Raw genomic sequence first — 115,343 nt, 5'->3', positions numbered from 1 at the left:
ATATGCTTACGAAGTAGCTTTCTTACAGAAAGCTTTTAGTGTTCGCTTTTGCTCAGGGATCCCATCATTAAACTATTTCAATCAAAGGAATCCATGAGCAATGGCGATCGGAAGAACATTTGAATGCGCAGCTTGCGTTTTAACCAAACCTTATTTCGATTGGGTCGCGGCAAGCTGAGCTTTCGCTTGACCTTCGGAAGATGCGTTTACTACGGTAGCCGGTTCTTCATGCGGTTTTACCTTGCGGATGAAGAAGGCCAGTACGAGTGCCGCAACAGCGAACCAAGTTGCTACTACGAACGAGTGGTTGATACCCGTAATCGTCGCTTCTTGAATGACATGAGCCATTGCCGCTTTATCGTTAGGATCAATGCCTTGCGTTGCGACCATATGCTTCGTTTCCGAAGCCGCTTTGTTCGTCATCAGCGTAACGAGGAACGCTGTACCCAAAGCGCCCGCTACGTTACGCAGCGTTTGCGACATCGCCGAGCCGTGAGCGTTCAAACGCTGCGGCAGCTGGTTCATGCCTGCCGTTTGGATCGGCATCATCAGCATGGACATACCGAACATACGCAAGGTGTACATTGTAATCAGGTAACCGTAAGTCGTATGATCCGTCAGCTGACTGAATTCGTAAGACGAGTAGACGGTAATTACAAGACCGGTAACCGCCAGCCAGCGAGCTCCGACTTTATCGAAGATCATACCGGTGATTGGCGACATAATCCCCATCAGGATTGCACCCGGCAGCAGGAGCAAACCGGATTTAAGCGGCGTAAAGCCCATAATGCTTTGCAGATAAATCGGAAGCAAGATCATACCCGAGAACATGGCCATGGTGATGATGACGTTAATGACAGTAGTCAGGGAATACATGCCGAACTTGAAAACGCGCATTTCAAGGATCGGCTTCTTAACGACAAGCTGATACCATACAAAGCCAATCAAGGAAATAACGCCAACGATCAAGCTTGTGTACACAGTTACGTTGTTCCAGCCGTCCGTACCCGCGTCACTAAAGCCGTACAGCAGGCCGCCAAAGCCCAAAGTGGACAAAATAACGGCGAAAATATCCAGCTTGGATTTCGCTGTTTGCGTTACGTTCTTCATCGAAATAGCGCCATAAATCAAGCCGAACAGCGACAGTGGCAATACGATGTAGAACAGAACGCGCCAGTCATAATGCTCAACAACCCAACCCGACAGCGTTGGGCCAACAGCTGGTGCGAAAATCATCGCGATCCCCATCATACCCATTGCCTTACCGCGTTGTTCGATCGGGAAAATCGTCAGGAAGATGATCGACATCAGCGGCATCAGAATACCTGCGCCCGCTGCCTGAATAATCCGGCCAGTAAGCAGGGTTTCAAAGCTCGGCGCCAAGGCGCTGACGATGGTACCTACCGTAAATAAACTTGTTGCTACGACAAACAATGACCTAGTAGAAAACCGGCTGATCAAATAAGCACTAATTGGAATAAGGACGCCATTGACTAGCAAATAACCGGTGGACAGCCATTGTACCGTATTCGCGCTGACCTTCAGGTCAGTCATGATACTCGGAAGCGCAACGTTAAGGAGCGTCTGGCTCAAAAGCGCTACGAAGGCTGCGATAAGCACCGACGCGACGATCGGGCCTCTTTTTAATGCCGCTACAGCATTACTCATATGGTCTTTCTCTCCTTTTTCTTTCTATGTTTGTGTGATTCAAGCTGAAATGCTATTTGTTATCCATATTCGCGAGCAGCTGGGCAAAAATTCTCCTCAGATGCTGAATATCTTCTTCCGGCAATACATTGAAAAAGGAGGAAAACGTCTCTTTCTGCGACTCGAGAATGTCGTCAACCATGTCCTTGCCTTTAGCCGTTAATTCAATATATACGACCCTGCGGTCGTCATTTGCCCTCTCGCGGCTGATAAGGCCTTCAGCCACCAGCTTATCGGCGATACCCGTAATAGCACCGGAGGTCAGTCCGAGAATTTCGGCAAGCTCCGAAACCTTGAGGGAGTCCGATGTATGGAGGGTAAACAACAGCTTGAACTGGGTATAGTTCATGCCCGTCATTGTTTTCCGGCTCCATTCGTTGTTTACGTTTTTCAGGAACGTCTTGAATTGTCCCATGAAACCAATCAGCTCTTCATTGGCATTCGTCATTGCCTCTCCCCTTTCCCGCCGATTGCTTGAACCGATAATTCATTAGCATTTAATATTTTAATACTAAATAAATTATTAACAAAGCATTTACTACTATATATCTTTTTTATGAATCAGTCAATCCGTCCATGCAAGATTATTTTTCCAGCTTGCCTTCATCCATATTGGCGGTCAGCTTCGAGAAAATTCTTCTCAAATGCTGAATATCTTCTTCCGGAAGGCCGTTGAAAAAAGAAGAAAATATCTCTTCGTGACATTCCATCACCTGGTTAACGAGCTTATCGCCTTCCGAAGTCAAAGCGATAATAACCACTCTCCGGTCGTCGGTTGTTCGTTCGCGGCTGATTAAACCTTCCGCCAGCATCTTGTCGGCAATACCCGTGATGGCGCCGGACGTTAATCCGAGTAAATCGGCAAGCTCCGATACCTTCAGAGGACCGGATGAATGAAGCGTGTATAACAGCTTGAACTGCGTCGTGTTCATGCCGGCCATCGTCTTCTTGCTCCACTCGGTCGTGACATTTTTCAGAAACAAACGAAATTGGCCGATAAGATTAATCAACTCTTCGCTGGCATTTGCCATTTCCTCACTCCTTTCAGGTCAGTCAGCATCATATATAAAGCAATTTCATTAACTCTAAATATTTTAACACTAAATTAATCATAAATAAAGGTTTCACTGCTAAAAAAACGGTTCCATCCTGTCCGGGTTTATTTTCCCCGATTGGACAACAAAAAAGCGCCCTCGCGGGCGCCTTGTTATGCTTAAGATTAAGATTCGAGCCAGATTGTTTTTTCCGATGCCGGCGTGCGCTTTGGTTCCGGCGGATTCATATCCGGATAACCCATATAAACCAGCGCTACGATCTGCTCGTTCCCAGCTAGACCAAACGTATCATTCATAAGCGGATGGTACATCGGGTCGCCGGAACGCCAAATCGCTCCTAGCCCGTTCGCGTGTGCGGCAAGCAGCAAATTCTGCACCGCCGTATGCGAAGCTGCAACTTCCTCCACCAGCGTTGCCCGCGGATCAGCGGACGGCGAGCAGACCACCGCAATAACCACTGGCGAGCGGTATGCTTTGACGCGCTCCTTCCGAAGACGCTCTTCCAACTCGGGGCTTTCCCCTGCCCCAAGTGTTGCAAGCGCTACACGCGCATAACCTTCGCCAAGCTTAGCACGACCGTCACCGGTCATTACGATGAATCTCCAAGGCTGCGTGTTATGGTGGCTTGGCGCCCAGGTTGCCGAGTCCAGCACCTTCTCAATTAGATTACGATCAACCGGATCTTGCTTGACGCGCCCTATGGAACGTCTCGTTCGGATCGCTTCTTCAATATGCATCGTTTCTCCCCCAATCGCTTATTTGAAATAGTTGACGTACTCGCCGTACCCTTCCTTCTCCAAATCCGCTGCCGGGATAAATCGGAGCGAAGCGGAGTTAATGCAGTAACGGAGTCCGTTTGGTCCCGGACCATCATCGAATACGTGACCCAGATGGGAATCGCCTTCTTTACTGCGCACCTCGGTACGAACCATGAAATGGCTGGTGTCGAGCACTTCCGTTATGGATGCTTCCTTCACCGGCTTCGTAAAGCTTGGCCAGCCGCATCCGGAATCGTATTTCTCGCGGGATGTAAAAAGCGGTTCTCCCGAGACGATGTCAACATACAGACCCTCATCCTTGTGATCCCAAAATTCGCCCGTAAAAGGACGCTCCGTCGCATTGTTCTGCGTAACTTCATACTGGATCGGAGTAAGGCGGGTGCGAAGCTCGCCCTCTTCCTTCCTAACCGTCCAATGCGTATTGATGAAAGCATCGCGGCCGGAACCTTTGCGGTACATTTTATAACGTAACGGGTTCGTCCGATGATAACCTTGGTGATAATCCTCCGCCGGGTAGAACTCCTTCGCCGGCTCAATGGCTGTGACGATAGGTTTGTCGAATCTGCCGCTTGCTGCCAAAGCCTCCTTGGAAGCCTCCGCCTTCCGGCGCTGTTCTTCATTATAATAGAAGATAGCCGTCCGGTAGGATTCCCCGCGGTCATGGAATTGGCCGCCCGCGTCGGTCGGATCGATCTGATGCCAGAACACGTCCAGCAGCTTCTCGTAAGAATAAATCGACGGATCAAAAGTAATATGAACAACTTCCGCATGTCCCGTTGTTTCGGAACACACTTCTTCGTACGTTGGATTTGCCTTATGGCCTCCGGAATAACCCGATACAACGGATAAAATACCCGGTGTTTCTTCAAACGGGGATACCATGCACCAGAAGCATCCTCCGGCAAACATGGCTTGTTCTACAGCTGTGGTCATGTTTCGATTACCTCCTAAAATGAATTTTCACGCAAATTGCAATTTTTAAAGCCAATTGTGATAATTCATGCTTCGAAAGCGTGAACTAAGCGTAATTGTTATTATTATACCTTATCCTTCAATTCCCACAAAATGAATGGCTCTTTCCCTAGCAATCTTTGTTACAATGTAGTGACAGCCTTAACCTTGGGCATCGTTCGTTCGTCTAACATGATAGACTAGCTTAAATGCTATTTTTGCAGTCCGTTCACTTCCTTATTAACGGAAAACGAGGTGAACGCCAATGAGCAATACCGCTTTAGAAACGAATGCTTCTTATGAAACGAAATCGCGCAAGGCTACGAAGCAGCGTGCTTTTGTAATCTTTGTATGTGTATGGGTTATTCTGATTGCTGCCGGCCTCACCGGTGCCAAGCTGTACAGCGAGCATGTCCAGAAGCAGATTTCTGCCGATGTGGAGCGCCAGACAGCCGCACAAATTGCCGAGATGCAAAAGCAATACGATGACCGGATTGCCAAAGTGGAAACCGGCTATAAAGAAGAGCTGTCGCAATTGGAATCCAAGGTAGAAGCGCTTAACGAGCTGCTTACCTTCACGAAGGATAATGCTGATGTCAAAACCGATAACAGCAATAAGCTTTACACGCAATTAAACGAAGTGAAAAAGAAGCTGAACGAACTGCAAAAAAATCTGGATGTGCTCAAATGACTTTATCCATCCGAGCGCTGAACCGAACGATGCTGCTGGCCTGCACACCGTTTGTCGCGATGTTGTTATGGCTTATGGTTACGAATATTTCCATTGTCCTTCCGGATTTCCCGGAGGCCGGCACTCAGCAAGAGGCTGCCGCAGACCATACGAAATCCGTCGCCAGCGGACTCGACCAGGCCCATCAGACCGCAACAGCGACAAGCGCCTCTATTAAAAAGCAGCTAAAGCTGTATAACCAGACAAACGCCGATATGAAACAGATCGTTAATACGGCTACCACCCAGGCTAACCGCCCGTTAGTGATTTACGACAGGATCATTACCGGACGGCTTGGATCTCCTTCGGGGACGATCAGCTCGGACAAGCTGACCGCGCAGTTATTCTACATAAAGGCCGACAACTTCCAAAGCTACGCGATGAAGATTAAGCTCAAGTCAGGCGACGCGATGAAAATGGTGCTCGGCAACGATAAGGTAGGCGGTGCCGAAACAACGCTGGCCGCCGTACAACGATACGGCGCCGTGGCCGGCGTTAATGCAGGCGGCTTTGCCGATGGCGGAGGCAAGCGGTATCCGCTCAGCACAACCATTTTGAACGGCGATTATGTAGAAGGCTTCGAGCCAACCCGTGCAGATTTGTTCTTTGTTGGTCTTAACGCCAGCAACAAGCTGGTTGGCGGTAAATTTACAAGCAAGCAGCAGCTAGATAATCTAAACGTCAAATTTGGCGCGTCGTTTGTTCCCGTGCTTCTGAAAAACGGCAGTCCAACAACGATACCAAGCAAGTGGCAGAGCAGTCCAACGCGCGCGCCCCGCACCGTTATTGCCAACTACAAGGACGGGCAGCTGCTTATCATCGTAGCGGACGGCCGCAACGAAGGCGGCAGCTCCGGCGCAACGCTGGCCGAGATGCAGATTCTGCTGCAGCGGTTAGGCGCCGTTGACGGCTACAACCTGGACGGCGGCGGCTCCTCGTCGATGATCTGGAACGGACGCGTTATTAACAAGCCTTCCGACGGACAGCTTAGAAAGCTTCCGACGCACTTTTTATTTTTTAGATAATTAGCCGCAAACAAAGAAGTCCAGGCTCAATAAAGCCTGGACTTCTTTGTTTGCCGGCATTTCGTTGTCGGCAACTGCCATTTAAACGCAATAAACTTGAGACCACTCTAGCAAATGATGAGGGTGGTCTCTTTTTGGCCCCACGCAGCCTAGCAAATGGGATGCAATAATGAGCCTAGACTCATTATTTATGAGGCTTTCCGCTCTATAGTGCTCCACAGCTGGACAATCACTGGGCAACAGTGAGGCCAACTTCACTATTTATGAGGCTCACCGTGCGAATAAGGCGGAGAAGCTCATTAATCCAGCTTTCCGCCTGGATACGGCACTTTTTACGGCAGATAGCTTCACTATTAATGAACTTTCCCGCCACTTGCCTTATAGACAAGGCGTACAACGTTGCCGCATCAGGCAACAAAAAAAAGCAGCGCCGGTCCAGCGCTGCTTTTTATTTCTTCTATTATAATGCTATTCTGTTCCCATGATCACGTAGCGGCCAACGATAAGGATAGCCAGGATCCACATGAGCCAGTGAACTTTGTATTTCCCCTTGTTCGATACGTTACCGACTGTCGCCAGAACAACATACGATACGATACCAAACGAGATACCGTTAGCAATGCTGTAAGTGAACGGCATAAGCGCCAGCGTCAGGAACGAAGGAATCGCGTATACCATATCGGAGAAGTCGATTTCCTTCACCGATTGAAGCATCAATACGCCAACGATGATCAGTGCTGCGTTAGTTGCAGCTGCAGGAACCAGTGCTACAACCGGCGACAAGAAGATTGCAAGCAGGAAGCAGACGCCTGTAGTGATCGAAGTCAGACCTGTACGTCCGCCTTGCGCAACGCCAGCCGAGCTTTCCACGAATGCCGTTACCGTACTTGTGCCAAGCAATGCGCCGCCGCTTACGGCCACGGCGTCAACAAACATCGCCTTGCCTACGCGTTTTTTGCCTTCAACAGGATCTTTCATAAAGCCTGCACGGTTCGCTGTACCAACAAGCGTTCCGAACGTATCAAACAATTCAACGAATGTAAATGTCAGTACGACCGTTACGATACCAACCTCGAACACGCCAGGGAAATCGAAGTGGCCGATGTTCATTGTCGAGAAATCAGGTACCCATGTCTGATTCGTAAAGGTCTTCTTGAAATCAACTTGACCAAGGATGATCGAAAGTACGGTAGTGCCGAGGATACCCCACAGAATTGCGCCCGGTACGCGCATAACCATCAGGATACCGATAATGAACAGGGCAACGACGGTCATGATAACCGTTTCGTTTGCGAAGCTGCCGATATGGATAACCGTTTCCGAACCGGAAACATCCGTATATGCATTTGCTTTAATATCGCCAAAGGCCGTTACGGCAACCGTCATCAGGCCGCTGCCTTTCAAGCCTACAATTGTAATAAACAAACCGATACCAACCGTAATCGCATGCTTCAAGCTGTCTGGAACGGCTGTAATCAGCATTTGACGGATTTGCGTCAGCGTCAGGATGATAAAGATAATACCCGAGATAAATACCGCTGTCAGACCCATAGCAACCGAGATCGGCTTGTCAGTAGCCTGCGAAGCAATAACGGTTGAAGCGAAGTAAGCGTTAAGGCCCATACCAGGCGCCAAAGCGACCGGGAAGTTAACGAACAAGCCCATTGCAATCGTGAAAATACCTGCTGCAATTGCCGTCGCCAGGAATACTGCCGTCCAGTCGAGACCCGTTGGCGTCAGGATGATCGGATTGACTGCCAGGATGTAAGCCATCGTCATGAAGGTAGTCAGACCCGCCATAATTTCCGTTCTGAAGTTTGTACCATGTTCCTTGAACTTAAAGAAACGTTCCATTTTCCCATTAACCCCCCAAAAATGTGTACAAGCAACAAAGCCTAGGAAAAGATGCGTAAAATACGCATTTATCTCCTAGGCTCTGCAAAAAGGGGAAAAGTATACCGCGGACCGTATCAATGTCATTCCGTTAGAATGGAGTAACAATGCGCGGCAACTCTTCCACTGTTTCGTAGCCTGATCATTTACGGTGATCGAGTAGAGACTCTCAAGCCAATTCTTGAGATTATACGAAAAGTTATTATTAAATTAGTTGTTATCCGTAAATTAATATAATAAGGAACCCGCAGCTTGTCAATGAATTTTTACGAACGTTCGTCTTGTTTCGAAAAGCTAACATTCGTCTTTTACCGAAATACTGGTAGTCCATTCGTCCCGGTTCTGGTATAAAGTTACATCCATGAGCGATTGATGGGGTGCAATAGACGGTTATGAAAACAAAAAGCCGCAGGAATGCGGCTTTTGAATGGTCGTTTAGAATTCGAAAAAGTTCGGCAGGTACTTCTTGTTGGCTTCCAGCATTTCATCAAGCAAAGTTTTGGCGACGGAGACGCCTGGCACCAGGGGATGATGCACCATGGCCTGAAGAGCAACCCCGCGGTCTCCCGTCACCGCGGCTTCGATGGTAAGCGATTCGTAGGTTTTTACCGCGTGAAGAAGCCCCTTGATATGCTCGGGAACCCGCTGCAGCGGCAATGGAATCGGACCTTGCGCCGTCACCACGCAGTTCACCTCGATGCTCGCATCCTCCGGCAGGAAGCCGATAATGCCGCCGTTACGGACATTTAACGTCTGGATGTCTTTGCGGTCCGTGTACAGGGAAAACATCAGATTGACCGCCGCTTCGGAATAAAAGGCTCCGCCCCGCTTCTCCAGCTGCTTCGGCTTTTCCTTCAGGTTAACATCCTTGTACAGCTCGAACAGCTCTTCCTCCACCCGGCTGACCACGTCGGCGCGCGTGCCGTTCTTATCAAGCGATTCCTTCATCTCTGCGTACATCGTATCGCTCATGTAGAAGTAACGCAGATAATAGGTTGGAAGCGCGCCAAGCGAGCGCAGGAACTCCGGATCCCAATCGAAGGCGGTGACGTTTGTGGCGGAGTAATCTTTTCCTCCCCCAATCATCTCCTGCAGTTTGTCTTCGCCGTTCACGTAGGCCGACGTAATCCAGTGCAGATGGTTGATGCCCACAAACTCCGGCAGCACTTCCCTCTCCGAGACGCCGTATTGCTTGGCGAGATACTTCTGGAAGTTGATCGGCGAGTTGCATAGCCCAACCGTCTTCACCTTGCTGTGCTTTAGCACCGCCTCGGTTACAATGCCGGCCGGATTCGTAAAGTTCAGCATCCAGGCATTAGGCGCAAGCTCCTCGATATCCCGGCAAATATCCAATATAACCGGAACCGTCCGAAGCGCCTTAAACATCCCGCCCGGACCTGTCGTCTCCTGGCCGATAACGCCATGCTTGATCGGAATATGCTCATCCCGGCGTCTTGCTTCCAGAAGACCAACGCGCATCTGCGTCGTGACAAAATCCGCTCCTGCGATCGCTTCCCGGCGGTTCAAGGTTAAGTGTACATCCATCGGCACAGCTGCCTGCTCAACCATCCGCTGCGCCAGCTTTCCGACAATCTCCAGCTTATGGCGCCCCTCTTCGATATCAACTAGCCAGAGCTCGCGAATCGGCATTTCCTCGTAGCGTTTAATAAAGCCTTCAACCAGCTCCGGCGTATAAGAGGAGCCGCCTCCAATTACGGCAACCTTTAACCCTTGTTTGGTTATAGTCATATATGAGTCCCCTTAAAAAAGAATAATCACCCAAACTCTAAAACGTAATCCTGCGTAACGCCGCATCCGTCTCCGCTGAAATCGCGGTGCCGCTGCTGTCCATCGCGCTCATTAACGCGCCAATGACCGGATCGATCGTGAGCTTCACGATGTTTGCATGCGGGGCCGTGGAGGCAACCGATGCTTTGATCGCATCTCCCATATGCGGAGAGCTGCCTTTGGCAAGCACGCTTCCCGTTAGGACAACATCGAAGCTGTCCTGCTCCATGCCAAGCCTTCGAATCAAGGCATTAACGGCATTGCCGTGTTCATGTCCGGCCTCTTCAAGGATCCGAATAGCCACCTTGTCGCCTAGCGAAGCCGCTTCAAACATTGTTTGCGACAGTGACTTCGCTGGACGAACTCCGTTATCAAGCGCATCCTCGTACATCTCCGGGACGGAGGAATAGCCCATCTGACGGGGCACCAGCTCCGTCAGAATGGAGGGGAGCTCACGTCCCTCCCAGCTTCGTACCGCCGAGCGAAAAGCATGAATCGCCAGATCCGTGCCGGAGCCTTGGCCGTCTCCAAACAAATAACCGAAGCCTCCGTACTGCAGCTCTTCGCCCTCGGCATTGCGCGCCGCGGCGTTAAAGCCCGTGCCGCTGATAATCACCGCGCCATAGGATTGATGCGTTCCCGCACGCATACCGATCATCGTATCGCAAGCAATGTCGTGGCGGGGGAAATTCAGGGATGCGATCATCGGACGGAGAATCGCGTAGTCCGGTTCGCGGTCCGCTCCAGCTAGGCCGAAGTAAGCAAAGTCAACTTCCTCTTTGGCAACGCCAGCCTGCCGAAGCGCTTCCGCGCAAGCCCGGTCAATCTCCGTTCTTGCCGCTTCGAAGGCCGTCTGATGATTGCCGTTGCCGCCGCTCCCCCTGCCAAGCACGCGGCCGTTCTCATCCGTAAGCAAAGCATGCGTCTTGCTTCCGCCGGCATCTATTCCAAGAAACAACATCATAGCCACGCTCCTTACCGTTTATTAAAGATATAGCTAAAGAATAAAAGAAAAGAACACCGCTCCTCTACTGATAAAGAGCGATGTTCCGATACAATCTTACTGTTTTTAAGTTTAGTGATGCGGGCGAAGCTCCGACGGCTGCTTCCCGATATGCTGCTTGAACAGCCTGTTGAAATTGGATAGATTGCGAAATCCGGCAGATTCCGCGACTTCGATAATTTTCTTGTCCGAGGACTCCAGTAGACTAACCGCCGCGGACAGCCTTAGCTGAATCAGGTAGTCCATCGGCGAAGTCCCAACCGTCTGTACAAACAAGGCGCTGAAGCGAGAAGGACTAAGATGCGCGGCGGCAGCCAGTTCTTTTAACGTCCAGGGGTAGGCAATATCGGCTTCTATCGTGTTCAGAGTTAAACGTACTATCTCCATTCCTCGGATGCGGGAGGAACGTCGCTCCTGCTCCTTCGCGAAGTAACGATTAACAAACGCCATAAACTGCACAAGCTGTGACCGGATTACCGCTTCGTAATGCGGCTCCCGGCCGGCAAACTCGCAACGCATTTCCTCTATCGCCGCACCTAGCCGAGGCAGTATCGGGTGCCCGCGGTCGAGCATGTTATCAAACCGCATGCCAATCTCGCGGAAGGGAATCAGAAGCTCCGTATCATAACGCTGCTCCAAGGCAAAATACGCCGGATCAAACATAATGATCGTCATGACCAGCCCTTCATTCTCGAAAGCGCGGTGCAGATCATTCGAGTTTATGAGGAGGATATCCCCCTCCCGAAAATCGTACCGCGTACCGTTTATCAAATAGTAGCCGCTTCCCCGGCTGATATAGTTAATCTCCAGAGCCGTATGCCAATGCAGCCGCTGAAACAGCGGGCTGACGCCTTCCGACTGCGAGATGACTATCGGAAAAGCCGGCGGCAGCTCAATCAAATCGCGAGTGACGGTAGGGATCGGCTTCATGAAGGCCTCCTGCTGGATGGTTAATTGTTTCTAGTATAGCATCGGGATCAGGTCAGGTCATAGGGCCGGGGCATGCTTCAAAATATCGATTTCGAAGATTTACCTCCACTTAACAAATATCCCCCACGTCCTAATACCCCCTTGATAATGAGCTTGTACACTCTAAATGCCCCTACTTCATCTTGGGCAACACATTTGCAGACTGGTGGTGTAATGAATTTTGAATTTTAACAAACAAGCTCGAATCGTATTTCCCATGGTTCTCTCGGCAAGCATCCTGTCTACAGGTCTTGTTGTACCCACTCCTAAAGCAGCGGCCGCCGATACGGGTGCCACGCAAGCGCAAGGTCAGTGGCTGACCGGCGAATTCCATGCCCATACGATTGAATCCGACGATGCCCAAAGCTCGCTCGAATCGGTGCTTGATCACGGCCTGACAACCTACGGCCTCGATTTTATCATGTTGGCGGATCATTTGCGCTCCTCCAAAAGGGATGATACGGGTGCCGACATTCCAGGTGGCCCCATTCCGTTATCGAAAGGGCTGCTCGAATACCAGGTTCCAAAAATAAACGCTTTGCAGGATGCAGGTAAATATGCAGGCAAAACGATATTCTCCGGCTTCGAATGGGACATCCCGTCGCACGAGCATGGCTCCGTTGGCATTCTTACGGATGAACCCGGCTCCGAAGCAGCGCTGAAAGCCGCGAACCAATTCGAATACCTGTTCACAAGCCGCGACGCAACCTGGTTTAACCCTGCCGATGTTCTGCAGTGGCAGGCCGCGGACAACCGGGCGTACAGCACGCATGCGGACAGTTTATCCGCGATTAACTGGCTCAAACGCAATTACCCGGAGACCAGCTACATGATCGTCAACCATCCTTCCCGGGGTGTGGGCAAATACAAAATTTCCGACTTCCGCGACTTTAACAATACCGCACCGGACATTGCGTTTGGCTTCGAGGGGATGCTCGGCAATCAAATGGAGCCGGACCGCGGCGGGTATAACTCGGCATACGATCCCGCTAACCCTACGGCTAACGACAACTACAAGAACCGTTCCTACGGCGGTGTCGATTACATGGTAGCGAAGGTTGGCGGCGTATGGGACTCCCTGCTTGGCGAAGGCCGCAAGTTCTGGAATTTCGCGAATTCGGACTACCATTTCAAAACCATCGACACCAATTCTAGCGGTTACTGGCCGGGCGAATACGCTAAAAACTATATTTGGAGCGAAGGAAAATCCACGCAGGATATTCTGGACGGCATGCGCTCGGGCAAATCGTTCTCCGTCTTTGGCGACCTGATTAACGCCTTGGACTTCCGCCTTGCGGACGGCGGCGCAAACGCCGAAATGGGCGGAACCCTGCAGGCAACCGAAGGGGATAAGCTTACGCTTACGATCAAGTTCAAAAGCCCCGAGACGAATAACTACGAGAATCCGATCAACAGCGGACAATCCGGCGGAGCGAAACCGGCGGTTGACCATATCGATCTGATTGCAGGCGATGTGACCGGCCCGGCGGAGAAAGGAACTCCGGCCTACGACAAGGATACGAATGATTCCACCCGCGTCGTTGCCACTTTCACTAGCGAGGACTGGACAACCGACGCAAACGGCTACAACGTCATCACTTACGACCTGCCGAAAGCAAGCAAGGATCAGTATTTCCGTCTGAGAGGCACGAATCTCGGAATGAACGTGCCGGGCGAGACGCTGGACGGCAATCCGCTCATTGATCCAAAAACAACAACCGCCGATGCTGCGGCCCGGTTCAACGAGATTAACGACCGCAACTATAAAGATCTGTGGTTCTACTCGAATCCAATCTTCGTGGATACGGCTGCATACTCGGATGAGCAAGCCGTGCAAGATACGCTCGACAAGCTGACGCTTGGCAACACGGATGCGGTTACCGAGAATATGACCCTCCCTTCCGAAGGAGAGCATGGCGCAGCACTTGCCTGGGAAGAAACGGCTGACCAAGCAAACGCAGTCGCAATCGAGAATGGCATCGCCAAAGTGAGCCGGCCTGCAGCGGGACAGCCTGATGCGTCGGTTACGCTCAAAGCGACCGCTTCGCGCGGCGATTCGTCGGATTCCAGAACCTTTGCCATTACGATTAAAGCAATGCCGTCAACTTCGACTCCGGGCGGCGGAAATACAACTTCACCGGGCAACACGCCGGCAACATCCGTTACCGCTAACTTTGATCCGGCCAAAGGCGCCGAAGGCAGCTTGAAAGACGTGATCGCCTTCAAGATACCGGCAGGAGCATTGTCCGCAAGCGGAACAATCGGCGCGCAAGTGCTCTCCTCGGAGCAGCAGCCGCCGCTTGGCTCATTAAAGGCGCTGAGCCCAATCGTAGAGATGACAAGCAATGCCGGTACAACGTTTGGCAAGCCGGTTGAATTGACATTTAACTACGCGATGAATTCAGGTGCACCAAACGGCAAACCGGCTGTGTACTACTATAACGAAAAGCTGAAGAAATGGATTTTCCTCGGCGGCCAAGCAAACGGAACAACCATTACGGTCAATGTTAAGCATTTCACGAAATTCGGCGTATTCAGCTACGCGCCTCAAACCTTCCCGGATCTTAACGCATCCTGGGCAAAACCTTATGCAGACCGCTTGATCGGCATGGATCTGATTTCCGGTTATGAAGACGGAACGTTCCGTCCGGACCAGCCTGTCACGCGCGCAGAATGGGTAAAGCTGCTGGTAGACTCGCTTAGTCTGCCAGCCGCAACCGGAGCAACCCGCTTCGCCGATGACAGCCTGATTCCGTCTTGGGCCAAAGCGCAAGTGAAAGCAGCTACCGATGCCGGCTATGTGAATGGCTTCGATACGAAAGACGGCTCCGTCTTTAACGCATCGCAGCGAATCACACGCGCGGAAATCGCGGTAATCGCCGCGCGCGTTCTGAAGGCTGGCGGCATCGCTCCGTCCGGTACCGGCAAGACATTTAACGATGCAAATGCTATCCCGGCCTGGGCTCTTGATGCCGTAAGTCAAACGACTGACGCGGGTATCGTGAGCGGTTATCCGGACGGCAGCTTCCGCCCGGATGACACCCTGACACGCGCCGAAGCGGTAAAAGTCGCATATGCGTTGCTTGATGCCCTAAATATTTAATCAAAAAACTCCCTTCCGGCTGCTATCTCGCAGCTTGAAGGGAGTTTTTTTCACCTGTTATGAACGCTTCCTGCCGTATTTACGGGTACGGTCGTCCTCGATGACGCCCTGCCAGTTCATGCCGTAGCCAAAATCATACGTATGCTGCTGGGCATCAACGTGGCAAACCATGTCATGAGGAACATCCTCGAGCTGTTCTTCTACCGTCTTCATATTCGCCGGCAGCTGCAGCGGCAGCAAGCCGGATGGCTCCGATTGACCGGACAGCAGCTCCAGCATCGCCTTGTCGCTGGAACCGAAGTGAACAAGAATCGCATCGGCGGAGGTCTCGAACTCTTCCATCACGGTCGGATTGATGAGGAACAACGTGACGATAACCGGCTTTTCTCCCATCCTGCGCTTCGTTTCCAGCACAAGTTCCAGATCGGACTCGTTATGCGTCGTCACGGATTTACCTTTGTACGAACGGTTTAACACATCCCGTTCCCTGGCGTCTCCTGCCAGACTTGTCTCGCGCGCATGTTCTGCCGTATAAGGCCTGTATTGCAGGCTGATCGGTACATAGCCGTTACCGCCGGCAGCCGCATCCTCCTGGCTGTAACCCAATCCCGCTTTCGCTCCGCGTATCGCCACGATTGCAAAATCCGCATCGCCCGGCTCCTCAACGATATCGAAAAACTGTTCGGCTAAAGCAAGATCGATCGGAGATTCATCGCGCTCCGGAATCGTGAACCCTACGAAATGCTTTTCCGGTGCCGAATATCTGCTAGGAATATACACGCGGCTGCGGGGCTTAAGCGGCAGCACCTGATCTTTATTTTTCACCATCACAACCGATTTGAGCTGCGCTTCGTGGCCTGCTTTAACGAACGTCTCGCTGGCGACAAGCTTCTCGCTTTGCTCCGCGTCGAGGTATGGATTCTCGAACAGGCCAACGCGGAAAATGTTCTTCAGCAGGCGGACAGCCGACTTCTCGAAGCGTTCCCGCATATAGGTCTCTCCATGTTCAAGGACGCCCATGCGGTATGCTTCCAGCACGGGCAGCGAATCGTTGTTGCCGCCGAACTGGTCAACGCCGGCCATAAGAAGCTTGTAATGGCGCTCGGCGACGGAAAGTCCTTCTACGCCCCATGATTTTCCGCCAAACATCGATTCGATGGCCGCTCCCTCGTCAGCCGTAATGTTCCAGTCCGTACAGACAACGCCGTCATAGCCGTATTTCTCGCGTAGCAGATCGGTAATGAGATACTTGTTGTACGAATTTCCTACGTTCTCGCCATTTACGTTATCCCGTCCGTGAGAGATCGTATAATAGGGCATCACCGCGGATGCTTCGCCGGTCTTGCCTTCCAGCTTAAAAGCTCCGTTTACGAACGGCTCGAGATGCTCCTCGAAGTTATTGCCGGGATAGACGGCGTATTTGCCGAATCCGAAATGCGCATCCCTCCCGCCTTCTCCCGAGCCGCCGCCCGGCCAATGCTTGACCATCGCGTTGACGCTGCCTTGCCCCCAGCCTTCCGCCGAACCGGCATCCGATGTCTGGAACCCGTCCACGTACGCTCTGGCCATATCCGTCGACAGAAGAGGATCCTCGCCAAACGTACCGCTAAACCGGAACCACCGCGGGTCCGTCGCAATATCGATTTGCGGCGACAAGGCCGTCGCGATGCCAAGCGCGCGATACTCGCGGGATGCAACCTCCCCGAACTGCCGGACGACGCTAGGGTCGAAGGTTGCAGCGAGACCAAGCGTCTCCGGCCACTTCGAGATGCGGCTTCCCGCTCCGCCGGTAAATTCCGCGCCGATATCGATGCCGTGACGGGGATCCGAGCTGATGTTTACCGGAATACCCAAGCTTTCCGCTTCCGCAAACGCCTGCATCTGGTTGCTCCACAGCGCGCCGTCGCTATTGCTGCTAATCGCCATGACGAGAACATGGCGCACGTAATCCTGCGCGAGAAAGGCTGCCTGCTGGTCGCTTAGCGTCCATGCCTTTACCCCGGCTTCCTCATACGGCTTGCCGCCATAAGCTCCCGTAAAAAATCCGCCGCTTAGAGAAGGCACGTTCTGATGGCTGCTGTACAGCATAAGCCCGGCAATCTGTTCAATCGTCATCCGGGAGGCAAGATCCCGCGCCCGTTCGTCGGAAGTCAGCCTCCAATCCTCGTAGGGATGCAATTGTCCGTCCTTGCTTAAATCCTTAAACTTAAGACCGTCCTGTTCAATAATTCGGGCTCCGGAAGCCGGGCAATACCCCAGCGTTGGACCGCCTTCATTGGTTACATATCGAATATTCGCCTGTTCAAGCGTTGCAGCGATCGGATTCTTCATTCAAGGGACCTCCTAGCCGTTTGATGCAGCCCATGCATCCAGCTGCTTTTGCTTTTCCGCGATAATTTTATCGATGCCCGCCGCTTTCAACTGATCAATAAATTTCGGCAGCTGGGTCTCCGGATCAACCGTACCCGTTTCAAGGGCGACCTTGTATTGATTCGTTACGTTGGTTACGGCTGCAATTTCCGATTTCACGGCATCCGCGTTAAAGATAAAGCCCATTGCTTTTGATTTCGTAGCGTTTTTGTTGAATGTCATTAACTCATTCCACAGATCCGGGCTGTCTCCATTCCAGATGTAGGAGAGCGACTGATTGCCAAACATCCATCCCAGTTGAAGGTTGTAGCCGGAGTTGGTAGCGTCGACGCCTTGAGGGAAATCGATCACGTTATCCGATACTTTCGTGTAATGCTTGCCTTCAATCCCGTAGTCAAACAGATTAATGAGGTCCTTGTCCGTATACATCAGATTAAGCAGCATCATAGCCCGCGAAGGATCCGCGGAGTTTCTTGCTACGCTCCACATAATGGAGGTGATATCACTCGTCGTTGAAATCGCCGGTTTGAAATGTACCGATACCATTTCTCTAGCCGTATTTCTGGACTCCTGCGTTTCAATGCCCGGTTTCATATGGGAAATCCACGAGAACGCTTTGCCCGCTTTCACCATGTTGTATTGCGTTTCCGTGCTTGTCGCGGCATCCTTCGCAATGTAGCCGGCCAAATACCATCTTCTTACCGTATCCAGCATTTCTTTATATTCCGGCGCCTCGTACATGTCAACGAGCTTCAAGTTATTGTCATTGCCGGGAAGGACGCCGAACCCGTCGCTTAAGGTATCAAACGCGCTTCGCACGTAGATATCGATAATCGAATTGCCATACTTCACCGTCGGAACGATGTCCGGCTCATTGTCCTTAATCGTTTTGAAGATTGCATCCAAATCGTCTAGCGATTTGATCGAGGTTGTATCGATGTTGTATTTGTCTACCAGATCCTTGCGCATCGTAATGCCGAAGTCGGCCGCCAAATCCCTGATGCTCGGAACGGCATAAATTTTGCCGTCGATTTTCGTTGCGTTCAGGAATCCGGGATCAAGGTTGTCCAGCGCTTCCTTAATGCCATTGCCTTCATTCTCCAAGTAATCGTTAAGATCGAGGAACTGGCCTTTCGCTACATCCTGGCTGTAGGTTCCGAGTCCGCTCAGGATCAAGTCGACTTGCTCCTTGCCCGACATCATTAACGTTCTTTGCTGCGTCCAGGCTCCCCAGCCGATCGGAACAAGCTTAACCGTTGCATTGATTTTCTCTTTCGTAATCTTGTTGATCTCGTCGGAGACAAGCTGCATATCCTTAGGCTCTCCGGCTGCAGGAAAGACCATGACCAGCTTCACCGGCTTCAACGTCTGGCTTCCGTCCTTATTATCGGAGCTGCTTGTTTCCTTGCCTGAACCGCTGTCAGCTGTACCTCCGTTGCCGCCATTTCCGCCGTTATTTCCTCCGCCGCTGCATGCACTGAGTGCCGTAACGGACAACGTCAACGCTAAAGCCAGACTTACGGAACGCATCTTTTTCATCCCAATGACCTCCCAAAAATATTTATCTGTACGCGGTTACGCGGGTAACCCATTATCCTTTTACGGCTCCGACCGTCAGGCCTTTCGCAAAATATTTCTGGAAGAACGGATAAGCGATAAGCAGCGGTACAACCCCGATAACCGCCATAGCCATCCGCATCGAGGCGAGCGGTATTCTAGCCGACAGACTGCTGGCCTGATTGCCTGCTTGCGTTGAAGATTGCAGATATTGAATATCCAGCAAGATCCGGTTAAGCAGGTTCTGCAAGCTGTAGTACTTGCTGTCCGTTAAATAAATGAGCCCGTTAAACCAATCGTTCCAGTACAGAATGACATAGAACAGGCCAACCGTAGCCAGCACCGGAGTCGACAGCGGCAGCACAATCCGGTAGAAGATTTTCCATTCCTTCGCCCCGTCGATATAGGCCGATTCGATAATCGCCGTCGGGATGGAGGTCGCAAAGAAGGTTCGCATCAGAATAATGAAAAATCCGTTCATCAGCAAGCCTGGGATAATCAGGGCAAGCAGCGTATTTTTAAAATCAAAGTAGTTCGTATACAGCAGGTAGCTAGGCACAAGCCCTCCGTTAAACAGCATCGTGAAAAATACGTAGAACGCGAGGGAGTTGCGGAACGGCATCTCTATTCGCGAGAGCGGATACGCCACCATGGCGGTAAGCGACAAGCCGGCTGCCGTGCCAATAACCGTTGTAAGGATCGTAATGCCGTAAGCTCTGGCAATCTCCGAAGACGTGTTCCATAAGTATTGATAGGCCGAGAAGCTGATTTTATCCGGGAAAAACGCGTACCCGCTGCGGACAAGCTCCATGTCATCGGTCAAGGAGGAAGAGAACAGCAGCCAGATCGGCATCAGGCAAAACAGCGTAAATACAAGCATGACGAGGTTGAGGAGCCATTGATAAACTTTACCGGATGATTGCATAGAACCTTCCTCCTTCTAGAACAACGCATTGTCCTTGTTGAATTTGCGAACGACCGCATTGGAAACGATGACGAGTATAAAGCCAACGAGAGCCTGATAGAGACCGGCAGCCGAGGACATCCCGATATCTCCCAGATTAATCAAAGCGCGGTATACGTACGTATCGATCGTATTGGTTACCGGCATTAGCGAGCCTGTATTCAGAGGTACCTGGTAGAACAAGCCGAAGTCGGAGTAGAAGATCCGGCCGATGGCCAGCAGCGTCATGATGGTGATGACCGGCAGAACAAGCGGGAAAGTGATTCTCACTACCTGCTGCCACCTATTCGCTCCGTCGATCGTAGCCGCTTCGTAATATTCCTGATCGATGCCGATGATTGCCGCCAAGTAGATAATGCACAAATTGCCGACGCCTTTCCATACGTTAACGATCGTCAGAATCCAAGGCCAATACTTCGTCTCGGAGTACCAGGAGATCGGCTCCATGCCAAGCATGGGAAGCAGGGTTTTGTTCATAAAGCCGTTCTCGACATCCAGGAAGCCAAGCACAAGGTAGCCGACGATAACCATGGAGATCAGATACGGCAGCAAGATAAGCGTCTGATACGTTCTGGATAAAAAGCGCTTGCGAATCTCGTTAAGCATAATGGCGAGAGTAAACGCGATCGTCGTGTTAAGCACGATAAACAGGATGTTGTAAAGCAGCGTATTCCTTGTGATGACATACGCATCTTGCGTCTTGAACAAATATTCGAAGTTTTTCAATCCGATCCAATCGCTTCCCATTATGCCTTTTGCAAAGTTAATGTCTTTGAAGGCGATCACGATACCAAACATCGGCAAATAGTTGTTAATGAACAGATACAGCAGACCTGGCAGCGCCATCAGAATGAGAGCCCGGTATTTCATAATCTTCTTCAGCCTCACTGCAAAAGCCGAACGCTTCTCCGTCCGCATCGAGACCTGCTCCACGGCAGCAATTGACGTCTTGGTATTGGCATTCACGGACTTGACCACCTCTTTTTAGGATGATTGTTCTTCATAGCTTCATAGTAGCTTAATGAATGAAACCGGGCTTCCAAGAATCCGTCATCCTATTTTCGAGTTTCCGTCATGAGGCAAGTCTACTTGCAGACCCTGATTGCCGGCTGCTTCTCCCTCCGATACTCCTGGGGCGTCATCGTTACTTCCTTCTTGAACAACGTGGAGAAATACGAGAAATTGCAGAACCCCACCGCAAGGGCAACGTTGCTGACCGTTGTATCCGTTTTGGCCAGCAGCTCTTTGGCAAGATTGATCCGCTCGGTCAAAATATAATCGGATACGGATAAACCCGTCTCTTTCTTGAACAGCTTCACGATATAGTCCGGGCTTAGCCCGACATAATCGGCAATATATTGCCTCGACAGCTCCTGATCGAGATTGAGGGCGATATACCGCTTGATCTTCTCGATAATCGTCTCGCTCGCAGCAACCTTATTGATATGATCAAGGGCCGCCTCAAGCATCCCTTTCACCCAGCTCTGCAGATCGTTTACGCTGCGGGTAGCGGCCAAAGCCCGCGCTGGCGTCAAATGATCCGAGAAGATATCATCCGCGCGCATTCCGTGCTGCTGCAGCGCATAAAACATCATCTGCAGAAAGTTCTGATAGAAGCGCTGCAGCCCCTTCACCCCTAGGTTATCGATCCGCTTCCAAGCATCCAGATAATGCTGCGCCTCATCGATGACCTGCTTCATATTCCCTTGCTTGATCAGCTCCGACCATACGGGGATGGGAGGCAAAGGAATCTGATGGCATTCGCATTCGTCCTTCAATTGCCCGTTATAGAAGATAACCCGGTCCACGATATTAACCTGGCATTTCTTGAACGTCATCAATTGCTCGGCCATATTCCGCACTTCATGCATCGGTACGGGCATACCGAAATAACAGGACAAATGGCAGCCCAAATATTGATTGCAGCCTTTAATAAAATCGTTGCAGCGGCCGTGAATTTCCCTCCGGAAGTGATCATGGTCCTCCGCCCTCTCACGCGGGAAAACAATCATGAAATACTCCGGGCTGATCCGGACAATTTGAGCATGAGGAGCGCGCAGCACCACAATCTCCTCCATGGCGTTGCGAAGCGCGTATTCCATAAGCTGCGCGTCGCGAACGGACAACGGCTTCTCCCAATGCGAAATCGGAATCAAGACAGGCACAAATTCCATCGAGCCGCCATAAGACAGCTTCTGCTTCCGGATGACCTCCATCATTTTATCCTTGCTCGAGGGAATGGCCTGATTCAGCACATCCTGCCAGAACCGCTCCGCCTCTCTGCCGGCCGCCTCCCGTTCATCCCTGATTTTGTTAATCAGCCTTGTCATAACGAGCATCAGCTCATCCGGAGGAACGGGCTTTAACAAATACTCGAAGCTGCCTAGCTGCAGCGCTTTTTTGGCATACTGGAAATCGGCATGGCAGGTAATAAAGATGCATTCCGTCTGCGGATGATATTCCTTCACCCATTCATAGAGCTCCAGCCCGCTGCCCTGCGGCATCTCGATATCGCAAATCATAATATCAAAGGGCTGCTCCATGAATTTCTCCTTGGCTTGCCTGGCATTGTTCGCAATCGTTACGGAAGTAACCCTGACGCAATTCCAATTCACGCTCGCTTTAATGCCATTCGCAATGATCGCTTCATCATCCACAATCAATAACCGGTACATAGCGCTTACCCCGTTTCCTTGTACAGTGGCAAAATCATATCGATAACGGCTCCCTGATCGTTCGAGAACGTGATTTCCGCCTCCGAACGATACAAAAGACGCAGTCTGCGCCGGACATTCCAGATTCCGATATGCTCTCCGCCCTCATTCGTCAGATTCATTCCTTCGCTCAGCTTGCTTAAGACGTCCTCGGAAAAGCCGCAGCCCGTGTCCCGGATCCGGATATGCAGCTTCCCTGACTCCATCGCTTTCCCGATCGCGATCTCGATATGGGTGGATTCATCCGTATTTACCGCGTGCTTGATGGTATTCTCGGCAAAGCTCTGGATAATCAAAGGCGGAATAACGCAATCCCGCAAACCGTCGTCGGCAGTTACGGTGTACGACAAGCTGCCGGGGAAACGGAAGCCCTGAATCTTCAGATAGTGCTCGGTCAGACTAAGCTCGTCCTGCAGCAGCGCGTAATCGGTTTGGCTGCGGAACATTAACCGGAAGTAACGAATAAGCGACAGGGAAAGCTCCTGAATCAAGCCGTACTTCTTTTCCTGGGCCATATAGTAGACGACGTTCAGGCTGTTCAAGAAGAAATGAGGGTTGATTTGCAGCTGAAGCTGTTTAAGCTCCGCGCGCTGGCTGTTCAATTGCTCCTCGTAAACGTCGATCTTTAATTGCTGGAGCTCGCCGACCATGCTGTTAAAGGTTTTATTCATCAGCTCGAATTCATTGGAGGTTGGCCGGTCGGGTATTCTCGCCTCGAGGTAGCCCTCCTTGATTTTGCGCATCGCGGTAACAATCCGGCGGATGGGCAGCAGGACTACCCTGCGAAGGAAGTAGATCGAAGCAATCAAGATGAGAATGGAGCCGGTAGCCATAAGCAAAATGACCCTCTGCAAGTAAGGCAGCCGCTCCAGAATCGTATCTTCGGGAACTACTGCCGCCAGGCCGAAATCCCCGATGCTTGAATTTTTCCCGATGACAAGATATTGCTGCTTATTGCCTGTGAGACGATAGTCGTCCGAAAAAGCCATGTCGATCCCGTGCCCGTTAATGAAGGCCTTGTCCTGCACGGCAGCATGGTTTCCATCCACGAGCAGTGCCCGCCCCTCGTCTCCCAGATCAAGAAGATCAAGCGGGCCCATGACCTCGGAAGCGTTCACTCCGGCCCCTATGTACAAGCCTCCGATCTTTTGAATGTGGAGAAGATAATCCTGCTGCTGCATGGGAAGAACAGCCCAACGGCCGTATGAAACGCTGGCGTTCTCCGAAGCTTGGGTATCGCGCATGAGCCCGATAATCGCCTTTTGAATCGGTTCGTTACCCGAATCGGCAGATCCCGCAACCTTCGGAGCAAACACCAAGTCATCGTTTACGGGCGAATAAACGAAAAAGTAGTCGAGCCCTTTGTAATAAATCGTATTGTCCCTCAATTTGCTGAACAGCCAGATCCGCTCCAGATTGTACCCGTCCACATCCGATTCGGAGGAGCTCTCGAGAAGAATCAATCCGGATTCCTCGGCGGCGAATTTGAGCAAGTACTGATCGATATCGTTCAGCTTATTGTCGATAATGCCCATGTACAGATTGAGCATATTGCTGTTAGACTGGGCAACCTGATTACGGACGACATCCATCGAATAGAAATTGTTATAGATCAGAAAGGAAACCATCGGAGCAATAATAAGGAAGATTCCGGCTATAAGCTTAATGTGTAGCGAATTAATCACGGTCCGGTTGAATGGTTTCAAGCGGCATCCATCCCCTTGCGCCTCTGGAGTATTAGCATGATCATGTCTGGCAAAAAAACAAAGGAACCTTCCCGTATAATGGAAGGTTCCAGGAACGGGAGGTTGATTAGAGCTCTACAACTTTTCCTGTTTCAGCCGATTTATAGATCGCTTCTAAGATTTGCGTCACCACGTAAGCCTGTTCGGGCTTCACTAGAGGTTCCGTGTCGTTCAGAATGCATTCCAGCCATTGCCTCGCTTCTTTTACGCCATCCTCTTCGGCTCCGGGGCCGAAATAGGCAATGCCTCCGCTGACGGACGGCTTTGTTTCCACCAGCTGCCCATGCTTCACGCTGTTATAGATGACATCCGACTTGCCCATGACGGAGCTTGCTCTCATCTCCGCTCCGCCTTCCGTGCCGCAGAGCGTTGTCATTGCTTCTCTCGAATCCGTTGTATTTAACGCCCAAGCCGACTCCAGGAAGATCGTAGCGCCGTTCTCCATCTTAATAAAACCGAAAGCGGAATCCTCAACTTTATAGCTTTCCGGGTCCCACGGGCCCAGCATATTGCCTTCGTATTTATCCGCCATCTTATGGAACACGGAGCCGGATACGGATACGGGCTTATAGTTGTCCATGAACCATAACGCCAAATCCAGCGCATGGGTGCCCAAGTCGATCAATGGCCCGCCGCCCTGCTGCTCCTTGTCGAGAAAAACGCCCCATGTCGGAACACCGCGTCTTCGGACGGCATGCGCTTTGGCCACATAAATATCGCCAAGTTCGCCTTCGCGGCAAGCTTTATAAAGCGCCTGGGAATCGTTGCGGAACCGGTTCTGGTAGCCAATCGTCAGCTTCTTGCCCGTTCGCTCCGCGGCATCGACCATTTTCTTCGCTTCGATGGAGTTAATCGCCATCGGCTTCTCGCACATCACATGCTTGCCGGCTTCTAGCGCATCCACGCTAATGAAGGAGTGCTGCAGGTTTGGCGTGAGCACATGAACGACATCGATAGAACCATCCTGCAGCAATTCCTTGTAGTCGGTATAAACCTTGGCGTTCTCCCCGCCAAAGTCCTTGGCCGCCTTTTGCGCACGCTCCTCCACGATATCGCAAAACGCAACCATTTCTCCCAAATGCGGCAGCTTGGCCAGCGACGGCATATGCTTTTGGACGGCGATACCGCCGCAGCCGATGATGCCGATTCTTAATTTTTGGTTTGTCATCTTGTCCCTCCTCCTATATGTACTTTCTGATAATCTCTAAATCTTGGCGGATGCTGGCGAACTTATCGGCTGACTCTCCCTCGTTCTCTACCAAGGCATAACGTACATGTCCCATCGAACGGATCTGCTCATAAACGCCCGCGAAATCGAACCGGCCGGTGCCAAGATCAACAAAATCCTGAGGACCCACGTATTTCTGATAAGCCTCGAACGGACTTTGCATATTGTCGCCTTCCCGCTCCGCCGCCTCCAATATATTAAGCTGGCCTTTAAGCTCGTGAGCCAAATCCTTCTGGTGAATGATATCGCAGCGGTCTCCCAGCTTGGTCAGAACTTGAACGGGATCGAGCCCCGCACGCATCACCCACGCCAAATCGACCTCGAATTTCAGATAAGCAGGATCCGTATTTTCCAGCAGAACGTCAAACAGCGTTTCGTCGCCGATGGATTTGAATTCATGCGCATGGTTATGCAGATAGAACCCGAAGCCGTTATCCTTCATTTTTTTGCCGATCTGGTTCATTTGCTCCGCGGCTCTAAGCGTATCCTCCCGATTGGAAATCCAGACGGATGGCAGCACGATCCGTTCGCAGCCGATCCCGCCGTAATAGCTCATCAAGCCATCCCAATCATTCGCCAGCAGATCTGCCCCCGGTTGCGCGCCTTCGTGAACCGCTATGGCATTAAGGCCAAGCTCCCGGCACTTGTCCCGCAGCGACTCCATCGGAATCTCGTCGATATAACGCGTGAAGGACTTCATGTTGAAGCCGATAAGCTCGATATTCTCATAACCTGCTTCGGCAACCTTTTGCAAAGTGCCGAAGTAATCCTCGCCAAGTTCCCTGTACACCGAAAAAATATTAATGCCCGCTTTAATCGTCATTTCCCTGCCAGCCTCCTAAAAAGAATTGTGAAGCAATTCTTACTTCGTAAGCATCAACCTTCATCTACTCTATCGTGATCGATGATTTATCTTTCATCTGTATCATAACGAACTAGAGCAAAACTCTCTTTCGCGTAACCGACATCATCCTTTTGAATTTCCGCACAACACGATATTATAGTTGATTAAGCTGTGCCAGGAGTCCATCCAGCATCTCGTCCGTAAAAGCACCCTGGCTGAAAGAGACCATCGCCCGCAGCGGCATATATTTCATCATCTCGGCAAACATCTCGCCCATGCCTTCGCCCATCGCGTCTTTCATCGAATCGCTGTCCATCGAAGCGCCCATGCCTGACTGGAAGCTCTGAATGAGCCCTTGCACTACCGGCGCCCGGTCCGGGTCGCTCATCAGATCGGCAAGCAGCGTGCTGCGGTCGACTTTTGTTTTTACTTTAACGGTAGATTCGACGGTAAGGGTATCGCTGAGCGCAATGTCCTCGGAGGAACGCCCGATCAGAATTTCATATTGGCCCGATTCCACATGCCAGTCTTTTACTTGCACGTTGTAATAAGCGAATGAGCGTTTGTCCAGCGTCAGCGTTACCGTCGTTGCCTCTCCTGGCTGCAGGTCGACCTTGGCGAATTGTTTCAGCTCTTTCGTTGGACGCATGACGGTGCTGTCCACATCCCGCACGTACAGCTGCACGATTTCTTTGCCCGCCATGCTGCCGGTATTCTGCACGGTTACCTGTACCTCCAACGTATCCGTGTCCAGCATCTCCTTGCGGCTCAGCAAGAGGCCGGAATAAGCGAACGACGTATAGCTAAGCCCATGTCCAAACGGGAACAGCGGCTTTACCTGTTTCGTGTCGTAATAGCGGTACCCGACAAAGATCCCCTCGCGGTATTCGACGCGGTTGCCTTCGCCAGGGAAGAACAGGAACGAAGGGTTGTCGCTGAGCTTCACCGGGAACGTCTCGGCCAGCTTGCCGCTTGGATTGGCGATGCCAAGCAATACATCCGCAATTGCGCCGCCAACGGCTTGTCCTCCCAAATATGCCTCAAGCACCGAGTCCACTTGGCCAATCCAAGGCATCTCGACCGGGGAACCGTTGAGCAGAACAACCACCACGTTGCTTTGCACGGCGGCAATCGCCTCAATAAGCTGATTTTGATTGGCAGGCATCCGCAGGTGCTTGCGGTCATAACCTTCGGATTCATAACGGTCCGGCAATCCCGCAAAGATGATGGCGGTATCGGCAGCTTTCGCAGCTTCAATCGCCTGTTCCAGCAAGCTCTCGTCGGTATCGTCTCTATCCACATGATAGCCCTGCGCGTACGCAACGGAAGCGGCATCGCCCGCAAGCTTTTGAATTTCCTCTAACGGCACATCAATCTGCGTCGGTTTAATATGGGAGCTGCCGCCGCCCTGGTATCTTGGCTTTTGCGCGAAGGCGCCAATAACGGCTAATTTACGGTTTTGCTGCAGCGGAAGCAGATTTCGCTCATTTTTCAGCAGCACCATCGTTTCCCCGGCAACCTTCCGGGCAAGGGCATGATGCTCCGCACGGTCGTAATCGGCCTCCGGCTTCCTGCTATCCACGCTCATGAAAATGAGGTTCAAAATCCGTTCAACCGCGCGGTCGAGCACCTCTTCGGACAACTGACCGTTCCGTACAGCCGCAACGATTTTTCGGTCGTTAACGCCGCCGCTTGACGGCATTTCCAGCTCTTGACCGGCAGCGAGGCCGTCCACGCGGTTATTATTCGCGCCCCAGTCCGTCACGACAAAGCCTTCATGGCCCCATTCATCTTTCAAAATATCGGTAAGCAGGTAAGAATTCTCGGAAGCATACGTGCCGTTCACTTTGTTATAAGCGCTCATAACCGTCCAAGGCTGAGCCTTGCGTACGGCGCCTTCGAAGCTGGCCAAATAAATTTCGCGCAGCGTGCGCTCATCCACAACCGCATCGACGCCCATCCGGCGGTGCTCCTGGTTGTTCACGGCAAAATGCTTCAGCGAAGTGCCGACGCCTTGGCTCTGAACGCCGTTAATGTGGCTGGCCGCAATCTCGGAGGATAGATAAGGATCTTCGGAAAAATATTCGAAGTTGCGTCCGCAAAGCGGCGACCGTTTAATATTGGCTCCGGGTCCAAGCAAGACGGCGATATTCTCTGCCTGGCATTCTTCGCCAAGCGCTATGCCAACGGTTGCGATCAGCTCGCGGTCCCAAGAGCTTGCCATCCCGGCGGCAGAAGGGAAGCAGGTCGCCGGCACGCTCTCGAAAATGCCGAGATGATCCGTTCCGCCTTGCTGCTTGCGCAGTCCGTGCGGTCCGTCCGTAACCATAATGCTTGGAATGCCTAATCGCTCCACGCCTTTTAGCCGCCAAAAATCGAGGCCCGAGCACATGCCTGCTTTTTCTTCCAGTGTCATTTCGCCGATCAGTGCCTGAATATCGCGCTCCATCTGAAATCCCCCTTTAAGACATCTTCACAATTCTCGCCTTCATTTTCGCATGAATGCGCTTACTTTTATGGTATAATAATCAGAAAAATTGTACCGTTCTGAGGTGGGTATAACGTGGAGCATGCCATTTATTCACGCGATCTTTCTCAATTATGCAAGCTGATTCAGGAGAGCTGCCGCCTTCCCGTTTTTTACACCCATAACAATCGGCTTTCTATAGAGGCAGCTGCCGCAGCTGGTATTCCGTTAAGTCCGCTATTTCCCGATCTGGAGGGGCTGGTTCAATCGCTTCTTACGCCGGAGATGGAATATCCCTCGATTCGTACAACCAACTTTTGGGAGCAGTTTATCATTATCCCCGTCAAGCATGAAACCAAATGCAAGGCTTATATTATAGTTGGCCCCTCCATCGAGGAGCTTCCGCCGGAAGAGCATAGGACCAAGCAGTTGAACGATTATCGAATCCCGTACCGGGAAAAGCCTGACTGGGCCGATTATTGGGAGAGCTTGCCCAAAGTCAATCGGATGCGCCTGCTTCATACCTGCGTGCTGACCAACCTGCTTGTTAATCAAGAGGCGCTGGAAATAACCGATGTGCTTCAGTACTGCTTCAAATACGCGCAGCCACAGGCTTTCAAAAGGGATGTCGAACGGACCCTATCCGCCCATCGGGAGTCGCTCACTTTTCACCAAAGCATGATGGAGGAAAAAAAGTTTTTTAATCTGATCCGGGTAGGAGATCCGGCGGGGCTGATGATCAAATTAGCGGAGTTTTCCTACGATGGGGCTGGCGTGTTATCCAAACGCAGTCCTATCCGCAGTCTAAAAAACCTGGCGATATGCGGTATCGCGCTTGGGATGCGGGCAGCGATTGAAGGAGGCCTATACGAGGAACAGGCTTACATGCTGAGCGATTTGTACATTCAGCAAATTGAGGAGCTTCACGACATCCAGACGGTAAAGGCCGCCATGGAAGGCGCGCTGCTGGATTTTGCGGAGAGGGTCGAGCAATGCCGTATTCATGTTTTGTCCAAACCGGTCAAGGCTTGCCGGGAATACATCTATACCCATCTTTACGAAGAGATCACGGTAGATAAGCTGGCGGCCGTATCGGGGCTGAACAGCGGTTACTTAATGCAACTGTTCAAAAAAGAAACCGGCCAGACCATCGCCTGCTATATTCAAAAGGAAAGAATCGAGGAGGCCAAAAAGCTGCTCCAAATGACCGGAGATAACATCTCGTCTATTGGTTCGCGCTTGGGCTTTTACGATCAGGCGCATTTCATCAAGGTGTTTAAGAAACACGCGGGAACGACGCCGAGGCATTATCGGGCTACTCTATAAAAAAGGGGCATCCCCACAGCCATTGGCTTTGGGACGCCCCTTTCATTAGCTATATTCTATTCCCACTCAATCGTAGCCGGTGGCTTGGACGTTACGTCGTAGACGATACGGTTAACGTTGTCTACTTCGTTAACGATACGAACGGAGATTTTCTCGAGCACGTCCCAAGGGATACGAGCCCAGTCCGCTGTCATGCCGTCGATAGACGTTACTGCGCGGATGCCGACGGTGTACGAATACGTACGAGCATCACCCATAACGCCAACGGACTTCATGCCAGGCAGAGCCGTGAAGTATTGCCAGATCTCACGGTCGAGACCGGCTTTGGCAATCTCGTCGCGCAGAATCGCGTCGGATTCGCGAACGATGTGCAGCTTGTCTTCTGTTACCTCTCCAAGAACACGGATCGCAAGACCCGGACCCGGGAACGGCTGACGGTGAACGATTTCGTCTGGAAGACCGCATTCCGCGCCTACTTTACGAACCTCATCCTTGAACAGTGTCTTCAGGGGCTCAACGAGCTCGAATTTCATATCTTCAGGCAGTCCGCCTACGTTGTGATGCGACTTGATCGTCTGCGCCGTAGCCGTACCGCTCTCGACGATATCGGTGTACAGCGTGCCTTGCGCGAGGAAATCGAACTCGCCAAGCTTAGCGGATTCTTCGTCGAACACGTAGATGAACTCGTTGCCGATAATTTTACGTTTTTGCTCAGGGTCGGTAACGCCTTTCAGCTTGCCAAGGAAGCGCTCGCTAGCGTCGATCTTCACAACTTTCATATCGAACTTGCCGACGAACGTCTCCATTACGCTCTCAGCCTCGTCCTTACGCAGCATGCCGTGATCGATGAACATGCATGTCAATTGATCGCCGATAGCTTTGTGAATCAGCATCGCAACAACCGAGGAGTCTACGCCACCGGACAGACCGCACAGCACTTTTCTATCGCCGACTTGGTTGCGGATATCAGTAATCGTATCTTCGATCCACGATTCCATCGTCCAGTTGCCTTCGCAGCCGCAGATGTTGTACAGGAAGTTACGGATCATTTCGTTGCCGTATACAGAGTGACGAACCTCTGGATGGAATTGTACCGCAAAGAATTTACGGTCAGGATTGCTCATAGCAGCGATTGGAGCATGCTCGGTGCTTGCGTCGACGCGGAAGCCCGCAGGCGGCTCGACTACAAGATCGCTATGGCTCATCCATACCGTTTGACGCGCGTCCAGGCCTTGCGCCAGATGGCTGCCTTCCGCAAAGTCTACTTCCGCTTTACCGTACTCGCGTTTGCCGGCACGCTCTACTTTACCTTCGAGCTGATGCGACATCATTTGCATGCCGTAGCAGATGCCAAAGATTGGAACGCCCAGATCATAAATTGCCGGATCTACCAATGGGGATTTCTCTTCATAAACGCTTGCCGGTCCTCCCGAGAATACGATACCTTTCGGCTGCAGTTCACGGATCCGTTCTACCGAAGTGTTAAATGGCAGCAGTTCGCTGTATACGCCCAAGTCGCGGATGCGGCGCGCGATCAGCTGATTGTACTGTCCCCCAAAGTCGAGTACAATGATAATTTCATTCTTATTCATTACCGAGCCTCCCTCAATTAATGTAGTAATTATATATATAGCCCTTTGGACGAGTCAAGGTAGGGGAGCAGGGCAAAACCCGATTTATGTCGACATTTCGGTGGCATTATTGCAAATGAATGAGATCCGGTACGGTTACGAGCTCCATATTCTTTTCCTTCAACTTGGCAATGACCCGTCCTAGCGCTTCTACGGTCCCTGTCAGATCCTCGCCATCACCACCCGCGGAATGCTGCAAAATGATACTCCCGTTCTTGGCCGCATCCATAATATTGGCGTACACTTCATCGGCGTTTAGCCCTTTCCAGTCCAGAGAATCCACGTTCCAGTTGATGATTTTTTTCTCCATGCTGGCCAGCCAGTTGATCTGATCCTCCGAGACCCCGCCATAAGGAGGTCTTATGAGTGTAGGAAGGTAACCGATGTAAGTCTTGATCAGCCTGTCGGTCTTTTCGATTTCCCCCCTGAATTTCTCGTCGGACAGCTTCAAAAAATTAGGATGGCTGTAGGAATGGTTGCCGATCGCATGTCCATCGCTTACCATCCGCTGAAAAATATCCGGGTTTGCTTCAATCCGGTTGCCCACGACAAAAAAAGTCGCTTTGACGCCGGCCTTTTTGAGTTCGTCCAGCACCAGAGGCGTAAAGGTCTCGTCCGGACCGTCGTCAAAGGTCAGCGCAACGCGCTTTTCCTTGGAGCTGCCCTGCAGCAAAAACGTACTTTTATACTTCTCGCGGAGCTCAGCCAGCGTCAGCGGCTCTTCCTTGCGGACGACATCCTCCGGACCGCCTACCAGCTCGGGCGTATCGTCTTCATTCTGTATTTGAATCGGCATTTCTTCCTCGGAATACGCATTAGGCTCAGGCAGCGAGTTCCTGCCCTGCTCCTTCTCGCGATGACTGGCACAGCCCGTTGCTGATGACATAAGCAGAGCGCCGATAACGAAAGCCGCAAGTAATCGAATCAATGGAAAATCCCCCTTCTGTACGTAATCATGTTGTAGATTTCCATTTTATTAGCATGGCAACTGGCGGGGAGAGTATGCATGCGGGAGGGAAGTGCTACTGCTCATTTGGATGACCAGTTTCGCGGTTGAGTCAGCTTTAAGGTCCCTGAGGGACCTTAAACGTCCGAGCAACTGCTTCTTTTTTGGTGTTAAGGTCCCTAAAGGGCCTTATCTTCTTCAAACTGGTCATTTGGATGACCAGTTTCGTGGTTTCGTGAGATTTAAGGTCCCTGAAGAACCTTAAACTGCAGAGTAACGACTTCCTTTTGGGTGTAAAAAAAGCCCGTCCCCCCGGTTAACTTTCGGGGGACGGGCTTTGATTATTCGGCGGCTTGCACGGTGGCCGCCGAAACGGCTTTGCCGGGCTTGCCGAGCAGCGCATTCATCGCGGCGGCAAGCTGCTCCGGAGGCGGGGCGCTCCATTCGCCCCGCTGCCCGAACCGGGCGGCATCGTCCCAGGCGATGAACCGCCGAAGCGCTTCGGCGCGCGCGCCGGGCATCGACGCCGACACGGCGTCCGCGTACTCGCGCGCGGTATGATGCGGCGGCCGCGCCATCATGCGGCGGCCGAGCAAGACCCACGCCGCGGCGGATACCGCGGCGAACTGCTCTTGCGCAGCGGCGGCGCGGCCTGCGCCATGCGCCGCGGCGTACCGGCGCAGCGCGAGCGCGAGGCGCAGCCGCCTGCGCTGCGCCGCAGCCGCAAGGCCGGCCGCGAAGAGCAGCGCGGCCGCGCCTGCGGCGGCCAGCGCGGCGGGCGAAGCCGCCGCCGCGCCATGGGCGGCGCTCCGCGCCGCCTGCGCGAGGGCATCCGCCCCTCGCGCTACGGCCGAGGCGGCGTGGTCCACCGCCGCCTCAAACTGCGCCAGCATGCCGTCCGTTCCGGCATCGGCATGCTCTGGCGCCCCCGCATCATCGGCAGCTCCACCGGCCGATGACAACCCGTCCGACGCCGATCCCCCGGCGTCAGCACCCGCTGGCCCCAAGCCGCCGGCAAAGCCCGGCGTCGGGTCAAACGGCACCCAGCCAGCACCCGGGAAGTATACCTCTACCCAAGCGTGCGCATCCTTCGCGCGCACGTTGTAGAGGGTCCCGGCTGTGCTGGTAACGTCCGCGCCCGCCGTTGATACCGGCGTGCCGGATACGAAGCCTTTTACCCATCTCGCCGGAATCCCTTCCTCGCGGAGCAGAACAACCATGGCGCTGGAAAAATGCACGCAATAACCGCGCTCCTGCTCAAACAGGAAGTAGTCGACAAAGTCCGCTCCCTTTGGCGGAACCGCGCTGTCCAGCGAATACGTATAGCTGTTCTTCAAATATTGCTCTACCGCTTTCACCTGATCGTAACGGTCGGTCCGTTCATCTCCAACGATCTTGTCCGCCAGCGTCTTCACACGGTCCGGCAAAGAATCCGGCAGCTGCAGGTAATCCGACAGATCCGTCTCCTCTGTTTGCGTAAGCGCCGCGGTTTCTCCCGCAAAGGCGGAGCTGTCAGTCTCCCGCAATAAGGAAGTATCCGTTAGGGGAAGCCGGCTCTCTACGGTATAACGCTCCACCTGCGCTTCCTTATCCGCCGAATACAGAGCGCCCGCCAGCTCATCCTCCACATACGTGCTTAATTGCCGATTGGGATCAATCGCCGAGAGGCTAAGCACACGTCCCCCGCTCCCCGCGAAAAAGAGCGGCAATCCCTGCGAAGCCGAAGGCTCGGTCATCACTACCGTCTGCCGGATGGTCCGGTTATCCCCGGAAGTACCGACGGCAAGCTCGGACAGCTTATCTCCGTATTCCACCGGATGCAGCACCTTCCCGCTCCAGCTGCTGTCCCAGCCTCGTCCGTTATAGACTGCCTTGGATTCACCTCTCCAGTAGGTCTGAACCGGCGAAAACCCGCTGAACACTATCGTATCGTCCTGGGATAGGGAAGCCCCAAGCTCCCGGTCGTCGAAGCCATATCCGGTCATGCCTCGGCCTTGCCCCGCCGTACCAATTGCCGCCTGCATGGCTGCCGAATAATTCTCCTTGCCAAGCTCCGCCATCGCCTGTTCGAGCCGGTTCGCCGCGTTTACGGTCCATGCCGAAGGCTCCGTTTGCCTAGGCTGCCCGCTGGATAACAGCATTCCGACGCCGACGCATAAAAGCACCAGAAATTCGCCGGCAGCCAGCCATTTCGGATGGAGCTGGCGGTCGAATTCGCTGCCGCCGCCCTGCATCCGCCTTACTCTGGCCATCGTTACGACGGCACCTAACAGCAGGCCCTCCGCGGTTGTGCGAAGCAAACCGTTAAACACGTCGATTCCAACCCAGGTATGAATAATCAACAGGTAAGAGACCGTGATTGCCGTCAGTCCAAGGGCAACCTGCCTCATCCATACAAGCGCCTGCAGCGCAGGAGCCAGCATAGCCCAGCCTACGAACAGCAGCAGCGTCCTCAGCTCGCTGGTCATCGTCCACATGCCGTAAGTGAACAGCTTTTTAATATCTCCGGCCAGCATGCCCGGGTAGTTCGCAAGCCAATGCAGCGCGCTTTCGTCATTTCCTTTAAATAGAAGCATGATCGTCATGACGCATAAGAAGCCGTTCATGATGAGCGACATATACCAAGCCGGGCGAAAAAGCCCCATAACCATCACGCAGCCGACCACCGTCAGCAACGGGCCAATCTGGTATACATCCGCCCATTCCTTGTAATGGAGCCATGGCAGCAGCCATTCGGCCAACAGGCCAAATAACAATACGGTCGTCAGTGCCCGGAAGCCTATCGACCCGTTATCAGGAGTGGAGTCTCGCATGCTGGCCGCCTCCTTCCGCCGTTTGCGTCGGCCGGTTCATCATATCCGGATAAGCGAGCCAGTTGACGGACATTCCCGCCTCTTCCAGAAGACGCTGCTGCTCGCGCATTGCAAACGTCAGAACCGATTGCTTCGTGACGACATGCAGACGGATTCTGCATTGCTGATCGGCCGCATAGGCGGCAAGCTGAATCCAGCTTTGACCGCTTCTCCAGTCCGCGGTATAGACATGGATTACACCGCCGGGCTTCAGACTGCCAAGCTCTGTCCGGAGGCTGTCAACGGAGACTGCCGCTTTCGCAAGCTTCAGCTTCGCTAGCCGTTCCAGCAGTTGGTTAGCATGCTGACCAGCTTGGCCGCCCCGCTTATGCTTCTCTTTTGCCCCTGTACCAGCAGCCCCTGCCAAGAGCCGGACATCGCAGCCGTCCGCTGCCGCATGTTCAATCCCTCTTGCGAGCCATGCCAGAGAGACGTCAAATAGCCGCCCGTCATGATTAAATGCAGCGCTGTACGTATCCGCGATCATAATAATTTCGGCCGGCTGCTCGAGCAGATGCTGCTTTGTGAACATCCCCCGCCCTTTGGCCGCAGCCCGCCAATTAATATGCCGCATCGAGTCCCCTTCCCGGTACGGTCTGCTGCCTGGTCCAATTCCGGCTTGCTGCAGCAGCCTGTCCGCGGTGATGTCGCTGATCTCTCCGCCGTCGCTTATAAAAGCAGCCGACGAATCGCCCGATACCTGTTCCGCCACAGCTCCATGCAATTGTTCTGTCCTGCGCCTTTGCTGCTCCGGAAGGGCGGGGACGGCTACTAAGGTACCCGGACAATCCAGCTTTTTGTGAAAAGCCGTAAGTCCAAGCCAATCGCCAACCGTTACGGTTACCTGGCCGAATTGATGCTCCCCGCGCCTGACGGCAAGAACGGAATAACTGATCTCCACCTTTTTTCGCAGCAAAGGCGCCACAAGGTAACGATAGTCCAAGCGCGTCTTTTTTGCCGTGCTGGTATTGGTCATTCCGTCGTGAACGGCTATCCATACAAAAGGCACGAAGGAAGAACGCTTCAACGTCAGCCGTATAACCGCCTCGTCGCCGTCTTTGATTTTGGGTTCCGGGATAACCCGGCTGACCGTAAGGCCAAATGTCGATAGCAGCGGCATAACAATGGATAACAACGGAAGCAGACTCAGTACAATCAGCATAAAAGTCTCTACCGCCCCGCCCCGGGTAAACATGCCGGCCAGACTCAGCAGCCAGCCGGCCGATATGAGGAGCCAGGCTCCCCAGCGCGTGCGGTAAACCGAAGGGCGCGCAGACTGCACCGGTTCTTCTACAACCGCTTCCTGCGCTCCCGTTCCGGTCTTTCCTGCTCCGGCCGGCTTCGTTTTATTGCCAGTCGATTGCGGGAAGCCTTGTGCCGGCTGTCCTTTGGCCGCTTCCGCCATCATGACATTCGAGTCGTTTCCCTGCGTCTTCATTTCTGCCTCCCTGCGGCTTGACCGGGGGCAATAGACGCGGGCAATGGCGTACTTCTCATAATCCGGACCAATGCTTCGGATACCTGTCTTCCCCCGGCGCTTACACCGTTTAGCCGATGGGCCAGCACAGCCTCTCCGGTGGCAAACAGATCATCCGGCAGCACGTATCTTCTTCCCTCTACGTAAGCTCTTGCTTGTGCCGCGCGCAGCCAATCGCGTCCCGCGCGCGGACTTAATCCCAGCTCGAGCTCGGGCGCGCGTCTAGTCGCATCCGTCACCTTTGCCATATATTCGAGCAGTCCGGGATGGACATGCGCCTGCCTTACCTCGCGCTGCATCCGCAGCCACTCCTCCAGCATAAGCACAGGACGCAGCTGATGAGGCTCCAGCCTCGAGCCGGACGCATACTGCTCCAGCATTTTCGCTTCGTTTTCCATGGACGGGTAGCCAATGGACAACCGCATCATGAAACGGTCCAGCTGCGCTTCCGGCAGCGTGTTGGTCCCTTCATAGCTTAACGGGTTCTGCGTGGCAATAAGCACAAACGGCTCCGGCAGCTTGCGGGTCTCCCCTTCTACGCTGATTCTCCGCTCCTCCATCGCTTCGAGCAGCGCCGATTGCGTTCGCGGCGAAGTCCGGTTAATCTCGTCGGCCAGAACAATGTTCGCCATAATCGGCCCCGGCCGGTATACAAGTTCGCTGATCCGGCTGTCCCAGACCGCTCCGCCGATCACATCCGCAGGCAGCATATCCGAGGTGAACTGGATTCGCTTGAACTCTCCGCCCAGCACGCGGGCAAAGGCGCCCGCCAGCATCGTTTTCCCCACGCCCGGCACATCCTCCAGCAGCACATGGCCGCCGGCCAGCATAGCCGTGAGAAGCTGGGTAACCGTTTCTCTTTTTCCCAGCAAAACCTGATCTACTCTATGAATAAGCCTTTGCAGCAGCACCTGCGGCGGCTCCGGCCAAGACTGCGCTTCCGCTCTTCCCTGCAAACCCTCGAATTTCGGCACGATCATCTCTACCATCGACCTCCTGAAAAATAGCTTCTCTATCTTTCAGTATCGCCACGTGCCTCTCTATTTAGACCTGCTAGACGGAAGACTGCTAGATGGAAGACTGCTCGACCCAAATCTCTCTTTTATCCGTTGTAACCGTTATTCTGCTTATACCAAAATGAAACCGCTGAAGCGTCTCTCTTAACGGCACCATAATCCGGCTTGGCAGAGACGTTCCGCTGCCTCCTACTTCCGCGGCCGTCCAGCTTGCGCTTTGATTGTTTACCATCGCTTCAACGACACCGATTGCCATGTCGAGACGGATAATGCCATGAAGCCCTAAAGCCAGCTGGCGCAGAGGAACATTAATCGTGCCGTTAAACATCCTGTAATCCTGCGGGGCGAAAGGAATGTCTTCCCCGCCGGCATGAATGATTAAGCTTTGGGTATTCTGCTCGGTTAGGTTAGTTCTCGTCCGGGTCGTATATTGAACGAGAGTCTGCGTCTCCATAGCCGTTACCTTGGGACGTTTCCACTTCATCGATGGCGAGAGGCGGAATTGGATTGGCTTAACCTGGTCGGTTAAGACCGCGAACTGATACCCTTTCTTTTTGAAGAAATCGATCACTTCCGGCAGCGCCTTTACCGACTCCCCATGGATGGAGCTGTCATGCATCAGCACAACGACTTTGCTGGATAATCTGGAGCCTTTAACGGTATTTATAATCTCTTTGGCCGGCACGCCTACCCGCGTCGAATCGCCGCTGTCCACGTTCCAGTCGTTGACGATATATCCGGCCTTGGCAAGCGCATCGTAATACCCTTGGTCAAAATTCCCAAATGTGCCTCCCGGCGCTCGCAGCAGATTGGTCCGTATCCCCGTCACTTTATAGATTTCATCGTCGGTATCCATAACCTGCTTGGCGAATGCGGAGAAGCTGCTGTACAGCTCTTTATAGACATGATCGTACGTATGATTACCGATAGCATGGCCTTCCTTCGCGACCTGCCTAGCGATATCCGGATACTGCTTCACTTCCTTGCCCAGCATAAAAAAGGTTCCCTTCACGCCCTCCCGCTTCAGGATGGCAAGAACCTCCTTTGTCTTCTCGCTTGGCCCATCGTCAAACGTCAAATAGACGGTTGGCTTGGCTACCGCTGTTTTCGCTTCCTCCGCGCTATAATTAACCAGCTGATCCGCTAGAATAGGACTGCCCGCACCTTCTTCCTGATGCACACCGGCTCCTTCCGCGGAGCTCCCGGCAGCCGCAGCTACCTCGCTCGCCAGCCCCGCATGCGCCAGCTCGCCTGCAACCTCCCCCTGATCCTCCGTTACCGGACCGGCTCCAAGCAGCCCAAACCATAACACAACCAAACATAATCCCGTCTGCACCAGCAATCGCATCTCGTTTGCCACCCTTCTCTACTCTCGTAAGTAATCAAACTAGTAGAGTATATGAGCGGCAAATCTAGCAAATGCCCCGACAATCATTAATTTCGTATATCGTTTTGCCTGACGCGCAAACAAAAAAGACGGGCCCTCAGGACCCGTCTTCCGTCTTCCAATCGTTAAAGCTTTGCCGCCTCGTCCGCAACCTGCTGGACATGACCTTTGATCTTTACGCCGCGCCACTCGCGGACAAGCTTGCCTTTCTCATTGATGAGAAAGGTCGAGCGGACAACGCCCATGTACTCGCGGCCGTACAGCTTTTTCATCTGCCATACGCCGTACTTCTCGCATACCTTATGATTCTCGTCAGACAGGAGCAGGAACGGCAGGCTTTGCTTGCCGATAAACTTCTCATGCGACTTGACCGGATCCGGGCTGATGCCAAGCACTACCGTATTGCCGTCTACCATAGCGGGATACGCGTCGCGGAAATCGCAAGCCTGCTGCGTGCAGGTAGGCGTATTGTCCTTCGGGTAGAAATAGAGGACAACCTTTTTCCCGCGATAGTCGCTCAGCTTCACCGTCTCGCCGTTTGATGCCGGCAGCTTGAAATCCGGCGCTTTCTTGCCTACTTCTATCGTACTCATACCACTAAACCTCCAATACCCGCCCTAATCTGCTTGGCCTACGAGCCCGCGCCGCGGTACCGCTTGACGCCATGGTTCCAAACCGCAAGTCCAAGCGCGAACACGATAACGCCCATCACCGGCGTAAACCAGGCGAGCTGGGATAGGTCGTCCGCTTTTTTCTCCAGGAAATACGATGCCGGTATAACCCCTACGAAGGCAAATGGCAGCAGCCAGGTCAGGACGAAACGAATCGTTTTATTGTAAATGTTGACCGGGTACCGGCCATAGTTCTGCACGTTATAAATTAGCGGGACAATCCCCGTTGGCGCATCCGAGAAGAACGAGATCGCCGACAGCGCCGTATAGATGCCCGCATACACAAGCACGGCGCCAAGCACGAACAAGAGCATGATGAGCACGTAATACCAATGGAACGCCAGTCCAAGATCATTCCAGCAGACCGCCATGATAACAGCCCCTACCGCGGAGCCGATCAGGGACGGCGGATCAACGTTCTCCAGCAGTACCTGGAACAAGTTGTGAGCCGGACGCGTAAGGATACGGTCCATTTCGCCTTTTACAATATAACGCTCACTGAAATTCCACATCCCGAAGAACGTGGAGAATATCCCGTACGGAATCATAAAGAAACCGTAAACGAACACGACTTCCGACTCCGTCCAGCCGCCAAGCGAAGGCGTATGCTGGAACACAACCAGGATGAAGATCAGGTTCATCCCTTGGAACATCATGTCCGACAATACCTCGACCCAGAAATCGGCACGGTAAGTCAGACGTGTTTTGGCATAGTTTTTAATGTACTCCCAGAATAATACCGCATACAGCATCTTGAATTAACCTCCTTGCACGAACAGCCGCTTGCGGGCCGCACGCCAAGTAAACATGATGGGCACAAGCAAAATAACGAACCACAACGCCTGAATTCCAAGAACGCCCCAAGCTTCGCTCATCGGCGTACGCCCGGTAAACACGGCGCTTGGCAAATAAGTAATCGCCTGGAATGGCAGCCATTCCATCGTTGCCTTGAGCCAGCCCGGGAAGAAAGCAATCGGAATGAGGACGCCGGAGAACAGGTCAACAAGCACCCGCTTCATGCGCATCATGCCCTCGTTATTTTCCACGAAGAAGGCGGCAAGGCCGGTCAGTATGTTAAGCTGCGAATTAATAAACAGGCTGAACATCAGCATGATGAAATAAATAATCCATACGGCCGGATCCTTTGGCAGCTTGACCGGGAACAGCAGGCAAACGATCACAAGTCCCGGACCCATAAAAAGGATCAGGCGGAATAAGCCTTCGCCAAGCCCCTGCATCATTTTGACGAACAAATAGGAATACGGCCGGATTAGCTGCATCGCGATACTGCCGTCCCGGATATCATTCGCGATCTCGCGGTCCAGGTTATTGAAGTAAAAGGCGCGCGCCATCCACGATACGGCAATATAGGTCGTCATTTGAGCAAGCGTGAAGCCCTGAAGCGTCTCGGCCGATCCAAAAATCGCTTTCCAGAGGAAATAATACGCTCCGATATTAATAGCATAAATAATGATACCGCTATAATAATTAACGCGGTAAGCCAGCATGGTCAGGAACCGGATTCGGATAAAATCTACGTAAGCGCTCATCATCGGAGAGAAGTCTCCTTCTCGGGCTCCGCCTCGGCCTCCTGCTTAGGAGACTCGGCTTCCCGCAGCGTTGCGGCCGCAGATGCCGACGCTGAACCTGAGCGGTAAATTTCGCGCACGATATCGTCGGTGTTGGTCTCGAGGATTTTGATATCCCGGATATCCGCCCCGCCTACAACCATGCCAAGCGCGTCCGATACGTTAATCGTATGCGGCAGCCACATTGAGGCGCCCTGCTCGCTCATCGTCCAGGTGACATCCAGTCCGGCCGTAAGCAGCTGCAGCTTCGCAAGCGACGTTGGCGTGCCGAATTGGAACTGGATCTCGCGGCCTTTGCTCCAGCGGTTCTTCAGCTCTTCCAGCCCGCCGTCATAAATAATCCGGCCGTCATCCAGCATAATGACGCGCGAACACAAGGCTTCGATATCCTGAAGGTCATGAGTGGTAAGCAGAATCGTAGTCCCTTCTTCACGATTTAAATCCTTCAGGAACTCGCGGATTTCCGTTTTCACCACGATATCCAGACCAATGGTTGGTTCATCGAGGAACAGGATCGACGGGTTATGAAGCAGCGACGCAACCAGCTCGCAGCGCATCCGCTGGCCGAGGCTCAGCTTGCGGACAGGACGGTTCAGCAGATCGCCAAGATCAAGGCGTTCCACGAGGTTGTCCAATCTTTTGCGGAAATCTTGCTCGGAAACGCGATATACTTTGCGCAGCAACTGGAAAGACTCAATAACACCGATATCCCACCAAAGCTGGGAGCGCTGGCCGAAAACAACGCCAATCCCCCCGACAAATTTTTCGCGGTCTTTGAAGGGTACATAACCGTTCACTTTTAGTTGTCCGGATGTCGGTACCAGAATGCCGGTCAGCATTTTGATCGTCGTCGATTTGCCTGCGCCATTCTCGCCGATATAACCGCAAATCTCGCCTTGCGGAATTTGGAACGATATATCTTTAACGGCTGTAACCTCGTTGTATTCCCGTTTAAACAGGTCTTTCAGTGCGCCGGACAGTCCTTCTCTGTTCTTCTGTACTTTAAACTGCTTTCGCAGATCTTTGACATCAATCGCCAGCATAAGCTTGAATAATCTCCTCTCCGTTTTGAACGGTCGACATTTCCCGGGGAATTATGAGTTTTTTCCAAGGGAAACGATAAAACTTGCGTCTATCCATCGTTCCGCTTTATAATTTTATGATATGTAATATTACAATAGTTATTGTTTTGCGTAAATGGCAGGCATCATCGGTTCGGGAGCGATGGATCGCCTGTCTGATTTGGGTTTACACACTTTTGCAGGAAGAGTTGCTGAAAGGAGCACTACTACAGTCATGGCTACAAAAGCTAAAAAGAAAAGAAAACCTTGGAAATGGGTACTCAGCGGTTTTCTCGTAGTTATAGTTATTGCCATCGCCGGCCTTGTTTACTGGGGCACCGGCGTATATAGTTCGTTAGACAATTTCAGCAAGGACAAAGAGGATTCCCGATTTGGCCAATTCGAAAACAACACCACCGTAGAAGCACCTCCGAAATGGGAAGGCAAAGAACGCGTCAACATTCTGCTTCTGGGCGGCGACGCCCGCGGTTTGGAAGAAAATCAGGTGCCGCGGTCCGATTCAATTATGATTGCGTCGTTTGACCCGGTAACCAAAAAAGCTCATTTATTCTCCGTCCTCCGCGACACCTACGTCGATATCGAGGGTCATGGCAAAGGCCGGATCAATACAGCCATTACGTTAGGCGGACCGCAGCTTGCCATGAAGACGGTTGGCGATCTGCTTGGTCTGGATATTCAATATTATGTCTACACCGATTTTGAAGGATTCAAAGCATTGGTCGATACGATCGGCGGCGTATACTTCGATGTTGAGAAGGATATGCACTATACAGACAATGCCGACAAAAATAAATATGATATCGATCTGAAGAAGGGCTACCAGCTGCTCGACGGCGACAAAGCCTTGCAATACGTCCGTTTCCGCCACGACGCAATGAGCGACTTCACCCGTACCGAGCGCCAACGTGAATTTTTAGGCGCCGTAGCCGATAAGCTTAAGTCGGGCTGGAACATCGTCCAGATGAAAAAGATTCTGGACAGCGTATCGCCTTACATTGAGACGAACCTTCAGGTTACGGACATGCTGAAGCTTGGCCAGCTGGGCGTAGATTCCCACTTGGCAGGCACGCAGCAAATTCCTCCGATGGACGATATTGCCGAAGAGCATGTAGGCGGAGCAGCCGTCATTGGCGTTCGCGACCTGGATGAGCTAAAGGCTTCGGTTCAGGATACGCTGGCGAAGGATGATACAGAGACCACACCATCCCCTTCACCGGGCGCCGAGAACGGAACCGATACCACTGCAACTAACGGCAGCACAGCGCAATAGGGATATAGATTAAGGGAGTTAGCGTTGCAAAAAAGGACCAGACCTCCGCCAACCGGCGAGATCTGGTCCTTTCGCATTCCTGCGGTTAAAGTTAGAGCTCACTAACCTTTCATTTGTTTAATCATTAGCTGTCGCGCGATACGCTGCACGAAGTACAGCATATTCACGTATTTTGAGCCAATAGGCAGATATATGCTGCACGGAATGCAGGATAATAAGACTTAACCGCCCAATTGAGCTAGCTTCCGAGTGATATACTGCATTTGGTACAGCATAACTCGCCCTAACCCTGTTCCTGGGGCAAATATATACTGCATTACGTACAAAGAGTGAATGAGCAGCATAGCCATGCATTGGCGGATGAAGATCACGCAACTTGCTTTGCCTATAAATTACAACGGGGAGAAAGATATCTGTTTGGCAAGAAACGCCCCTTGAGCATGACTTTGCTTTTTGCTCCGACTGCGCGATAATGGGAAGTGTCGATTTTTCTTCATTCAGGCTGCTTGCGCACGCAAACGGCTTACATATTACGAATTACGGAGGATTTCTTTCATGTCTATGCAACGCAAACGTTCAGAGGCGCTTTACGAGGAAGCGCTGCAGCATATCGTTGGGGGCGTCAACAGCCCTTCCCGTTCTTACAAAGCGGTTGGCGGCGGCGCGCCGGTGTTCATGAAGCGCGCGGAAGGCGCGTACTTCTATGATGTCGACGATAACCGCTATATCGATTATTTGGCGGCTTACGGCCCGATCATTACGGGACACGCCCATCCGCATATTACCGAAGCGATTGTCCGCGCAGCCCAGAACGGAATTTTGTACGGTACGCCTACCGAGCTGGAAATCCAAATGGCCCGCATGCTGAAGGAAGCGATCCCTTCTCTGGATAAAGTCCGCTTTGTGAACTCCGGCACAGAGGCCGTTATGACGACAATCCGCGTAGCCCGCGCCTTCACGAAACGCAATAAAATCATCAAATTCGCCGGCTGCTATCACGGCCATTCCGACCTTGTACTCGTTGCCGCGGGCTCCGGCCCTTCTACGCTTGGCATACCGGACAGCGCCGGCATTCCGACCAGCATCGCGCAAGAAGTGATTACGGTGCCGTTTAACGATCTGGATGCCCTCAAGGAAGCGCTGGAGCGCTGGGGTGACGATACGGCCGCCGTTATGGTGGAGCCGATTGTCGGCAACTTCGGCATGGTTATGCCAAAGCCCGGATTCCTGGAGGGTCTCTGCAAAATGACGCGCGAAGCCGGAGCCCTTGTTATTTATGACGAGGTTATCACGGCATTTCGTTTCCACTACGGCACTACGCAGACGTTTAATGTCTTCCCGGATTTCAAAGCCATCGAGCCGGACCTTACCTCACTTGGCAAAATCATCGGCGGCGGACTCCCGATTGGCGCTTATGGCGGCCGCAAGGAAATTATGGAGCAGGTTGCTCCGCTTGGCCCTGCATACCAGGCAGGCACGATGGCAGGCAATCCCGCTTCCATCTCCGCCGGAATCGCGTGCCTTGAGGTGCTTCAGGAAGCAGGCATCTATGACCGCATGAACGATTTGGCGACAACGCTCGCAGACGGCCTGCGCGTCTCGGCAGCAAAGCACGGCATCCCGCTGACGGTTAACCAAATTCGAGGTTCGTTCTCGGCCCACTTCTGCAATCATCCGGTGACCAACTATGATGAAGCGCAGGATACCGACGGCGAAATATTCGGCCGCTTCTTCAAACTTATGCTGGAGCAGGGCATCAACCTGGCCCCATCCAAATATGAAGCATGGTTCATGACCACTGCCCATACGAAAGAAGATATCGCAGTTACTCTCGCGGCTGCGGAGCATGCCTTCTCGAAGTTGTAAAAGATATAAAAGCTGTTCCGTACGAAACGGAACAGCTTTTTCATTTATCAAACCACTTAGCGGCCATTAAGGCAAATAAGACCCTCAAAGGGTCTTATACCGATCATTTCCACTAATCGATCTAATGATAAGACCCTGCTGGGGTCTTATTGCTCTGCTCACCCGCACCGCACTAACGCCGCATGAACAAGAAAAGAGGGTATCCCATAAGTCATGAACATGACGATTGGACACCCCTTTTCTTCGCCAATACAACCCTCGGGCAGCATGTTGGCGCAATAGTGATGGTGGCCTCAATAATTAGTGTGGCTTTTTGCGCTCAAACGTGCCTCGAGCGGGCATTTTTGCGCAATAGTGAAGGTAGCCTCACTGTTTGTGAGGAGAAGCGTGCGCTTTAGGCGGAATTACTCACTATTTCGAGCTTGAAGCAGCACCGAGCACCGCTTTACGGCGGAAAAGCTCACTATTAGTGAGCTTTTCCGCTGTATTCATGCCTATCGCGGGCATTTTTGCGCAATAGTGAGTCTAACCTCACAAATTAGTGTGTCTTTTTGCGCTCAAACGTGCCTCGAGCGGGCATTTTTGCGCAATACAATTTACTAGCTGTTATAGATCTCGATTTCGTATAACGAAGGACCGTATGGAGCAAAGCCCTTCTCCGTTACGTAAATTCGAACATATTGACCTTGCGCAGGCGCATCCAGGTTGATGATCTGCTTCAAGCCGTCTCCGCTAAGCGATTGTCCCGAGACGGTATGGACTGTCGTCCAGCTCGCGTTATCGGTCAGATCGGCACCAGGCTGAGCCACTTGAATGTCGAACGATTTCCCGTAAGCTCCTTCCCAGTTCAGAACAAGTTTGCTGAAGGATTCTACGGCACCAAGATCCACGTAAATCCACTCCGGATGGTTATCCGTGTTTGTTGTCCAATCCGCGCCCCATCTCGAGCCGGAATCGCCGTCAGTTGCTTCAGCCGCCAGGAATGCGCCTTGTACGGAGGAAGCGACGGCTGTCTTGCCTAGGGCAAGGTTCACATCCGCTGCGATGACTTGCGTCACTTCCGTATCGGCATAACCCGATGCTGTCACTGTAATAGGGTAGCTGCCTGCCGCAGCGAATACGCTTGGGTTCAGTGTAATTTTGCCTGCCGCAACCGTGTACTGACCGGCTGCAAGTGCTGCATTGTTTACTTTAACGGCCGTAATCGCGCTTTCCCATGCGGAATCGCCGGTAAAGGCAAGATCGATGCTATTGCCAACCTTATTATCGGTCGTATCCGCTGTCAAAGCTGGACCAAGCGGCAATACCGGATCGGGACTCAACGGATTGCCGTATACTTCAACCTCCCACAACGAGTAGCCCCATTGGGTACCTCTTGCCGTACCATAGATCCGTACATGACGCGCTTCTTCGCCGTGCAGCGTAATGTTGTCGATACCGCCGTTGCCGGAAGGCTCGGTAAAGATTGTTGTCCAGTCGTTATCCCCCGGCGTTTCCGCCGAAGAGACTTGAACCGTATACGTCTTGCCGTAAGCCCCTTCCCAGCTCAGCGTCATGCTGTCCAGCTTGTAAAGCTTCTTCAGATCAAGCGAGATCCACTGCGGATCCTGTGCAGCGCTCTCCCATCTTGTTCCGGCCTTGCCGTCAATCGCGTTAGACGCAGGCTGATTGTTGGTCGATGCGGTTGCCGTGCTGCCAAGCGCGATGTTCTTCGCGTTGGTCTTCACTTCCTGCGAAACTTCCGCTGCCGCATATCCATTAGCCAGGATGGCGATCGAGTACGTCTTGACCGATGGGAACAGGGACGCGTCAAGCGTGATTTTGCCTGCTGCAACCGTATATTTACCTGCAGTCACAGCTTCCCCGTCAACCGTAATACCCGTAATGGCGTTACTCCACGCGGCATTATCCGTAAAAGTCAGTTCAATTGGATAGGTCAGCTTATTATCCGTCGAATCTGCTGTTACTGTTGGCGGTGATACCTTCTCGCGGACAGCTACTTCATCGATATGAATCGTATGCTCGCCGGATGGTGTCGTGATGTCCCCGCTAATCACGTTACCGAGCAAGTATTTCACCGTCAGCGTCATGTCGGCTGTTGGCTTCAATACTTTCGTGTAGACCGTAGAAGAGTCGCCTGTAAGATTGAACAACACCTGCTGATTGCCGCTATACCCGGTCAACTCGACCAGAATCGGACGGTTAACGGTCGACCAGGCTTTAAAGCTTAGCTCATACGTTTTGCCGGATTGCAGCTTGATGCCGGATTGCATGAACTGCGTGGACCACGTATACGGAACGCCCCATTGCGGATCCATGCCGCCGTTATAGTTGATTTGGATTGTCGCCTTCTCATCCTCTACCGTAATCGAAGAGTAGTCGTCGGCTCCTTTCCACGATTCCCAGTTCGCCGTACCGTTCGTAAAGCTGCCGTTCAATACGAGGTTGCCATCGCCGGCGAAAACTTGCTGCGTCAGGACAGCATCGCCGTATCCGGTCGCGGCTACCTTCACAGGGTAGTTGCCGTCAACGGAGAAGACATCCGAATGAAGCGTCAATGTACCTGCCGTGATGGTGTATTGCGAACCATTCAGAGCAGCACCGTTTACGGACACCGACGTAATAGCGCCTCTCCAGGCAGCGTCATCCGCAAAAGGAATCGCGATCTCTTGGCCAGCAAGGTTATCCGTACTGTCCGCTACCATCGTAGGCGGACGCTTCACCGGCGCATTTTCCACTTCAAGCACCACGTTGTCGATCCATACGGTACCTACCGCACCGCCAGGCGTCTTGCCAAGCATGATTTTAAGCGCCAGCAATTCGTCGGCTGTAGGGCGAACCGTAAATTTCAGATGCGTCCAGTCCGTACCGACTGTTTGCATGCCGGAATCAAATCTCCGGACGTACGATGCATTTTCCAATGTCGCTTGCAGGTCGCGGGCAACGGAGGCTTTTACGTCAAACTCCAGCGTATATGTTAAGCCCTTCTTGAAGCTCATTCCGCCTTGAATCAGCATATTGCTATACGGCTGATTGCCCAGGCTTGTGATATTAAGCTTCGCGGCGCCATTCTCCGTAGAGAATTGCGCAGCTCCGCCATCTTGCGTATTCTGCTCCCAATTCAGAAGGCTGGCGAAGAAATCGCCGTTCTTCAGCGGGAACAGATCCACGCCCGTGAAGTCGAAGTTATTATTTGTCGTGCGGATCAAGGAGACATTGTCGATTGCAACATCCGCATCATTGCCGCCTAGTCCAAAGACAAGCTGGCCTTCCTCATCCGTTACGCCAACCGGCATGGTAAACGCGAACTCCTGATTGCCCATTGCCGTGCCGATTGTAAAGTCCTTCGAAGCATAGACCGTATGGCCGTCTTTGCTTACGAATGAAACCTTAATGGAACGTTCCGAGTCTGCCGAAGCCTTGAAGTTCAGTTTATAGGAATCGTTTTGCAGCAGATTGATTCCTTTTTGCGTTAAGGTAATGTTGGGTGGACTGTCTCCGCCGTTTGCGATGGCTGCATCAAGCTGTCTTGCATCTGGGTCAACCGAAGCGGCAGCATTCGCGCCGCCTGAAGTTTCAAAGTTCCAGTAAGTCATACGGTCCATCGATCCCAGATCGAAATTGCCGTTGTACACATGCTGTCCGTTGCCAAGCGGCGCTTTTGCCCCGTTTTGCTCGGATACCGCGTCAACCTCTTCGATCTTGATATTGCCGATCCATACCGTATTGGTATTGAGACCAAGGTTAAGCTCCAGCCGCGCGGCAAGATCGGTATCGTTATTCATCAGGAAGCGGTATTCATAATGCTTCAGATTGGTTGTCAGCGCGGCATCGAAATTATCCGAATAAGCGCCCCAGCCGTTATCCGCATCGCCGCCTACCTTCAGGCTGATATTTCTTGCCGCCGCCGCTTTGGCGTCAAAGCTGATTTTGTAAGCATGGCCTTTCGTAATGGTTGCATACTGAATCAATTGCAGAGCGTAATTCTGGTTGCCGCCACCCGTAATCGATACTTTGGCGAACTTATCGTCGCCAATGGTATCCACAACCGCGGAACCCGCGCCGCCAAAGTCCGGCGTATGCAGGAAGTTCCAGTAGTTCGCATCAAGCGCCTGCGTGGAATCCGTAATATCGGTCAGGCCATGCTCGAAGTCCTGATCGACAATCGCTTTTGCGTTAGCCGGAATCTCGTCCTTCGAATCCGGCTCTACCGGCGTACGGTAAGGACGGCCCGTCAGTTCGTAGGCGCGAACATAGTCCACTTCCATTTTAGCTGGCAGATCGCTGTCAGCCGGAAGACGATTGCCGTCAAATTGACCGCCGACGGCCAGGTTTAGAATAATATAGAACGGTTTGTCAAACGGCGCGGGATAAGCGTATTTATCCGGCTGATCGGCTCCCCAGCTGTTCCAGTTGTTAACCGTTTGATAGAGATTGCCGTCCACGTACCAGCGGATCTCGCCCGGCTCCCATTCTACCGAGTAGGTATGATAGCCGGAGATCGATTCGCCTTCGGGGAAGGTGTAAGCCGCACCCGTTGCTTTATTGTTCGGAGCGTTCTTGCCGTAATGGATCGTTCCGCCGACTTCATGCGGCAGACGGCCTCTCGCTTCCATAATATCGAGCTCTCCGGATGCTGCCCAGCCGCCGTATTCGCTATCGGCTGGCATCATCCAGAAGGCCGGCCATATGCCTGTTCCTTCCGGCAGCTTCATCCGGGCTTCGAATTTGCCGTAGGCTTTCGTAAACGTATTGCTGGTCCAGAGACGGCCGGACGTATACGGCTTGCCGTTAAACGTCTCTTTTTTCGCGGTAATAACCAGATTGCCGGTTGCCGGATCAACGGCGATATTTTGCTTGCGGTAGTATTGCTGCTCGTTATTGCCCCAGTCCGCAACGCCGTATTCGGAGCCATTGCCTTCCTGGTAGCCCCACTTCGTCAAGTCGACGCCGTTTGTATCGGGAGTGACGGCATCGCCGTTAAACTCGTCGGACCAGACCAAGCTCCACATTTGCTGCGCCTCGACCGTTTGCGTGACTTGCCCCAGCTCGTAACCGGTTGCCGCAATAACGATAACGTAATCGCCTGCTGCTGCAAATACGCTCGCTTTGATCGTAATGCTGTTTGTTCCCACCGCGTAATCTTCTGCCTCAAGCGCTGTTCCGTCCACGGTGATCGCGTTAATCGAGCTGCTCCAGCCCGGCTGGGATGCAAAGGTCAGCGTAATGTCCTTGCCCAGGCTGTTGTCCGTCACGTCAGGCGTAACGATTGGAGCCGAAGTAAGGCGGATATCGTTCACGAGCGATACCCTTTCTCCCAATGCTTCCTTGGCGCCCTTCCGCTCGAATCGGACGTTGTCGATAAAGACATCATGAGCTGCCAGGGCATCGCCGTTCTTGCCAAGGAGGTACTTCAAGCCTACCGTATCATCCTTAGGCATCGTAAACTCGAAGGCGTAGCTCTTCGTTGTTTCGCCTAGCGTAAATTTTTGATTCAGATAACGGGTATAAGTGCCGTTCTCCGCAATAACCTCAATGGTTTTGGCCACTGTTGATCTTGCATCAAAGGTTACGATATAGGTATTATCCTTCTTCACCGGAAGCGGTTCTTGGAAGAGCATCACATCCCAAGGATTCGCGCCTACATTCTCGACATTGATCTTTGCTCTGCCGCTTGTAAAATCAAACGTTGCTTTCGAAGTACCGTCATAGACGCCTTGAATATGTTTCGACCAGTTCGCTTCCCCGTCCGTGAAGTAGCCGTTCTTTAATAGGAAGGCTTTCTCGCGTGCGCCTTTGATTTCCACGCGTACATTGTCCGCGTACACATCATGCGCGCCTGCCGGATTGGTTGCTTGCTTGCCGAGCAGTACTTTAAAGGAGGCTAACGTATCTGCCGTAACAGGCAGCTCATACGTAAAGGTCTGATAGTCTGCCGTCAGGTGCTCCATCTTCGAGAGCAGCCGTCCGCCGGCATTATCCACGACAATCTCCACGTCGCGCTCCGCGGTTGATTTGAGATCTACGGATACAAGATAGGTATTGTCCTTGCGGAGAGTAAAATCGTTTTGCATCAGCATGACATCCCAAGGATTGTTGCCAACGCTGTTTACGTTAACCTTCATGCTTCCTGCCTCTTCGTTATAGCCGGTCACTTTATCCCAGCCGTCGTAAGAGCCTTGCACATGCAGGTTCCACGATGCTTTGCCGTTCGAGAAGTCGCCGTTCTTCAGCGGGAACTGCTCGGAGAGCGGCAAGTCGCCGATGCCATTGTTGGTCAGACGGGTCATAACCACATTATCGATGTTGACATCCGCATCGCTTCCGCCAAGCATAAAGACAAGAATCGCTTTGTCGTCGGCTGCTGCCGCGGAGTTAAAGTTCACCGTCTGTACAGCGGATGAAGAAGTCAGATTCACTTCAATTGGATCCACCGCATTCGTACCGTCCTGCTTCTGAATGCCAACCTTGATTGTACGGTCGGAAGCTGAGCTTGCGTTAAACTTCACTTGATAGTCGTTGTTCGGAATCAGGTTGACGCCTTTTTGAAGCAAGGTAATGGAAGAAGCATTCGCTCCGCCATTCGTAATATTCGCCTTGAATTCGCGATCTTCCGGATCTACGGAAGCTGTTGCCGCCGCACCGTCCGCCGTATTGAAATGCCAGTAAGTCAGACGGTCCAATCTTCCAAGGTCAAAATTGCCGTTATAGACATGATTGCCGTTAATAGGCTCTTTCGCCGCGTCCTCGTTATACGGATCCGGTGCGTCCACTTCCTCCAGCTTCACATTGCCGATCCATACTGGATTTGTGTTCAGACCGATATTAAGCTCCAGGCGAGCCAGGACATCCGTATCGGCAGCCATCTGGAACGTCATGCTGTAGGTTTTGAATTCATCGGTCAGGCTTGCCGACAAGACGTCGGAATAAGTTGCCCAGCCGCGGTCAGCGCCGCCGCCGATCTTGGCGGACATTGTCCGGTTCGTAGTGGATTTGGCATCAAAGGAAAGCTTGTAGTATCTGCCTTTGCCTACGGTAACATTCTGGATGAGCTGTACGGAATAGTCCTGCGAGCCTCCCGCCGTAATATCCGCTTTAGCATACGTTTTGCCGCCAATAACGTCGGTTCCGATGGAGCCGTTGCCGTTATAAGTAGGGACATGCACGAAGTTCCATTTTTCCGGATCCAAGGTATCCGAGTCTGTTGCTACGGTCTTAAAGCCATTCGCGAAATTGATATCATGCACGTAGTTGCCGTCAATGGCCGGTTTATGATTGTCAGGCAGAGCCTCTTGTTCAACCTTTGGCTCTTCAAGTCCTTCCGCTCCATATCCGCCCTTCTTATCGTAGACGCGGACATAATCGACTTCCATCGTACGGGCATTGTCGTCCAGCGGCATCTTGCCGCCGTCGAAGTTACCGCCAACCGCCAGGTTCAAAATCATATAAAACGGTTTATCAAACGGTGCCGGATAAGCATATTTCGCCGGCTGGTCAATTCCCCAGCTGTTCCAGTTGTTTTGCGTTTGATAGACAACTCCGTCCACCAGCCAGCGGATTTCGCCCGGCTCCCATTCAACGGCATAGACATGCTCGCCGCTGAAATCCGTTCCGCTTGGGAAGTTGTATTTGTTACCCGTGTAGCGGTTGCCCGGAGCGGCTTTGCCGTAATGGATCGTTCCGGAAACTTCGCCCGGCAGTCGGCCGACCGCTTCCATGATATCGATCTCCCCGGAAGATGCCCATGTGCCGTATTCGCTTGTTGCCGGCATCATCCAGAACGCTGGCCAGAAGCCTTGCCCCTTCGGCAGCTTCAGCTTCGCTTCAAACTTGCCATAGGCTTTGGCAAACGTATTTTGAGTGAAAATCCGGCCCGAAGTATAAGGCTTATTATTGCTGTTCGCTTCTTTTTTCGCCGTAATCACTAGCTTGCCGTCTTCCACCTTCATATTGTCCGCTTCATAGCTTTGCTGCTCGTTATTGCCCCAGCCGTCAAGGCCGTATTGCGAACCCGTGCCAAGCTGATAACCCCACTTGTCGAGGTTTACGCCATTGGTATCGAGATTGCTGCCGGATCCGTCAAACTCATCACTCCAGACCACTTCCCACTCATCAACCGGCGTTGGTGTTGGCGTTGGTGTCGGGGTTGCCGTCTCCGTTGGCGTTGGCGTCGGTGTCGGGGTTGGCGCTGCAGTCGGCGCAGGTGTTGGCGTCCCACCGCCGCCGTTGCTTCCACCACCGGTTCCCGGAGTACTTCCGCTGTCTACGACATAAGTCTGATCCTTGTCCAGATCTTTCCCGTTCAAGCTGGAATCGGATTGATTACTGTTCAGATGATCGATATCCGAATTGTTCGTCTCCAGTACCGTATCGGAATTCAAATCCATCGTTCCGACCTCCGAGCCGTCAACAATGACGCGTACCGGACCTTCCTTCTTATCAACAATGATAGCTGGCACGTGCACATTGTTCAGGTGAATACTATGTACCCCGCCGCCGCTGATAAAGATGGTTCCATTCACTTCCGTGTTTTTCAGCGTAAAATCGCCTTCGCCAATCCCAGCGGTCAAATAGAGATTCCCGCCGATTGCCGAATTCTCGATCGTTACCCCGTCAAGGTTCACCAGCCCGTTGCCCGCCAGCTTCTGATCCTTGTATGTCTGTGCTTTCACGTAAACCTCGCCTGCCAGACGGCTTAACAGAACAACCGCTTCCGCACGCGTAATCGACTTAAGCGGCTGAACCGTCCCGTTCGGGAAGCCCTTCAAATAACCTCCGCTTACCAATTGGCCCAGCGGCTCTACCGCAAACGCGCCAACCTGCGATTTATCCTGAAAGGCTTCAAGCGGGTCAGCAGCCGTTACTGCCGGCAAACTGAACAGTCCCGCAGCCATTTTTGCCGCTTCTTGTCTTGTAATTGCCGCATTCGGTTTAAAGGTTCCATCCGGATAACCGTTAATAAAGCCTGCTTTCTTTCCGATCGACACCGAATCGGCATACCATGCATTTGCCCCAACATCCGAGAAGCTGTTCTCTCCTTTTGCCGTAAAGCCAAACAAGCTGTTAATCAGCTTCGTAAATTCCGCGCGCGTAATGCCTTGCTCCGGCTTAAAGGTTCCGTCCGGATAGCTGTTAACGAGACCCTTCGATGTCCAATCCGTTACCTGCTGCGAAGCCCAATGCCCCGCAACATCCGGCGCAGCAGCACTTGTGGCTACCGCTGACGTATCCGAAGCCGCAAATACGGCTGACGGCACATAACTTACGGCAATAACGACCGACATCACTAACGACAATAACCTTCTTGTTTTTTTTCTAGTCAACACTGTTTCCCCTCTCAAGCAAGATGACCAGGGTGACTGTTCTAGTTGTAAACGTTTTCAGAATTTTCAATAAATGATTACCGGCAAAAGAAAAGGAACGCCTGACGTAAATATGGCGTTCCTTATCCTGTTGCTAGCAGCTATTGCTAGATTACTTCGAAGCCGAAGCGTACCAATCGTTAACTTCTTTCGTTACTTGGTCGCCGCCGGATTTCTTCCAGTTCTCTACCATTGTATCGAACGAATCCAGCGGTGCTTGACCGTAGATGATTTTGGAGAACGATTCGTTAACCAGTTTGTTCAGCAATTCGTTTTTGGACTTCATTGTTTCCGTCAGAGGACCTTGGAAGTAGTTTTTCATACGGATATCTTTTTGATCCATAACGATCTTCATCGCTTCCAGATTCTCCGGTTTACGAACGGCTTTTGTCTGCTCTTCGTATGGCGTTGTTGGAGCTTCGCCGTTATACAGCTTAATCATCGTGTCCGCATACAGAGCCGGTTGACGAGCGCCTTCAAATGTCAGCGAGTAGTAGATTGGCTCTACGAGATGCGTGCGGTCCGCATAGTTCGGGAACAGGTCCGGATATTTTTGCGGATCCTTCGTGATCGTGCCGTCCGGCAATTTAGCCCAGTCGTAGCCTTCCGCGAAGCCGTTTTCGAACTCGCTGCCTTTTTGCGGGTTCGCCCAGTTATCGAAGAAGAAGTTGTAGTAGCGGAGCAGCGCTTCAGGATGAGCCGCCTTTTTGTTGATCAGCATCCAGCCGTTAACGGAAGGGTTGCCGCTTTGGGAACCGATTTTACCGTCTGGACCGGCAGGGATTGGATAAGCTTTGTATTTCGCGCCCGGAACGTTGTTGATCAGATCGCCAAACGGCCAGTCCGGCAGCCAGTTACGGCCAACGATTGCGCCTGCTTGACCTTTCGTGAAGAACTCGGAACCGGAAGTATCGTCTTTCAAACCGGAGTCTTTCGAGATCCAGCCTTTATCCATCCAGGTTTTCAATGTGCTGAGAGCTTGCTTGGCAGCCGGATCTACGGAGCCGAAAGCCAGCGTGCCGTCAGCCGCTTTGTTCCATTGGCCCGGCATTGTGCCGTAAGCGCCAAACAGCCAGCTCACGTCCGTCATCCAGTTCAGGAAGCCGTTTTTGAAGCCGAGAGCCATACCGAATGTATCCGCTTTGCCGTTGCCATCCGGATCTTTATTGGTGAATGCATCCATGATGGCTTCAAGGTCGGCAACCGTTTTAGGAGCTTGAAGGCCTAATTTATCCATCCAGTCCTGACGAAGCCATAGAACCATATCGTCGTTGTATGCGTAGTCGAGAACCGGAAGCGCCATTTTCTCGCCGTCGCGCGTTACCGGAAGGAAGGTATCCGGGTTTAGTGCTGCCGCTTTTTTGTACTCATCGCCGGCATACTTGTCGAACAGCTCGTTAACCGACATGAATTGACCGGAGTCAATCAGCATATTAACGGTTTCCATATCGCCGCGGTACGTAATAACGTCAGGCATTTTCTCGCCGGAGGAAAGCATCAGGCGAAGCTTCGTTTTGTAAGCGTCGTTTGTATCCGTTACAACCCAGTCGTATTTAACATCGATGCCAAGGTTGTCTTTCATATACTTTTGCAAAACGTTGTTTTCCATCGTTTCGCCCGTTTTGAAGAAGTAGTTCGTACCTACGCCTTTAACCGTTGTCAGAGTGATCGGCTCTACGTATTTCTTGCCGTCCCAGCCCGTCTCGTCCGCACCGCTTCCCGCGTTGTCCGTGCCCGCATTGTTCGTTGCTGCCGCGTTGCCGGAGTTCGTTGCTGCAGGGTCGTTAGATGGCTTATTACCGTTATTATTGTTGTTTGATCCGCATGCCGCAAGGCTTGCCGCAAGTACGCCAGTCAACGAAACGAGCATAAGCTTTTTCATTGAATTATGCATTTTTTTCCCCCCGTAAAATGATTATTATAGCATGAGAGCGCTTTATTTACTCTCAAGTAATACTATAGTCTTGGTTTTTACTGATAGAAATACCATAATTTTGAGTAACATGCCATTTTGTTATCTTCTTAATTTCTATTCTTTTACCGCGCCAAGGACAATCCCTTTGACGAAAAACCGCTGCAGGAACGGATACACGACCAGAACCGGAAGCATCCCGATAAAGATCTGAGCCGCCTTCACCGTACGCTGGGAAATGTTCTTGAGTTCATTCACGTCCGGGTTCAGCTTGCTGAAGTCCTGCTGAACGATAATCGTCTGCAGGAAGGTTGCGAGCGGATAGTTGCGATAGTCGTTAATATAGAGCAAAGCGTCAAACCAAGCATTCCAGTTGCCGACAATCGTAAACAGCGACATCGTAGCAATCGCCGGCATAGCCAGAGGCAGATAAACTCGGAACAGAATAGAGAAATGTCCCGCTCCGTCGATAAAGGCTGCTTCCTCAAGCTCCTTTGGCGTGGCGCGGAAGAAGTTCATCAAGAGAATCATGTTGAATACGGCAACGGAGCCAGGAAGAACAAGCGCCCAAATCGTATTCATCATATGAAGATTGCGAATGACGATGTAAAGAGGCACTATACCGCCGCTGAACCACATCGTAAATACGAAATACCAAGCGTATCGCGAACGGGCTTTGAATGCCGTCGTATCCTTCGACAGCGCATAACCGCCTAACGTAATAACCGCCAGCGTAATGGATGCGCCAAGTGCCGTACGCCCGATAGAGATCCAGAACGCCCGGAGGAAATTCGGATTGTTCATGGTTTTCGTATACGATTCGGTATTGAAATCTACCGGCCACATGCCGACCAAATGCGCATTCGCGGGAGCACTGGCACTAAAGCTGATCGCGAGTATATGAATGATAGGTATAATACACAACAGGCCTGCTAGAGCCAGGATTAAATAGTTAAATACCGAGAATGCCCGATAACCAAATGTCTTTTGATACATGTGCGCAGGTACCCCTTTCTAGAAGATTTTATAATCCGCATATTTTTGAGCGAGCTTGTAACCGACGATAATTAACACAAAACCGATTAGTGATTTGAAGATGCCAACTGCCGTGGCCAAGCTGTACTGCCCGTTCAGAATACCCGTACGGTAAACGAACGTGTCTATAATATCGCCTTTGCTGTAGACAAGCGGATTATACAAGTTGAAGATTTGGTCGAAGCCTGCGTTCAAAATATTGCCAAGCGCCAGCGTCCCCACTACGATTACAATCGGCAGAAGCGAAGGAATCGTTACATGCCGCGTCTGCTTCCAGCGTGTCGCGCCGTCTACCTCCGCCGCCTCATAGAGGGAAGGATTCACCCCTGCCAACGCCGCGAGATACACGATTGTGCCGTAACCGAACTGCTGCCAGACATCGCTAAGCACAACGACAAACCGGAACCAGTTCCCATCGCCCAGGAACAGAATGGACTCCTTCACGCCAAACCAGTTATGAAGCACCGAGTTAATAATTCCGTCCGATGCGAGCATGTCGTTCAGAATCCCTCCCAGGAACACCCAGGAGATGAAGTAAGGCAGATAGACCAGCGTCTGCACCGTACGCTTGAAAGGATTAAAGTTCACCTCGTTCAGCAAAAGAGCAAACACGAACGGCACGATAATGCCGCATATAATTTTTAGTCCCGCAATCAGTGCGGTGTTCGTAATAACCTGCTTAATGTCCGGATAATCGAACATAAATTTGAAATGCTCAAGCCCTACCCACTTGGAATGGAAAATGCCATCGTACGGTTTGTAGTCTTGAAAAGCGATAACCAATCCTCCGAGAGGTACGTACACGAATATAAATTGCAGGATTACCGCCGGAAGCAGCATGACGTGAAGCGGCCATGTCCTCTTCAAAAATCCTCTCGTTTTCGATTTGTCAGTCTCCTGCCGCAAGACCTCATTGCCGGCTATCGCCTTTGTCGTTGTCCCCATCCCCATTGTCCTTTCCGCTATTCTATTTGTCGATTGACAGAGTTTCATCATGATGTATAGTAAGTATAGCAATCGGGGAATCGCGAAGTCTGCGCCAATGATTTTAGAACGATACCCAAATTTTTTGTTTTCATCCACTTTGCTGCGGGGAGACGGACCAGAATGTCGCTGCGATTGAATACGTTTACAAAAATAGTCGGCATCATCGTTTTGCTGCTCATTCCGATTATCGCCCTCTACTGGTTTTCGAATAAGACAAGCATGGACGTTGTTATGAACGAAGTGGAAATCTCCATGCACAAGGACTTGTCCTACTTTGCGGCCCAGACCGATGAAACGGCGGAACAGCTGGCGAAGAGCGGCCTTATGATAACCGAAGACATTAACGTCCGTACCCTCGAATTTTTGGAGATAGCCACCCTATATGAACAAACGGACCAGAAGATTCGCATTGCCGACAAGCTTCGGCTGATTAATGCCTCCTCCGATTGGGATACAACGATTAGCATCTATGCGCCGGCCACCAACACCTTCGTTTCAACCGACTTCCATCTGGAATACGATAAAGATCTCGTAACGAAAAACTATTCAAAGGTTTGGAAATATACCGAGAACGTTGCCCCTTATTACCAGAACAATCCAAGGTTTGTAAGGTTTCTCAGCGAGCCCTATGACAGCTCATCCAGTAATGCGGGAGTTATCGTTGAGGTCAGCTTCTCTGCGGATGAATTAGTGAAAGCGCTCGAACGCTTCAAGGCGGGCAGCAAGGGAGATGTCTTCTTCAGCTCGCCGGATCAGAGGATTCTTGCGGTTAACGGCTCCGATGCCGAGCTGCAAAAGAAGCTGCTTGCCAAGGTGAATTTGGAAAAGCTTTCGGAATCGCAGTATACCCGCATTAAGCTTGATGGCATCGAATACACCGTCAACAGCGTGTACATGCCCGAGCTTGGCTGGTACCTCTTTGATTACCTGCCTATCGATGATGTTGTCAGGCCGATTACGGCGAACAGCAATCTCTTTTACATCTGCATCGTCTTTCTCCTTATCGGCAGCACGATTGCGGCTTATGTGCTGTACACCAACGTGCAGGTTCCGATCCGGGAGCTGATCCGCGGCGTGAAAAAGCTGAAGAAAGGCGAATATCCGAAGCTGAAGGTGTTCCATCCGAACAACGAGTTTCACTTCCTGCTCGTCAGCTTTAATGACATGGCTTCTCAGATCGAGCAGCTCATCCAAAACGTGTATCTGGAGCAGATTCGTTCAAGGGATGCCAACCTGAAGCAGCTGCAGTCGCAGATTAATCCGCACTTCCTCTATAATTGCTTCTCTCTGATCCGCAGTCTTACGAGGCTTGGGGAAAAAGAATCCGTTATGGAGCTTGCGCTGCATCTCAGCCGGTATTACCGGTATACAACCAGATCCGAAAGACAACTCGCTTACCTGCGTGAGGAAATCGAACTGGTGAAGAGTTATCTGGCGATCCAGGCGATGAACGTCCAGGATATGACCTATGTCATTACGATTCCGGAAGCGATGGAGGAACTTGAAATTCCGCGGTTAATCCTTCAGCCGATTGTCGAAAATGCCGTTCTGCACGGCCTTGAGCCGATCGGCGGCGGTGAGGTGCAAATAACCGGCTCGCAAAATGACCGGTACAACGTCATAACCGTCACCGATAACGGAGTTGGCGTAACGGAGGAACAGCTCGCCCAATTAAAGCTGCAAATGTCGATGCCTCCGACGGAGGATAAAGGCTGCGCCCTGTGGAATACGCGCCAGCGGATGACTCTGCAATATGGACAGGAAGCCGGAGTCCGGCTGATACGCGGCGATGACGGCGGACTTACCGTCGAGCTGTATTGGCCTAATGACAGTGAAGGGAACCAATGACCCAAGCACATTCATAAGCATAATTCTTAGGAGGAATAAGAGATGCGCCAACTTCTAATTGTAGACGACCAATCGATACTTGCCGACGATCTGGCAGATATGCTGCCATGGGAGGAAGCCGGCGTTGACGTTGTCCATAAAGCTTATTCCGGTCCGGAAGCCATTGGGCTGTTGCATGAGCATGCCATTGATGTCGTGATTACGGATATCCGGATGCCGGGAATGACAGGACTGGAGCTTATTCAGGAAATCAAGCAGAACTGGAAGCATACCAAATGCATTCTGCTATCCGGTTACTCCGACTTCGAATATACGAAGCAGGCTTTGAAGCTGAAATCCAGCGATTATCTGCTGAAGCCAGCCTCGGACGATGAGCTGCTGACCTCGGTTCGCCGCGCAATCAAGGAGCTTGAACAGGAGTGGCTTGAGATCAGCTCGATGCAGCGCGCGATGTACTCCTTGCGGGAGCAGCTGCCAAAGCTGAGAGAGTATCTGCTTCTGGATATGCTGAGCGGCAAGCAGTCATTGTCCCCGCAGCGCTTGTCCAAAAAACTTGCCACTTATACGGTACCGTTCCAAGAGAACGATGACTTCCATGTGATGCTGCTCCGGATTGATGACGAAGACCGTCTATACGATGACGGCGAGAGCGAGGCTTTAATCGATTATGCGCTGGCCAATATCGCGGAGGAAGTATTCGGCGACCAGCTGGATATGTGGCATTGCAAGGATTCGAACGGCTTTATCGTTTGTCTCCTGAAAGCCAAAGCCGGTTCAACCATAACAAGCGATCTGGATGAGTGGATTGAGAGCCATGCCTTCCAGCTCCAGCATGTCGTGAAATCGTACCTCAAGGTCGGCATCTCTATTCTTACGAGCAAGAGAGGATCCTTCCCGCAGGATGTTGGCCCTCTCTATCAGACTTCCATTACGAACTTCCGCCAGTTCATCGGCAGCGAACAGGAATTGTTCGTGTCGCTCGCGAAGGAGCCGACACGCGGCACGCCGCAGCTGCTTGGCGAGCTGTACCGCCCGCCTTCCGTGCTGCAGATGCTGGAGCTTGGCCAATGGGATGCTGCCGGCGAGAAGCTTGAAGCTATTTTCCGAGAGATTGAGGAGGAATGGCGGGGATCCCAGGAGCATGTGCTGGAAGCCTACTTCTCGATTGCGGCTACGCTTGCCGCCCTGGCTCATAAGAACAAGAAATGGCTGTCCGATATGATTGGCGATGACTTCCACGCATTTGCGAACGGCAGCCCGATTCATACGGTTGATGACCTGCGTACATGGACAGCCCGGACAATCGATTCCTACCGCAAGTCGGTTAACTCGGAGGATAAAGACTCCCGCTCCAGCATTATCCGCAAAGTTCAGGAGTTCATTCATAATCATCTGGAGCAAGCTTCCCTTCACTCCATCTCGACGCATGTTTATCTCAACCCTTCCTACCTGTCCAAGATTTATAAGACAGAGACGGGCGAAGGAATCAGCGAATACCTGCTGCGAGCAAGAATGGAGAAATCGGCCGACCTGCTAGCCCAGACGGATGAGAAAATCTATGAAATCTCGGTTATGCTCGGCTATCAGAAGCCAAGCTACTTTATCCAGCTGTTCAAGAAGCATTTTGGCATTACGCCTCAGGAATATCGGAATAAAGTGACAAATTGACGTACGCGCATACGAAAGACGCTTCCTATCCGCAAGGACAGGAAGCGTCTTTTTCATTTATTAGATCAAATCCGATTTCGATAGCAGCCGCTGAATCATAACAACAGCTTCTGCTCTAGTAATATTCGCAGCGGGAGCAAGAATCGAAGCGCTTTGACCCGATACGATTCCGGCTTGCAAGCAAGCCGCAATGCCGCTTGACGCCCAAGCCGAGATTTTTGATTTATCCGAGAAAACATTGATCAGGGCATTTGCGTTGCTCTCTTGTAGATCGGTTTCGGTTTGAATACCCGTTAAAGTCATTGCTTTGGCTATAATCGTCATCGCTTGTTCACGGGTGATGCTGTCATTCGGATGGAAATTGCCGTCCGGATACCCGTTAATGAGCTGATGCGAGTAAGCCGTCTGAACATCATCGGAATACCAAGCCGATGCTTTCACATCCGAGAAGCTGCTTGCGCCGTTCTCCATGCGAAGCCCCAGCGCGCGAACGATAATCGCAGCGAACTCCGCACGGGTAATCGCTTTGTCCGGGTAGAACAACCCGTCTCCCGCTCCGCCGACAATCAGGCGGGACGCCATATCATTCACCGCGTTCTTGGACCAATGATTGCTCATGTCAGAGAAGGAAACGTTCTTGTTCACGAGCGCATACAAGCTGTTCGTAAGACTGCTGATGAGGGCATACCGCTTGCCGTCAATGGTAACCAGCTTCGTTGGCACTGGCCGTACAGCCCCGTCCGGCTCAACGACGATCGCCGTTAACCCCGGATTTTGGGCAATGTTATCCGGAATAGCAATCATCCGTTTCACGTAGGAAGCAAATGCGGTGAGCTCAACCTTCTTGTCTCCATAAGATATCGTTATCGAGAATTGAACAGGCGATGCTGCCAGGTTAAGCTGATTCTGTAAGGCAGCCTTTTGCGTCAATGCTGTCATTGCTGCCGTCGGTTTGCCGATTTCCACGCTAACCGTGACATCCTTGGCGTTTACGCTGCTATTAAACAGCTTCGCTAAATCGATAAGCCCGGTTGGCAAAGCGTATACGGCATATTCCGTCTCAATTCGCAAGGTGGCTTGCTTCTGAATAAGCAGTTGCAGCAGATCGCCGGGAATTTCGCCAATGGAGACATCCGCTCCCGTCTTGATTGGAAGCACAACCGTAACCTGCTGATCCGATGAAGCCAGAATTTCCTTCAACTGATCCGTACTCAGATGGAGCGTCGATACCGTTTGCTCTCCCCGCGTGGAAGACTTCAGCTCGCCTAAGCGGTAAGACTTCCCGTCAATGACGATCTCAGAGCCGAATGCCGGATTCGAATTACCGCCACCGCTGTTGCTGCTGATTACGGCAAATGAAGCCGTAACAGTCAGGTTACGGTCTACGCTAAGATCCGTTCTTGTTGCGGTTCCCACCCCGTCGCTCCAACCGGCGAACCGGTATCCGGAATCAGGAACAGCCGTAACTTCCGTTCCGTCCGAGCCGTGAGTAACCGTTTGGAGCTTATCGCCGGTCAGCGTTCCATGATCCCCAGCCGTGTAGGTCAACGTATATTCGTTAATCGCGAAATTAGCCGTGACGGTCAAGTCGGCCACAATCCCGGTATCCCGGCGGGTATCCGTCTGAACACCGTCGCTCCAGCCGATAAAATGATAACCAATCGCCGGTTCCGCTTTTACTTCCGTACCGTCGGCTCCGTAATTGACGTCTTGCGCTGCCCCTCCGGTCACGCTTCCTCCTGCTCCCGCGGAGTAAGTGAGCGTAAACGTGTCGATCGCGAATTCCGCCGTGACGGTAAGATCGCCATTCGCTTTCAAGTCCGTACGGCTGGCCGTCGTTACGCCGTCATCCCAGCGGACAAAGTGATAGCCCGCATCGGCTGCTGCCGTTACTTCCGTTCCGTCCGAGCCATGATTTACCGTTTGGAGCTTATTGCCTGTCAGCGTTCCATGATCACCCGCCTTGTAGGTCAACGTATATTTGTTAATCGCAAAATTAGCCGTGACGGTCAAGTCAGCCACGACCCCGGTATCTTGGCGAGTATCCGTCTGAACACCGTCGCTCCAGCCGATGAAATGATAACCAATCGCCGGTTCCGCTTTTACTTCCGTACCATCTGCTTCGTAATTCACTTCCTGCGTTGCCGTTCCGTTCACGCTTCCCCCGCTTCCCGCGGAGTAGACAAGCGTAAACGTATCGATCGCAAATTCCGCCGTTACGTTCAGATTGCCGGTTACGTTCAAGTCTGTGCGGCTGGCCGTCGTTACGCCGTCACTCCAACGGACAAAGTGATAGCCCGGATCCGCTGCCGCCTTAACCTCCGTTCCATTCGAACCATGCTCCCGCGTCTGATGAACAACGCCGGTCAGAGCCCCATGCGCTCCAGCAGTATAATTCAATTCGTACTCGTTTATCTCGAATTCCGCCGTTACCGCAACGCTCGCTTGAACATTTTTCTCCTGGCGGGATGCCGTGAGCACGCCATCGTTCCAGCTTACAAAATGATAGCCCGTGCTTGCTACCGCCGTTACCTTCTTGCCATCCGTTCCGTAATCGACGGTTTGAGCGGCATCCTGGTTAATGCTTCCCCCATTGCCGGCCGTGTAGGCCAGGGTATATTTATTAATGGCGAAAGTCGCCGTTACGCTTTTGCTAGACACAACTGCGAGATCCGTCCGGGATGGCGTCGCAACACCGTCGCTCCAGCCGACGAAGCTGTAACCCGGATTCGGTATAGCCTTTACCTCGCTTCCGTTCGAGCCATGCGTGACCTTCTGAGAGATTAGGCCGTCCAAGCTTCCGCCGTCCGCTGCCGCGTAAGTCAGCGTATACTCGTTAATCGCAAAGCTGGCCGTTACGCTTTTGTCCGTCCTGACATCGCGGTCTACGCGGGTATCGGTCTCGATTCCGTCACTCCAGCTAATGAAATGATAACCCGGATCCGGCATGGCCGTTACGGCTTGACCATCGGAGCCGAAATCGACTGTCTGCACCCGCGATGCTTGTCCATCAATGCTGCCACCCGGATTTGCCGTATAGGTAAGCTTGTAAGTATCGATCGCAAATTGCGCGGTGACGTTCAGAGTAGCCGTAACGTTACTGTCCGTCCGGCTTGCATTCGAATAGCCATCGCTCCAGCTTACGAAGTGATAGCCCGGATTCGCTACGGCCGTTACGGTTGCAGCATTCCCGCCATGCGTGACCGATTGAGATTTATTGCCCGTAAGGCTGCCGTTCGGACCTGCCGCATACGTGAGCCCATAAACGTTGATCTCAAAATTAGCGGTTAAGCTGACATCGCCAGTAATATTGTTGTCCGTACGGTTTGCGTTCGCGACGCCATCGCTCCAATTGAGAAAATGGTAACCGGTATTTCCAACGGCCGTAACGGGAGTACCGCCGCCGCCCGTCCGTACGCCTTGCTCCGCATTGCCGCTAATCGTACCATTCGGGTCCGCCGTATAAGTGAGTTTATGCTGTGCCATAAGGATGGTACCGTTCGAGCCAAGCGCCATAAATTCTCCGTTGACGTACGCCGCCCCGTACAGAACAGCCGTCGTGCCGCTTGCGCGCTGCTGCCAGTTCTGACCGTCCGGCGAGCTTAGAATCGTACCGCTGCCGCCAACGACTACAAAGGTGCCTTCCCCATATGCGGCTCCGTAAAACGCACCGCTTACCGGCGGAGTAACGGACGTCCAGTTCGCTCCGTCGGTTGACGCAAGAATTTTGCCGCTGCTTCCGACCGCAACGAATAGTCCATTGCCGTATGTAACTCCCCGCAATGTCGTTGTGACACCCGAGTTTTGCGGTGTCCAATTCACGCCGTTCGTTGAACTTAGTATCGTCCCTCCGCTGCCAACCGCGACATAGGTTCCGCCGCCGAATGCTACCGCATTAAGCGCTCCGCTTGCCATCAACTGCTGGCTCCACGAAGACCCGTTGCTTGAGGTCAGAATCGTTTGGGTTTGATTAAAATTAATATCGTTGCTCGCGCCAACCGCTACGTAACCCGAGTTTCCGTACGTTACGCCGTATAGCGTTTCTCCCGATTCGCCGGGAGGCGTCACGGACTTCCAATCCACCCCGTCGTTGGAGGTCATTATCTTTCCGTGATAGCTCTGTTGACCGTACATAATATACTGGGAATAACCTACTCCCACAAAATTAGCAGGTCCGCCGTATACCAGGCTTCTAATCTCGTGATTACCCGTTGATAGAGCCGACCATGCCGCGCCGGTTGTTGAAGTGCGGTACAGACTTCCAGCGTGCATATCGCCTTGATTGCTGCTTATAAACGGCATTGGCGGGGTTCCCGTTGCAACGATTTTCCCGTTGCCGTAAGCCGCCGTACGGAATGAATCCGTAGAATCGGTCGAGCCCGATGGCTTTACTACCCACGACAAGCCATCCAGCGCATCCGTTCCCCCGCTTGCAAATGCCTTGCCATATACCGGCAGCAGGCCTGCTACTATTGCAAAAATTAATACAATTGCTAACTTCCTGTTTAATGCATGACGACCTATTGCGCTTCCCCAGATGTTCCTACTCATCGCCTGACCCATCCCATCCTCAAATATGACAACGATAATGCTAAACAGTATCATATACCATACTAACGAACTAATATATTATACCTACGACCTATTCTATGGTTTATAGCGGAATAGTACTGTCAACGCACATGAAAAAACCGGCTATCGCCGATAGCCGGTTTTACAACAAAGTCTATTTATTAATCAATTGCCTGTTATTTCACGGCATCTGCTGCCGCAAGCGCGTCAAGGAAAGACTGATGCACCTTGCCGTTGGACGCTGCGACGTTGCGGACGGCAAGACTGTACGGCTGCCCTAGCGTATCGGTTACGGTACCGCCGGATTCCTGAATGAGCAGCGCGCCTGCCGCCAGGTCCCAGCTGTTCAGGCCAATCTCCCAGAAGCCGCTTAACCGGCCGGCCGCGACATACGCCATATGAAGCGCTGCCGAACCGCCCGAGCGGATATTGCGGACTTGCGGCGCCATCGCCTGCAGCCCTTTCATGTTAAGCGGCAGCGCATAATCCAGATCTGCCGGGAAGCCCGTAGCAATAAGGCTGGTCTTCAGGCTTTCCTCTTGGGACACGCCCATCCGCTTGCCATGCACGTAAGCTCCTTTGCCTTTCTCGGCAATAAACAATTCGTCGCGCATCGGATCGTAGACAACTCCAAGAATAACCTCGCCTTTATGGGCAAGCGCAATGGATACTACAAAGAACGGAAAGCCGTGCACAAAATTGGTCGTCCCGTCAATCGGGTCAACAATCCACAAATATTCGGCTTCGCTTACTTCCTCCAGCGCGCGTGCGGATGCTTCCGGCCCCGGCTCAACGCCTTCCTCGCCGAGGAAGGAATGATGAGGGAAATGCGTCAGCACTAAACGCTTGATAAGCGTCTCCGAGCCTTTGTCCACTTCCGTCACCAAATCATGAGCGGAATACTTTATATCAAGCTTCTCATAGTTTCCTAGCTTAGACTTAATCCATTCTCCAGCTTTAGCCGCGCAGTTAATCGCCACGGCGGCGAAGCTTTTGCCTCCGACGACGGTGCCCTGCTGATCACTTACAGTCACAGTCCATCACTCTACTCTCATCATAATTTTAATAAATTGCATGTTCATATGTTATACGAACGACTTCCCCTGCAAGTTTCGCATAAGTTGTATAGAGAAAATGTATACTTCGTATATTTTTAAAATATTACCGTAGTGTTAAAGCTTCGTCAAACCTTCGTAGATTAATTGGGCCGCCAATAAGAGCAGCGTTATCCGAAGCAGCCAGAGCAGGCCTTTTCCGCTCATCCGACCGGCGATTACAGCTCCAACCTTCCCGCCAATCCATGCGCCCGGCACCAGCGCCAGCACGATCCAATAATTGATCTCTCCCAGCCAGCCATGCATCCCGCTCCCCAGTATCGATGAAAGAAAGATGACGAACATAGACGTTGCGGTCGCCGTATGCGGAGGAAAACGGAAAAGGAGCACCATAAGCGGAACAAACAAGGAACCGCCGCCTATACCGAACAAACCGGATATCAGACCCACCGCAAACCCGATGGCTAGCGCGGGAACAATCGCATAACCATACGTATGCCCCTGCCCCTTCGCATCTACGATCGTACGCTGAATCGGCCATTCCCGGTTGATGGGCTTCAAATAATCGCGAGCAACGAGCAGCCCGGCCATAAGCAGCATAAAAATACCGAAGGACAACGAAAAGGCAGCGCCTTGAAACCGGCTGGTCAGCGCGGATCCGATCATGGCGGCAGGTCCGCTTGTAATGAAGAACATCCAGCCGCTTTTGAAATCAACCAGCTTCTTCTTCGCATAACTCAGCGTAGAGGCAAGCGCCGTAATAATAAGCATCGTCAGCGAGGTGCCCACCGCAGTGGCATGGCTGATCTCTCCCCCCGTCAGCTGCGGTCCCAGCAGCATAAGCACCGGCACGATAATAATACCGCCGCCTAGACCTACTATACTGCCAAACATCGCTGCAACTACGCCAAGCAGCACCAGCAGAATCCATTCCAACACGATCCTTCACCGCTTTCCCGCTCATGATGTCTTTACGAACTATGTATCATCCGTGCACAAAATAACACCGCCAACGCCGTCCTGTTGGCGGTCCTTGGCGGTGTTATCGCTTAAGGGTCGATCTCCACGGTTCCGCCATCCAGGATCCGGATTCCGTTTCCTAGCGCGGCCATTTCCTTTAGGTCCTCCATCAGCTTGAGCAGCGCGGCATCCTTGTGCTTCGCCTCCAGCATGCAGTCGATCCGCGGTGTTGCAGCCGCAACGCTCCGGAGAAACTGCACCAGCGGCTCCGGCTCCACGTTATCCGCATGCCCCCGGGGATCGGATAAGCTTTTTGGGCTTGAAGCATGGATTTTGGGCGGAAGGCCCCCTTCTTCAAGACCGAGACGCTGTTCCTCCAGCGTCCACGTACGGGCAATCCGCGGCCATAAGCCTCCGGAGAGCTCGTCCATCGGCACATCCCCGCTGTTCACCGCATGATGGTGGATGTCGAGGACCATAGGAACGCCAACGGCTTCGGCTGCCGCAATCGTTTCCCTGACATCAAACGTTTTATCGTCGTTTTCGAGAGTAACCCGATGCTTGTACCGGTCAGGCAATGCGCCAAACTGCTGGACGAACCTCTCGCCGGACAGCTTCTTATCGCCATAGGCTCCGCCCATGTGAATATTGCATTTCACCGTCTCCGGCAGCTCCATCGCTTCTAGAATCCGAATATGATAATCGAGATCCCGTTCCGACTTGACCAGGACATCAGGCCGATTGGTACTGAATACGCAGAAATGATCGGGGTGGAAGGAAGTCCTCATCCCTGTCTTTTTCGCGTAGTCGCCAACCTCTTTCATCGACGGACGAAGGATGGGGAACGGATCCCAGTCCAGAAGATCCTCATGCGTTGCGAGCGGAATCAGCTTGGACGAGAACCGGTACATATGAATGTCATGGGCATTCGCATGCTTCATGATCCGAAGCGAACTATGCAGATTTTCCTCCGCGATCCGCTCGATCTTCCTTATGCCTGCTTCTCTGTCATTCAGCTTGCTAAAGTTCGCAAACGTCATCGTCCGAGACGGTGAAGCATTCTCTAGAATCGTGCTCATGGCGACAAATCCGAACCGGACGATCATAGTCAATTATACCCTCTCTCCGAAAAACATCTCGTACGCGAGAGCCGTCTGAATGCGCGCCTCCTCTTCCGTCAGCTTGCGCACCAGCTCCATCTCCACTTCCGTCACTTCTTCGCCCTGGAAATTGATTTCCGCAATGGAGGCGAGAATGCGAACGATCGCAATCGCTTCGTTATTAGGCGTATACGCGATTACTTTCTGGCCGGTCGGGAAGACGCGGAACCCGCTCTTCACCATTTTGCCCCTACCGTATTCAAGCAATTCATACAGCTCTTGCTCCGATTTGAATTTGCATACGGAATTAAACTCTGTCGCAAAACCCATCTCTATCCCTCTTTTCCTTGTAATCCGATTTATAGCATCGCTTAGTTGCCGCCGCTGCTTCCGTAATCAATCGTCCGTCTATCGGCATAACGCTTGAACGCCAGGTCGATCAGCTTATCCAGCAAATCCTTGTAGGGCAGGCCCGACTCCTTCCACATAAGCGGGTACATGCTGATTGGCGTAAAGCCCGGCATCGTGTTCACTTCGTTAATGAACAGCTGGCCGTCCGTCTTGCGAAGGAAGAAGTCTACCCGCGACAGCCCCGCCCCGTCAATCGCCAGAAAAGCCCGCAGCGCCATATCCCGGACTGCATCCGCCGTCTTGTTCGGAATATTCGCCGGAATATGAATGGTGGATTTGCCGTCCACATACTTCGCCTTGTAGTCGTAAAACTCGTTGGACGGAGCAATTTCCCCGGGCACGGATATCTTCGGATCGTCATTGCCAAGAACGCTGACTTCGATCTCCCTGGCATCGACGAACTCCTCCACGATTACCCTGCGGTCGAACCGGAAGGCAAAATCGATGGCCGCAATCAGCTCGTCGCGGTTCTTAGCTTTGGATATGCCGACGCTTGATCCAAGGTTGGACGGCTTTACGAAACACGGGTAACCCAAGGCGACTTCGCATTCCATAATAAAAAAGGAGGCGTCCTTCTCCCACTGCGCCCGATTGAAATACCGGAAGACGCATTGCGGCAGACCCTCGTAGGCGAATATCTTCTTCATCGTAATCTTGTCCATCCCTGCAGCGGAGGCTAGAACCCCCGCCCCGACATAAGGGATGTCCGCAATTTCGAGCAGGCCCTGAATCGTACCGTCTTCTCCGAAGGTACCGTGGAGCAGCGGGAAAACAACATCGATCGGCTGCCCCCCGCCTGGCAGCGCACCGCCGGCTAAGCGGTCGAGGAGAGGGGCAAGCGGTAGATCCGGTACAATAGGCACCGGTGCCCCGTCCACCGGCGCAAGGCGCAGCTCGTCAATTGCTCCCGGCTGCCCGCCAAGCATCGAGCCCACTCTCCATTCGCCTAGCCTGGTAATATAAAAAGGCGTTATTTCATATTTTGCGTAATCAAGCTCCCCCATCACCGCAAACGCCGTCCGCAGCGACACGTCATGCTCTCCCGACTTCCCTCCGTAAATCAACCCTAAGTGTACTTTCTGCCCCATTAGGTATCCTCCGGTATGGTTATTTTTAGAAGTGGTCCGCAATATGAAAAAAACGATATCTTGTTTGCTCGGTCCAAGCATACGAATCCCGGTAATCCCAGAACCGGTGCCTGCTCGGAACCGTATTTGCGTTCACAAGCGGCATGCCTGCCGCGTCGAAGGCGGTAATGATGGTGCTATGCTGGTACCGGTTGTCACCGTTCCAGTCATAGGTAATGACATCGCCCAGCTGCAGTTCTTCCACGGATTGAACAACGGTTGCGTGCAGGCCGGAATTGCGCTTGCCGGATAAATAATTGGTCAGCGCATTGGATACCGCCCAGCTGTAGCTCCACCATTCCTTGCCGCCGCTAAAGCCTTTGTACCACCAGCCGCTTTCTCTTTTACCAGTATAGTTCATAGGCGCGTGGCCTGCAAAGAGACACTGGGAAATATAGTTAGTGCAGTTCACGTCGAATTCCTCGTAAGCCGGGTTCCCTTCATTCCACCATCGGTCGGCGTACGCCGCCGCCAGCTCGCGGCGATAGGGAATGCCTTTTACACGTTGCTTCAACTGCGGATATTGATCCGTGTTCAAAAAAGGAGTTGACCGGAAAACAGATGCTTCGCGGATCTGATCCAGGTCTTCCTCCGTCGCTGTCGAGTATTCGGAAACGCCAAACCGCGGCCTCCGCTCGGCAATGACGGGCTCGATCCGGAAGATGCGCCAGTCGCCTGCCGTCTGATTCAGCCATAACCGCTCGATTTCGGTCCGCTCCTCCAGGTAATACAGTCCTGACTGCTCCATCTGTCTTTTAATATGAAGCTTCACTAGTACGGATACTTCGGCGGTGGATTCGTTCACCTTAATAAGTTCAGCTTTGGTCTCGCCCCTGGCGGGCAGAACGCCGCGGTACAGATCCCTTTCCCGCAGCCGCTCCAGCCGGTAACGAAGCCTCAAGCAGTGGTCTTTGTCTTCTATATAATCATCAAGAGCGGCATAATGCTGATCCGTCTCGGCCTTATTATATAAATTCACATATTTGGATATAACGGATTTCCACTCGCCTGCCTTCTCCCTTTTCCCTGCACCTGACTGCTCGGAGGAACGAAGCAAAGAAGAAAGCTTCGCCCCCGCCTGCTTCCCGGCGGTATGTCCGGCAGACGGCTGGGCAGACTTTGTAGGTGCGGATTGGACGGGTAGCCCAGCGGGCAGGGATTGACTGCCCCGCTGCTCACGGGCGGCATTTTCCGGTATCACGACAGAAGGACGCTGCGTTTCAGGCTCATCTGCCTTCAAGAACCCGGACGGCTGACTTGTGCGCACCGCCGCCGGTTGGAGCACTAAAGCTTTGTTTGGCCGCTGCTTGTCGGGACGATTCCTTGGTTGATCCGATCGCGTAGACATGGCTACCCCTCCCATTCCTGTATTTGCTGGTTCATTATATGAGCAAATGTAAGATTTCATGTAACAATCGCCAGGGGGCTTGGGAACACTACCTGAGGTAAACAGGAGATATGAATGTTGAGTACATGCTTTCGAAGCAAGTTTGCTTCGCAAACTTTTAGCGGATGCTTTCGAAGTAAATTTACTACGTAAATTTTTTAGGAGGTCAGTAACGTATGTCCACGAACAACCCTTTTGCGCAGCGCAGCACGCTGGATGCTGCCGGCAAAACCTATGCGTATTACCCGATCGCGGGGCTGGAGAAGCAAGGGCTGGGCCCTGTATCGAAGCTCCCCTTCTCGATTAAAGTGCTGCTCGAGGCCGCTGTCCGCCAATTCGACGGCCGTGCGATAACCGAGGAGCATGTGAAGCAGATTGCCTCCTGGGCTAACGGCCGGATCGATAAGGAAATCCCCTTTATTCCAGCGCGTATCGTCCTGCAGGATTTCACCGGCGTCCCTGTTGTTGTTGATTTGGCGGCGATGCGGGATACCGTCAAACGCGCGGGCGGCGACCCCAAAAAGATCAACCCGCTCGTGCCGGTCGATCTTGTTATCGACCACTCGGTGATGGTGGATACCTTCGGCACCCCGGACGCGCTCGAGTACAACATCAAGCTTGAATTCAAACGCAATGAGGAGCGCTACCGCTTTCTGCGCTGGGCGCAGACCGCCTTCGATAATTTCCGGGCAGTGCCTCCGGACACCGGTATCGTTCATCAGGTCAATCTCGAGTACCTGGCTTCCGTTGCCGCAACCAAAAAAATCGGCGATGATACGGTCGTTTTCCCGGATTCCTTGGTGGGCACCGATTCACATACAACTATGATCAACGGGCTTGGCGTAGTAGGCTGGGGCGTGGGCGGGATCGAGGCGGAGGCCGGGATGCTGGGACAGCCGCTTTATTTTGTCATGCCGGAGGTTATTGGCTTTAAGCTGACAGGAAGCTTGGCCGAAGGCTCCACGGCTACCGACCTTGCTCTGACGGTTACCCAGATGCTCCGCAAAAAAGGCGTTGTCGGCAAATTTGTCGAGTTCTACGGACCCGGCCTCTCCAATATTAGTCTGGCCGACCGTGCAACGGTTGCGAATATGTCCCCGGAATACGGCGCAACAATCGGCTTTTTCCCGGTGGATGAGGAGACTCTCCGGTTCCTGCGGGATACGGGACGCGATGAGGAGCAGGTCGAGCTGGTCAAGGCTTACTACCAGGCGCAGGACATGTTCCGTACGGACGAGACGCCGGATCCGGTGTTTACGGACACCTTGGAGCTGAACCTGTCGGAGGTTGTGCCTTCCCTTGCCGGACCAAAACGTCCTCAGGACCGCGTCGAGCTTACTCACCTTAAAGAAGCGTTTAACGATATCATCAATCTGCCCGTCGAGAAAGGCGGCTATGGCTTAAGCAAAGAAAATATCGATCAGAGGGTTCCGGTTCATCATAAAGACGGCCGCGAGAGCGAAATGGGTACCGGCGCCGTGGTCATCGCCGCTATTACTAGCTGTACGAACACCTCGAATCCAAGCGTTATGCTGGGGGCCGGGCTTGTAGCGAAAAAAGCGGTCGAACTGGGACTGAAGGTACCGGCTTACGTCAAAACTTCCCTGACCCCAGGCTCGCTGGTTGTAACGGAGTACTTTAACCGCGCGGGGCTGATGGAGCCGCTCGAGGCGCTTGGATTCCACGTGGCCGGCTACGGCTGCGGCACCTGTATCGGCAACTCCGGCCCGCTGCCGGACGAGGTCAGCAAAGCGATTGCCGATCACGATATGACGGTAGCAGCCGTATTATCCGGCAACCGGAACTTCGAAGGCCGTATCCATGCCCAAGTCAGAGCGAACTATCTGGCATCGCCGCCTCTTGTTGTCGCTTATGCGCTCGCGGGTACGGTAAATATCGACCTGTCGAAGGATCCGATCGGCACGAGCTCTGACGGCAAACCGGTTTACTTGAAGGACATTTGGCCTTCCAACCAAGAGGTGCATGAAGCGATCAAATCGGCAGTCCGACCGGAAATGTTCCGCGACAAGTATGCCAACATTTTCACGCAAAACGACCGCTGGAACGCGCTTGAAGTACCTAAAGGCGAAAGCTATGAGTGGGATCCGGGCTCGACCTACATCCAGAACCCTCCATTCTTCGAGAATCTGAGCGGAGACGTCGGCGACATTGAAAATATTCCTTCATCGCGCATACTGGCACTGCTTGGCGATTCCGTAACAACGGACCATATCTCCCCTGCAGGCAATATTAAAGCCGACAGCCCGGCTGGCAAATATTTGACCGACCACAATGTTGAACGGGTCGACTTCAACTCCTACGGCTCCCGCCGCGGCAACCATGAAGTCATGATGCGCGGCACGTTTGCGAACATCCGCATCCGAAACCAGGTGGCTCCGGGTACGGAGGGCGGCGTTACAACCTACCTGCCGACAAACGAAGTGATGTCCATCTATGATGCTTCAATGAAGTACCAGAAGGACGGAACCAGCCTTGTTGTTATTGCTGGCAAGGAATACGGCACGGGCAGCTCCCGCGACTGGGCGGCAAAAGGCACTTTGCTGCTTGGCGTCAAAGCGGTCATCGCCGAAAGCTTCGAACGGATTCACCGTTCCAACCTGGTTGGCATGGGCGTGCTCCCGCTGCAGTTCCTTGAAGGCCAAAGCTGGAAGACCGTTGGTCTGACCGGCCGCGAAACCATTGATATTTCCGGTTTATCCAATGACGTGAAGCCCGGGCAGAAGGTCCATGTCAAAGCGACCGGCGAAGACGGCAAGGTCACCGAGTTCGACGTCACCGTACGTCTCGACTCCATGGTAGACGTCGACTACTACCGCAACGGCGGTATCCTGCAAACCGTGCTCCGCCAGATTATGTAGGCTTAATCCCATAAACAAAAGCGACTGTGCTGCTACTACATCAGCACAGTCGCTTTTTCTTTCCTCTTAATAAAAAGGTTAATGGCAAGCGGAGCATTTCGAATGATTCTTGAGAAAGATTAAGCTTACGAAGCAACTTTCTTCCAGAAAGTTTTTAAGCGTCCGCCTTTGTTCGGGGATTCCATCCCCTAACTAGTTTATTCAGGGAAGCCCCGAACAACAGCGGTCGAAAGAACATTCGAATGCGGAGTTTGCCACTTAAACCTGTACGAATGCGGAGTTTGCCACTTAACCGTCACTTGATCATTGTGCCCATACGTTTTGCGAATTCAATCAGAACCGTTGAATATTCGCTCATAGTATCCATCGTTAGGCGGCTGGATGGTCCGGACACGGACAAAGCCGCGGCCACCTTGCCATGCCGGTTAAAGATTGGCGCTGCCAATGCCGCTACCCCCGGCTCGCGTTCCTCGAAGCTGGTCGCGTAGCCCTGCTGCGCGATTTCCTCCAGCTGCTGCTTGTATTGATCAAGGTCGATTGCCAGCAGCCAGGCCGGATCGCCAAAAATCTGCTCCTGCACAAAACGGTCGGAATAAGCGATCAGCACTTTGCTGGATGCACCGGCATACAGCGGCAGCCTTGCGCCAACCGGCGCTACCCGGCGAACCGGCTGATTGCTCTGAACCGCCTGAATCCGCACGCGCTCCGATCCGTCGCGTACATATATGCTAACCGTCTCCCCGAGCCGGTCGCGCAAACGCTCCATCTCCGGCTGCCAGATGACGGATTGGTCATCCGAGCTGGATAGATGCGCCGACAGCTCCCACATCCGCATTCCGAGATGATAACGCTCGGATGACGGATCCCGTTCAACGAATCCACGGTTTTCCAACGTTGCCAGCATGCGGTGGACGGTGCTTTTATGCAGGCCTACCTTATCTGCGATCTCGGACATTGCCAGATCCGTGCCCTCTGTGAAACAGAGCAAAATATCCAGCGCCCGCTCAACCGCACGTACATTTGATTTGCCTTCTTCCATCCAGTCCGCCCTCCCTTATTCCGCTCAAATTTTGGTTTCGCACAATGAAACTTAATATCATCCAGTATACCTTAATTCGACGATACTGGTAAAGAAAAGATCTTTCATTACAGCCTGATTACAAATGCTTAACATTACATCGACATCAATTGACAGGCTTAACCCTACGGGTCTACGATAAAAGTACTAGATATGTAATAGCGCTTACATAGTTAGTAGTGAGGGAGGGACAATGCGATGAGCACAACAATAATGACACCAATGCCGCTTGAAACCGGCTTTCCTCAAACGCTGCAGCCTTTTCCGCTGCAGAAACAGCGACCACAAGCTAAGACGCGCAAGCATTTCTTCATCGCGCTTGTTGCTTCTTTCACGGCGCTATGCCTGCTGCTTGTTCTCGTCTTCTACGGATACGTCGCCTGGATGCTGACTTATCCTTATGTAGCACCGCTTACTTCCAACCCGAAGGCCGCTGCCGGCCTCGATTATGAAGATATTTTATTCCCAAGCGCCAGCGGAAAAACAACCGTCAGCGGCTGGTATGTACCGGCCTCGGACAACGATTCCGACGCTGTTCTGGCAAGCTCCACGGCAAAATCGGAACGCACCGTTATTTTCAGCCACGGCTATGGTGCCAACCGCGAAGAAGACTGGGTACCGATGTATGATCTGACGAAGCTGCTTCACGGGCTTCACTATAATGTGGTGCTTTTTGACTACGGCTATGCCTCGCAGAAATACAAAGCGCCGGCTACCGCTGGGATTGAAGAATCGCAGCAGCTGCTCGCAGCCATCAACTTCGCCAAGTCCCGCGGCGCCCAGGAGATTGTCGTATGGGGCTTCTCGATGGGAGCAGGCACGGCTCTCCAAGCCGCGCTTCAGACGAAGGATATTGACGCGATGATTCTGGACAGCACCTTCTTGGCAACGGCCGATACAATGTTCCACAACGTGACGCAAATTCTGCCGCTTCCGAAGTTCCCGTCCAAGCAGTTGATCGAAATGCTGCTCCCAACCTGGTCGGGCACAAACCTGAAGAAGGTACCGGTTGATCAAATATTAACGAAATCCTTTGATATACCGTTGTATATTATGCATGGCACGAGCGATGCCAAAGCACCTTACCAGTTAGCCGAGCAAATAGCGGCGGATCAGACCAATCCGCTATCCCGCTCCTGGATCGTACCAAACGGCCAGCACGAAATGCTCTTCCGTGCTTCACCAACCGAATACATCCAGCGCGCGGCCCTTTTCCTCGGTCAGGTCGATCAGCAATTCCAGGAATTGCATCCTGCCAAAGACAATACGCAAACCACTTAGCATACTGCCCTTATATGAATGACAAAAAAGCCACCGCGGCATCAAGCGATCTAACAACGCTTGATGCCGCGGTGGCCTTTTATTTTAAATCCGCTATTGCTTGAGCAAAGACAGAAACTCCGAACGAAGAGCACTGTCCGAGAACACGCCACGAACCGCCGACGTAACCGTCTTGCTGCCCGGCTTCTTCACGCCGCGCGCGCACATGCACAGATGCTCGCCTTCAACGACAACCATCACGCCTTGCGGCTTCAGCACTTCTTGCATAATGTCCGCGATCTGCGTCGTAATCCGCTCCTGCACCTGCAGTCTTCTCGATACCGCTTCAACCAGTCTTGCAAGCTTGCTGAGACCGGCAATTTTGCCGCTTGGAATATAGCCGATATGCGCTTTCCCGAAGAACGGCGCCATATGATGCTCGCATTGGCTGTAATAGACAATGTCTTTGACAATAACAAGCTCTTCATGCCGCTCGTCAAAGGTAACGCCCAGCACTTCGCGCGGATCTACCTCGTAGCCCGCGAAAATCTCTTCATACATCCGGGTAACGCGAGCTGGTGTCTCCAGCAGCCCTTCTCTTTCGACGTCTTCGCCAACCAGCTTCAAAATTTCTTTTATATGGTGCTCAATTTGATCCCGGTTGCGCGATACCGCCGAATTGACGTAGTCTTTCATTCCCGCCATTTCGAACCACCTCTCCGGCTACTACAAACTAACCGCACTTTATTTTCGTGGCATTTTCTGATTTTTCATCATTTGCTGTGCACGATTCATCTGCTGCTTGTTCAAGTTGTAGCCCATTTGTTTGGCCATTTTTTGAATCATTTCAGGGTCGCTCTGCATCTTCTCAAGCTGCTTGCGAAGGTAGAATACCCCGATAAAAAATCCGCCTGCAACCCCTACGATTAAAGTTACAATCGGAATAATGATGTTCCACATAATTACGAACTCACCCGGCCCTTTCTACTAATCCAGCCTATAGTCTATAATGACCCCTATAATAGCATGTAAAGCAGGCATTCGCAAACGTCCCGCGGAAGTAATTTTTCCTAGCTTTCACGCGGGATCGAAGCTCCTTCCTCCGCTCTGCCGAGGTCAGCTTCCAGACTGGCAATCGCACGTTCCAAATAGACTCTGGCTTCCTCGTCCGACTCCTTAGGCAGCGCTTCTATCAAGGCTTCCATCGCTTCGTCGCCGCCTATCCGGGAGAGTGCCCAAGCAGCCGTTCCGCGCAGCACCGGTCGCGTATCGTCCTTCAGTACGCCAATCAAGTCGGGCACGGCGCTTTTCTCTTTAAAATTGCCCAGGCCGATAACCGCGTTGCGCTGAATCGGCTTCTTGCCGCGCCATGCGGAAGAGGTATGGCCGTAACGCTCTTTGAATTCCCGGTTGCCGATCGTCAGCAGCGGCACGAGCAGCGGCTTGACCAGCTCGGGTTCCGGCTGAAGCTCCGGTTGATGGATCCAGTTCTTGCCCCGGTTCACCGGGCAGACCGTCTGGCATGTATCGCAGCCATACAGCCGGTTGCCGATCTTGCGCATGTATTCATCGGAAATAAAACCTTTGGTTTGCGTAATAAACGAGATGCACTTATTCGAGTCCAGCTGCCCCGGACCAACCAGCGCGTCCGTCGGACATGCGTCGATACATTTGGTGCATTCCCCGCAGCCTTCCGTCACCGGCGTGTCCGGCTCGAACGGAATATTCGTAATCATCTCGCCGAGGTAAATCCAGGAGCCCAGGTCCTCGCTTAAGATCGAGCAGTTCTTCGCGCTCCAGCCGATCCCGGCACGCTCGGCAACCGCCCGGTCGGACAAGGCTCCCGTATCGACCATGCTCTCGAACCGCGCTTCAGGTACGCGTTCCTTCAGCCATGCCTCCAGCTTAGCCATCCGGTCCCGCAGCACCTTATGATAATCCTCGCCCCAAGCGGAGCGCGATAAAATACCCCGTCTGGCTCCAGGCTCCGATTTAGGCGGATTAGGCAGCTTCGCCGGATAAGCGACGGCAATCGCGATGATCGATTGAGGGTTATCAAACAGCAAAGCCGGATTGGTTCGCTTGTCCAAATCCGGCTCCTCGAAGCCCGACTCGCGGCCAAGCTCGCGATGCCGGATCAGCCTTGTTTTCAGTTCGGTAAACGGATCGGCGGAAGCAAAGCCAATCTTGTCGATGCCAAGGCTTGCCGCCGCTTCGCGTAATTCTTCTTTTAACAGTACCCAGCGGCCGCCTTCCATTAGCACCCGGCTCCCTTCCTCCTATAGTCACAACCGTTTAATCGCTTCGCGGGCAAGCTCGTCGCAGCGGTTATTCCACTCGTTGTCGCTATGCCCTTTTACTTTGATGTATTCCACCTGGTGGCGCTTCATCAGATCCCATAGGGTTTTCCACAGATCCTGATTCTCCACCGGTTCTTTCTTGCTGTTCTTCCAGCCGTTACGCAGCCAGCCGTGAATCCAGCCCTTCTGGAAGCAATTCACCACATATGCGGAATCGCTGTATATCTTTGCTTTGCACGGTTCCTTCAGAAGGTTCAGCGCTTCAATGACCGCCTGGATCTCCATCCGATTGTTCGTCGAATGCTTCTCGCCCCCGGAGAGTTCTTTCCGGTGGACACCATAGAATAGAACGGCTCCCCAGCCGCCAGGCCCGGGGTTCCCCGAACAGGCGCCATCCGTATAGATAGTGACTTCCTTCATTCGTCCATCTCCTACAAAGAATTGCGAAGCAATTCTTACTTCGAAAGCATAAGCTTAAAGAATTGCTCCGCAATTCTTTAAGCTTATAATACCTTCACCTGTTTGAACGGCCATAATATAATATCCGCTCTGCCGTGGATCATGGTACGCGGTACGGTGCCAAAAATCCGGCTGTCCTTGCTGGCTCTCGCATGGCGGTTGTCCCCCATAACGAAATACTGCCCTTTCGGAACAATGATAGGCATAAAGTCCAGATCCTCGATCTCGACATCGGTATAGGCCTCCGATACCTGTTCCCCGTTACGGTAGAGCCGTTTATTGTATATTTCGATGCGGTCGCCCGCTACGCCAACAACCCGCTTCACCAGAAAATCTTTTTCGGTGCCGTAAGCGGAAGGATCCTCGAGAATAACGATATCCCCAAGCTTGGGATTGCCGATCAGATAAGCTGCTTTATTCACGAACAGCCACTCCCGGTCCTGAAGCGTCGGCTCCATGGAATGCCCTTCGACTGTCGAGAGGTTAAAGACAAACAGATGCAGCACCATAACGATCAGAAAAGAAATCGTAATGGTCTTCGCCCACTCCAGCACTTCCTTGAACCAATGAGGCTTTTCACGAACCTCCCGCGGGGCGGTTTCATTCAGATCAGAAGGGGAAACACTCATCCAGCCTACCCCTCGCTTTCCCCACAGGTGCTATGCCAGTCTGCATAGTAGCTTTGGACAATGTCATCCTGAAAAGGCACCGCTCCCTCGTCCATTCGTCTGAGAAGCGCAGCCAGTCCTTGCTGAACCTTGTCCTCCACCATCTGCGGATAATGATAAGCCAGCTTGTGCATCTGGTACTCGTCCTGATCCACGACATAACGGTTGCCTTCGGTCGTGCGGATAACGTCCAGATCATAATCGATATAAGTAAGCACGTCCCCCTGCAAATAAGGAGGAGATGCGATATTGCAATAGTAACGGATGCCGCTGTCTTCCAGCAGCGCTACGACATTAAACCATTCACCGGGAATAAAGAACGATACCGCCGGCACGCGGCTGATCCATTGCTTGCCGTCGGATTCCAATATAGGCGTCTGACGATTTATTAGCACAATGATTTGGTTATCCCTGTGCACCGGCGCAAGCCGTTCTTCCGGCACAAGGTAGTTGCGCTGCCATGTTCGGTGAATATGACCGTCGTGCTTGAAGCTTTTGATAACACAGTGCCGATAAATGTCCATGACGCCTCTCCTTACTTATTGTGAAACGGGCCAAGGGCGGCATCAAGCGCCCCATTCGTATGTTCCAAACAATAGTCCTTTTAAATAGAAAAGCATATCTGACCGCCAAAAGCAATGGCGATGCAGATATGCCCTGCACAATATGGCTATTAGGCTGAATTTGGAAGCCGTTTAGCCTGCTACAATACTTAATTTCTGGAATGAACGGAAAAAGTCGTTCGAAGCATAACCCATCGCTTCATATAACGGCAACACCGGTTCATTATGCTCGTCGGCGGTAATTAATATTTTGGAAACGTTGCGCTGCTCGAAGCGCTGCCGCAAAGCTTGTATAAGCGCCTTGCCAATTCCTTGGCGACGATACTCTGTATGAACAGCAATACGATAGTAATAACCTTTGTTATTATCAATCGTGCCGATGATCATACCTACAATTTCCGACTCTTCGACAGCGACAAGTACAAGCTCACTGTCCCATGACAATTGACGCGCAAAAGCTTCCATCGTTTGTTCGTAACACTCTTCGGATAATACTTCCTCAAGGAGTGTAGTTACCGGTCTGTAATCAGACAACTGGAAGGAACGAACGTTCATTAATTATACACCTTCTATACATTGTCATAGTGCTGCATTTATATATTTTACGACATTTTTTAACGAAATCCTCTTTTTGTCTTAAAAAAAAACTTAAAAATTTTAAAGAAATTTGCTAAATTACGTTGAAAACGCTTTATTTTAAGCGCTTACATGTATTTATTAGCTGTTTACTCTGGATTTGGCTCGTTTTCTAATGTTTTTGCATATTTCCTTGATCCCCGTGACATTCTACAACTCGTAGTCCGTCACCATTCGACTTTTGCAACATTAATGTTGATTTATGTACTCGGATAAGGGATAATATGAGAAGAGTTTTACATAACCTATTTATGGGAGGCTGTTAATCATGGCTCATCAATTACCTGCTTTGCCTTACGCTAAAGACGCTCTTGAACCGCATATCGACGCGCTTACAATGGAAATCCACCACGGCCGTCACCACAACGCTTACGTGACTAACCTGAACGCTGCTCTGGAACAAGCTCCTGAGCTGCAAGACAAGTCCCTGGAAGAACTGCTGGCTAACAACCTGGCAATCGTTCCGGACGCAATCAAAACGGCTGTACGCAACAACGGCGGCGGCCATGCAAACCACTCCCTCTTCTGGGAAGTAATCGGCCCTAACGGCGGCGGCGCTCCAACTGGCGCACTTGCTGCGGCAATCGACAGCGAACTGGGCGGCTTCGACGCGTTCAAAGCTGAATTCGCGAAAGCAGCTACAACTCGCTTCGGCAGCGGCTGGGCTTGGCTCTCCGTTAAAGACGGCAAGCTGAAAGTATCGAGCCTGCCTAACCAAGACAGCCCGATCTTCGAAGGCGAAACGCCTATCCTTGGTCTGGACGTTTGGGAGCATGCTTACTACCTGAACTACCAAAACAAACGCCCTGACTACATTGCAGCGTTCTGGAACGTTGTAAACTGGGCTGAAGTTGGCAAACGTTACGAAGCAGCTGTTTAATAGCAGTTGGTTGAATACAACAAGGCTGTCCCTTTTGGGGCAGCCTTGTTTATTTTTGTCGCAATATGTCCCATAGCTGCTGCTTCGTGCACACGGATAGGCATCCGCCGCATAAGATGGATCAGGATGATTGCCTAATCTGTCATACGAAGGAGTCTGACAAAACGCATGAGCAGCTATACTTATAAGTATATCGAAGGGAAAGGCAACAACACCGTTGTGAGCAACTGCGGCTGCGGGGGCACGCGGACGTTAATGCCTGGTCCGCCTCCGCCACCTCCTGGACCAGGGCCAGGACCAGGGCCAGGACCGGGGCCAGGGCCATTCCCGCCAGGGCCGGGGCCATTCCCACCGGGGCCGGGGCCATTCCCGCCAGGGCCGGGGCCATTCCCGCCAGGGCCAGGGCCGTTTCCACCGGGGCCAGGGCCATTCCCGCCAGGGCCGGGGCCATTCCCGCCAGGGCCAGGGCCGTTTCCACCGGGGCCGGGGCCATTCCCGCCAGGGCCAGGACCGTTTCCGCCGTTTTTCCCGCCGTTCTTCCCGCCGTTCTTCCCGCCGTTCCCTCCTCAGCCCGGACCGGCATATGTCACTGTTGTCATTAACGGCGGACGTTTCTTTCCGAACGTAACGAATGCTTACCGCGTACCGTTCTGGCCTGGCATGAGCATTCGCGATTCGCTTGCTCAAACCGGCGTAGTACGTTTCTCGTTTAACGGCCAGATTGCTTCGGTAAGCGGAATTCCGATCGGAGGGCCAATTCAGTGTATTCTCCGCTTGAATGGCCGCGTTATACCGCAAACGCTGCTGACATTCCCGGTACAACGCTTTGATACGGTTGCAATCGAGTTGATTTTCACTGCAACCGGAAGATCTGACGAAGAGGATGAACTACCGCAGGAGCTGACGGACATTGCCCATCTGAACGTTGCCGAACACTTCGCCACCTATGATCCGGAAGAGGTATAAAGATAAACCAAGCTGGAAGGCCGAGTACGGCCTTCCAGCTTTCTTTTTTGAGCGATTCCGCTCGAGCCCGGCATGCTTAAATTGCACGTTGCACGAATGACAGCATAAACAGCCAATTGGGCTGGGTTGAGCCAAATATACTGTACAAAGTGCCCTATAATTCGTCTAACCGAGGCAATATAGCCAACCCCATGCCCAATATCCTGCACTCTGTACAGGGTATTTGGTGTTCCAACACTCAAACGCTCCATTACGATGTATTTCGTGCAATTTTTGCGGACTATTCCCCTCTAGCGCTGAGCTGGTTAGCTGCAGATTACCGTTTATGATCGAAAACAGCGTCGACCGAGCCAGCTTCCTTATAGGGCAAACAACAAAAAGGCCGCGAGCCTCTACCCGCGACCTTTCCTTCAAACCGTTCAGCCTCATTTAGCCTTGACAGGCTTATCTTGCTCTTCACCTTGCTTGATGACTTTACCCTTGCCGCTGATCAGCTTGAGCTGATCGTTCTCGTAGCCAACGTCGTAGGTAACCTGATACTTGCTGAGCCGGTACTCTCCGTCTACCCGTTCATCAACCGAGATGATCGCCGTGACAATCGCCTCGTCGTTGCTCTCCTTGGTGACATGGATGTTGTCGATAACGACGTTCCGGGTCATCATGTAACCTTGACGGAACACCTCGTAGCTAGTGCCAAGCTTCCAGTTGCCGCCAAGCAGGGAATAAGCGTAGACATAGTCGGCATTGTTAAGACTGTCGTAAAAGTGAGTAACCAAATATTCCGCATACTCGGTAATCGATGCGTCCTTCTTCACATTACTGTCATCCTCGGATGGCTTCCACTCCGGCAAGGACTTCATCGGATGCTCCGACCATGCCTCGGCCATATCCAGCACGTTTACGATGGGTATGCTGAAGCCAATCGAGCTTTGCTCGATCCCGGCGGAGTTAATGCCCAGAACCTCGCCGGTCTTCTTATCGACCAGCGGCCCGCCGCTGTTGCCCGGAGCAATTGGCGCCGAGATCTGGTACAGATCGTTATACGTGTAAGGCTTGATCTCGAAGCTCCGGCCTACGCCGCTGACAATGCCGGTCGTAACGGTATTCTGGAAGCCAAGCGGACTGCCGATCGCGATAACTTCGTCGCCAATCTCCGCCTTATCCTTCCGTACCATCGAAAGCGGTTCTACTCCCGCTAGTCCGGCAACCCGTACAACCGCAACGTCAGTCTCCGTACTGATGCCGATGACATCTCCTTCGAGCTCGCGCGCATCGGCCGTTTTTACCGTTACCTTGCTCGCACCGGCAACCACATGGGCATTGGTAATCAGGTCGCCTTTATCGTTATAGACGAAACCCGAGCCTTGCGTTCCGTCCTCCGTTTCGATCATGACAACCAGCTTTTGCGTTGCGTAAATAATATCCTTTAACGACTTAGGCGCGCCGGCGTTAGCATCAGCGAGTAAAGGCAGGCCGCTTAGCTGCTTCGGCACCTCCGCATGTATATACACAGCGGTGCCCGCTCCCGCACAGAGCACCGCCACAGACGCGATGAGACTAATCCATGTTCCTTTTTTCATGACTAATTCCCCTAATCCAAATACCAAGTCATATGATCGATAGCCACTGTTGCATTCTCATCCTGCACATGATGAACAACAAAGGAGAAGCTGAACGTCTCGCCCGCCTCAATATAAGAAGGGGTTGCATCCACCTTGCCCGTTGTAATCACTTTTCCTTCCGAATCATGAACCGTATATTCAATGACCACGGAATAAATCGGCCGGGTAGCTGCGTTGAGCAGTTCCCCCTTCACGTTAAAATCGCCAAAAAGATCAAGCTGCGCATCGATATGCTTCACTTTAACCGCCGCCGTCTGATTGATCAGATCCTCTTCCGCCGCCTTCTGCATCGCCTGCTCAATCCGCTGCTGCTCCGCGTCTTCGAAGTTTTTCTTCTCTACTACAATCCGGTCATACAGCTTAGTCAGCTTATCGTTGTCAGGCGCGTAGATGAGCCCTTTTTGCGCTGCCGTAATAGCCGCCGAGAAGTTCTTCTTCTTACGCATCGCGTCGGCCTCGTCATAGCTGATATCCGCAATCTTCGCTTCGATCTTCTGTCGCAGCGCAAGCGCCTCGTCTCCGGACAAGCCCTTCACCTGGTTATACTCCCCCGCAAGGTCGTCAATACCGGTCATGCTCTCATACTCCGCCGATACTTGAAGCACCGTTACCTTCGTCGACATTTCGTCAACCAGATCCCGTACTCTGCCAAAAATCGGCTCTTCCCGTCCGCGAAGCTTCGACTTCACCTGCTCCAGCTGGATAGATGCTTCGCCCAGATCCTGGTCGTCCAGGCGCTGCTGAATTTCCGTCAACGTACGGTCAAGCGATAAAGCCTCTTCCACAACCTTCAAATCTGCCTGCACCGGCTTGAAATCCGGACGCGCATCCGCCGCTTTGTTCAGCTGCCGGAATGCCTCCTCGTATTTACCCGCCAATGCCTCCTGTCTGGCAGCATTCTGCCAATCCAGGACTCGGTTATTTAATCTGGCTTCATATAAATAATAGGACAACAGTACCGCTGCAATACCAAAGAGTACAATGACGGGGATCAGTCCGATGAACAAACTGCCCCGGCCAGTCTGCTTTAACGGCGGTTGCGACGTCTCCAATGCTGAGCTTGCCTGGTCCTTTGCTATATCCCATTCTTCAAACGCTGCCGCCTGATCATCTGTTCCGTGCTGCAAATTCCGCTCTGGCTCCAGCAGCCTGCCGCATCTGCTGCAGTATACGGCATCCGCATCATGCTCCCTAACGCAATGATGGCAATACAATTTCATTCTCCTCCAACTTGAGTGTTCATCTCTTTATATCTCTTATCTATTCTATATGAAAAAATAAATGATCTCCATTTTTCCTTTACGGAAAATAAAAAAAGTTTCTCCAACCCTTACCAATTTTAACGCCAAAAAAGCCGAACCCCGCTTCAGCAGGATCCGGCTCATCTTAAATCGCCTATTTTACTCCAATCGGCACCATATACATACCCGTTCTTTCATCGCTGCGGATGGCAACCTCGATTCCGTAAATCTCCTTCATCGTATGCTCCGTCACCACGAATTCGGGAGGCCCCTGAAGCAGCAGCTTCCCTTCCTTCATTACAAGCAAATGGTCGCTGTAGCGGATCGCCTGATTCAGATCATGCAGCACCATGACGATCGTTAGACCATGCTCGACATTCAGCCTGCGGATAAGCTCCAGCAGCTCATATTGGTAGAACATATCCAGAAAGGTCGTTGGTTCATCCAAAAACAAGATTGGCGTACGCTGCGCCAGCGCCATCGCAATCCATACGCGCTGCCGCTCTCCGCCCGACATCTCGGTCAAGCGCTGCTTCCGCCCCCCGGACAAACCCGTCAGCTCCAGCGCCCATTCAATGGCAGCGTCGTCCTCTTCCCCGCCGGGCATCCACATATTGCGGTGAGGCAGCCTTCCGAAGGCAACAAGCTTCTCCACCGTTATGTCGGACGGCGCTTCGTTCTGCTGGTGAACGACCGCCAGCTTGCGGGCGAGCTCGCGCGGCTTGTACGCCGAGATCGCTTTGCCGCCCAGCACCGCTTCCCCGCTTTGCGGCAGGTAGTGCCGCGACAATACGCCAAGCAAGGTAGACTTGCCGCTGCCGTTTGGCCCGATAATGGTTGTAATTTTCCCTTCTTCGATCGAAGCAGTCACCTCATGGAGGGTATGTGACTTCTCCTTATAAGCAAACGTCACCCGGTTAAGCTCCAAATTCGCGTCCCCCTTTTCTCAGCATAAAGACAAGAAACGGTCCGCCGATAACGGTCATAATAATCGAGGCGGGAATTTCGGTAGGCGCCAGGACCGTGCGTCCAATCGTATCCGCGGACAAAATAAGCAGCGCTCCGGCCAGTGCCGAGAACGGAATAAGCGCTTTATGGTCGGAACCGATAAGCAGCCTGGAGATATGCGGAATCAGCAGGCCTACGAACAGGATTAGACCGCCAACGGCAGTAGCCACCGAAGCAAGCAGGACCGCAATAACGGAAATCACAATCCGCGCGCGGGCCACGTTCAGCCCGAGGCTGCCCGCCGTCTTATCCTGGAGCGACAGCATATTGCACCATGGAATGACCAGCAGCGAGAGCAGCAGGCCGATAACCCCGTAAAGACCAAGCACCTGGACATCCGTCCACGTCTTCATCGTAAAGATCGAGCTGATCGCCTGGTTCACCGACGTCACCGCATAGCTGCCCCGGTAGTTGAAGGACTGCCCAAGTCCCGTGAAGGTTGCGTTGATCGCGACGCCCACCAGCAGGGTTCTCATCGGGTTAAGTCCGGATTTCCAGGACAACGAATATACGAGCAGGAAAGCAAGAACGCCTCCGGCAATCGAAAAAACAGGCATCCAGAAGAACATTGCCGGAAAGATGGTCACCATCAGCACGGACACAAAGCCGGCGCCGGAGGAGATTCCGATGACCCCCGCATCCGCCAGCGGGTTACGCATGACAGCCTGAAGAAGAGCACCCGATACGGCAAGCGCCGCTCCGCTGAGCATGGAGACAATAATGCGGGGCAGCCGCAAATCGCGGACGACCGCCACCTCTTCGTTGTTTCCGTTTATTAATCCGTCGATAAGCTCAATAAATCCAACCTTAATGCTGCCCGTTGTCATCGACCAGAAGGTAACGCCAAGAAGCAACAGGAGGACAACGGCAAAGCTGATTGTTTTTCTCATCGCGTTATGCAGCATCCTTCTCTTCGGGATACAACATCGGAACAAGCGATTTCAGCGCTTCGGCCGCGGCCAGGTTAGCCGTTGTGCCAAACAGCTCTTCCGGAAGATCGTAGACCCGCCCGTTCTTCACCGCGTTAAAATGCTTCCAGATATCGTTCTTCTTGAACTCTTCGTCAAACATCTTGATAACTTCGTCAGGCATCCCGTGAGCGGCTCGCAAAATTATGTCCGGATTGGACTTCTGCAAATATTCGGTGTTGGAAGCCAGATACTCCACCTTCGCTCCGCTCGCGATATTCACGCCGCCGGCCAGCTGCACAAGGTTGCCGATATAGGATTTTTCCGTCGCCACGAGATAGCTGCCCGGAACGCCAAGCAGAATAAGCACAGTCGGCTTTGTTTTGCCCTCCGTCGTCTTGCTGATCTCGGCAATTTGCTCGTCGATCTTACTCACGACCTCCGTCGCTTGCCCCGTACGGTCATACTTCTGCCCCAAAGTCTTGATCGCCTCTTCCATGCTCGCAAGGCTCGTCAGATCCAGGAAAGTCGCGTTAATCTTCGCTGCTTCGAAAGCCGGCTCCAAATCCACCTTAAGCGTGGTGACGGACAACACCTCGGTTGGACGCAGCGACTTCACAAGCTCCATATCCGGACTCATTGGATTTCCGACTTCCTTAACCTCCTTGTAACGATCCGGCAGCGTCTTCACGCTCGTCGGAATGCCTACAAGGTTAAGCTCAAGCGCATCCATGATTTGAGTAACGGCTACGGTAGTGGATACGATACGCGTCTCTTCCTTCGCGGATTCCGTTGCCGCGGGCTTGCTTGCATTTGCGGCGGTCGATTCCGGCTCCTGTGCCGGCTTATTGCCGGAGGAACAAGCAGCTAAGGCGCTTATGGATAAAGTTACGACCAGCATTTTCGCCAATCTGGCAAACATCTTATCTCTCCTTTCCGAAAAACAAGGCAGAGGACGTCCGGCCTCCCGGACATCCCCTTGCGTACTTTTATTTCGTTGCTGCTTGCTGCGCTGCTTGCGCAGCCGCAAAATCCAGAGCGCGAAGGATCAAAGTCAAAGCCTCGGCGCGTGTTGCATGGGCAAGCGGGTCAAACTTGTTATTGCCTTTGCCTTGGAGAAGGCCGTATTTCACTGCCGTGGCAACGGCTGCTTTCGCGTACTCAGGCACACTGTTTGCATCCGCAAAGTTCAAAGACGATGCTGGCTCAAGCGGTAGGCCAAGCGCTTTTACAACCATAACGGCAATCTCCGTGCGCGAAATCTCTTGCGCCGGACGGAACGAATCATCGGCATAACCGCTGATGATTCCCGCTGCCGCCGCTTGCTCGATAAACGGCTTCGCCCATGACGGAATGGAGGACAGATCGCTGAAGTTAACCGTTGTGCCGTTTTCAGGAGCTTTAAGCTTCAAGGCACGGCTGATCATAGCCGTAAATTCAGCGCGGTTAATAACGCCGTCCGGTTTGAAAGTACCGTCGCTATAGCCGGTTACGATACCAAGCTGGGCGGCGCGTTTGATCGACTCGTTCGCCCAATGCTTTTCAACATCCTTGAAGGTACCAGGTTGTTCGGTCGAAGGATCCGTTGTTTCTTCCTCTTCTTCATCAGGAGTGGACGGAATCGACGGATTACCCGTCCAACCCGGCTCGGTGTAAGTGAAATAACTGCCAAACTTGATTTGAACGTTATATTCTTCGTGATAATTCATGGAATCCCAGTCGATTTTGACCCAGCCGTTCTGGATTTGAGACAGGTCACTGACTGTAAACGTCACGTCACGCGTGTTTTTCTCTGTATTGGTATTGCTTGGTGGCGTTACACCATTTACCTTGAAGCCTGTAATTTCTTTGCTTTGCGTTAAACGGAGAGTTACGGTATATACATCGTTATTTGCTACGAGAGTAGCAGGATGGACCACATAGCCGTTCATAACCGAGGCTTCGGTAGTACCTTCTTTCAGAATCGTGAAGTTCAGGCTGTACGTGCCGTTCGGGATCTTAGGTTCAACCGGCGTAGTACCGCCGCCCGACGCGTTTGCAACGGCAGTTGTAAGAGCTTGTAATTGAGCAAGAAGCTCCGCTTCGCGGGAAAGCAAATGATCAACCGCGGCAGCGGCAGCGATTGCTTGCGTTAATTGGGTGCTCTTGTTCGCGATGGCGTTAGCTTCCGTAAGCTTCGCTTTCAGCGCCGCTCTTGTTTCAGCCTTCGCATCCTGATTGATAATGATATACATCGGGTGGTTGCCTTGTTGCGGGCCAGCCTGGTAAGTGATTTTTCCAACGATTGGATCGGTAAAGCTTGCAATCGCATAATCGTAAACATGCCCGATAACCGCATTGTCCGCATTGTAAATCGAGGACACCTCAATAGGCGTAACGCCATCGATGACAAGCTGCAGATTGATGCCAGCATGCAATACACTTACGCGTAAATACTTTTGACCATTAACTTCATAGGTTTTAGAATCGTAGTAATTTCCTCCGACCCTATTATCGAAAGGTGCATTTTTGTCTGCGAAGTTCACGTAGTTCAGCGTAACGGCTGCAGGCTCTACTGTTTCTCTTGCAATAGCAGTCGTAAGAGCTTGTAATTGTGCAAGAAGCTCCGCTTCGCGGGAAAGCAAATGATCAACCGCGGCAGCGGCAGCGATCGCTTGCGTTAATTGCGTGCTCTTGTTCGCGATGGCGTTAGCTTCAGTAAGCTTCGCTTTTAACGCCGTTCTTGTTTCAGCCTTCGCATCCTGATTAATAATAATATACATAGGGTGGTTGCCTAGTTGCGGACCAGCCTGGTAAGTGATTTTGCCAACGATGGGATCGGTAAAGCTTGCAATCGCATAATCGTAGACATGGCCGATAACCGCATTGTCCGCATTGTAAATCGAAGACACCTCGGTAGGCGTTACGCCGTCGATGACAAGCTGCAGATTGATGTTCGTGTGCAAAACGCTTACGCGTAAATACTTTTGGCCATCAAGTTCATATGTTTTTGCGTCGTAATAATTTGTTCCGACTGTTGCATCGTAAGATACTGTTTTATCCGAGAGTTTCACGTAGTTCAGCGTAACGGCGGTAGGCTGTACCGTTTCTTTTGCAACAGCCGTTGTAAGTGCTTGAAGTTGGGCAAGAAGCTCCGCTTCGCGGGAAAGCAAATGATCAACCGCAGTAGCTGTAGCGATTGCTTGCGTCAATTGGGTGCTCTTGTTCGCGATAGCGTTAGCTTCTGTAAGCTTAGCCTTCAATGCTGCTCTCGTTTCAGCTTTCGCATCCTGATTGATAATGATATACATAGGGTGGTTGCCTAGTTGAGGACCAGCCTGGTAAGTGATTTTACCAACGATTGGATCGGTAAAGCTCGCAATCGCGTAATCATAGACATGCCCGATAACCGCATTTTCTGCATTGTAAATCGAAGACACCTCAATAGGCGTAACGCCATCGATGACAAGCTGCAGATTAATACTCGTGTGCAAAACGCTTACGCGTAAATACTTTTGGCCATCAAGTTCATACGTTTTTGCGTCGTAGTAATTTGTTCCGACCGTTGCATCGTAAGATACCTGTTTGTCTGTCAATTTCACGTAATTTAACGTAACATCCGTAAGCTGTACATCCTCAGCTGCATGAGCAGCCGTAGAAAAACCTGAAAATAAAGCGATAACCAATGCGATAATCAGCATTATCGAAACCTTTTGTTTTACCTTCTTTTGCAGAACACTCTCCAACATTTCCGACAACCTCTCCTTATGTAAAAATGAATAAAGTTCAAAACCTCATCTATTGTCTGGTCGAACGTTTGCGCCGTTGGACGATAAACATCACTGCCCCGGCTATAATGACGGCAGCCAAAATATAAATAACTTTCAAATTCCGGCCATTGTCGTCTGCCGGCTGTAAAGCCTCCTCAGCAAGCGGAACTGAAACCGCTTCTGCATCGGCATCGCCTGCCGATCCTGCGGCTGCAGCTTCATTGCTGCCCGAATCGCTCGCTTCCGCTGCACCCGGTTCTCCCACCGCGGTTGAATCCTCCGGCGTGCCTGGAGCCTCGCTCGCTTCCGGACTATTCGCATCGGCTGCCGGTGTGGCTGACGGCTCCTTCGTAGCGGATGCGCCAACCGCTTCAGAATTCCCTTTGCTATCGCTGGAACCTGCTGCCGCCGTGCCGCTTGCCCCCTTCTCCTCCGTAGAGGTTGGCTTCGCCGTTGAAGCCGGGGAAGGCGACGGCTCCTTGCTGCCGGACGGATTTGCCGTCCCGGTGCCTGTGCTTGCGCCTTTATCAGCCGCCGGCGTTTCCTTTGGTGTTTCCTTCGGCGTTTCTTTAGGCGTCTCGGTCGGTTTTTCCGCAGGCTTCTCGGCGGCTTTAATCAGCTTGAAGCTGTTCGTATCAAAAGAGAATCGGATCGTGTACTTATGGTCGTATCCGATATCCTCAACCGTTACGTGGATCTTGGCGGAAATAGGCTTCGAGAGATCCTCCGTCCGAAACTCGACCGTTCTTTTGTCCGCGGCTTCATCCGTGCTCACCACTTTCACGGCGGTGTAGGATCCGCTTCCCGACGGGACGCTGAACTCTTTCACCCACTTACTGTGATTAATGGTCATCCGGACCGTAGCCCCGTTGCCCGCAACCGTGACGGTCGCCGGCTTCTCCCAATAATCGTTGGCGATCGACGCGGAATCATCCTCGGCTCTGAGCACCACGTAATCGGCCGAGTAGCTTCCGGCTTCCAATGAGGATGCGGCGGCTGCGTAAGCTGGAATACAGGCGATAATGACCATTAAAGAGAAGATCCAAGCGCCTATTCTCCCTATTCTTGTTTTCATTGAAACCTCCAAAATTATTTTACTTAATACCATTTATTTACTTTTAACAAATGGAAATAAGAGAAAATAATTATTCAAAAGTATTGCGACAACACTTTATTGATTATCATTCTCAATAAAGACCAAAAAAATAGGATCTGCATCCTCCCTCCTACCTCGCAATAAAATTTGGGGCTATAAGCAACCCTAGTCCTTCAATATTCAAGGATTTCGGGCATGAAGAAGTACATTGGGCCCAAATAATACCCATAACCTTCCATCGTTCTTCCTCGCATGCCAGACCTCATGTAAACTCAATGAGAAAATTATCACAGTTTAATTGAGAACGTCAACCATAAATATGAAATTCATCTCATTTATTTTTATTTTTTATCATCAAAAATTTTTATCTAAAAAATTCCTGAAAAACTATTGACGTTTTAAGTGAGAATGAATATCATTATTGTCAAACTGAGAATCGTTCTTGATTACTTGGCCATTTTTACCCATAAAGGAGGGCAATCATGCGTAATCGCTTATCGCTAGTAGCAGCCGTTGCGGCCATTATCGTTATAAGCTGTTGCGCTTGCGGCAATACTGCGTCGCCTGCCCAAGCAGGCAGTGAAATCGCGATCAAGGACTTCACCGGAAGAAGCCTCGGCTTTAACCATGTTCCGGAACGAATTGTTGCTCTTGGCAACGGCGAAACCGATATTATCTACGCGCTTGGCGGCAACCTGGTAGGTCGCCCTACCTCCGAGCTGCCTCAAAGTCTGGAAGCCTTAAGCGAAGTGAAGCAGATCGGGACGGCCCATGAGGTCGATCTCGAGAAAATTACGCTGCTGCATCCGGATGTTGTGCTTGGCAACAGTCCGATGAACACGAAGGACATCCCGACCATCGAGAGCATCGGCTCCAAGATGCTGCTTACGAGCGCTAATTCCGTGCAGGAAATTACGCAGCAAATCGAATTGTTCGGCGAGCTTCTTCAAAAAGAGGACCGGGCAAACGAGCTCGTGGAGCAAATCAACGGCCAGCTGGCTGAGTACAAGGCAGCCGCTGCGACAAATGGACCAAAAGTGCTGCTCGTATACGGAGCTCCCGGAACGTTTATGGCCGCCCTTCCGTCTTCGCTTGGCGGCAACATTCTTGAACTCGCCGGAGGCATCAATATCGCCGCTGATTACCCCCGCCTGCAAAGCTACCCGCAATACGCGCAGCTTAGCAATGAAAGGATCGTACAGGCGAATCCGCAATACATATTTATCATGACGCACGGGAATGCGGAGCAGGTAAAGGAAAGCTTCTTGAAGGAAATGGCGGACAATGCGGCTTGGAACAATGTAGACGCGGTAAAGCAAGGGCATGTCGAGATTCTCCCCAATGATTTGTTCGGCACCAATCCGGGAACCAGGGTCATGGAAGCTTTGACACTCATGCGCGATCAATTGTCCGCAAGCTGAAAGGGAAACTCATGAACATCAAGCAACGTACCAAACGTCGAAAACTCGTTCTCTCCATCGCGCCGGTCCTCGTTATCGCAAGCCTGCTTCTTGGCCTTATGGCGGGCTCCGTGCCTGTCGCGCTCGAAGATATTTGGCATGCCTTAACGGCCCGGGGAGAATCGCCCCAGGATACGATCGTCTTCGATCTCCGGCTGCCCCGCGTTCTGATCGGATTATTAACCGGCGCTTGTCTTGCCGCCTCCGGCGCTATCCTGCAGGGCGTCATGCGCAATCCGCTTGCCGACCCCGGCGTGATCGGCGTATCCTCCGGCGCTGGCCTGGCAGCCGTCATTACAATGGTTCTGCTGCCGCAATTCAGCTATCTCTTGCCGGCGGCAGCCTTCCTTGGCGCCTTAATATCATCGGTCATCATCTACACGCTGTCATGGGATAAAGGCGCTTCCCCGGGCAAAATCGTGCTCGCCGGCATTGCCTTAAACGCGCTGATCGGGGCTGTCATGAACGGCGTGATGGTCATGTACAGCGACCGTATTCAAGCCGTGCTGCCTTGGCTGTCCGGCGGACTAAACGGCAGAAGCTGGCATCATCTCTCCTTCATGCTGCCTTATGCGGCGGTAGGCCTCGTATTGTCGTTCTTGGCCATCAAGCCTGTTAATCTGCTCATGCTCGGGGATGATTCCGCCAAGCTGCTCGGGCAAAAAGTAGAAATGCAGCGCATGCTGCTTATTCTCCTTGCCTCCCTGCTGGCCGGAACGGCTGTCAGCGTTGCCGGGCTGATCGGCTTTGTCGGACTGATTGTCCCGCATGCGATAAGACTCATGATCGGCGACGATTACCGCTACCTAATGCCGGCATCCATTCTAGGCGGCTCAGCGCTTGTCGCGCTGGCTGATACGGCCGCCCGGACGGTGCTCGATCCCGTCGAGCTGCCCGTTGGCATTTTGCTGGCCGTCCTTGGAGCACCGTTTTTCTTATATCTGCTTAGGAAAAGGAGCAATTGGCGATGACAGCAGCAGAGACAAAAGGACTGACGCTGGAGCGGGGCATGTTCAAACTCACAGACGTCAATGCCATCATTCCGAAGGGGAAAATAACCGCTATCGTGGGACCAAACGGTTCCGGCAAATCCACCCTTCTCTCTCTTATTACCGGACTGTCTTCTCCCGATGAAGGCAGCATTACGATATTAGGCAAGCCTGCCGAGCATTATTCCAGGGCAGATTTCGCCAAGGCGGTCTCCATGCTCCCGCAGTCCAAGGAGTTTATGCCTAATGTCACGGTCCGGGAATTAATCGAATACGGCCGGTCCCCTCACCGGTCCATGTTCTCGCAGAAGCTCTCCAAGGAAGATCACGACGTGATCGAATGGGCGATGCGCCTGATGAGAATCAGACGGCATGACGACCGCATGTTTGCCACCCTCTCCGGAGGGGAGCAGCAGAAAGCCCGGATCGCCATGGCGCTCGCCCAGAAGACCGGACTGCTTCTGCTGGACGAACCAACGACGTATCTGGATATCGCGCATCAGCTTGAAGTGCTTGAAGCGCTTGTCAGTCTTAACCGACAGCAGCAGACAACGATTGTTATGGTATTGCATGACCTGCAGCAGGCTGCCGCTTATTGCGATCATCTGATTGCGATGAAGGATGGAGAGATTCATTCGGCCGGCGAGCCTAAGAACGTATTATCTAAAGGATTCATGAGAGAAGTGTATGAACTGGAGGCAAAGGTCAGCTTCGACGGCCATTACCCCGTTATTATTCCGGTTCGAAAACAAAACGAGGAGGAACAAACGATGATTATTGTAACGAACACGTCGCAGATCGTAAAAGGCAGCGGTGACAAGCTTGTTGAACGTTTTGACCGGATTGGCAAGGTAGAACAGATGGAGGGCTTCCTCGGACTCGAGGTATTGTGGACGCAAAATCTGAAAGAGTATGACGAGGTAGCCGTTGTTACCCGCTGGACTTCCAAGGATGCTTTCCAGGCGTGGACCAAAAGCGAAGCGTTCCGCGAATCGCATAAACACCGCAACATCCCGGACTATATTCTCGACAACAAAATTACGTTCCAGGAAATAAAAATTAAACGTAACCCGATTACGGAAACGGCGTTGAATGAGACGGCAGCGCAATAAATAATAGACAGATTCGGCAAAGCCCTCGTGTTGAGGGCTTTGCTTTTTTTACGAAAAACTACGCTGGAAAATATACCGTTGGAGGAAAATCTCTCTAGAACATGCGAAGTAGCTTAAATGACTAATTTTAATGGAGCAAATCCAATGTAGGCAATGGCTGCCGTCGTGGATTTGTTGGCTGTGTCGGTTCGGCAATAAGATAGAGATATCTTACGAGAATAATAAAAAACGCTGCTGCGTAGGGGTTTCCCCCTTCACAGCAGCGTACTTTTCCTATCCTTAGCCGAGGCGCTCGCGCAAATATTTGCGGACTTCCTCCGACAGATCCTCCCGCTCCAGGGCGAAATCAATCGTCGCTTTCACGAAGCCCAGCTTATCGCCCACGTCATGGCGTTTGCCCGTGAAGCGATGCGCCAGAATCGGAGCGAAATGATTCAGCTGCTGAAGGCTGTCCGTCAGCTGAATTTCCCCGGCCTTGCCGGGCCTAGCATGCTCCAGCAGCTCGAAGATCGCCGGATCCAGCACATACCGCCCAACGACCGCCCAATTGGATGGCGCCTGCCCTGGCGCAGGCTTTTCGATCAGGTCAAGAATGCGGTTACGGGAAGGATCAGCGTTATCAAAAGCAGCGATGCCGTATTTATGCGTCTGATTCCAAGGCACTTCCATCAGGGCGACAACCGAGGAGCCCGTCTCCTCGTACTGATGGATCATCTGCTGCAGGCATGGCGGCTCGGAACGCAGGATGTCATCGCCAAGCAGCACCGCAAACGGCTCGTCCCCGATAAAACGCCGCGCGCATAGAACAGCATGTCCAAGCCCAAGCGGCTCCTTCTGACGGACGTAATAGATATCGGCCAGATGCGAGATATCCCGGACGATGGCGAGCATCTCTTCGTTGCCGCGTTCCTCGAGTTCTTTTTCCAATTCATAAGATTTGTCAAAATGGTCCTCGATCGCCCGCTTATGCCTCCCGCTGACGATAATGATGCTGTCGATGCCGGACTGCACCGCTTCTTCTACAATATATTGAATAGCCGGCTTATCGATAATCGGAAGCATTTCCTTCGGCTGCGCCTTGGTAGCGGGCAGGAATCGCGTACCGAGTCCCCCTGCCGGAATAATGGCTTTGCGTACCTGCTGCCTCTTCTTCTCATGAAACATGGCCGTCACCCTTTCTTGTTTCACATTGGCGGTTCTGCGTTCAGCGGCAGCCGGACGACAAATACCGCCCCTTGCTCCGCGTCCTCGATCTCGATCGTTCCGCCATGAATGTCGATAATCTTCTTCACAATAGATAAGCCAAGCCCGCTTCCGCCCTCGGAACGGTCCCTCGACGGATCGATTTTGTAAAACCGTTCAAATACCCGGTCCCGTTCCTCCTCCGGTATTCCGCTGCCCGTATCGGAGATTCGGACGACGGCATAGCCGTTTTTCTCCGACAGCTGGAACGAGATTTTGCCTTCCTCCGGCGTAAATTTAATGCTGTTGGTAAGCAGGTTGATCCATACCTGGCTCAACTGATCCTCGTCGGCTTTAATCACGGTTTCTTCCATTAACAGCTCTACCGTCAGCCGCTTCGCAAGCCAGGTCGGCTCACAGGACAAGACGACGTCGCGGAGCTGCCTGTCCAGCCGGTAGGTGACCGGCTTGTACGGGTGATGCTCGGAATCGAGTGATGCCAGCTTCAGCAGATTTTCGCTTAAGCGGGATAGACGGCTGCTCTCCTGCTTAATAATACCAACATAACGATTCCGGTCCCCTTCCGTCAAATCCTCGCTGCGCAGCGCCTCGGCAAACCCCCCGATTGAGGTGAGCGGAGACTGGATTTCATGCGATACGTTGGATACGAAATCGCGTCGCATCGTCTCCAGCTGCGACAAGCTATGCGCCATCCTGTTAATGCTGTCCGCAAGCTCGCCCAGCTCGTTCTTGTGCGACATCGGAAGCTGTACGCCAAAGTCGCCTTTGGCTATGCGGGTTGTGGCGGCCGTCATCATTTTGAGCGGCTTCACCAGATAACGGGCAGCGAACAGGATCAGAATACAGCCGACAACCAGCAGCGTAATCAGAATGGTGAACGTATTCCGTTGGAAGCTTCGGACCTGCCGGACATGATCCGGGGTAATAAATACGGCCCATTCCGTATTGCCGAATTGAGCCAAGCGTCCGTATGCCGGAGGAGAAGGCGGCCCGCTCTGATGCTCGTCCGCGTAGTTTACCCTTTCCGTTTTGCCTCCAAAAATGTTCTCGACCGTCTTATAAGTCAAATGATTCACAATCGCCCGGCTCGTCCGTCCGACTTGAATAACAAGCCCGTTCCGGTTAACCGCAACGATCGACATCTCCTGAAGACTCGAGACCTGCTCAAGGAACATCGGCAAGGAGCGCGGAGACGAATCGTTGTACAACCGCTCCAGCCGGGTAATCATCATTTCCTCCAAGCCATTCTGCCCCTGCAGATCCCGCCTGAACAGCTGGTTAGCCGTATAATAGGCAATACTAATACTTACTAATACGATGACCAGAAAAGTCACCGCTATTCTTACATATAAGCTGCGGATCATGCCCGCTCCTCCAATCGGTAGCCAAGGCCGCGGATCGTTACGATGCGGAAGCCAAAATCCTCCTCCGGGAACCGCTCGCGAAGCCGCTTAATATGTACGTCAACCGTACGCTCGTCCCCTTCGTAGTTCATCCCCCACAGCTGCTCGATCAGATGCTCCCTCGTGAAGGTCTTGCCCGGATAGCTTGCCAGCTTGAAGAGCAATTCGAATTCCTTCGGCGGCAGCAGGATCTTCTCGCCGTTCGCGACAAGCTGGAAGTCCGAGCGGTTCATCGAAAGTCCGCCCAGCTCCACTACCTGCGAGGAAGCAATGCGGTACCGCTTAAGAAGAGCCTTGACCCTGACGATCAGCTCCGGCGGATCAAACGGCTTCACAACATAATCATCGGCGCCAAGCTCAAAGCCTTTCACTTTATGAGCCGTCTCGCCCTTGGCCGTCAGCATCAAGAGCGGCATGTCGAACGACTCGCGCAAAGCCGAGCATAAGGCCCAGCCGTCCATTTTGGGCATCATCACGTCAATCACCGCGAGATCCGGCTTGACCGCCTCCAAACGGTTTAACGCATCTTCTCCGTTGGTGGCTTCAATCACTTCGTAACCTTCTCTCCGCAAAAACAAGCTGACCAGCTCGCGTATATTGGGATCGTCATCCACGACGAGTATTTTCGGCATAATGGAGCACCTCCTGTACACTATCTTTCTACAATAATACATCTAGATGAAAATAAGATGAACTGTGTTGACAAAGTTTACAGATTGTAATAATTTTAAACTAGAAATTGCGACATATACCAACAACATATAGATTGAGTGGAGGAATTCTTCATGTACAAAACAGTCATTATCGGTACCGGCCCTGCCGGATTAACGGCGGCGATCTATCTGGCGCGCGCAAATATGGAGCCTCTCGTTATTGAAGGCTGGCAGCCAGGCGGTCAGCTCACAACAACAACGGAAATCGAGAACTTCCCGGGCTTCCCTGAAGGCATTCTTGGCAGCGAATTGATGTCCAATATGCGCAAGCAAGCGCAGCGTTTCGGCGCATCCTTCCGCAACGGCTCCGTAAAAAGCGTCGACTTCAGCAAACGTCCTTATACGCTCGACGTTGAAGGCATTGGCGAGATTCAGGCCGAATCCGTCATTCTCTCGACAGGCGCTTCCGCGAAATACCTCGGCATTCCGGGCGAGCAAGAAAACATCGGCCGCGGCGTCAGCACTTGCGCAACTTGCGACGGCTTCTTCTTCCGCAACAAAAAGCTTATCATCGTAGGCGGCGGCGACTCCGCAATGGAAGAAGCGGTGTTCCTGACTCGCTTTGCTTCCGAAGTAACGGTTGTTAACCGTCGCGAAGAGCTCCGCGCTTCGAAAATCATGCAGGACCGCGCACGCGCGAACGAAAAAATCAGCTGGAACCTGAACAAGACTCCGCTTGAAGTCGTTCCTGGCGAAATGGGTCTGAAAGGTCTGAAAGTACGCAACAACGCAACCGGCGAAGAAGAATTCGTAGAAGCGGACGGCGTGTTCATCACGATCGGCCATACGCCTAACACGAAATTCCTCAGCGGCCAAATCGACACCGACGAGCAAGGCTACATCATCGTGAAGCCCGGCACTTCGGAGACCAACATTCCTGGCGTATTCGCATGCGGCGACGTACAAGACCGTCAATACCGTCAAGCGATTACTGCGGCAGGCAGCGGCTGTATGGCAGCTCTGGATGCGGAACGCTTCCTTGAAGCGCAAAGCCATGACGCGGTGCATGCTTAAGATTTTATAAATTCGGGATTGCCTGTGGCCCGTTCGGACGGTTCATAGTATAATGAGGAAGTTCGAACGACAATTTAAAGGCAATGCTACCTATAAAGGTACAACCTCGCTGATTATTATAATTAGCAGGTTGTGCCTTTTTCTGTTTTCTACCCCACTATCCGATTGGAGTGATTTTACCTTATGCTGCTGGAAGCGATCTATCACAGGCCGAAGCAAAACTGGGCTTACGCTTATAACCATACCACCCTGCATATCCGGATTCGCACGAAAAAAAGCGATGCCCGGAGCGTGGAGCTCATTGCCGGAGACAAGTACAACTGGGCTGGAACGTTTACGATCACCGACATGGCCGTACTATCCTCGGATGCGCTTTTTGATTACTGGGAAGCTTCCATCACCCCTCCCTTCCGCCGGCTTCGGTATGCGTTCCGCCTGACGGATGGCGATGAAACGGTGATTATGACGGAGAGCGGCTTTCCGGCCGAGCTGCCGGATAATCCAAATACGTTTTTCGACTTCCCTTACATTAACCCGGTGGATGTGTTCTCCCCTCCGGCTTGGGTGAAGGACGCGGTGTTCTATCAGATCTTCCCGGAGCGTTTCGCAAACGGTGATCCTTCGCTGAACCCGGAAACAACGGAAGCCTGGGGCGGCAAACCAACGCCAACAAATTTCTTCGGGGGAGACCTGCAAGGCGTGCTGGATCATCTGGACTATTTGGCCGAGCTTGGCATTAACGCGGTCTATTTCACCCCGCTGTTTGAAGCAACAACCAATCATAAATACGATACCGAGAACTATATGCAGGTGGACCGTCATTTTGGCACAAACGAGAAGCTGAAGGAGCTAGTCGAGGAATGTCACAAGCGCGGAATCCGGTTGCTGCTGGATGCGGTGTTTAACCATGCGGGCCGTACGTTCCCTCCTTTTGCGGATCTGCTTAAAAATGGCGAGAAATCCGTCTATGCGAACTGGTTCCATGTGCGGGAATGGCCGCTCCGGATTGAGGACGGCATCCCTACTTACGAGACATTTGCCTTTGAGCCGATGATGCCTAAGCTGAATACGGAAAATCCGGACGTGAAAGCCTACTTATTCAATGTGGCGCGTTATTGGATTGAGAAAATCGGAATCGACGGCTGGCGGCTTGACGTGGCCAACGAGGTGGATCATCAGTTCTGGCGGGAGTTCCGCCAAGCAGTGAAATCCGTAAAGCCGGATGCGTATATCCTCGGCGAGATCTGGCATGACGCGATGATGTGGCTGGAGGGCGACCAGTTCGACGCGGTGATGAACTATCCGTTTACGAATGCGGTGCTCGACTTCTTCGGACATCAGACGATTAACGGCAAAACCTTTGCCGATGCCATTGGCCGGCAGCTTGCCGCTTATCCGCAGCAGGTAACGGAGACGGCATTCAACCTGCTGGACAGCCATGATACTCCGCGCCTACTGACGATTTGCGGCGATGACGCGGATTCGATGAAGCTGGCGGCTCTGTTCCAGCTGACCTATCCGGGTACGCCGTGCATTTATTACGGCGATGAAGTAGGCATGGACGGCGATGGCGATCCCGACTGCCGGAAATGCATGGTGTGGGAACCGGAGCAGCAGGATCGGGAGCTGCTCGCATTCTATAAGCAGGCGCTTGCGCTGCGGAGCAAGCACGCCGCGCTGCGCAGCGCAGACATCCGCTTCCTGCAGGCAGCGGATGGCGAAGACGGCGGCGTTATCGTATACGAACGCCGCGAGGGGGACGAGCGCATCCTCGTCGCGATGAATGCGCGAGGGCGCGAGGCCGTTGCCGCCGTGCCATCCGGCGGCAGCTGGGTGTCGCTGCTCGGCGATGAGCAGCGGCTTGAGCCGGCAGCCGGGAAGCTGCAGCTGCGGCTCCCGGGGTACGGCTACGGTATTTGGAAGCAGCTTGTCTAAACAGAAAAAAAGACGGACACAGCATTGTGCTGGTCCGTCTTTCCGTTTTCCCGTCTTATTTAGCTGCTTCCCCACTCGGCCTTACGTCCAACACACTGTAACTCGGTTTTTCCGTCTTATTCGGCTGTTTCCTCTTGCGGCCTAACGCACAAACTCACTGTAACACGGTTTTTCCGTCTTACACGGCGACTTTCCTCTTCGGCCTAACGCCAAAACACGCTGTAACACGGTTTTTCCGTCTTATTTAGCTGCTCCCCTACTCGGCCTAATGCACAAACACGCTGTAGCTCGGTTTTTCCGTCTTATTTGGCTGTCCCCGCGGCTCGCAATAAAACGCACCTTCTCTCCAATAAGGGAAGGTGCGGTACAAAGCCTGTTACCATTCCGCGAACGAACCGTCGTCATAGGCCAGCCGCGGCGTATCCCAATCGCCTCCGAAGCTGCGTTCGATCAGCGCTTCTTCGTTTATTTCAATGCCAAGTCCCGGTCCTTCCGGGATGGCGACATGGCCGTCGATTACTTCGAACGGCTTGCTTAAGTAGCCTTCGCCCAGATCCCACTTCTCCGCCATGGAAGGATGCTCCTGAATGAGGAAGTTTGGCGTGCAGGCATCAAGCTGCAAGCAGGACGCGAGCGAGATCGGTCCAAGCGGATTATGCGGAGCGACGGAAGCATAGTAGGTTTCCGCCATGGCGGCGATTTTGCGGCCTTCGAAGATGCCGCCGGCATGGCACAAGTCAGGCTGCACGATAGCAACGGCACCTTTTTCGAGTGCCTCGCGGAAGCCCCAACGCGTAAACAGGCGCTCGCCGGTTGCTATTGGAATACTTGTCGATTCGGCGACGCGCAGCAGCTGGTCCACGTTTTCCGGCAGGCATGGCTCCTCGATAAACATCGGGTAATACGGTTCAAGCGCGGCGGCCAAACGGATGGCCATTGCCGGGCTGACGCGCCCGTGGAAGTCGATGGCGATATCAACGCCGCTGCCAACCGCCTCCCGCGCGGCAGCAAACTTGTTCACTTGGCTCTCGACGAAAGCAAGCGAGTCCACGTTGCGGACAGGCGCGTCCACGCCGGTCTTGATGGCCTGAAAGCCCGCGGCCACTCGCTTCTTCGCGTTCGCGGCAAATTCCTCCGGCGTTGCGCCGCCGCAATGGCTGTACATGCGGATCTTGTCGCGGACCCGCCCGCCCAGCATTTCATAAACAGGCATGTTGTAGAACTTGCCCTTTATATCCCAAAGAGCCTGCTCAATGCCGCTTATCGCGCTGACGAGAACCGGACCGCCGCGGTAGAACGTGCCGCGGTACATGATTTGCCAGTGATGCTCGATGCGCAGCGGATCTTCGCCGATCAGATAACGCTTCAGCTCTTCGATAGCCGTCGCAACCGTCAAAGCGCGGCCCTCTACGATGGGCTCGCCCCACCCAGAGATCCCTTCGTCGGTCTCAATCTTCAGGAACAGCCAGCGCGGCTTGACATGGTAGAGCTTCATATCGGTTATTTTCACGATTAGGACTCCTTTATTTGTTGAACTCGGCAGCTGCCGGTTAGCCGTTAGTCCCTTTCTCCGCCCATACGGGGAGAAGAGCACCGCCATCCATATAAAGCGTTGTTCCCGTCATATAACCCGCATTCCCCGAAGCAAGGAATACGGCAGCCGCCCCAACCTCTTCCGGCGTGCAGAACCGCCCCATCGGAATGCGGGAAGAAATATCCGCGATGGCCTTCTGTACGCGTTCGTCGCCTTCGGTCCAGCTATTCCTCGTGTAGCCCGGCGCGATCCCGATGACCCGAATGCCGTGAGGCGCGAGATCAAGCGCCATATTTTTGGCAAGCTTGTTTACGCCAGCCTTCGCCGCCGCGTACACCGTCGAATTCGACCAATTGCCCTCCGCATGATTCGAGCTGATATGGATAATGACGCCGCGAGTGCCCTGTTTGACCATCAGGCGCGCCGCATGCTGCGAACAGAAATACAAACCGCGCAAATCGGTATTGATGACCTCCTCGAACAACTCTGGAGGAGTCTCCAGGAATGGCTTCATCCGCGTGATGCCCGAATTGTTCACAAGCACGTCGAGCCGGCCGAACTGTCTCTCCACCTGTTCAATCAGCATAGCGATCTGGTCCAGATCGGCGATATTCGCCTGCACCGCTTCCGCCCTCACGCCATATTCCAGCAGCTGGCGGACGACTTCCTGAGCCTGCTCGGCGCTTTTGTTGTAATTGACGCACACATCGTAACCGGCCTTAGCAAACTCATGCGCGATTCCTTTGCCAATCCCTCGTCCCGAACCCGTTACCAAAGCGACTTTTCGTTCCAACTCGATCCCCTACCCTTTCAGCCCCGTGAAAGAAACGCCTTTCTCAATCAGCTTCTGACAGGACGTAATAATGATCATAAGCGGTATCGTAGCGATGACGAGACTTGACATAATGACGTTGGAGCCAAGACTTCGCCGCTGCTGGAAGTCGTTTAGCGCGACCGTAAAGGTCCAGACGTTTTGCGTTCTCGCAACAACAAGCGGCCACAGAAATTCGTTCCATACCGCGATAAACGTCATGACCGCCACGACCGTAAAGATTGGCGCCGACATCGGCACAACAATGCGATAGAAGATCTTCATCTCGCTTGCGCCGTCAATCCGGCCCGCCTGCAGAAGCTCGCCCGGCAGCTGCTCGAAGAACCCTTTGAACAAGAAGATCACAATCCCCCAAGCGGTATGCGGCAAAATAATCCCCCACAGAGTATTGACCAGATGCAGCTTATCCATCGTCAGATAAAGAGGAACGAGTATCGCTATCTCGGGAATCATGATTGTAGCGACGAAGAAAAGCGTCAGCCAGCCGCTGATTCTGCCTCGCATAAGATGCGCCAGCGCATAGCCAGCCGTACCCCCAATGATAAGCTGAAGGATAATCGTTGCGCCTGTGACAAAAACGCTGTTCAGCAAGAAATGAGGAAAACCGTATGATGCCGTGTTTGTTTTGCTGTCCGAGCTGCCGGTCATTTCCCACAGCACGATATAGTTGTCGAACAGCCGCTTCCAGTCGCTTATTTCATCGATTGTCTGCACCTTTCCCTTGACTACTTTTGATTCGGACAGCCATTTAAGCGCATTTGCCGCCTGCTGCGGCAGCTCGGCGGGGATCGCCGTTTCGCCGCCGTACTTGCCGCCTTCCTCCATGTAGTCGAAGTTCGTCAGCTTGCGGTCCCGAATCTTCTGCAGCTTGTTTTTCATCGTGGCATGGGTAGCGACCATCGTAGGAACAATCTCGGAGCGTCCCACCGTAAACTTGTAGGAAGGCATGGAGGCTTTGTAGACAACAACGCCGTCTTTCACGCCTGTTACCTTCATCGCGCCAACCGCTTCATTCTGCATGCGTTTCCACGTGAACCAGATGGCTTCCATCGCATCAAGCTCGTAATCTTCCTTCTTCAGATCCGTGCCGTCGTAATTAAGGGTCACGCTGACGGATTTCGGCACCTCCGGAACCCATGTCGGCGGAAACTTGTAGATAGTGATGTTGTCTTTCATCGATGAACTGACCATCCAGAACAACGGCACGATGGAAGCCAGGATAAAAAATATGGCAACCGAATAAGAGACGATTTTTACCGATAATGAACCTTTCTCCTTAATGCGTCCGCGTCCAGCCATGAAATGCTCCTTCCTGCTTAGCAAATTCCACAAGAACGTTTAATCCCTGTTCGACAATTTGATTTGCAAATAGGTAATGACTGCGATAATGACAAACATAACAAACGAGATCGAACCCGCCACGCCAAACCGGAACTCCTTAAACGAGCTGTTAAAAACAAGCATGGAGAGCGTCTTCGTGCTGCTGGCCGGGCCGCCGCCCGTCATAATATACATGGGGTCGAAGGTTAGAAAAACGCCGCTAATAAACGAAATAAATTGAATGCCGATTACGAATTTGAGGCTTGGGAACACAATGGAGCGCATCCGGCGCCATGGACCGGCACCGTCGATTTTCGCCGCTTCGATGTTCTCGCTCGGAATGCCCTGCAGCGCGGAATAATAGATCAGCATCCCCATTCCCGTTGCAAAAACGCCCGGCAGCACGATCGACCACTTAGCCATTGAAGGATCATTCAGCCAGCCGTATGGGCCCAGTCCGATGAAATGGAGCAGGTAGTTCAATAAGCCGTAATCCGGATTATAGAGCCACTTCCACAGCAGGTAGCCGGCAACCGCGGGAACCGCCGTTGGCAGCAAATACAAGGACCTTAACGTCTTGCTCGCGAACTTGATCTCGTTAAGCAGCACCGCCTGCACAATCGGCACCCAAAACGTGAGAATGAAATAGATAAAGAAGAACGCAAAGGTATTTCGGAATGCATTCCAGAACTCGGTGGAATGGATTAAATACTTATAGTTATCCAGCCAGACGAAATTGCCCGGCGGGTTGATGACTTTGTAATCGAAGAAGCTCATGTACACGGCTTGAAGAAGCGGATAATACTTGAATAACAGGAAACAGACAATGGCGGGAGATACGAAAGCTATGGCTGTCCAGGAAATCTTAATCCGGGGTCTAACCCGCGCTTGCACCTGAGGCTTCCGGCCTTCTATGGCTGCTTTCAACGTTTGACGCCTCCTTTCCAAATGGCAGGCGGAGCAGCCTGCGGCGTCTTCACGCCCGCTAATCAACTCCGCCTTCCTTCAAGTCCTCTTATTTCTTCACGGCTGCGTTGTACGCGTCGACAACTTCTTTTTGCGCGGCATCCTGAGCTTCCTGGAGCAGCTGCTTCGGATCGGATTTCTCGTCCGTAAGCGCCTTTTGAACCGCTTTAACGACATACGGAGTCAGACGCTCCTTCAGGAAATACTCCAGATGCGTATCGGAAGCCGCTTTGTTCACGGCCGCTACAAGCTCAGGCGAAATGTCTTTTGCGAATTGAGAAGGATCAACGTCGGAGCGAACGGACAGCAAGTTCGGGAAAATTCCGTTGTCTTGCTGGAACTGAAGGTACTTTTCCGCAACCTCTTTAGAGTTCAAGTACATGATGTATTGCCAGGCCGCGTCTTGCTTCTCTTTGGTCGTCTTTGGATTGATGATCCAGTAAGCGCCGCCGATTTGTCCCGGACCTTTGCCGCCAGGACCTACCGGATAAGGGGCAAAACCAACGTCGTTCAAGTCCATGCCTTGCGCAACATAGTCGCCGAACCCGCCGGAGGCTGCATTCGACATCGCCGCACGGCCTTGGAAAATATCGTTCATATTATCCTGGTAGCTTTGGAGCACGTTGTTTTGCACGATTTTATGCGTCCACTTCAAATCTTTATAGAATTGCAGCGCGGTTACGGAGGGCTCTTCCGTAAAGGCCAATTGAACCGTACCGTCCGGATTGACATGCGTCAGATCGCCGCCTGCCTGCCATACGTAGTATTCAAACCACCAGTCCGCCCATTCCATGCCGAGCAGCGTGATCCCGTACTGCTTCTTGGCCGGATCCGTCAGCTTCTTGCCGAATTCAACGAGCTGATCCCAGTTCGCCGGAGGCGTATCGCGGTCAAGTCCCGCTTCTTCGAACATCTTCTTGTTCCAGAACAAGCCCGTTACATACATGTCGTGCGGAATGCCATACACTTTACCGTCGATAGTGCCTGCTTCCATGGAGGAAGGAATGAATTTATCTTTGTCGGCGTAGCTGTCCCAATACGGCGTCAGGTCAAGCGCGAGACCTTGGCCTACCCAGTCCGCGATAATCGGGAAGTGAGCCGAATGGTAGGCATCGGGGCCATTGCCGCCCGCCATCGCCGTTACGAATACTTCACGGTCGTTTGTGCCTTGCGGCATCAATTCGTGTTTTACTTTAATATTCGGGTGCGCGGTTTCGAAATCCGCGTATACCTCTTCTTTGATGGATTTCATCGTGTCGTCCGGATTCGGCTGATCCCATACCGTAATTTCGACGGTGCCCCCGGTTGAAGCCGTATTGTCCGCCGGTGCTTCCGCATTGTCAGACCCGTTGTCGGTCGCCGCGTTGGTGCCGGAAGAGTTATTCGTTGCATTGGAAACGTTTGTCGTGTTGCCGTTATTGCCGCCGCTGCAAGCTGATACCACTAGCATTAAGACAAGAGCAATTGCCAGACTGGACCACGTTCTAAACCGCTGCTTATTCTTCAATCGAACGCCCCCTCAAATGGATATCGGATTTACAAATTCAGTATAGGACTTAAATGATAGCGCTTTCTATATAATATCTTAACCTCCTATTAGGAATATTTTAAGCAACTTTGGAATCAAGACTCTCCTAGAAACAGGAAAACAGTTAAAGCTATCGAATACTTTTTGAGTAAGCGGTTACAGATGTGTTAGGGGGTAGCTTGAACATGTGGTCTCGTTTCCTCAACCTGAACATGCAGTTCCGCAATAAGATGATTCTTTCTTTTTTCATCGTCATCAGTCTTACAGCCATTATTATGGGCTACTCCTACTATCGCATGATGAGCCGCGAGCTCGAAGCATCCACGCTGCAGGGCCTGGAGAGGATGACCACGCAATCGGTTGATACGCTGGATCTTCATTTCAAGACGGTCTCCAATATCGGCTACAGCTATTTCAGCGATACCTCCCTGCAGAAGTTTCTCGATGGCCCTCCCAATACCGACAATGAACAATATTACCGCAACCGAATTATCTCTAATAAGCTGCAAAACCCTCTCGTTTCGTTCATTTCCATCACCCGCCTGGACGGTCAGCAAATTTCGAGCTACTACTATTACAACCGAAGCGTCAAATCCCTTCTGGACGAGGAGCAGGCGAGCTTGTTCGATAAATCGCGCCAAATGGACGGTACCCCCTTCTGGACCGTCTCGCACACGACCATCAGCACAACCGTTACTCCGGTTAAATCCATCAGTTATATTCAGCTGCTCAAGCGCATTACGATGAATGAGCAGCACCCGATCGGCTACATCAAAATCGATATCGACCCCGGCGTGCTGGACAAAATTTTCCCGGAAACGCAGAAGAGCGACGCCGGCAAGTACTATATCGCGGACCGCTCCGGCCATATTATTTTCGCGCGGAACAAGGAGGATATCGGCAAGTCCATTGCGGGCAGCCCCTTGTTCGCGGCATACAAAAAGGCGCCAAGATCAAGCGATTACGTGAACTTCCGTTACGAGAATCAAAATAAAACGTATATCGGCTTCTACGAACGGCTGGATGCGGGAGACTGGATCGTGATCGGCAACATTCCGCTGGACCAGGTGCTAAGCAAGGTGAACTCCTTCCGCCATACGCTTATCGTTATCGCCATGATCAGCTTTCTTGCCGCGATGCTGATTGCTTCTCTTATTGCCGCGGGCGTTACCCGTCCGCTGAAAGAGCTGAACAAAAAGATGAAGCAGGTGGAAATGGGAGATTTCGGAGCTACCATCGAGGTAAAAGGCAAAGACGAACTGTCTACCATCCAGCATAGCTTCAATAAAATGACCGCCGAGATCAGTACCTTGATCTCCAAAGTGTACGAGACGGAGCTGCTAAAAAAAGAAGCGGAGATAAAAGCGCTTCAGACGCAGATAAACCCTCATTTCCTCTACAATACGTTAAGCACGATCGACAGCATTTCATCGATTGACGGAGACGAACGGGTCTCTTTCATATGCGTCGCGCTCGGAAGCATGCTCCGCTACAACTTGAACGGCGGCAGTCTCGCTACCGTTCAGGAGGAAATAACGCATCTGAATCAATATTTGTCCATCTACCAAATTCGGTTCGCCAATGTGTTCGCTTACGAGATTGAAGTGGAGCCCGGTATTGAGGATCTCATTTTGCCGAAGTTTCTCATCCAGCCGTTAGTCGAGAATGCCATCATTCATGGCTTGGAGCAGAAGGTCGGAAGCAAGAAGGTGCGAGTCACGCTTGGCAGCGTAGACGAATCTTTCTTGAAAATCATCGTGGAGGACAATGGGGTTGGCATGGACCCTGCCATGATCGAGCTTTTTCACCGCAAGTTGAGCAATCCGAACGCGATCGTGTCCAGACAGACCTCTTCCAGAACGATGATCGGCTTGGCGAACGTATTCAAACGGATTCAATTGTATTACGAAAGCGATCCGAGAGTTGAAATTTACAGTCAGCCGGGTGCTGGCACCAAAATTTATTTCGAGCTGCCGAAGCGGACGGCGTAAGGGGATGATCGGATGAAGGTGCTTATCGTGGAGGACGAGCCGCTTCTGCGGGAAGGTTTAATTCGCAAAATCGATTGGGAGACGCTTGGACTTACGCTTGCGGGTGAAGCCGGAGACGGATTCGAAGCCATGTCCCGGCTGGTTAGCTGCCAGCCCGATATCGTCCTTACCGATGTGCGTATGCCCGGCATGGACGGGCTTCAGTTCATTAACCAGGCACGCACGATCTCCCCGAATACGAAATTCGTCATTATTAGCGGCTTCAATGAGTTCGAATACGTACGCGAAGCGCTGCTCAATCACGTGAAAGATTACTTGCTAAAACCGATCGACAAAGAGAAGCTGCGCGTGCTTCTTGCCGGCTTAGTGGAGGAGCTGCGCGCAGAGCGGCAGCAGGAAGCGGATCTCTCCAAGCTGAACGCGCTGGACGAAATGATCCGCCAGAGCCATTTGCAGCCGCTGGATTTTCAGCTTACGCATCTGATTACGGAGCAGGACGCCCACTTGGACGGACTCCCCGCCGGGCTGGTTCAAAGCTGCTCGTTCGTTGGCATCACCGCGCGTATCGTCTTCCGCAACGAGATCTCCCGCTTTAAGGAAAACGAGGAGCCGCTCGCGCGATTTGCCGTCCAGAACAGTATTGAAAACGCGCTCGCCGCGCTCCCGGTTGAAGTCCTGGCGTTCAAGCACGCTTACCACTCGGAGGAGATTGTTGTCTTTCTCGCCTCTCCTACAGGTGTCCTCGACATGGAAAGTATCATAGAAACGTTAACGCAGACGGTTGGTTGGATTCGCCAGCATTTTGGACTTGTCGTATCCGTCGGCGTCGGCGGCGTAAAGGAACAATTGACGCAGCTTAGGCTCTCCTGCATGGAAGCAAGGAAGGTGCTTCAGAATAGGCTGCTATTCGGAGGCGGCAGCGTCTATACGGATACGGTCAACCAGTCGCATGCGGCGGCGGTATTTCCTCTTCTTCATCAGGCGGAGCGCGGTTTAACCGCCTTGCTGGAGGATGGACAGCACCGCGAGTTTCTCGCTTTTGCTTCCGAGCTGTTCCACACCCTGGCGGAGTCGCCCGGCGCACGGTATGAGCACGTCGAATATCTGTACACCGAGATCATTCATGTTCTCCGCAAGCATGCCGCCAAGACGGCCTTCGAGCTGCCGAATTGGAATCTCGGCACGCCTATCGCAAGCCTCGAGAGCTTCACGGATTGGCGGCAGATTATTTCGGTGATCGAGCAGCAGCTAAAGCGGCTGAGCAGCGTGCTCGATGGCGGAGCAGAGCGATCCTGCGACGATATAATCGATAGCGTTCAGCAATACGTTCGGCAGCATTACAATGAAGAGCTGTCGCTGCAATGGGTCAGCGACAAATACTTTATCCATCCTAATTATTTCTCGAAGCGGTTTAAACAGATCGTTGGCATTAGCTACAACGACTATGTAACGCGAGTCCGCATCGAACGGTCCAAGGAGCTGCTCAAGACGACAACGCTAAAGATCGCCCGAATCTCGCAGCTAGTCGGGTACGAGGATCAAGGCTATTTTTGCAGCGTGTTTAAGAAAGTAACCGGCGTTAGTCCGTCGGCGTACCGGATTTGAATCGATACCGGATTAGTGTGATAACCGATTGAATGAAGAGCAGCAGCAGGATGCCGCTTAAGAACGAGTAAAAGTTGATGTAAATCGTATTCGTATAGGGGTTTAGCCAGCCAAATTCATTCGTTCGGCCATCAATCCGATCACGTATCCGCTGGGCTTTATCCACCTGCAGCAGGAGCGATACCGCAAGCAGGGCAAGTAGAATTACCGATACCCGTACTCTATTGTACTGCACCAGATACCGCTCCCTATGTACGATTAATGCAATGCCGGTCAACAGCAGCAAGTACGCCGGCAACTCGATGAGCCACAGAATAACCGCCGGGTTCGAGTTGCCGGAAATGCTTATGCCCGGGATCATCTCGATCGTAAACCAATCAACAAGAAAAATAAGAACAACATTAATCAAGAACACAATGAGCGTGGCAATCCGCAATGCTTTCGTATTCAATGTTCCGCCCCTCCTATAACCCGAGCTTACTCAGCTATCAATTTCCGCAGACTACTATTGTACCGCTCTAGGGGTTGGTTCAAACCCCAGTCACTTCGGTTTCCTCATCGGAGCCTTTTTCCTGCTTACCCGCCAATCGCCAAGCTCAAACCGATACTGCCAACATTGGCTCCTCCTCGGACTCGAGCTTTCTTGCTCCACCCGCTGCAACACGGTTTTTCCTTGCTATTTCGCTACTTCGCACTCGAGGAATCACGATTCACCCGCTGTAACACGGTTTTCCCCTGCTATTTCGCTATTTCAGACCCGAGCACTCACAAGCCACCCGCTGCAACACGGTTTTTGCCTGCTATTTCGCTACTTCGGACTCGAGCACCCCAGCTCCACCTGCTGTAACACGGTTTTTCCTTGCTATTCAGCTACTTCGCACCCGAGCACTCACGAGCCACCTGCTGTAACACGGTTTTTCCTTGCTATTTCGCTACTTCGGACTCGAGCACTCACGATCCAACCGCTGTAACACGGTTTTTCCTTGCTATTTCGCT

82 protein-coding genes and 1 riboswitch are annotated in these 115,343 nt (G+C 52.4%); of the genes, 19 read left to right on the top strand and 63 right to left on the bottom strand.

The window, feature by feature from the left end; all coding sequences use genetic code 11:
• Positions 1-150: 150 nt before the first annotated feature.
• From PJDR2_RS04420 to msrB, 5 genes are all read right to left on the bottom strand, one after another.
• Positions 151-1,668, bottom strand: a complete 1,518-nt coding sequence (locus tag PJDR2_RS04420; RefSeq protein ID WP_015842484.1) for a DHA2 family efflux MFS transporter permease subunit — start codon at positions 1,666-1,668, stop codon at positions 151-153.
• Between the two features lie 52 nt (positions 1,669-1,720).
• Positions 1,721-2,155: a MarR family winged helix-turn-helix transcriptional regulator gene (locus PJDR2_RS04415; RefSeq protein WP_015842483.1), complete on the bottom strand. Its 435-nt coding sequence runs from the start codon at positions 2,153-2,155 to the stop codon at positions 1,721-1,723.
• Positions 2,156-2,291: 136 nt separating this feature from the next.
• Positions 2,292-2,738 (bottom strand): MarR family winged helix-turn-helix transcriptional regulator, encoded by a 447-nt coding sequence (locus PJDR2_RS04410; protein WP_015842482.1) that lies wholly within the window; start codon positions 2,736-2,738, stop codon positions 2,292-2,294.
• A 188-nt stretch (positions 2,739-2,926) separates the two neighbouring features.
• Positions 2,927-3,499: a nitroreductase gene (locus tag PJDR2_RS04405; RefSeq protein WP_015842481.1), complete on the bottom strand. Its 573-nt coding sequence runs from the start codon at positions 3,497-3,499 to the stop codon at positions 2,927-2,929.
• Between the two features lie 18 nt (positions 3,500-3,517).
• Positions 3,518-4,474, bottom strand: coding sequence for a peptide-methionine (R)-S-oxide reductase MsrB (gene msrB / locus PJDR2_RS04400; protein WP_015842480.1), 957 nt, complete (start codon positions 4,472-4,474; stop codon positions 3,518-3,520).
• A gap of 283 nt (positions 4,475-4,757) precedes the next feature.
• Here msrB and PJDR2_RS04395 point away from each other — a divergent pair, with 283 nt between their 5' ends.
• Positions 4,758-5,183, top strand: a complete 426-nt coding sequence (locus tag PJDR2_RS04395; RefSeq protein WP_015842479.1) for a hypothetical protein — start codon at positions 4,758-4,760, stop codon at positions 5,181-5,183.
• Positions 5,180-6,247 (top strand): phosphodiester glycosidase family protein, encoded by a 1,068-nt coding sequence (locus PJDR2_RS04390; protein ID WP_015842478.1) that lies wholly within the window; start codon positions 5,180-5,182, stop codon positions 6,245-6,247. The genes PJDR2_RS04395 and PJDR2_RS04390 overlap by 4 nt, the downstream gene beginning before the upstream one ends.
• 468 nt (positions 6,248-6,715) lie before the next feature.
• Here PJDR2_RS04390 and PJDR2_RS04385 read toward each other — a convergent pair whose 3' ends face one another.
• From PJDR2_RS04385 to PJDR2_RS04370, 4 genes are all read right to left on the bottom strand, one after another.
• The gene (locus tag PJDR2_RS04385) at positions 6,716-8,101 is read right to left on the bottom strand and encodes an NCS2 family permease (RefSeq protein ID WP_015842477.1); all 1,386 of its coding nucleotides are present in this window, start codon (positions 8,099-8,101) and stop codon (positions 6,716-6,718) included.
• 153 nt (positions 8,102-8,254) lie between these two features.
• A riboswitch (purine riboswitch) is annotated at positions 8,255-8,355 on the bottom strand.
• 220 nt (positions 8,356-8,575) lie between these two features.
• Entirely contained in the window at positions 8,576-9,889 is a 1,314-nt protein-coding gene (locus tag PJDR2_RS04380) for a 6-phospho-beta-glucosidase (RefSeq protein ID WP_015842476.1), read from the bottom strand.
• 37 nt (positions 9,890-9,926) lie between these two features.
• Positions 9,927-10,892, bottom strand: a complete 966-nt coding sequence (locus PJDR2_RS04375) for an N-acetylglucosamine kinase (protein WP_015842475.1) — start codon at positions 10,890-10,892, stop codon at positions 9,927-9,929.
• 111 nt (positions 10,893-11,003) lie between these two features.
• Positions 11,004-11,861 (bottom strand): AraC family transcriptional regulator, encoded by an 858-nt coding sequence (locus PJDR2_RS04370; protein WP_015842474.1) that lies wholly within the window; start codon positions 11,859-11,861, stop codon positions 11,004-11,006.
• 220 nt (positions 11,862-12,081) lie between these two features.
• Between PJDR2_RS04370 and PJDR2_RS32325 the strand changes: the two genes are divergently transcribed.
• The gene (locus tag PJDR2_RS32325; protein WP_015842473.1) at positions 12,082-15,003 is read left to right on the top strand and encodes an S-layer homology domain-containing protein; all 2,922 of its coding nucleotides are present in this window, start codon (positions 12,082-12,084) and stop codon (positions 15,001-15,003) included.
• A 57-nt stretch (positions 15,004-15,060) separates the two neighbouring features.
• Here the strand turns inward: PJDR2_RS32325 and PJDR2_RS04360 are convergent, their stop codons facing one another.
• From PJDR2_RS04360 to PJDR2_RS04320, 9 genes are all read right to left on the bottom strand, one after another.
• Complete coding sequence (locus PJDR2_RS04360; RefSeq protein WP_015842472.1) at positions 15,061-17,334, bottom strand: glycoside hydrolase family 3 protein; 2,274 nt, start codon at positions 17,332-17,334, stop codon at positions 15,061-15,063.
• Between the two features lie 12 nt (positions 17,335-17,346).
• A complete protein-coding gene (locus PJDR2_RS04355; RefSeq protein ID WP_015842471.1) occupies positions 17,347-18,912 on the bottom strand; it encodes an ABC transporter substrate-binding protein in 1,566 nt (521 codons plus the stop codon).
• 52 nt (positions 18,913-18,964) lie between these two features.
• Positions 18,965-19,855 (bottom strand): carbohydrate ABC transporter permease, encoded by an 891-nt coding sequence (locus PJDR2_RS04350; RefSeq protein ID WP_015842470.1) that lies wholly within the window; start codon positions 19,853-19,855, stop codon positions 18,965-18,967.
• 15 nt (positions 19,856-19,870) lie between these two features.
• Positions 19,871-20,812, bottom strand: coding sequence for an ABC transporter permease (locus PJDR2_RS04345; RefSeq protein WP_041613929.1), 942 nt, complete (start codon positions 20,810-20,812; stop codon positions 19,871-19,873).
• A 167-nt stretch (positions 20,813-20,979) separates the two neighbouring features.
• Positions 20,980-22,569: a response regulator transcription factor gene (locus PJDR2_RS04340; RefSeq protein WP_015842468.1), complete on the bottom strand. Its 1,590-nt coding sequence runs from the start codon at positions 22,567-22,569 to the stop codon at positions 20,980-20,982.
• Between the two features lie 5 nt (positions 22,570-22,574).
• Positions 22,575-24,314 carry a sensor histidine kinase gene (locus tag PJDR2_RS04335; RefSeq protein WP_015842467.1) on the bottom strand — a complete coding sequence of 580 codons (1,740 nt, stop codon included), beginning with the start codon at positions 24,312-24,314 and terminating at the stop codon, positions 22,575-22,577.
• Between the two features lie 106 nt (positions 24,315-24,420).
• Positions 24,421-25,521 (bottom strand): Gfo/Idh/MocA family protein, encoded by a 1,101-nt coding sequence (locus tag PJDR2_RS04330; protein WP_015842466.1) that lies wholly within the window; start codon positions 25,519-25,521, stop codon positions 24,421-24,423.
• A gap of 13 nt (positions 25,522-25,534) precedes the next feature.
• A complete protein-coding gene (locus tag PJDR2_RS04325) occupies positions 25,535-26,404 on the bottom strand; it encodes a sugar phosphate isomerase/epimerase family protein (RefSeq protein WP_015842465.1) in 870 nt (289 codons plus the stop codon).
• 175 nt (positions 26,405-26,579) lie between these two features.
• Complete coding sequence (locus PJDR2_RS04320) at positions 26,580-28,874, bottom strand: beta-glucosidase (RefSeq protein WP_015842464.1); 2,295 nt, start codon at positions 28,872-28,874, stop codon at positions 26,580-26,582.
• Between the two features lie 114 nt (positions 28,875-28,988).
• Between PJDR2_RS04320 and PJDR2_RS04315 the strand changes: the two genes are divergently transcribed.
• Positions 28,989-30,218 (top strand): helix-turn-helix domain-containing protein, encoded by a 1,230-nt coding sequence (locus PJDR2_RS04315; RefSeq protein WP_015842463.1) that lies wholly within the window; start codon positions 28,989-28,991, stop codon positions 30,216-30,218.
• Between the two features lie 56 nt (positions 30,219-30,274).
• Here PJDR2_RS04315 and guaA read toward each other — a convergent pair whose 3' ends face one another.
• From guaA to PJDR2_RS04265, 10 genes are all read right to left on the bottom strand, one after another.
• Positions 30,275-31,810 (bottom strand): glutamine-hydrolyzing GMP synthase, encoded by a 1,536-nt coding sequence (guaA, locus tag PJDR2_RS04310; RefSeq protein WP_015842462.1) that lies wholly within the window; start codon positions 31,808-31,810, stop codon positions 30,275-30,277.
• Between the two features lie 106 nt (positions 31,811-31,916).
• Positions 31,917-32,777, bottom strand: a complete 861-nt coding sequence (locus PJDR2_RS04305; protein WP_015842461.1) for a polysaccharide deacetylase family protein — start codon at positions 32,775-32,777, stop codon at positions 31,917-31,919.
• A gap of 359 nt (positions 32,778-33,136) precedes the next feature.
• Positions 33,137-35,608, bottom strand: a complete 2,472-nt coding sequence (locus PJDR2_RS04300; RefSeq protein WP_015842460.1) for a DUF4129 domain-containing transglutaminase family protein — start codon at positions 35,606-35,608, stop codon at positions 33,137-33,139.
• Positions 35,589-37,085 (bottom strand): DUF58 domain-containing protein, encoded by a 1,497-nt coding sequence (locus PJDR2_RS04295; protein ID WP_015842459.1) that lies wholly within the window; start codon positions 37,083-37,085, stop codon positions 35,589-35,591. Before PJDR2_RS04295 ends, PJDR2_RS04300 begins: the two co-directional genes overlap by 20 nt.
• Positions 37,082-38,104, bottom strand: coding sequence for an AAA family ATPase (locus PJDR2_RS04290; RefSeq protein ID WP_015842458.1), 1,023 nt, complete (start codon positions 38,102-38,104; stop codon positions 37,082-37,084). The genes PJDR2_RS04295 and PJDR2_RS04290 overlap by 4 nt, the downstream gene beginning before the upstream one ends.
• 88 nt (positions 38,105-38,192) lie before the next feature.
• Positions 38,193-39,488, bottom strand: coding sequence for a polysaccharide deacetylase family protein (locus PJDR2_RS31735; protein ID WP_015842457.1), 1,296 nt, complete (start codon positions 39,486-39,488; stop codon positions 38,193-38,195).
• A 164-nt stretch (positions 39,489-39,652) separates the two neighbouring features.
• Complete coding sequence (bcp, locus tag PJDR2_RS04280) at positions 39,653-40,120, bottom strand: thioredoxin-dependent thiol peroxidase (protein WP_015842456.1); 468 nt, start codon at positions 40,118-40,120, stop codon at positions 39,653-39,655.
• 38 nt (positions 40,121-40,158) lie between these two features.
• The gene (locus tag PJDR2_RS04275; protein ID WP_015842455.1) at positions 40,159-40,950 is read right to left on the bottom strand and encodes an ABC transporter permease; all 792 of its coding nucleotides are present in this window, start codon (positions 40,948-40,950) and stop codon (positions 40,159-40,161) included.
• 6 nt (positions 40,951-40,956) lie between these two features.
• The gene (locus PJDR2_RS04270; protein WP_015842454.1) at positions 40,957-41,751 is read right to left on the bottom strand and encodes an ABC transporter permease; all 795 of its coding nucleotides are present in this window, start codon (positions 41,749-41,751) and stop codon (positions 40,957-40,959) included.
• A complete protein-coding gene (locus PJDR2_RS04265; protein WP_015842453.1) occupies positions 41,748-42,830 on the bottom strand; it encodes an ABC transporter ATP-binding protein in 1,083 nt (360 codons plus the stop codon). Before PJDR2_RS04265 ends, PJDR2_RS04270 begins: the two co-directional genes overlap by 4 nt.
• A gap of 253 nt (positions 42,831-43,083) precedes the next feature.
• On the opposite strand from PJDR2_RS04265, the gene PJDR2_RS04260 reads away from it, so the two are divergent.
• Together PJDR2_RS04260 and PJDR2_RS04255 are read left to right on the top strand one after the other, a co-directional pair.
• The gene (locus tag PJDR2_RS04260; protein ID WP_015842452.1) at positions 43,084-44,139 is read left to right on the top strand and encodes an LCP family protein; all 1,056 of its coding nucleotides are present in this window, start codon (positions 43,084-43,086) and stop codon (positions 44,137-44,139) included.
• A 555-nt stretch (positions 44,140-44,694) separates the two neighbouring features.
• Positions 44,695-46,005, top strand: a complete 1,311-nt coding sequence (locus PJDR2_RS04255) for a glutamate-1-semialdehyde 2,1-aminomutase (protein ID WP_015842451.1) — start codon at positions 44,695-44,697, stop codon at positions 46,003-46,005.
• 599 nt (positions 46,006-46,604) lie between these two features.
• On the opposite strand, the gene PJDR2_RS04250 is transcribed toward PJDR2_RS04255, so the two are convergent.
• The 4 genes from PJDR2_RS04250 to PJDR2_RS04235 all read right to left on the bottom strand — a co-directional run bounded on the left by PJDR2_RS04250 (position 46,605) and on the right by PJDR2_RS04235 (position 59,259).
• On the bottom strand, positions 46,605-55,331 hold the full coding sequence (locus tag PJDR2_RS04250) for a carbohydrate binding domain-containing protein (protein WP_015842450.1): 8,727 nt from the start codon (positions 55,329-55,331) through the stop codon (positions 46,605-46,607).
• A gap of 148 nt (positions 55,332-55,479) precedes the next feature.
• A complete protein-coding gene (locus tag PJDR2_RS04245; protein WP_015842449.1) occupies positions 55,480-57,261 on the bottom strand; it encodes an extracellular solute-binding protein in 1,782 nt (593 codons plus the stop codon).
• Positions 57,262-57,396: 135 nt separating this feature from the next.
• A complete protein-coding gene (locus tag PJDR2_RS04240; RefSeq protein WP_015842448.1) occupies positions 57,397-58,275 on the bottom strand; it encodes a carbohydrate ABC transporter permease in 879 nt (292 codons plus the stop codon).
• A gap of 18 nt (positions 58,276-58,293) precedes the next feature.
• The gene (locus tag PJDR2_RS04235; RefSeq protein ID WP_015842447.1) at positions 58,294-59,259 is read right to left on the bottom strand and encodes an ABC transporter permease; all 966 of its coding nucleotides are present in this window, start codon (positions 59,257-59,259) and stop codon (positions 58,294-58,296) included.
• A 162-nt stretch (positions 59,260-59,421) separates the two neighbouring features.
• On the opposite strand from PJDR2_RS04235, the gene PJDR2_RS04230 reads away from it, so the two are divergent.
• Positions 59,422-61,149: a sensor histidine kinase gene (locus tag PJDR2_RS04230; RefSeq protein WP_015842446.1), complete on the top strand. Its 1,728-nt coding sequence runs from the start codon at positions 59,422-59,424 to the stop codon at positions 61,147-61,149.
• A gap of 42 nt (positions 61,150-61,191) precedes the next feature.
• Positions 61,192-62,817, top strand: a complete 1,626-nt coding sequence (locus PJDR2_RS04225; RefSeq protein WP_015842445.1) for a response regulator transcription factor — start codon at positions 61,192-61,194, stop codon at positions 62,815-62,817.
• Between the two features lie 60 nt (positions 62,818-62,877).
• On the opposite strand, the gene PJDR2_RS31730 is transcribed toward PJDR2_RS04225, so the two are convergent.
• The 7 genes from PJDR2_RS31730 to PJDR2_RS04190 form a co-directional block, all read right to left on the bottom strand.
• Positions 62,878-67,368, bottom strand: a complete 4,491-nt coding sequence (locus PJDR2_RS31730; protein ID WP_190276179.1) for an InlB B-repeat-containing protein — start codon at positions 67,366-67,368, stop codon at positions 62,878-62,880.
• Between the two features lie 197 nt (positions 67,369-67,565).
• Positions 67,566-68,423, bottom strand: a complete 858-nt coding sequence (locus tag PJDR2_RS04215) for an inositol monophosphatase family protein (protein WP_015842443.1) — start codon at positions 68,421-68,423, stop codon at positions 67,566-67,568.
• 138 nt (positions 68,424-68,561) lie between these two features.
• The gene (locus PJDR2_RS04210; protein WP_015842442.1) at positions 68,562-69,380 is read right to left on the bottom strand and encodes a sulfite exporter TauE/SafE family protein; all 819 of its coding nucleotides are present in this window, start codon (positions 69,378-69,380) and stop codon (positions 68,562-68,564) included.
• 113 nt (positions 69,381-69,493) lie between these two features.
• Complete coding sequence (gene uvsE / locus PJDR2_RS04205) at positions 69,494-70,510, bottom strand: UV DNA damage repair endonuclease UvsE (RefSeq protein ID WP_015842441.1); 1,017 nt, start codon at positions 70,508-70,510, stop codon at positions 69,494-69,496.
• Between the two features lie 6 nt (positions 70,511-70,516).
• Positions 70,517-70,834 (bottom strand): hypothetical protein, encoded by a 318-nt coding sequence (locus tag PJDR2_RS04200; protein ID WP_015842440.1) that lies wholly within the window; start codon positions 70,832-70,834, stop codon positions 70,517-70,519.
• Positions 70,835-70,875: 41 nt separating this feature from the next.
• Entirely contained in the window at positions 70,876-72,003 is a 1,128-nt protein-coding gene (locus PJDR2_RS04195; protein ID WP_015842439.1) for a D-alanine--D-alanine ligase, read from the bottom strand.
• Positions 72,004-72,028: 25 nt separating this feature from the next.
• Positions 72,029-73,390 (bottom strand): amidase domain-containing protein, encoded by a 1,362-nt coding sequence (locus PJDR2_RS04190; RefSeq protein ID WP_015842438.1) that lies wholly within the window; start codon positions 73,388-73,390, stop codon positions 72,029-72,031.
• A gap of 215 nt (positions 73,391-73,605) precedes the next feature.
• On the opposite strand from PJDR2_RS04190, the gene acnA reads away from it, so the two are divergent.
• A complete protein-coding gene (acnA, locus tag PJDR2_RS04185) occupies positions 73,606-76,308 on the top strand; it encodes an aconitate hydratase AcnA (protein WP_015842437.1) in 2,703 nt (900 codons plus the stop codon).
• A gap of 295 nt (positions 76,309-76,603) precedes the next feature.
• Here acnA and PJDR2_RS04180 read toward each other — a convergent pair whose 3' ends face one another.
• Complete coding sequence (locus tag PJDR2_RS04180; RefSeq protein ID WP_015842436.1) at positions 76,604-77,347, bottom strand: IclR family transcriptional regulator; 744 nt, start codon at positions 77,345-77,347, stop codon at positions 76,604-76,606.
• A 237-nt stretch (positions 77,348-77,584) separates the two neighbouring features.
• Between PJDR2_RS04180 and PJDR2_RS04175 the strand changes: the two genes are divergently transcribed.
• The gene (locus tag PJDR2_RS04175) at positions 77,585-78,667 is read left to right on the top strand and encodes an alpha/beta hydrolase (RefSeq protein WP_015842435.1); all 1,083 of its coding nucleotides are present in this window, start codon (positions 77,585-77,587) and stop codon (positions 78,665-78,667) included.
• Positions 78,668-78,760: 93 nt separating this feature from the next.
• On the opposite strand, the gene folE is transcribed toward PJDR2_RS04175, so the two are convergent.
• The 7 genes from folE to PJDR2_RS04140 all read right to left on the bottom strand — a co-directional run bounded on the left by folE (position 78,761) and on the right by PJDR2_RS04140 (position 83,191).
• Entirely contained in the window at positions 78,761-79,351 is a 591-nt protein-coding gene (folE, locus tag PJDR2_RS04170) for a GTP cyclohydrolase I FolE (protein ID WP_015842434.1), read from the bottom strand.
• A 39-nt stretch (positions 79,352-79,390) separates the two neighbouring features.
• On the bottom strand, positions 79,391-79,606 hold the full coding sequence (locus tag PJDR2_RS04165) for a YneF family protein (protein ID WP_015842433.1): 216 nt from the start codon (positions 79,604-79,606) through the stop codon (positions 79,391-79,393).
• Between the two features lie 110 nt (positions 79,607-79,716).
• On the bottom strand, positions 79,717-80,904 hold the full coding sequence (queG, locus tag PJDR2_RS04160) for a tRNA epoxyqueuosine(34) reductase QueG (RefSeq protein ID WP_041613287.1): 1,188 nt from the start codon (positions 80,902-80,904) through the stop codon (positions 79,717-79,719).
• Between the two features lie 27 nt (positions 80,905-80,931).
• The gene (rnhA, locus tag PJDR2_RS04155) at positions 80,932-81,366 is read right to left on the bottom strand and encodes a ribonuclease HI (protein WP_015842431.1); all 435 of its coding nucleotides are present in this window, start codon (positions 81,364-81,366) and stop codon (positions 80,932-80,934) included.
• An 83-nt stretch (positions 81,367-81,449) separates the two neighbouring features.
• Positions 81,450-82,034: a signal peptidase I gene (gene lepB / locus PJDR2_RS04150; RefSeq protein ID WP_015842430.1), complete on the bottom strand. Its 585-nt coding sequence runs from the start codon at positions 82,032-82,034 to the stop codon at positions 81,450-81,452.
• Positions 82,035-82,039: 5 nt separating this feature from the next.
• Complete coding sequence (locus tag PJDR2_RS04145; protein WP_015842429.1) at positions 82,040-82,597, bottom strand: DUF402 domain-containing protein; 558 nt, start codon at positions 82,595-82,597, stop codon at positions 82,040-82,042.
• Between the two features lie 171 nt (positions 82,598-82,768).
• The gene (locus PJDR2_RS04140) at positions 82,769-83,191 is read right to left on the bottom strand and encodes a GNAT family N-acetyltransferase (protein ID WP_015842428.1); all 423 of its coding nucleotides are present in this window, start codon (positions 83,189-83,191) and stop codon (positions 82,769-82,771) included.
• A gap of 349 nt (positions 83,192-83,540) precedes the next feature.
• Between PJDR2_RS04140 and PJDR2_RS04135 the strand changes: the two genes are divergently transcribed.
• Positions 83,541-84,152, top strand: a complete 612-nt coding sequence (locus PJDR2_RS04135; RefSeq protein ID WP_015842427.1) for a superoxide dismutase — start codon at positions 83,541-83,543, stop codon at positions 84,150-84,152.
• 168 nt (positions 84,153-84,320) lie between these two features.
• Positions 84,321-85,118, top strand: a complete 798-nt coding sequence (locus PJDR2_RS33060; protein WP_190276178.1) for a hypothetical protein — start codon at positions 84,321-84,323, stop codon at positions 85,116-85,118.
• A 425-nt stretch (positions 85,119-85,543) separates the two neighbouring features.
• Here PJDR2_RS33060 and PJDR2_RS04120 read toward each other — a convergent pair whose 3' ends face one another.
• From PJDR2_RS04120 to isdC, 7 genes are all read right to left on the bottom strand, one after another.
• On the bottom strand, positions 85,544-86,698 hold the full coding sequence (locus tag PJDR2_RS04120) for a S1C family serine protease (RefSeq protein ID WP_015842424.1): 1,155 nt from the start codon (positions 86,696-86,698) through the stop codon (positions 85,544-85,546).
• An 11-nt stretch (positions 86,699-86,709) separates the two neighbouring features.
• Complete coding sequence (locus tag PJDR2_RS04115; protein WP_041613285.1) at positions 86,710-87,960, bottom strand: FxLYD domain-containing protein; 1,251 nt, start codon at positions 87,958-87,960, stop codon at positions 86,710-86,712.
• A gap of 175 nt (positions 87,961-88,135) precedes the next feature.
• On the bottom strand, positions 88,136-88,909 hold the full coding sequence (locus PJDR2_RS04110) for an ABC transporter ATP-binding protein (protein ID WP_015842421.1): 774 nt from the start codon (positions 88,907-88,909) through the stop codon (positions 88,136-88,138).
• The gene (locus PJDR2_RS04105; RefSeq protein WP_015842420.1) at positions 88,899-89,879 is read right to left on the bottom strand and encodes a FecCD family ABC transporter permease; all 981 of its coding nucleotides are present in this window, start codon (positions 89,877-89,879) and stop codon (positions 88,899-88,901) included. Before PJDR2_RS04105 ends, PJDR2_RS04110 begins: the two co-directional genes overlap by 11 nt.
• A 4-nt stretch (positions 89,880-89,883) precedes the next feature.
• Entirely contained in the window at positions 89,884-90,819 is a 936-nt protein-coding gene (gene isdE / locus PJDR2_RS04100) for a heme ABC transporter substrate-binding protein IsdE (RefSeq protein WP_015842419.1), read from the bottom strand.
• Positions 90,820-90,886: 67 nt separating this feature from the next.
• A complete protein-coding gene (locus tag PJDR2_RS31725; protein WP_015842418.1) occupies positions 90,887-93,625 on the bottom strand; it encodes an S-layer homology domain-containing protein in 2,739 nt (912 codons plus the stop codon).
• Between the two features lie 49 nt (positions 93,626-93,674).
• Complete coding sequence (gene isdC, locus PJDR2_RS31720; RefSeq protein WP_015842417.1) at positions 93,675-94,721, bottom strand: heme uptake protein IsdC; 1,047 nt, start codon at positions 94,719-94,721, stop codon at positions 93,675-93,677.
• Between the two features lie 503 nt (positions 94,722-95,224).
• On the opposite strand from isdC, the gene PJDR2_RS04085 reads away from it, so the two are divergent.
• From PJDR2_RS04085 to isdG, 3 genes are read left to right on the top strand one after another with little or no spacing between them, the layout of a single operon-like run.
• Positions 95,225-96,163: an ABC transporter substrate-binding protein gene (locus PJDR2_RS04085; RefSeq protein ID WP_015842416.1), complete on the top strand. Its 939-nt coding sequence runs from the start codon at positions 95,225-95,227 to the stop codon at positions 96,161-96,163.
• An 11-nt stretch (positions 96,164-96,174) separates the two neighbouring features.
• Entirely contained in the window at positions 96,175-97,173 is a 999-nt protein-coding gene (locus PJDR2_RS04080) for a FecCD family ABC transporter permease (RefSeq protein ID WP_015842415.1), read from the top strand.
• Entirely contained in the window at positions 97,170-98,303 is a 1,134-nt protein-coding gene (gene isdG / locus PJDR2_RS33715; RefSeq protein WP_015842414.1) for a heme oxygenase, read from the top strand. The genes PJDR2_RS04080 and isdG overlap by 4 nt, the downstream gene beginning before the upstream one ends.
• A gap of 279 nt (positions 98,304-98,582) precedes the next feature.
• Here isdG and galU read toward each other — a convergent pair whose 3' ends face one another.
• The 3 genes from galU to PJDR2_RS04060 are packed head-to-tail and all read right to left on the bottom strand — an operon-like array spanning position 98,583 to position 101,541.
• Complete coding sequence (gene galU / locus PJDR2_RS04070) at positions 98,583-99,467, bottom strand: UTP--glucose-1-phosphate uridylyltransferase GalU (RefSeq protein ID WP_041613284.1); 885 nt, start codon at positions 99,465-99,467, stop codon at positions 98,583-98,585.
• Between the two features lie 20 nt (positions 99,468-99,487).
• The gene (locus tag PJDR2_RS04065) at positions 99,488-100,870 is read right to left on the bottom strand and encodes a sensor histidine kinase (RefSeq protein ID WP_015842412.1); all 1,383 of its coding nucleotides are present in this window, start codon (positions 100,868-100,870) and stop codon (positions 99,488-99,490) included.
• Positions 100,867-101,541, bottom strand: a complete 675-nt coding sequence (locus PJDR2_RS04060) for a response regulator transcription factor (RefSeq protein WP_015842411.1) — start codon at positions 101,539-101,541, stop codon at positions 100,867-100,869. Before PJDR2_RS04060 ends, PJDR2_RS04065 begins: the two co-directional genes overlap by 4 nt.
• A 153-nt stretch (positions 101,542-101,694) precedes the next feature.
• Between PJDR2_RS04060 and trxB the strand changes: the two genes are divergently transcribed.
• Together trxB and PJDR2_RS04050 are read left to right on the top strand one after the other, a co-directional pair.
• Positions 101,695-102,636 (top strand): thioredoxin-disulfide reductase, encoded by a 942-nt coding sequence (trxB, locus tag PJDR2_RS04055; protein WP_015842410.1) that lies wholly within the window; start codon positions 101,695-101,697, stop codon positions 102,634-102,636.
• Positions 102,637-102,819: 183 nt separating this feature from the next.
• Positions 102,820-104,571 (top strand): alpha-glycosidase, encoded by a 1,752-nt coding sequence (locus PJDR2_RS04050; protein WP_015842409.1) that lies wholly within the window; start codon positions 102,820-102,822, stop codon positions 104,569-104,571.
• Between the two features lie 376 nt (positions 104,572-104,947).
• Here the strand turns inward: PJDR2_RS04050 and dgoD are convergent, their stop codons facing one another.
• From dgoD to PJDR2_RS04025, 5 genes are all read right to left on the bottom strand, one after another.
• Positions 104,948-106,081: a galactonate dehydratase gene (gene dgoD / locus PJDR2_RS04045; protein WP_015842408.1), complete on the bottom strand. Its 1,134-nt coding sequence runs from the start codon at positions 106,079-106,081 to the stop codon at positions 104,948-104,950.
• 40 nt (positions 106,082-106,121) lie between these two features.
• Positions 106,122-106,898 carry an SDR family NAD(P)-dependent oxidoreductase gene (locus PJDR2_RS04040; RefSeq protein WP_015842407.1) on the bottom strand — a complete coding sequence of 259 codons (777 nt, stop codon included), beginning with the start codon at positions 106,896-106,898 and terminating at the stop codon, positions 106,122-106,124.
• Between the two features lie 9 nt (positions 106,899-106,907).
• Positions 106,908-108,236: a carbohydrate ABC transporter permease gene (locus PJDR2_RS31715; protein WP_015842406.1), complete on the bottom strand. Its 1,329-nt coding sequence runs from the start codon at positions 108,234-108,236 to the stop codon at positions 106,908-106,910.
• A gap of 39 nt (positions 108,237-108,275) precedes the next feature.
• Entirely contained in the window at positions 108,276-109,184 is a 909-nt protein-coding gene (locus PJDR2_RS04030; RefSeq protein WP_015842405.1) for a carbohydrate ABC transporter permease, read from the bottom strand.
• Positions 109,185-109,272: 88 nt separating this feature from the next.
• Entirely contained in the window at positions 109,273-110,730 is a 1,458-nt protein-coding gene (locus tag PJDR2_RS04025; protein ID WP_015842404.1) for an extracellular solute-binding protein, read from the bottom strand.
• A gap of 206 nt (positions 110,731-110,936) precedes the next feature.
• Between PJDR2_RS04025 and PJDR2_RS04020 the strand changes: the two genes are divergently transcribed.
• Together PJDR2_RS04020 and PJDR2_RS04015 are read left to right on the top strand one after the other, a co-directional pair.
• Positions 110,937-112,742 (top strand): cache domain-containing sensor histidine kinase, encoded by a 1,806-nt coding sequence (locus tag PJDR2_RS04020; RefSeq protein ID WP_015842403.1) that lies wholly within the window; start codon positions 110,937-110,939, stop codon positions 112,740-112,742.
• A gap of 12 nt (positions 112,743-112,754) precedes the next feature.
• A complete protein-coding gene (locus tag PJDR2_RS04015; RefSeq protein ID WP_015842402.1) occupies positions 112,755-114,347 on the top strand; it encodes a response regulator in 1,593 nt (530 codons plus the stop codon).
• On the opposite strand, the gene PJDR2_RS04010 is transcribed toward PJDR2_RS04015, so the two are convergent.
• The gene (locus tag PJDR2_RS04010) at positions 114,322-114,798 is read right to left on the bottom strand and encodes a hypothetical protein (protein WP_015842401.1); all 477 of its coding nucleotides are present in this window, start codon (positions 114,796-114,798) and stop codon (positions 114,322-114,324) included. The two genes, PJDR2_RS04015 and PJDR2_RS04010, sit on opposite strands and share 26 nt — an antisense overlap.
• Positions 114,799-115,343: the final 545 nt, after the last annotated feature.

Origin of the sequence: Paenibacillus sp. JDR-2 (assembly GCF_000023585.1) — a bacterium.
In the GTDB taxonomy this organism is placed as follows: domain Bacteria; phylum Bacillota; class Bacilli; order Paenibacillales; family Paenibacillaceae; genus Pristimantibacillus.
The sequence above is the reverse complement of the archived record's forward strand: the minus strand, read 5'-3'. Positions and strand labels throughout refer to the sequence as shown.

Excerpts from the sequence above, each read along its gene's own strand:
- PJDR2_RS04420 (WP_015842484.1), bottom strand. The coding sequence starts at position 1,668 with ATGAGTAATGCTGTAGCGGCATTAAAAAGAGGCCCGATCGTCGCGTCG.
- PJDR2_RS04415 (WP_015842483.1), bottom strand. The coding sequence starts at position 2,155 with ATGACGAATGCCAATGAAGAGCTGATTGGTTTCATGGGACAATTCAAG.
- PJDR2_RS04410 (WP_015842482.1), bottom strand. The coding sequence starts at position 2,738 with ATGGCAAATGCCAGCGAAGAGTTGATTAATCTTATCGGCCAATTTCGT.
- PJDR2_RS04405 (WP_015842481.1), bottom strand. The coding sequence starts at position 3,499 with ATGCATATTGAAGAAGCGATCCGAACGAGACGTTCCATAGGGCGCGTC.
- msrB (WP_015842480.1), bottom strand. The coding sequence starts at position 4,474 with ATGACCACAGCTGTAGAACAAGCCATGTTTGCCGGAGGATGCTTCTGG.
- PJDR2_RS04395 (WP_015842479.1), top strand. The coding sequence starts at position 4,758 with ATGAGCAATACCGCTTTAGAAACGAATGCTTCTTATGAAACGAAATCG.
- PJDR2_RS04390 (WP_015842478.1), top strand. The coding sequence starts at position 5,180 with ATGACTTTATCCATCCGAGCGCTGAACCGAACGATGCTGCTGGCCTGC.
- PJDR2_RS04385 (WP_015842477.1), bottom strand. The coding sequence starts at position 8,101 with ATGGAACGTTTCTTTAAGTTCAAGGAACATGGTACAAACTTCAGAACG.
- PJDR2_RS04380 (WP_015842476.1), bottom strand. The coding sequence starts at position 9,889 with ATGACTATAACCAAACAAGGGTTAAAGGTTGCCGTAATTGGAGGCGGC.
- PJDR2_RS04375 (WP_015842475.1), bottom strand. The coding sequence starts at position 10,892 with ATGATGTTGTTTCTTGGAATAGATGCCGGCGGAAGCAAGACGCATGCT.
- PJDR2_RS04370 (WP_015842474.1), bottom strand. The coding sequence starts at position 11,861 with ATGAAGCCGATCCCTACCGTCACTCGCGATTTGATTGAGCTGCCGCCG.
- PJDR2_RS04360 (WP_015842472.1), bottom strand. The coding sequence starts at position 17,334 with ATGAAGAATCCGATCGCTGCAACGCTTGAACAGGCGAATATTCGATAT.
- PJDR2_RS04355 (WP_015842471.1), bottom strand. The coding sequence starts at position 18,912 with ATGAAAAAGATGCGTTCCGTAAGTCTGGCTTTAGCGTTGACGTTGTCC.
- PJDR2_RS04350 (WP_015842470.1), bottom strand. The coding sequence starts at position 19,855 with ATGCAATCATCCGGTAAAGTTTATCAATGGCTCCTCAACCTCGTCATG.
- PJDR2_RS04345 (WP_041613929.1), bottom strand. The coding sequence starts at position 20,812 with ATGCGGACGGAGAAGCGTTCGGCTTTTGCAGTGAGGCTGAAGAAGATT.
- PJDR2_RS04340 (WP_015842468.1), bottom strand. The coding sequence starts at position 22,569 with ATGTACCGGTTATTGATTGTGGATGATGAAGCGATCATTGCGAATGGC.
- PJDR2_RS04330 (WP_015842466.1), bottom strand. The coding sequence starts at position 25,521 with ATGACAAACCAAAAATTAAGAATCGGCATCATCGGCTGCGGCGGTATC.
- PJDR2_RS04325 (WP_015842465.1), bottom strand. The coding sequence starts at position 26,404 with ATGACGATTAAAGCGGGCATTAATATTTTTTCGGTGTACAGGGAACTT.
- PJDR2_RS04320 (WP_015842464.1), bottom strand. The coding sequence starts at position 28,874 with ATGGAGCGCGATATTCAGGCACTGATCGGCGAAATGACACTGGAAGAA.
- guaA (WP_015842462.1), bottom strand. The coding sequence starts at position 31,810 with ATGAATAAGAATGAAATTATCATTGTACTCGACTTTGGGGGACAGTAC.
- PJDR2_RS04300 (WP_015842460.1), bottom strand. The coding sequence starts at position 35,608 with ATGCGAGACTCCACTCCTGATAACGGGTCGATAGGCTTCCGGGCACTG.
- PJDR2_RS04295 (WP_015842459.1), bottom strand. The coding sequence starts at position 37,085 with ATGAAGACGCAGGGAAACGACTCGAATGTCATGATGGCGGAAGCGGCC.
- PJDR2_RS04290 (WP_015842458.1), bottom strand. The coding sequence starts at position 38,104 with ATGATCGTGCCGAAATTCGAGGGTTTGCAGGGAAGAGCGGAAGCGCAG.
- PJDR2_RS31735 (WP_015842457.1), bottom strand. The coding sequence starts at position 39,488 with ATGCGATTGCTGGTGCAGACGGGATTATGTTTGGTTGTGTTATGGTTT.
- bcp (WP_015842456.1), bottom strand. The coding sequence starts at position 40,120 with ATGAGTACGATAGAAGTAGGCAAGAAAGCGCCGGATTTCAAGCTGCCG.
- PJDR2_RS04275 (WP_015842455.1), bottom strand. The coding sequence starts at position 40,950 with ATGCTGTATGCGGTATTATTCTGGGAGTACATTAAAAACTATGCCAAA.
- PJDR2_RS04270 (WP_015842454.1), bottom strand. The coding sequence starts at position 41,751 with ATGATGAGCGCTTACGTAGATTTTATCCGAATCCGGTTCCTGACCATG.
- PJDR2_RS04265 (WP_015842453.1), bottom strand. The coding sequence starts at position 42,830 with ATGCTGGCGATTGATGTCAAAGATCTGCGAAAGCAGTTTAAAGTACAG.
- PJDR2_RS04260 (WP_015842452.1), top strand. The coding sequence starts at position 43,084 with ATGGCTACAAAAGCTAAAAAGAAAAGAAAACCTTGGAAATGGGTACTC.
- PJDR2_RS04255 (WP_015842451.1), top strand. The coding sequence starts at position 44,695 with ATGTCTATGCAACGCAAACGTTCAGAGGCGCTTTACGAGGAAGCGCTG.
- PJDR2_RS04245 (WP_015842449.1), bottom strand. The coding sequence starts at position 57,261 with ATGCATAATTCAATGAAAAAGCTTATGCTCGTTTCGTTGACTGGCGTA.
- PJDR2_RS04240 (WP_015842448.1), bottom strand. The coding sequence starts at position 58,275 with ATGTATCAAAAGACATTTGGTTATCGGGCATTCTCGGTATTTAACTAT.
- PJDR2_RS04235 (WP_015842447.1), bottom strand. The coding sequence starts at position 59,259 with ATGGGGACAACGACAAAGGCGATAGCCGGCAATGAGGTCTTGCGGCAG.
- PJDR2_RS04230 (WP_015842446.1), top strand. The coding sequence starts at position 59,422 with ATGTCGCTGCGATTGAATACGTTTACAAAAATAGTCGGCATCATCGTT.
- PJDR2_RS04225 (WP_015842445.1), top strand. The coding sequence starts at position 61,192 with ATGCGCCAACTTCTAATTGTAGACGACCAATCGATACTTGCCGACGAT.
- PJDR2_RS31730 (WP_190276179.1), bottom strand. The coding sequence starts at position 67,368 with ATGAGTAGGAACATCTGGGGAAGCGCAATAGGTCGTCATGCATTAAAC.
- uvsE (WP_015842441.1), bottom strand. The coding sequence starts at position 70,510 with ATGATCGTCCGGTTCGGATTTGTCGCCATGAGCACGATTCTAGAGAAT.
- PJDR2_RS04200 (WP_015842440.1), bottom strand. The coding sequence starts at position 70,834 with ATGGGTTTTGCGACAGAGTTTAATTCCGTATGCAAATTCAAATCGGAG.
- PJDR2_RS04195 (WP_015842439.1), bottom strand. The coding sequence starts at position 72,003 with ATGGGGCAGAAAGTACACTTAGGGTTGATTTACGGAGGGAAGTCGGGA.
- PJDR2_RS04190 (WP_015842438.1), bottom strand. The coding sequence starts at position 73,390 with ATGTCTACGCGATCGGATCAACCAAGGAATCGTCCCGACAAGCAGCGG.
- acnA (WP_015842437.1), top strand. The coding sequence starts at position 73,606 with ATGTCCACGAACAACCCTTTTGCGCAGCGCAGCACGCTGGATGCTGCC.
- PJDR2_RS04180 (WP_015842436.1), bottom strand. The coding sequence starts at position 77,347 with ATGGAAGAAGGCAAATCAAATGTACGTGCGGTTGAGCGGGCGCTGGAT.
- PJDR2_RS04175 (WP_015842435.1), top strand. The coding sequence starts at position 77,585 with ATGAGCACAACAATAATGACACCAATGCCGCTTGAAACCGGCTTTCCT.
- folE (WP_015842434.1), bottom strand. The coding sequence starts at position 79,351 with ATGGCGGGAATGAAAGACTACGTCAATTCGGCGGTATCGCGCAACCGG.
- PJDR2_RS04165 (WP_015842433.1), bottom strand. The coding sequence starts at position 79,606 with ATGTGGAACATCATTATTCCGATTGTAACTTTAATCGTAGGGGTTGCA.
- queG (WP_041613287.1), bottom strand. The coding sequence starts at position 80,904 with ATGGAAGGCGGCCGCTGGGTACTGTTAAAAGAAGAATTACGCGAAGCG.
- rnhA (WP_015842431.1), bottom strand. The coding sequence starts at position 81,366 with ATGAAGGAAGTCACTATCTATACGGATGGCGCCTGTTCGGGGAACCCC.
- lepB (WP_015842430.1), bottom strand. The coding sequence starts at position 82,034 with ATGAGTGTTTCCCCTTCTGATCTGAATGAAACCGCCCCGCGGGAGGTT.
- PJDR2_RS04145 (WP_015842429.1), bottom strand. The coding sequence starts at position 82,597 with ATGGACATTTATCGGCACTGTGTTATCAAAAGCTTCAAGCACGACGGT.
- PJDR2_RS04140 (WP_015842428.1), bottom strand. The coding sequence starts at position 83,191 with ATGAACGTTCGTTCCTTCCAGTTGTCTGATTACAGACCGGTAACTACA.
- PJDR2_RS04135 (WP_015842427.1), top strand. The coding sequence starts at position 83,541 with ATGGCTCATCAATTACCTGCTTTGCCTTACGCTAAAGACGCTCTTGAA.
- PJDR2_RS33060 (WP_190276178.1), top strand. The coding sequence starts at position 84,321 with ATGAGCAGCTATACTTATAAGTATATCGAAGGGAAAGGCAACAACACC.
- PJDR2_RS04120 (WP_015842424.1), bottom strand. The coding sequence starts at position 86,698 with ATGAAAAAAGGAACATGGATTAGTCTCATCGCGTCTGTGGCGGTGCTC.
- PJDR2_RS04115 (WP_041613285.1), bottom strand. The coding sequence starts at position 87,960 with ATGAAATTGTATTGCCATCATTGCGTTAGGGAGCATGATGCGGATGCC.
- PJDR2_RS04105 (WP_015842420.1), bottom strand. The coding sequence starts at position 89,879 with ATGAGAAAAACAATCAGCTTTGCCGTTGTCCTCCTGTTGCTTCTTGGC.
- isdE (WP_015842419.1), bottom strand. The coding sequence starts at position 90,819 with ATGTTTGCCAGATTGGCGAAAATGCTGGTCGTAACTTTATCCATAAGC.
- PJDR2_RS31725 (WP_015842418.1), bottom strand. The coding sequence starts at position 93,625 with ATGTTGGAGAGTGTTCTGCAAAAGAAGGTAAAACAAAAGGTTTCGATA.
- isdC (WP_015842417.1), bottom strand. The coding sequence starts at position 94,721 with ATGAAAACAAGAATAGGGAGAATAGGCGCTTGGATCTTCTCTTTAATG.
- PJDR2_RS04085 (WP_015842416.1), top strand. The coding sequence starts at position 95,225 with ATGCGTAATCGCTTATCGCTAGTAGCAGCCGTTGCGGCCATTATCGTT.
- PJDR2_RS04080 (WP_015842415.1), top strand. The coding sequence starts at position 96,175 with ATGAACATCAAGCAACGTACCAAACGTCGAAAACTCGTTCTCTCCATC.
- isdG (WP_015842414.1), top strand. The coding sequence starts at position 97,170 with ATGACAGCAGCAGAGACAAAAGGACTGACGCTGGAGCGGGGCATGTTC.
- galU (WP_041613284.1), bottom strand. The coding sequence starts at position 99,467 with ATGTTTCATGAGAAGAAGAGGCAGCAGGTACGCAAAGCCATTATTCCG.
- PJDR2_RS04065 (WP_015842412.1), bottom strand. The coding sequence starts at position 100,870 with ATGATCCGCAGCTTATATGTAAGAATAGCGGTGACTTTTCTGGTCATC.
- PJDR2_RS04060 (WP_015842411.1), bottom strand. The coding sequence starts at position 101,541 with ATGCCGAAAATACTCGTCGTGGATGACGATCCCAATATACGCGAGCTG.
- trxB (WP_015842410.1), top strand. The coding sequence starts at position 101,695 with ATGTACAAAACAGTCATTATCGGTACCGGCCCTGCCGGATTAACGGCG.
- PJDR2_RS04050 (WP_015842409.1), top strand. The coding sequence starts at position 102,820 with ATGCTGCTGGAAGCGATCTATCACAGGCCGAAGCAAAACTGGGCTTAC.
- PJDR2_RS31715 (WP_015842406.1), bottom strand. The coding sequence starts at position 108,236 with ATGGCTGGACGCGGACGCATTAAGGAGAAAGGTTCATTATCGGTAAAA.
- PJDR2_RS04020 (WP_015842403.1), top strand. The coding sequence starts at position 110,937 with ATGTGGTCTCGTTTCCTCAACCTGAACATGCAGTTCCGCAATAAGATG.
- PJDR2_RS04015 (WP_015842402.1), top strand. The coding sequence starts at position 112,755 with ATGAAGGTGCTTATCGTGGAGGACGAGCCGCTTCTGCGGGAAGGTTTA.